Genomic DNA, 111,078 nt, shown 5'->3' on the forward strand with positions numbered 1-111,078 from the left:
AGCCGGCCTTGGCGAGTGCCGCACGCGAAGCCGGGATCGGACCGGTACCCATGATCGAGGGATCGACACCCGACTGCGCCCACGACACGATGCGGGCCAGCGGCTTCACGCCGCGCTTCTTGGCTTCCTCGGCGCTCATCAGCACCACGGCGGCGGCGCCGTCATTGATGCCCGAGGCATTGCCGGCGGTGACCGAACCATCCTTGGCGAAAGCCGGACGCAGGCCCTTCATGGCATCCAGCGTCGCGCCGGCACGGATATATTCGTCCTGGTCGACAATGGTGTCGCCCTTGCGGCCCTTGATGGTGACCGGAACGATCTCGTCCTTGAACTTGCCGGCCTTCTGCGCGGCCTCGGCCTTGTTCTGGCTCTTCACCGCGAATTCATCCTGCTGGTCGCGGGTGATCTGGAACTGCTTGGCCACGTTCTCTGCCGTGTTGCCCATGTGGTAGCCATTGAAGGCATCCCACAGGCCGTCGCGGATCATGGTGTCGATGAAGCCGAGATCGCCCATCTTGTGGCCAGCGCGCAGATAGGCGGCATGCGGCGCCTGACTCATGCTTTCCTGGCCGCCGGCGACCACGATGCTGCTGTCGCCGTTCTTGATCGCCTGGAAACCCAGCGCCACCGCGCGCAGGCCCGAGCCGCATAGCATGTTCACGCCCCAGGCCGGCACTTCCACCGGCAGGCCGGCATTGATCGAAGCCTGGCGCGCCGGGTTCTGGCCCTGCGCCGCCGTCAGGATCTGGCCCATGATCACTTCGCTCACCTCGCCCGGCTGCACGCCCGCGCGCTTGAGCGCGCCATCGATGGCGACCTGGCCGAGATAATGCGCCGGCACCGTGCTGAGCGAACCGTTGAACGAACCGACCGGGGTACGGGCGGCGGCGGCGATGACGATATCGGTCATTTGGTGTTCCTCCACGTCCAGCTAGGGACATCACTGCGGGCGAGACAACGCGGCGATCATTGTAGGGCGCCGCCGCGCGGGATGGGTGACGATAGCGGGCTTTTCGCAGATGCGGCAAGGCCTGCCGCGCTGCAAAACGTGCTTCAGGCCTGCACTTTGGTCGCAGTCCTGGCCGTGCGGCGCCGGCGACGCTGCGGCAGGCCGTTTTGTTCCGTGTCCTGAGCGCGGCGCGCTGTCACGGTCAGCCAGTTGGCCAGCGGCTGCCATAACCCGGTCTCGGCACGCGGCCCCACCACCATGCCGATATGGCCACTGGGGGCGTCGTGGCGGTCGGCCTGCGGCAGTTGCGCCAATAAAACGGCAGCCCCTTCCTTGGGCACCAGCTTGTCGCGTTCCGGCAGCACCACCAGGGCCGGCTTGCGCCAGTCCTGCGGCAGCACGGCCTGGCCGCCGATCTTCCAGGCGCCGCGCGGCGGCGTATTCTCGCCATACCAGCCCAGCAGGCATTCCCGCGCCACCCGCCCAGCCAGCGGCACGCCATCGTTCAGCCAGTCTTCCATGGCGATGAAGCGGCGCTCGTTCTCGCCGCCCTCGGGCATGGCGTTAAACAGGGTGAATTTCTTCAATGCGGTGAGCGGGTCCAGCGCCCAGAAGAAACCCTGCAGCACATCGACATCCAGCATCGGCGGCGATGCGTCCGGATCGGCGGCCGGCGGCGGTACGATGGCCGGCGCCAGCGCCTGCACCAGAGCCGCATGATGGGCGCCGCCGGCATGGAAATCCCACGGTGTCGCCAGCAGGGCCAGAGCCGCCACGTCCTCGGGCGACTGGAGGGCTGCGGCCAGCGCCAGGTTGCCCCCCATGCAATAGCCCAGCAGAAGCGGCGGCCGGCCACAGAGCTGCCGCACATGGCGCAGGGCCCGCACGATGCGCGCGATGTAATCGGCCAGCTCGAAGCGCTGCTCCGTCTCGCCCGGATCGCCCCAGTCGAACAGGAAGGGCCGCAGGCCCTGTTTGGGAAGCCAGCGCGACAGACTCTGCCCCTCGGCCAGGTCCAGCACATAGGCGCGGTTCACCAGCGACGGCACCATGAGAACCGGGATGCCGGCCTCGGCATAGCCCAACAGCCGGCTGCCGCCCTCGCGCCAGACAACCGGCGGATCGGGCAGCTCGCGCCGCCAGGCATGCCGGCGATAGCGCAGCATGGCACCGGTCATGGCGGTGAGCCGCGCGATGCCGGCGCGCATCAGCGCATGGGCGAAATCAGTCGGGTCGACGTTTGCGAGTTCGGGCAGCAGCGCGTCGAGGCGCGGCTGCAGCAGCGGATTCCAGGGCAGCGATGCGTGCCTCGCACTCGGCCAGCCGGCGAGCGAGCTCAGCAGGATCAGGTTGGCGGTCGCCAGATGCAGGGGCAGCGGACGCGGACCCAGACGGTGAAACGGATGCGGCTGATGGTCCGGCATTCGCGCCTCCTTGCCCCGTGCCTGCCTGCTGCGCCGCCTGGCTCGCAGCCTGGGCGCCCTGTTGCCACAGGGTCAGCCAGTTGGCCGACAGCTCCGCCAGTTTCGGATCGGTGGCCAGCAGACCGGCCTGCTCCTGCCACAGGTCGAGAAACTTCTGCGCCAGGATCTGGGCATCGTTCGAACCGGGAGGCGCCTTGGGATCGTCCATGGCCGGAGAGTATACCGAAAGGCCGGATTCCGGCCACCCTTTCGCAGCGCAACAAGAGGCTTGCGCATGCATACAATACCGAGTGAAATGCGCCGCAACAGATGCTAGGGAGCGCGTACCGTGGCCGAAACTGACCAGACGACAGCGGCGCCAGTCGTTAAGATCAAGAAATACGCGAACCGTCGGCTGTACAATACGGCGACATCGTCTTACGTGACCCTGGAAAACCTCTGCCAGATGGTGAAGGACGGTCAGGATTTCGTCGTCGAGGACGCCAAGACCGGCGAGGACATCACCCGCGGGGTGCTCACCCAGATCATTTTCGAGGAGGAATCCAAGGGCGGGCAGCAATTGTTGCCCATCGGCTTCCTCCGTCGGCTGATTTCCTTCTATGGCGACAGCCTGCAGACCCTGGTGCCGAGCTATCTGGAAGTCTCGATGGCCTCCTTCCAGCGCAACCAGGAACAGATGCGCCAGTATATGGCGGAAGCCTTCGGCGAAATGTTCCCGTTCCGCAGCATCGAGGAAATGGGTCGCCAGAACATGGCGATGTTTCAGCGCGCCATGACCATGTTCAATCCATTCGTCGCCGGCATGAACGATGCTGACAAGCCTGCTGGCGGCGACAAGGCGATGCCTGGCGAAAAGCCGGAAGTCGACACGCTGAAGAAGCAGATGGAAGAGCTGCGCAAGCAGGTCGAGGCTCTTGCCCGCAACAAGGGGTGACACGGCTACGGCCGGACTGCCTGTTCCCATGAAGCCCGAAAAACGGCTGCGCCTGCGGCCGTCAATTTCCCTCGTCCTCACGCTCGGCGTCGGGACGCTGATGTTCCTGGCGGCCGCGGCGTTCGGCATCGCCATGCTCAACGGCCGCCTCAACACCGTGGACCTGCTGCGCGAGCGCAACGAGACCATCGTGGCGCGCCTGGTGGAGCGCACCCGCCTGCGGCTCGATCCGGCGCTGGCCCATGTCGATGCCATGGCTCGGCGACTGGAAGAGAAGAAGATCGGCGTCGACGATGTCGATCGCCTGAAGGATTACATGATCGCGGCGCTGGACGGCCTGCCGCAGGTGGATGCCTTCGGCCTGCTGCGCGCTGATATGATGGCCACCCGCGCGGTTCGTCTGCCCGGCGGTACGACGATCACCCACCACAGCGACATCAACGAATACAATGACGCGGCGGCACGCAGCGAGGCCGTGCGGCGGCTGTTCCTGATGGCGCATCAGGCCGACAACCGCGAAGCCCGGTGGGGCGACCTGATCTGGAACCCGGAAATCCACCAGGCCATGATCAATGCCCATGCGCCGGTGAACATCGACGGCAGCTTTGCCGGCGAGGTGCTGGCCGTGCTGTCGCTGGGTTCGCTATCGCGCCTGATCGAAACCGACAGCATCGATGGCGAGGCGGTGAATTTCATCCTCTACGACGATGAGCATGTTCTCGCCCATCCGACCCTGCTCAACCATCAATACACGGTGTCGGCCGACAAGCCCCTGCCGACGCTGAACGACATCCACGATCCTGTGCTGCGCCAGATATGGGACGGCAAGATCGAGCGCCGCCTGGCGAATGCCATGCTGGGCAGCGAAGGCGCGCATATCGTCAGCGCCGAGGGGCGGCAATGGATCTTCGTCTATCGCCGGCTGGAAGATTATGGCGACAAACCCTGGATCGTCGGCCGCTATTTCGCCTTCGACCAGATCGAGACCGAAATCTGGCGCCTGCAGATCGCCGCCGCGGCGGGTGCGCTGAGCCTGGTGCTGTCGCTGCTGGTGGCCTGGCGCATCGCCCACCTGATCCGCCGCCCGCTGCTGGCGATCAGCGATGCCGCCAACCGCCTGCGCAACCTGGATTTCGACGCGCCGCCGCTCGACCGCACGCGCCTGCGCGAACTCGACGATGCCGCCCAAGCGATCAACGCCGCCAATGCCGCCCTGCACTGGTTCGGCAACTACGTGCCGCGCAAGCTGGTCAACCGCCTGGTGCGCGAAGGCGAGGACGCCATCAACATCAGCAAGCAGCGCGAAGTGACCGTGATGTTCACCGATCTGGTCGGCTTCACCGCCATGTCGGAGCGGATGCAGGCCGAGGAAGTCGCCGCCATACTGAACGAGCATTTCGAGCTGGTGACCGCCTGCATCGAGGCCGAGGGCGGCGTGGTCGACAAGTTCATCGGCGATGCGGTGATGGCGCTGTGGGGCGGCATCAAGCGCGACGAGGACCATGCCGTGCGCGCCTGCCGCGCCGCCATGGCGATCTGCCGCGAGATGGCGGCCGACAATGCCCGCCGCCAGATGCTGGGCAAGCCGGTGCTGCGCCTGCGCATCGGCCTGCATTCCGGCCCGGTGGTGATCGGCAATATCGGCGCGCCCGGCCGCATCAACTACACGGTCGTGGGCGATACGGTGAATTCCGCCCAGCGGCTTGAGCAGCTCGGCCACGACCATATGAGCGAGACCGAGCAGTTCATCGCCCTGGCCAGCGCCGAGACCGTGGAATCGGCCCGGCTTGATCCCAAACCGCCGCTGGTCGGCCGCATGACCGTGAAGGGCCGCCAGGCCCCCATTGAGGTCTACCGGCTGGACAAGCCGGCCTGAAGTTAACCCGGCATTTACCGAATCCCTGCTTGAGTCCGCCTCTGCAACACGGGGCAACATGGTTACAAGCATCGGCATCGGCACGGTCCTCCAGCCTTCGGCTGGGGCGGTCGATTCGATGGCCGATTCCGCCCTGCGCCGGCAGCGGAATGCCGGAAATCCGGGCTTCAGCCCCGACGCCCAGAGCGAGACCAGCCCCGCCGCCCTGCAGAAGGCCCGCCAGAGCACCGCCGGGGCGGTGGCCCAGCTGCTGCGGCGCCGCACCGACCGGGGCGAGCCGGCCGACCAGAGCATCGAAATTCCGCCCCATCTGGAACGTCGCCGCGCCTGGCGCGCGGCGTTCGGGCTGAACACCTATCACGCGCAGCAGCTTGGCCAGGCCGGCGAGGAAGCCGGAGCGGCGCGCGAGGCCCATGGCGGCGCGCTGCAGGCCTATCGCGGCCTGGGCCGGCGCGGCCGGCTGGACCTCGACCTTGCGCAGCGGGTGAGCGTGACCGTATAAACGACCCTTCCCCAGTTTCTTCAGCCAAGTTCCCAAGTCGGTCGTTTTCCAATGAAATCTCAACCCGTTGATCTGCTGGTCATCGGCGGCGGCGTGAACGGCACGGGCATCGCCCGCGACGCCGCCGGGCGTGGCCTTTCCCTGCTGCTGGCCGAACGCGGCGACCTTGCCGGCGCCACCTCATCGGCCGCCACCAAGCTGATCCACGGCGGCCTGCGCTATCTGGAGCATTACGAATTCCGACTGGTGCGCGAGGCGCTGGGCGAGCGCGAAGTGCTGATGAAGATGGCGCCGCACATCATCTGGCCGTTGCGCTTCGTGCTGCCGCATCATCCCGGCCTGCGTCCGGCCTGGATGATCCGCATCGGCCTGTTCCTCTACGACCATCTGGCCGGCCGCCAGACCCTGCCCGGCTCGGTAGGCGTGGACTTCACCCAGGGCGATCCGCGCGGCAGGCCGCTGAAGAAAGAGTTCAAACGCGGTTTCGAATATTCCGACTGCTGGGTGGACGATTCCCGTTTCGTGGTGCTGAACGCGATGGATGCCCGCCGCATGGGCAGCCAGATATTCACGCGTACTGCCGTCACCGCCGCCCGCCGCGCAAGCGGCCTGTGGCATGTGACCCTGACCGACCAGGCCAACGGCGCCAGCCGCGAGGTGATTGCGCGTGGCATCGTCAATGCCGGCGGCCCCTGGGTGCGCGAGACGCTGACCGGCGCCTTCAGCCAGACCCCGAAAAACAGCGTGCGCCTGATCAAGGGCAGCCATATCGTCACGAAAAAGCTGTTCGACGGCGATCACTGCTACATCTTCCAGAATGCCGACAACCGCATCATCTTCGCGATCCCCTACGAACGCGACTTCACCCTGATCGGCACCACCGACATCCAGCTCGACAAACTGGACGGCCCGCCGCGCATCAGCGAGGAAGAAACCGTCTACCTGCTGGAAGCCGCCAGCGAATATTTCGCGCAGCCGGTGACGCGCGAGCAGATCGTGTGGAGCTTCGCTGGCGTGCGACCGCTCTATGACGATGGTGACAGCGATCCATCTGCCATCACGCGCGACTATGTGCTGGACCTCGAAGGCAAGACCGGCGACGCGCCGCTGCTCTCGGTCTATGGCGGCAAGCTGACCACCTCGCGCCGTCTGGCCGAGCAGGTTCTTGAAAAACTGGCGCCCTTCTATCCGCAGATGGGCAAACCCTGGTCGGGCAGCAAACCCCTGCCCGGCGGCGATCTGAAAGCGGCCGGTTTCGAGGCCTTCCTGGCCGACCTGAAACACAAATATCCCGGCCTCGATCCGGCCTGGCTGACGCGTCTCGCGCGCCGCCACGGCAGCGCGGCGCACGATATCCTCGGCGATACGCAATGGGCCAGCGACCTGGGTGAAAGCTTCGGCGGCGGGCTCTATGCACGCGAGGTGGAGTACCTGATGCGCCATGAATGGGCGCGCGAGGCCGACGACGTGCTGTGGCGCCGCACCAAATGCGGCCTCTGGGTCACGGCCGCCGAACGCGAGCGGCTGGCCCAGTGGATGGCCCAGCACAAGCCGAACCTGGAGGCGTGATGCGTATCGCGGTCGTCGGCGCCGGTGCCATCGGCGGATATCTGGGCGGCCTGCTGGCACGTGCCGGGCATGACGTGACGCTGATCGCCCGCGGCGCCCATCGCGACGCCATCCGCAGCCACGGCCTGCGTATCGACAGCAAGGGCACCAGCTTCACCGTGCATCCGGCCTGCACCGACGATCCGGCCGAAGCCGGACCGCAGGATTACGTGATCCTCAGCCTGAAGGCGCCGGCCGTGCCGGCCATGGCCGAACGCATGCTGCCGCTGTTCGGCCCCGACACGGCCCTGCTGACGGCGATGAACGGCGTACCCTACTGGTACTTCCACAGGCATGGCGGCCCGCTGGACGGCACGCAGCTCGCCTCGGTCGATCCCGGCGCGAAGCAGTGGAACCTGATCGGGCCGCAGCGCGCCATCGGCAGCGTGGTCTGGCTGGCCGGCGCTGTCGCCGCGCCCGGCGTGATCCATCACAGCAGCGGCAATGGCCTGCCGCTCGGCGAGCCCGATGGCGCCAAATCCGACCGCGTGCAGCGCCTGAGCGAAATCCTCACCGCTGCCGGCGTGGAAGCACCGGTGCATCCCAACATCCGTCAGGAAATCTGGACCAAGCTGTGGGGCAACCTCTCCTACAATCCGGTCAGCGTGCTGACCCATGGCACGCTGGAAGGCCTGTCGCGCGATCCGGATGCGCGCTCGGTGCTGGGTAAAATGATGGAAGAGTCCCGCCAGGTCGGCCAGGCGCTGGGTATCGAGTTTCCGCTCACCATTGAACAGCGCATGGGCGCGGCCGAAAAGGTCGGCCCGCACAAGACTTCGATGCTGCAGGACCTGGAAGCCGGCCGGCCGATGGAAATCGGCGCCCTGATCGGCGTGATCGCCGAGCTGGCGCAGAAGCTGCGCATCGAGACGCCGACCATCGATACGGTTCTGGCCCTGCTGAAAGTGCGTGCCCGCGTGGCCGGCACCTATGGAGAGATGTGATGGGGAGCTTCGACTGGCGCCGCCTGAGCGAAGACGAACTGGAAGCGCAGTATAATCCGCGTCGCTCGGTGCCGGATTTCGAGCAGCATTTCAACGCCTATGTCGAACGCTCGGCCGCGGCGCGCGAGGCGCTGGGCGGTGAGTATGACCTGCGCTATGGCACCGGCCCATTGCAGACCTACGACCTGCATCGCCCCAAGCAACCGACGACCGGCGCGCCGCTGGTGATGCTGATTCATGGCGGTTACTGGCGCGGGCTGGACAAGAACACCATGACCTTCGCCGCTGTGCCCTTCGTCGAGGCCGGCGCGGTGGTGGTGAACCTGAATTACGACCTCTGCCCGAAGGTCACGCTGGATGCCATCGTGCGCCAGATGCAGGAGGCGTTGGTGCATGCGGCGCAGCAGGCCGCCGGCTGGGGTGCCGATACGGCGAAAATCCATGTGATCGGCCATTCCGCCGGCGCGCATCTGGCCGCCATGCTGGCCGCCGCGCCATGGCCGGCCGACCTGCCGCCCAAGCCGGCGATTGCCTCGCTGGGTCTGATCAGCGGCGTGTATGAACTGGAACCCGTGCTGCATGTCAGCGTCAATGCCGAAATCCGGCTGGATGACGCCATGGCTCGGCGCAACAGCGTCACGCGTTTCGTGCCGAAGCTTGCCTTCCCGGTGCTGATCTCGGTCGGCGACGCCGAGCCGCCGGGCTGGCAGGCGCAGAGCGTGGATTTCCACCAGGCCTGCCGCGATGCCGGCACGCCGGCGCATCTGCTGCGCCTGAACGGCGCCAATCACTTCACCATCAAGTTCGCCCAGGCTGATCCCACCGGTCCGCTCGGCATCGCGCTGCTGCGGCAATGCGGCCTGCGCGCGTAGCGCGCGAAGAGTAACCCGGGCGCTTGATCGTCAGCGCGTGAGGCTCTCGTAGACGCTGCGCGCCACCGGCAGCAAAGCCTCGCGACCGGTCTCGCCCGCCAGCGCATAGCCAAAGCCTCCATCGACCCAGTAGAAGGCCGCGGCCGCGCCATCCCCGGAGAAACGGAAGGCGGTGTCATTGCCCGTCTCGCCGGTCCGCACATACAGCGTCAAACGCTGGCCCTGGCGGTTTTCATACATGAACTGCGCCGCGGCATGGTTGCCGCTGGAGGCCGGCAGCAACCGCCCACCCACCAGGGCATAACCCTGCGCGGTCAGCGACGGCACGCGCAGAGCCGTGCCCAGTCGCTTGGACAGCCAGGCCACTAGATGCTGCTCTTCCTTCACGGTCACCTCCACCGGATGCAGCACCTCGCGGCTGTAGACCAGATGCGCACGTGTGGCTTCCTGGGGCAGGGCCGCCACCTGTACAGGCGGCGTCACGTAACCCCGCCCCCACCAGCCGGCCGCCGCACCCAGCAGCGCAATGCACAAGACGGCGGCGATCCGCAGGCCTTGGCGCAGCAGCATCTCGCCGCGTTTCGGCCGCGCGAACAAAGCCGCCATCGCGGCCGGTACGGGCTCGTCGAGCCCCGGTGCGAAATGCTGCCGCAGGGCCTCGGCCTGGTCCTGCCAGGCCGCAACCTTTGCTGCGGCGTCCGGATTTTTCAGCAACCATGCCTCGACGCGCAGGCGGTCGGCCACCGGCAGGCGGTCATCGGCATAGGCCTGCAATTCGGCATCGGTGACAGGCTGATCAACAGCGCCGGTCATTTCACCCTCCTCAGATGCGGCCTTGCATCATCGCCCATATGCGGCGGCTCGCCATCGGTCAGCCGCCGCAATTTCTCGCGCGCCCGCAAAAGCCGCGACATCACGGTGCCCAGCGGCACATCCTGCACGCGGGCGGCCTCTTCGTAACTCAGGCCTTCCACCACCACCAGCAGCAGAAGACTGCGCTGCTCCTCAGGCAGCAGCCCAAGCGCCCTGTCCAGATCGCGCAGTTCCATCCGCTCCCACTGGCCGCCGCTTTGGGTCGGCTCGTCGACACTGTCGTCCAGCGGCCGGCTGTCGGGCCGGCTGCCATCGCGTGTCCGACGGCTGCGCCAGGTGTTATGCAAGATCGTGAACAGCCATGGCCGCAGGCTGGCCTCGTTGCGCCGCGTGGCCCAGGCCGCCAGCGCGCGCTCCAGGCAATCCTGCACGATGTCGTCGGCCAGCACGCCGTCACGCGTCAGCGCCAGCGCAAAACGCCGCAGCCGCGGAATCTCGGCCTCGATGGGATGCGGCTGGCGCGAACGAAACAGCATGGCGAAGGAAACAGCGGGTAAGCCGGGCGGCGTGACGGACGATCGTACCGCCCAGCTTACCCCTCCCCTTACGGCTTGGCGACGTGCCAGGCGCCGTTGAGGAAGCCGTCGCCGGTGGTGTCGCCCGGCTTGGTGTCCTTGACCCAGGCATAAAGCGGCTTGCCCTTGTAGGCCCATTGCTTCGAGCCGTCGTCGCGGGTGATCACGCTCCAGTCGCCGCTGGCCTTGGCATCGCCGGCGGCCATCAGCGGCGGCCAATTCTGGGCGCAGGGGCCGTTGCAGGCGGATTTGCCGGGCGTGGCATCCTTGTCGAAGGTGTAAAGCGTCATGCCCTTGGCATCGACCAGCACGGGGCCGAGCGCGGTATTGCCGGTCTTGGCCGGGGTCATGGCAGCAGTGGCGCAGGCGGCAAGGCCGACCGTGAACAAGCCGGCCAGTATCAGGTTGCGAATGGTCATCGGGCTTCCCCTTTGCAGAAACACAGGACAGCCGCCCTCCGGCCGCCCGGGAGTAAGACCAGCGGCCAGCGGTTTTATTCCCTCGACTGACAAAAAAATTCTGCCCTTGCCCAGCCGGGTGCAGGGACCTACCATTTTACCCATGCGGTTCACGGCATTCCTTGCCCTGCCTCTCCTGCTCGCGCTGCTGGCCCAGCCCGGCCTGGCGCAGGATCAGGCCGCTGCTGCCAAAACGCCGGTCACCCTGGACGAGCTGTTCGAGAAACTGCAGGAAACCCAGAATCCGATCGAGGCCGCGCAACTCGAACGCAAGATCTGGGAGGCCTGGGGCAAATCGGATTCCGACACGCTGGAAGCCCTGATGCAGGGCGGCGTGACGGTGATGGAAAAGGGCGACTACAAGCGCGCCGTCGACATCTTCTCCACCGTGATAGAACTGAAACCCGATTTCGCCGAAGGCTACAACAAGCGCGCCACGGTGCGGTTCCTGGCCGGCGATTATGCCGGCTCGGTGGCCGATATCGAGCGCACCCTGAGACTCGAACCGCGCCATTTCGGCGCATTGTCGGGCCTGGGCACGATCATGGAGCGGCTGGACAACCTGCCCGAGGCCCTGCGCGCCTGGCGCCGCGCGCTGGCGGCCAATCCGCATCTGACCGACGGGCCGGAGAAGCTGAAAGAGCTGCGCCGGCGCATCGACGCCAAGACGCTTTAGCTATTTCTGGAAGATGAAATAGACGGCGCCAACCAGGCAGCCGAAGGCGGCCAGGTAATTCCAGCGCAGGCCTTCGCCTAAGTAGAACACCGCGAACAGCGCAAAGACGCTGAGCGTGATCACTTCCTGCACGATCTTGAGCTGGGCGGCGTTGAAGGTACCGCTGGCATAGCCGATCCGGTTGGCCGGCACCGCCAGGCAGTATTCGAAAAACGCGATGCCCCACGAGATCAGGATCACCTTCCACAGGGCCTGGCCCGGGAATTTCAGGTGCCAGTACCAGGCGAAGGTCATCATCACGTTGGATGCGCAGAGCAGCAGGATCGTCGTCATGGCGCCTCTGGCGGGCTGGGGAAGCGGGATTCCAGCTTTACGGCACGGATTCGACGCGGGCAATGCGCAGCACGTTGGTATTGCCCGGCGTTCCGAACGGAACGCCGGCGGTGACGACCAGCATGTCGCCGGGTTTCGCCAGTTCGGAATTCCGCGCCAGAACCACCGCCTTGGCCACCATGTCGGAGAAATTCACCGCATCCGGCGCCACAACCGGATTGACCCCCCACGCAATACTGAGCCTTCGCGCGGTTTCCACCAACGGGGTGAGGCAGAGGATCGGCGCCCGGGGCCGTTCCCGCGCCGCCCGCAGGGCCGTGGAGCCCGACATGGTGTAGGTGACGATGGCGGCGGCGCGGATGGTTTCGGCCACCTGGCGGGCGGCCGCCGTAATGGCGTCCGACACCGTGCTTTCCGGGCTGTTGTGTTCGGCATCCATGATGCCGCGATAGAGCGGGTCGCGCTCGATCTGCTCGGCGATGGCGTTCATGGTGCGCACGGATTCCACCGGATACTCGCCCGACGCGGTTTCGGCCGACAGCATCACGGCATCGGCGCCGTCATAGACCGCGGTGGCGACATCGGACACCTCAGCCCGCGTCGGCACCGGCGCCTTGACCATGGAATCGAGCATCTGGGTGGCGACCACGACGGGTTTTCCGGCGCGGCGGGCGGCGCGCACGATGCGCTTCTGCACGCCGGGCACCGCCTGCAGCGGCATTTCCACGCCCAGGTCGCCGCGCGCCACCATGATGGCATCCGACAGCGCGACGATCTCGTCCAGTTCGTCCACGGCAGACGGTTTTTCGATCTTGGCCAGCAAAGCCGCGCGGCCCTGGATCAGCCCGCGCGCCTCGCGCAGATCATCCGGCCGCTGCACGAAGCTCAGGCCCACCCAGTCCACGCCATGGGCCAGCGCAAAGGCGAGGTCGCCGCGATCCTTGGGCGTGAGCGCGGAGAGTGGCACGACGGTATCGGGCAGGTTCAGCCCCTTGCGGTCGGACAGCGTGCCGCCGACCATCACCTCGGTCATCGCCCAGCCGGAATGCACCTCGCGCACGCGCAGGCGGATCTTGCCGTCATCCAGCAGAAGGTCGGTATCGGGTTTCAGGCTGGCCAGCACTTCCGGATGCGGCAGCGCCACGCCGGTGACATCGCCCGGCGTGCCCTCGATGTCGAGGCGGAAATTCTGGCCGGGGATCAGATCCACCGCGCCGTCGCGGAACGAACCGATGCGCAGCTTGGGCCCCTGCAGGTCGGCGAGCAGGCCGATGGGCCGGCCCGCCTCGTGCTCCAGGGCGCGCACGATCTGGATGCGGGCCAGGTGGTCGTCGTGGCTGCCATGGCTGAAATTCAGTCGGAAGACGTCGGCGCCGGCCTCGAACAGGGCGCGGATGCGGTCGGCGGAAGCGGTGGCGGGGCCGAGCGTGGCGACGATCTTGACGTTGCGTTCCCGATGCATACTCCCCCCATAGGCTTACGCGCCATCCTAGCCGGGGGAACCGGGCATCTGCGACGAAAATATTAGGGATCAAGCGGTTGCGTTTTCTGCTGCATTTGCGAAAAAGGCGCCCGCCTCCCTACCCCATCGAGTCCAAAGGACCAGACATGGATATCGCCCGCATCGGCGTGGGTAAGAACCCGCCGTACGACATCAACGCCGTGATCGAGATTCCGGCCGGCGGCGTGCCGGTGAAATACGAGCTGGACAAGGATTCCGGCGCGCTGTTCGTCGACCGCTTCCTGCACACCGCCATGTTCTACCCGGCCAATTACGGCTTCATCCCGCATACCCTGGGCGGCGACGGCGACCCCTGCGACATCATGGTGGTGAGCCATGTGCCGGTGGTGGCGGGCGCCGTGATCCGCTCGCGCCCGATCGGCGCGCTGAAGATGGAGGACGAGGCCGGCGGCGACGAGAAGATCATCGCCGTGCCGGTGGACAAGCTGCACCCCTTCTACACCAACGTGCAGACCTATGCCGACCTGCCCGCCAGCCTGATCGAGCAGATCGAGCATTTCTTCGTGCACTACAAGGACCTGGAGAAGGGCAAGTTCGTGAAGTCGGCCGGCTGGGTCGGCCCGGACGAGGCCGCCAAGATGATCACCGACGGCATCGTGCGCGCGGCCGGGATCGGCGTTAAGTAACTTCCCGCGAAAACGGACACGGATCACGCGCCGGCCCGGAGCTGCCCTCCCGGCCGGCGTTTTTTCGTTCGGGGCGTTGACATAGCGCAACGTGCGGTCGGACAGACCGGGCTAGTCTGACACCCGTTGATACTTCCTCCCCTTGCCGTCCGCCGCATCCCCCCTCGCGACGGCCGGCAAATTCGGCGGCGACCATGTTACGGTCGCCGTTTTTTTATACCCCGCCTTTCCGCCCGTCTTTCGCGTCGCGCCGCGACGGTTTTGCGTCGTTTTGCGATGGTTTTGCTATGCTAAACTATTGATTCTCGGTAAAACGATTTTCCATAACGCCTTCGGCCGACAACCAGAACATATATGGAACTCTGGCGCGCTAATTCAAGCCGGTCCATATCACACTAGTATTACATGAAATTAACTTCCCTTATAACGCGGGCGGGATAGATATAGGGCCGTTACCTCCAAGCGACGGACGTGTCATGACCGCCGAACCACCCGCCTTCCTGCCCGGCATCACCGCCGGTGCATCCCCCTCGTCAGTCACTGCGGATGCCGCCGACCTCGGCCACCTGCCGCAGGCCCTGCGCGCCGGGGCCGACATGAGCGGGGTGAACGATCCGCGCCTGCTGCGCGCGCTGGACTGGTGGCGCGGGCTGGCCACCGTCTCGGCCCTGCCCCTGCCCGACCGGGCACAGATCGACCCGGCCGCGATCACCGACCTGCTGCCCTACTGCATCCTGTGGGACGTGCTGCACGGCCCGAACGACACGCGGCTCTATCGCTGCCGCCTGGCCGGCACCATCCTGTGCGAGGTCTATGGTCGCGACGGGCGCGGGCTGATGCTGCACGAGATGTTCGGCGACGACACCGCCCAGATGCAGGCCGGGCTGGACGTGGCGGTGCTGCATGCCCGCCCCTTCCATGCCGAACACCGCATGACCTGGGCGAAGAAGGAATTCTACAAATACCGCCGCGTGCTGCTGCCCTTCACCCACCGCGCCGCCGCTTTGCGCCTGGACGGCCGTCCGGAGGACAACCCGGCCCGCGTCGGCCTGCTGATGAACGTGATCAGCTTCGTGCCGGAGTGAGGCGGCAACAAATTAAAAATGGGATGCCCGCTTTCGCGGGCATGACATTTTTTTACCGTCACCCTCGGGCTTGACCCGAGGGTCCCATTTACCGGTTATCCGCCAGCACCATCTCGGCGCCTTTTTCCGCGATCATCAGCGTGGGCGACGCCGTGTTGCCCGAGGTGATCAGCGGCATCGCCGAGGCGTCGATCACGCGCAAGGCTTCCACGCCGCGCACGCGCAGGCGGCCATCCAGCACCGCCATCGGATCGGAATCGACGCCCATCTTCGCAGTAGAGACCGGATGGAAGATGGTGGCGCCGAGCTGGCCGGCGGCCACGCGCATGTCGTCTTCCGACTGCACTTCCGGCCCGGGCAGGAATTCCTCCGGCGCGTATTTTGCCAAAGCGGGCGCGGATGCCAGTTTGCGCGTGAGTTTCAGGGAATCGATCGCCACGCGGATATCGGCCTCGGTGGAGAGGTAATTCGGCTGGATCGCCGGCGCGGCGAGCGGATCACTCGACCTGATCCGCACATGGCCGCGCGAGGTGGGCCGCAGGTTGCAGATCGAGGCCGTGAAGGCCGGAAACGGATGCAGCGGATCGCCGAACTTGTCGAGCGACAATGGCTGGATATGGAATTCCACGTTGGGCGTGGCGTGTTCGGGCGCGGAGCGCGTGAACATCCCGAAGGTAGACGGCGCCATGGTGAGCGCGCCGCGGCGCAGCAGGGCATATTGCGCGCCCATCATCGCCTTGCCGAACAGGCCGGCATCGTTGATCGTTTTCACGCCGCGCACGCGATAGATCAGGCGGAGCTGCAGGTGATCCTGCAGGTTCTCGCCCACGCCGGGCAGGTGATGCAACACGTCTATCCCGTGTTCCTTCAGGAGGTCGGCCGGGCCGATGCCGCTGAGTTGCAGAAGCTGCGGCGAGTTGATGGCGCCGGCGGCCAGGATCACTTCCGCCTTGGCGCGGGCGAAAAAGCTGTCGCCGCCCTGCCGGTAGACCACGCCCGTGGCGCGCTTGCCTTCGAGCGCCACGTTGCAGACCTGCACCTTCGTGCGCAGCTCCAGGTTCGGGCGCGAGAGGATGGGTTTCAGGAAACCGGTGGCGGCCGACCAGCGTTTGCCGCGCTTCTGGTTCACCTGGAAATAGCCGGAGCCTTCGTTGTTGCCGAGGTTGAAATCATCGACGCGCGGGATGCCGATCTGCGCGCCGGCTTCGGCGATGCTGTCGATCAGGTCCCACCGCACGCGGGCCTTTTCCACGCGCCATTCGCCGCCGGCCCCATGAATCGGAACGCCGTGCAGATCGGATTTGCCGAGCTGATGATCCTCGTGTTTCAGGAAATAGGGCAGCACATCGTCCCACCCCCAGCCGGACAGGCCCATCTGGGCCCAGGTGTCGTAATCCTGCACCTGGCCGCGCATGTAGACCATGGCGTTGATGGCCGTGCAGCCACCGATCACCTTGCCGCGCGCATAGCCGATGGAGCGGTTATTCAGGCCCGGCACCGGCTCGGTCTTGTAGCACCAGTCGGCGCGCGGATTGCCGATGGCGAACAGATAGCCGATGGGGATGTGGAACCAGATCCAGTCATCCGTGCCGCCGGCCTCGAGCACCAGCACGCGGTTGCGTGGATCGGCCGAGAGCCGGTTGGCCAGCAGCGACCCAGCCGTGCCGCCGCCCACGATGATGTAATCGAATTCGCCGCCGGGTTTGTATTCTTGTTGTTGGGCCGACATGGCCGGGCGTTTCCTTCGCTACTTTCGTTATTCATTCTGCTGCAGTATGAAACGGCTCGAACTTGCGATGCAATTAACCCAATCTGATACTTTTTATTTGCATCGATCAACCTTGGGCTGCATATTGAAGTGCTGGGGGAATATTATGAAACTTGAAGCAGACACCTCACTACTCGAGGGGGAAATACTAGTACCTCCATTAAAATGGGCTGGTGGGAAACGTTGGTTTGTAGAAAACCATCGAAAATTATTGCCCGAAAAGTACGAACGATACATTGAGCCTTTTGTTGGCTCTGGCGCTCTATTCTTTTCGCTGAAGCCTAACCAAGCAATTCTATCCGACACCAATAAAGAATTAATCTGTTTTTATGAGCAGCTGCGCGCATCACCAATAGAATTATTCAATAAATTGAAAGCACATCACCGCAAACACAGTAAAGAATATTATTACAAAATTAGGAGTTCAAAGCCAACGAGCGCACTGGGGCAAGCCGCTCGCTTTATCTATTTGAATCGAACCTGCTGGAATGGCCTCTATCGTGTTAATTTGAAAGGCGAGTTCAACGTTCCAATCGGCACAAAAACATCTGCAATTCTAGACACCGATAACTTCACGTTAGCTTCCGAACTATTAAAACGTGCCAAGCTATATACAAGCGACTTTGAGGCCATCATCGACAAAGCGCGCAAAAATGATTTCATTTTTGTTGACCCGCCATACACGGTCAAACACAACAAAAATGGATTTATAAAATACAACCAACACCTCTTTTCTTGGGATGATCAAATCCGTTTATCAAAATCTCTGATTAGAGCTGCAGAAAGAGGCGCAAAAGTTCTGCTCCTAAATGCAAATCATACTTCAGTCCGAAACCTTTACAGCAGCTATGGCCGTAGAGTGACGCTAGAACGATCCAGCGTCCTAGCGGCGAACTCGCAAAGACGCGGCTCAACGGAAGAGCTAGCCGTTCAGATCTGGTGATGCCATGCAAGCTCCAAATCTTTCAAATCTGTTGTCACTTATCCCAAAACCATATGTCGAAGCTGCGAAGCAGTTCGTATTCATTTTGCTGCTAACATTAACCCCAGTGTTTTTTAGTGTTTTGCTTGAGCTGTTAAAAAACACCACATTGCCAAATTCACGCTCTGAGCTCGCAATTATGTTCTTAAAGAACTTCAAAACCGGCGAGATATTTATTTTTACTGTATCGCTTTTAGCCCCTGCTTCTTATGTCGTTTATAAATACAACAGAGAGAGGAGAAAATTTCCAAACCTTCTCAGTTGGCAGTTCTCTTTGTTTTTATTGATAGCAATCAGCGCTTTTATGTTTGGTCTCCAGCGGGCCGAGATCATTCGTAATGATGACCTCTTAAACTGGATGTATCTTGGAGTTTACTTAAGCTCCTTAGCTATTTGGTATCTATCAATCCTACATGACGAGAATTTGGCGTTTGTTGAGCATGATTTACGGCGCGGCGAGAAAAATATGGTGCAAGAGCTTGATGAATTTGCGAAAGGTAAATAGCCATGCGCAAAAAATCGATAACTTTTAAAGCAATCAAAGTGCGCCAACCAATTGGTGAATTCTTTATTGGCGCCCTCAATAGTAAAGACCTTCATGCAATATCGTATGCTGATGTCCGTAGAATTGAAAAAGAGCGTGATGTAGAAAAATATTTAGGAATACAACGACCCCTGAATTTGGCTCGAGTCAAAGAGATTAAGGAATATGTAAAAACCAGCGACGCCACATTTCCAACAGCAATTATTTTGGCTGTTGACGGCTCAGTTGCTACTTGGGATGAACGAAATGGAACTATGACACTGACAGAGTACACAGATGAAAGACGCCCTAGCCGCTCCGTCCCGTTTGAACAGATTGCGAAAATTCTTGACGGTCAACACCGGGTTGAAGGGCTATCAGAATATAAGGGCGATGATTTTGAGCTCAATGTTACTATTTTCATAGACGCCGACATTGCGGAGCAGGCTAATATTTTTGCAACCGTCAATCTTGCCCAAACAAAAGTAAACAAGAGCCTTGTTTACGATCTCTATGATTTGGCAAAGGCTAGAAGCCCTCAAAAATCCTGTCATTTCATTGCTGTTGGCTTAGATCAACAACAAAAAAGCCCATTCTTTGGAAGAATAAAGCGCCTTGGCGTCGCGACTGAGGGTCGCTTCAATGAAACCCTAACACAAGCGACCGTGGTAGAAGCTATTATGCGTTATATAACTCGCAGACCAATGCAGGATCGCGATAAGCTAATGCGCGGAACATCATTGTTGCGCGCGTCTGGAGAGGATGAGGAGAAATTGATCTTCAGAAATTTGTTTATAGATGAGAAAGATTCTGAGATTGCAAAAATTATATGGACATATTTTAGCGCTGTCCGATCACGTTGGCCTACTGCATGGGATAATTTCGAGCGCGGAAATATTCTTGTAAAGACGAACGGTTTTCGTGCTTTTATGCGTTTCCTTCGGCCTGCCTATTTGCATGTCATAGAAAATGCAAAAATAAGCGAAAGTGCGTTTATTGATATTCTTAGTGAAGTCAAATTGAAGGACAGAGACTTTAATACTTTAGAATTCCCGCCCGGCAGTAGTGGAGAGTCTCTCCTTGTTGAGCGCCTCCGGATGGAAACTGGTTTATAGTGCTACTCCACATGCATACCCGCTCGCCCAGGCCCACTGAAAATTGAAGCCGCCGAGATGGCCGGTCACGTCCACGGCCTCGCCGATAAAATAGAGGCCGGGCACAATGCTTGCTTCCATGCTCTGCGAGGAGAGCGCCGCGGTATCCACGCCGCCGAGCGTGACTTCCGCCTTGGCAAAACCTTCGGTGCCGGCGGGGGTGAGTTGCCAGTGTTGCGCCAGCGCCGTCAGCGTTTTGAATTTCGCGTCATTGATATCCGCCAGGCGGCCGTCGAGGCCGGCCAGCTCGCACAGGCGTTTGGCTAATCTGCCCGGCAGGTGCAGCGCGAGCTGCGTGGCGATTTCCTGCTTCGGGTGCTGCGCCCGCGCGGCTTTCAGCAGTGCGAAGAGGTCTGCGCCCGGCAGCAGGTTGATGGTTATCGGCTGCCGGCGTTCAAAAAATTCCCAATAGCTGGAAATCTGCAATACGGAAGGCCCGCTGAGGCCCCGGTGCGTGAACAGCAGGGCCTCGCGGAAGCGGCGTTTGCCGATGCTGGTTTCCGCATCGGGCACGGCCACGCCAGCCAGGCCATCGAAGCGGCGGGCGTCTTCGGCTGAGAAGACCAGCGGCACGAGGGCGGGTTTGGGCGGGATCACGTTCAGCCCGAACTGGCGCGCGATGTCGTAGGCCAGGCCGGTGGCGCCCATCTTCGGAATGGATGCCCCGCCGGTGGCGACCACGAGGGCGGGCGCGTCGAACACATCCGCGCTGGCGCTGAACACGCGGAAGCCTGCGGGCGTTTTTTCCACGCGGGCGATGGGCGTGCTGAGCCGGATGGTCACATCGCCTTTGGCGCATTCGGCCAGCAGCAGGTCGATGATCTGCTGCGCGGAGCCGTCGCAGAATAACTGCCCCAGGGTTTTTTCGTGCCAGGCGATGCCGTGCCTGTTCACCAGCGCGATGAAGTCGTGCTGGGTGAAGCGTTTCAGCGCCGACTTGGCGAAATGCGGATTGCTTGAGAGGAAATCGCCCGGCCCGGCATGGAGATTGGTGAAGTTGCAGCGGCCGCCGCCGGAGATGCGGATTTTCTCGCCGGGCTTGGCGGCGTGGTCGAGCACCAGCACGCGTTTGCCGCGTTGGGCTGCCACGCCGGCGCAGAACAGCCCGGCGCCGCCGGCGCCCAGGATGATCACGTCATAAGCAGGAGGCAGGGAGGCCATGGGGTGGTTGTAAAGACGTGGATGCCCGGCCAACAAGCGCTTCCTGGGCCTGGGCATGACGGTAATAGAGAAACGTCATGCCGGGCTTGACCCGGCATCCCATTTATTGGCCCTCGGCGAAGGAAATGGGACCCCGGCTCAAGGCCGGGGTGACGATCTTTTCTCGGCCCCCGTCGTAGGCCCGGCATGACGGGGTTTCAGTTCCCCGCCCCCTATCCCGCTGTTGCCGCTGCGGCAGGCGGGAAAAATGCTCCGGAACGCAGGCAGGGCGGAAGTTTCGCTAACCAAGATTCAACTGGACATTGGGAACCCGGACTGGTTGTATCGAGCCGTTACCCCTGAGAACCCGCCATTCCCTGCATTCCGGCCTGTCACCCCGTTGGAATGCCTGAGCTGCAGAAAGCCGCATCATGGCCATTTCAGACCGGTATACCCGCCCCCATTCCCAGATGCCTTCCCTGGCCGATTCCATGCCGCGCGCGCCGCTGGGTCCGCTGATGCTGTGGCAATCCGCCGGCATCCTGCTGCTCGCCGCCGCTTTGCTGATCGCCGGCCTGCTGGCCAGTGCGCCGGCAAAAGCCGATTCCCACCTGATGGCCGCCGCCCGCAAGGGTGATGCCGAAGCCGCCGAACATCTGGCGCTGCTGTATGAGACCGGTTCGGGCCTGCGCCGCAACGAGGCCGAGGCCGCCTACTGGTATGGCCGCGCCGCCCAGGCCGGCCGCCGCCAGTCGCAATATGCCTATGCCCAGTTCCTGGAAAACGGTACCGGCATTTCGAAGGACGAGAAGTCCGCCCTGCACTGGTATCTGGCCGCCGCCAGCCAGGGCCATACGGGCGCCGCGGTGAACATCGCCGCCATGCTGGCCACGGGTCGCGGCACGACGGTGGACCGGCTTTCGGGCTATCGCCTGCTGCTCTGGGCCAAGGCGCAGCGCGGCCAGGAATCGCGCCAGCCGCAGGTGGACGCCGCGCTGGAGGCGGTCGGCGCCGGGCTGCGCGCATCCGACCGCAAGGCCGCCACGCCGCTGGAACCGCGCGAACTGCAGGCGCGGCTGGGCACGCCGAAATCGGTGGCCCAGAAGTAACGGGGCTCAGAAATAGCCGTTCAGAATTTGCGCGCCGCCACGATATAGGCGGCAATCGTCGCCTCGCCGAGTGAGCGCATGGCTTCCAGCCGGTGCAGACCGGCCACCAGCACATAGCGTTTCTGCGCCTCGTCGCGCCGCACCTGGATCGGAATCTTCAAGCCCCCGTCGCCGACGATCTCGTCGGCCAGAGCCGCGACTTTCGCTGCATCCAGCGTGCCCTTGAACTTCGTCGGCACGTAGATCTCGGCGATTTTCACCGGCACGGCTTTCATCATTGCGGCGCATCCTCGTATGTGATCTTCAGCACCTCGATGGATTGTTGCCCCTGGGGCGTGCGCAGCTCCACCACGTCGCCGACGCGGGCCTTCATCAGCGCGCGGGCAATCGGCGCGATCCAGCTCACCTCGCCCTGTTCGATGCGCGCCTCGTCGATGCCGAGGATGCGGATTTTGCGCTCGCGGTCGTTGTCGTCCACGTAAGTCACCGTGGCGCCGAAAAAGACCTGGTCGCGGTTTTTCTGCAACGCCGGATCGACCGGCTCGGCGATCTCCAGACGTTTGAGCAGGAAGCGGATGCGGCGGTCGATCTCGCGCAGGCGCTTCTTGCCATAGAGATAGTCGCCGTTCTCCGAGCGGTCGCCATTGCCGGCGGCCCAGGAGACGATCTCGACCACCTTGGGCCGCTCGACGGTTTTGAGCTGCTTCAGCTCGTCGCGCAGGCGCTGGAGTCCCGCCGGCGTGATGTAGTTCTTCGCCCCTTGCGGAATCGGCGGCGCCTCGTCGATCTCGTCGTCGAGATCGGGGGCGTCCTGCTCTTTGGTGAAGGCCTTGCTCATGGATTTACCCTAGCATGCCGTGGCATAAAGCGGCCATGGCCGATGCAATCACGATCTATGTGGATGCCGATGCCTGCCCGGTCAAGGACGAGGTGTTCCGCGTGGCCGAGCGGCACGAGATTGCCGTGCAGGTGGTGGCGAATGCCTGGCTGAACCTGCCGCGGCTGCCGTGGATCACGCTGACCGTGGTGGGCTCGAGGCTGGACGAGGCCGATGACTGGATCGCGGAGCGGGCGGGCAGCGGCGACATCGTGATCACCGCCGATGTGCCGCTGGCGGCACGCTGCGTGAAGGCCGGCGCCACCGTGCTGGCGCCGAATGGCCGCGCCTTCAACGGCAGCATCGGGCTGGATCTGGCGCTGCGCAACCTGATGACCGACCTGCGCGCGGCCAGCCCGACCGAGCGCGTGGGTTCAGGCCCGAAGCCGTTCGGCGCGAAAGACCGCTCGGCGTTCCTGCAGGCCCTGCATGAAGCGGTGGTGAAGCTGAAGCGGGTACAGGACTGAGCTGCCGAAAGCTTCAGCGCTTGCGCGGCCCGGCCTTTCCGGTCAGCGGTTCGATCGGCAGATCGGCAAAGGGGCCGCGATAGGCGTCGCCGTCCGAAGCCGCGTCGCCATGCGAAACGGCGGCGGGCAGACTGTCGGCGCGCACGCGCACGCAATACAGGCCCTGGCCCGGATCGATCGGCAGGATGCCGTATTCCTGGTCGATATCCTCGGCCGCCACATGCAGCGATGCTGCCGCGGTCTCGATATCCGGCGGGCCTTTACGGCTCAGGATAGTCATCAGGGCCATTTTGCGCATGCTGCGTCCTCGTCTCGCCCCCGGCGCAGCCTAGCACGGACCGGCGCCACGACACAGATGGGGCGCTGGCCCCCGGCAGACAAGAGCCGGTACGGCGCCGCTACAGACCCATCATCTGGGCCGTGGCAAGCGGATTGATGATGCCGTGGCCGTAATCCGGGTTCCATGGCGGGCTGCCGGGCCGCTGGTTGGCTGCGGCGCGCAGGCTGGCGAACAGGTTGGCCGGCGGCACGGCGGCGGGTGCGGCCCGGTTACTGCTGCGCAGAGCGGCGACCACGCCGGCGGCAACCGGGCAGGCGGTGGAGGTGCCGCTATCGGGCGTGCCGGCGCCGAATGCCTGCGAGCCGAGGAAATGCGTATAGGCGGTCAGGTCGGGCTTCTCGCGATGCAGGCCGGGAATGCCCGGTCCCTGCGACGAATAGCCGACGCGCTGGCCGGTCCTGTCGCAGCCAGCCACGGTCAGCACGTCGGGCAGCGAGTTGGCCCCCATGATGGTATTGGCCGTGCGGCCCTGGCAGCGCTGATCGGGGCAATCCGCGCCGCAATTGCCGGCCGCGAACAGGATGTCGATGCCGCTGCGGGCCAAAACGCCGGTGATCAGGTTGAAGGGGTGATTCGGATTGTCGGCATAGCGGCCGGGATGGCCGGGCGGAAAATCCCAGGACGGCTGATACATGCCCCAGCTGTTGTTGACGACCAGGGCCTTGTAACCGCCCAGCCCGCCGGGATCGAAGGTCACCGCGCGTTTGCTCAGCAGCCAGGAAAACGCCTGCAGCGCCTCGCCCAACGTTCCCGATATCGCCGCCCCGCCGGGCGACTGGCTGCGCAGCACGGGGATATCGACCAACGTGGCCTGCGGCGCGGCAATCAGGGCGTCGTAAGCGCACATGGTGCCATGCCCGACCGGATATGCGCCCGGATTGTGCGGAACATTGCGCGGCGACCAGCTGTTCTGCGCGTCAAAACGCGGCATGAAGCCGAGCGCGGCCCTCAGGTGCTGCAGGTTGATGCCGGTATCGACGATGGCAATCGCCACGCCATCTCCGGTTAGCTGCTTCTGCCGCAAGGCCGGAACATCGAGCAATCCGGCGATGTGGTTTGTATCGCCGACCGGCGGCGTGTTGCCGCAGGTGATAAACGGTTCGACAACCGGGTCGGCATAGAGCTTTGCACCGTTCACCTGTTCGGGCACCTCGGCGGGATGCGATACCTCGATCTCGCTCTCCACAACGAACAGTTCAGCCTGTTCGGCGCTGCTGAAGCTTGCAGCCTCGGCGATTTGGCCGCTGCCGATCGGAATTGCGGTGAAGACAGGTTCGAACTGCAGAAAATCGGGTGCCCTGAACTGCTCGCGTAGCAGGCTGGCCTCACCGGATTTCTGAAACGTCGCCGCTGCCGCGCGCAAAGGCCCCTGCGCCGGCAGGGCGGCAAGGACTTTCAGCCGCATATCCGCCCCCGATCTGATGACGCAACGGCGCGACTATATCGCCGGCAAACAGACGGCGGCTACAAATTAAAAACACCGTGCAGCGATGAATATATGAGTATTCTCGGCGTTGGCTGCCTAGAGCTGGTTGGCCGAGCGGCTCAGGCTCTTGATCGGACCGCGCGGGCGGCCGGATTTCTCGGCGATGTCGCGGTCCTGCGCCTCGATGAAGGCGCGCGCCACGTCTTCCTCGTCGTCCATGCCGGCGAACTGGTTCATCGGCACGCGACGGTTCGAGGTCTGGCTGCCGTCCTGGTAGATCACGTCGAACAGGATGAAGGCGGCGTTGGGATTGATCTTGGGCTTCTTGGTCTTGTCCTTGGCCATGACACGCTTCCCGGCTTACTCGTCGCTGCCGCCGTCCGCTGCCGGTGCATCGCCCTGCTGCTCGGACTTGCGGCGCTCGGATTCCTCCTGGCGCTTCTGCAGCTTTTCCTGCTTCTTCTGTTCCTTGGCGCGGGTGCGCTCGGCACGCTGCTGGTTGTAATTCGGCTTGAAGGCCATGGCACCCTCCCCGGAAAAATCATGCGCAGCATTCATGCGCGGAAAAACCAAAGGGGGCACCCGTTTCCGGGCACCCCCTCGGTATTAGTCCTGACGGCTAGATCAGGCGGCCTTCAGATTCACGGCCGAGGTCTTGCCGCGCTTCGGATCGCGCTGCTCCTCGAAGGAAACCCGCTGGCCTTCGTTCAGGCCGCTCATGCCGGCGCGCTCAACGGCCGAGATATGAACGAACACGTCCGGCCCGCCGCCTTCCGGCTGGATGAAACCGTAACCCTTGGTGGCGTTGAACCATTTCACAGTACCGACAGCCATAGCTGTATCTCCGTAGTTTTCAGTGTAGCAACGCCGCTCTTAGGCAAACCCTGTGGGCAGAACCCGCGAACGACGCATCAAACTATGTCCAGGCGTGGCAGGGAACTGGACACCCGCGATCTCGCGACCAACGGGCAGAGCAGTCTGGCAGTCCGTAGTAGTATGACGCCTATTAAGATAGGTATTCCCGCAGATTGTGCAAGGGCGCACGGCCAAAGCTTTGACGAGCCTGCATAAATCCGCAGTCATCCCCGCAGGGTGCGCGGAAATCCGGCCAGAATGACGTTGATTCCGCACCATCGCGGCGGTATTGGAACCGCCACGGGACAACCATTCGTACAGCAATGACAGCCGAATCACGTCATCCACGCGCCGATGAAGGCCTGCGGCAGCAGCTGCATGGCATCTTCTACGACCTGTGGCGGTTCGGCAGTCATGCGCTGGTCGGCTGGCGGCCGAGCCGGCTGGGCATCGAGATCATCACCGTGCCGAAGGCGCGGCTGTTCGCCGACCATGGCCGGCATCTGGCCGTGTTCGGCGAAAGCGGCCTGATGGCTGGCGGCGCGCTGGACGAGGCAGCTAGGCTGCTGGAGGCGCAGCCGGTGGAATTGCGGCTGGAACGGCCGATCGGCCCCGGCCCGGGCGAGATCCCCTATGCCCTGGTCGAGCAGGCCTTCCAGCTGTTCACCGTGGCCAAGACGCAACATCGCGCCGTGCTGCTGATGGACATCGTCGGTTTTTCCAAAGCCGCGCCCGAGCAGCAGGCCGCGCAGCTGACCAGCCTGGAATTCTCGCTCAACCTGGCCGAGGAGATGGCGCGCGCCCATGGCCTGGGCGTGAGCTTCCGCCGCACCACCACGGGCGACGGCTTCTATGTGTGGAACGAGCGCTCAGGCCTGCGCGCCGATATCGATTTCTTCTGCGCGGTGGCGATCTTCCAGATCCTGTTCGCGGCCCTGCGCCGCACCGCCACCGATGCCGGCGCCGTGCCGGCCCTGCGGCTGTGCCTGAGCATCGGCAGCCATTTCCTTTATCACCAGCCGCGCAAGGACGGCAGCGATGGCGGCGCCTTCATCGTCGGCGACGTGACCATCCAGGTGGCGCGGCTGATCGGCACGGCCCTGCCGGAGCAGATCCTGGTGGGCGATTTCCGCCGGCCGCTGGGGCTGGGCCATGGGCTGTGCGACAGCGAGACCTTCCTGCGCGCGGTGAGCGAGCGGCTGGCGACCCTGAAGGAGTTGCGCGTGCTGGGCTATCGCATCGACCGCGTCAGCTTCTACCTGACCGGCCCGCGCGAAGCTGACGGGCGCCATGCGCCGGTGCTGATCACCATCACCGACAAGCACGGTTTCGAGCATCGCTGCTATAACGCCAAGCTGAATGCCTTCGCCGAACAGGGCGAGCCGTATTACTGCGGCCTGCAGCATGGCGAACTGGCCAGCCCTGCCCCCGTTTAACGCCGGGTTTCAGCGCAGGCAGGCACCCAGATCGAAATCGGCCAGCCGGGCGGCATCCAGCGCCGCATCGGTGAAATCGGTGGCGGCATGGCGGCCGCTGAACTGTCCGCCGCCGGAATAGATGCGCAGACGGCCGGGCGTGGCGCGGGTGAAATCGGCCCAGCGCAGGCTGGCGCCAATGAACCGGCAGCCGGCGATGCGCGCCTCGTGGAAACTGGCGCCGGCCAGGTTGGCGCGGCTAAAGGTGGCGAGCAGCAGGCTGGCGCGGTCGAAGCGGCAACCGCGCAGGTCGCAGTCGCTGAAATCCGCGCCGTCCAGCTCAAGGCCGGTGAAGTCGTGATAGGGGAAACGCTGGCCGGCGAGATTGAGCTGGCGGCCGGCCGCACCATCGGTCTGGGTCCAGGCGCGATGCGCGGCAACAGCGGCCGCCAGTTCAGGCTCGAAATCGGCCGGCGCGATCAGCCGCGCGCTGGCAACATCGAAACCATCGGTGGCGATGCCGCGCAGGATGGCACCGGTGAAATCCGCGCCTACCGCCGCCGCCTTTTCCACCGTGGCGTTGACGATCTGCGCCTGGCTCAGGTTGGCGCCGACCAGCCGGGTGCCGACCAGCCGCGCGTCACTCAAATTCGCGCCGCTGAGATTGGCATAGGAAAGGTCGGCATCGCGCAGGTTGCTGCCGAAGAAATTCGCGCCGGAGAGATCCGCGCCCACCAGCGAGGCGCCGCTCAGGTCCACGCCGGAGAATTGCGCGCGCGAGGCGGTGGCATAATCCAGCAGGCAGTTGCTGAGGTCGGATACGTCGATGCCGACGCGGGCATCGCTGTGCAGATGGGCATCGGGCCGCATCATCACGCCGCCGCGGAAATCGGCCTCGACCAGGATGGCATTGTTCAGGTTGGCGCCGGCCAGGCTGGTGCCGCGCAGGATGGCGCGGGTCAGGTTGGCATTCTGCAGATCGGCGCGGCCGAGATCGGCGCCAAACAGGTCGGCCTCGGCCAGGTCGGCGCGCGACAGGCGGGCGCGGCGCAGGTTGGTGCCGGCCAGCCGGGCCTTCTGCAGCGAGCGGCCGGCAAAATCGGCATTCTCCAGGTCGCGATACGACAGGTCGACGATCTCGCCGCCGGTATCCCACCAGCGCGGGTCGCGCGCCAGCGGGTCCATGGACTGAAGGTCCATGCTTGAAGGATCCGGCTGGGTGCGGGTATGGGCGGGCGTGGACATGGGAGGGTGGCCAAAAAGCGGGCGCCTGTTTACCACATCCCGTTTGTACGCAAAGTATTATGTTTTATAGCAATTCAAAAGAAAGGCGGCCCGGACTGATCCGCCCGGGCCGCCTGGATTGTCTGAATACAATATCGCCGAGGATCGGCGGGCTTTTAGAGGCCCTTCACGATGTCCTCGACCATCTTCTTGGCGTCGGCCAGTAACATCATCGTGTTGTCCTTGTAGAACAGCTCGTTGTCGATGCCGGCATAACCCGATGCCATCGAGCGTTTCACGAACAACACGGTCTTGGCCTTGTCGACGTCGAGGATCGGCATGCCGAAGATCGGGCTTTTCGGGTCGTCGCGCGCGGCCGGGTTGGTCACGTCGTTTGCACCGATCACGAAGGCGACGTCGGCGGTCTGGAATTCGGAGTTGATCTCCTCCAGCTCGAACACCTCGTCATAGGGCACGTTGGCCTCGGCCAGCAGCACGTTCATGTGCCCCGGCATGCGGCCCGCCACTGGATGGATGGCGTATTTCACTTCCACGCCCTCCTCCTTCAGCTTGTCGCCCATCTCGCGCAGGGCATGTTGGGCCTGGCTGACCGCCATGCCGTAACCCGGCACGATGATCACCTTGCCGGCATTCTTCATGATGAAGGCGGCATCGTCGGCCGAACCCTTCTTGTAGGCGCGGTCGACCTTCTGGCCGCCGGCGGCCGCAGATGTGTCGCCGCCGAAGCCGCCGAGGATCACGTTGAACAGCGAGCGGTTCATGCCCTTGCACATGATGTAGGACAGGATCGCGCCCGAGGAGCCGACCAGCGCGCCGGTGACGATCAGCGCCGGGTTCTGCAGCGTGAAGCCGATGCCGGCCGCCGCCCAGCCCGAATAGCTGTTCAGCATCGAGACGACGACAGGCATGTCGGCGCCGCCGATGGGGATGATGATGGTGAAGCCGACGATCAGCGCCAGCAGCGTGACGGCCCAGAACAGCTCGCGGCTGGGATTCATGCAGAAGGCCACGATCAGGCCCAGGATCACCAGGCCGATCAGGGCGTTCAGCATATGCTGGCCCTTGAAGATCACCGGGCTGCCCGACACCAGGCCCTGCAGCTTGGCGAAGGCCACCAGCGAGCCGGAGAAGGTGATGATGCCGATCACCACGCCGAGCGACATCTCGATGCGCGCGGCGACCGTGATCTGGCCGGCGGCATTGAGGATGCCGTAGGGGGCGGGATTGTAGAAGGCGGCGGCAGCCACCAGCACGGCGGCGAGGCCGACGAGGCTGTGCATGGCGGCGACCAGCTGCGGCATCGCCGTCATCTGGATGCGGCGGGCCAGCACGGTGCCGACGGAACCGCCGATGAGCAGCGCGACCAGCACCCAGACGATGGTGCCGGACAGATCGCCCAGATTGGCAATGGTGGTCAGCACGGCGATGCCCATGCCGGTCATGCCATAGATATTGCCCTTGCGGCTGGTCTCAGGCGACGACAGGCCGCGCAGGGCCAGGATGAACAGGACGGAGCTGACGAGGTAGAGCAGCGCGGTCAGTTGGATCGGCATGGCGCGGCCCCTCTCACTTCTTTTCTTTTTTCTTGTACATCGCCAGCATGCGCTGGGTGACCAGGAAGCCGCCGAAGATGTTGACGGCGGCCAGCGCGATGGCGATCAGGCCGAAGATCTTCGAGGCATCGAAGGTGGCCGAGGCACCGGCGGCGATCAGCGCACCGACGATGATGACCGAGGAAATCGCATTGGTGACGCTCATCAGCGGCGTGTGCAGGGCGGGCGTCACGCTCCAGACCACGTAATAGCCGACGAAGCAGGCCAGCACGAAGATCGAGAGCAGCGAGAAGAAGGAATAGACTTCGGCCATGGCTCAGGCCCCCTCTTTCAGCATGGGATGGATCACGGCGCCGTCGCGCGTCAGGCAGGTGCCAGAAACCGTCTCGTCCTCGGGGTTGAACTTGAAGGTCTTGCCGTCCTTGTCCCAATGCGGGGACAGGAAGTTCCACAGGTTCTTGGCATAAAGGTTGGAGGCATCGACCGGCACGCGGCTGGGATAGTTGGTGTAGCCCACCACCTTCACGCCGTTGACCACCACCACTTCGTCGGGTTTCGACAGCGGGCAGTTGCCGCCGGATTCCACCGCCAGGTCGATGATCACCGAACCGGGCCGCATACTCTTCACCATCTCTTCCGTCACCAGCACCGGCGCGGGACGGCCGGGAATCAGGGCGGTGGTGATGACGATATCCTGCTTCTTCACCGTCTCGGCCACCAGAGCGGCCTGCTTGGCCTTGTACTCGGCCGACATTTCCTTGGCGTAGCCGCCCGCGGTCTGCGAGGCGCGGGCCTCTTCGTCATCGACCCAGACGAACTTGCCGCCGAGGCTTTCCACCTGTTCCTTGGTGGCCGGGCGCACATCGGTGGCCGAGACCACGGCGCCGAGGCGCTTGGCGGTGGCAATCGCCTGCAGGCCGGCAACGCCGACGCCCATCACGAAGACGCGGGCCGGCGCGATGGTGCCGGCCGAGGTCATCATCATCGGGAAGGCGCGCCCGAAATGGCTGGCCGCATCCAGCACCGACTTGTAGCCGGCGAGGTTGGACTGCGAGGAGAGGATGTCCATCGACTGCGCGCGGGTGATACGCGGCATCAGTTCCATGGCAAAGGCATTCACGCCGGCAGCGGCATAGGCCTTCACCTGATCGCGCTGCTGCAACGCCTGAAGCCCGGCGACGAGGATGGCACCTTTTTTCAGCAGGGCCAGTTCGTCATTGCCTTCGGCCGCCGTCATCGGTCGCTGCACCTTCAGCACCATGTCGGCATCGGCCAGCGCGGACTTCGCATCCGGCGCGATCTGCGCGCCCATGGCGGTGTAATGCTCGTCGAGGATATCGGCAGCCAAGCCGGCGCCGGTCTCGATCACGACGCTGCAGCCAAGGCCCACGAATTTCTTCACGGTCTCAGGCGAGGCGGCGACGCGCTTCTCGCCGGGCCGGCGCTCCTTCGGAATGGCAATTTTCATGGCAGAACTCCCCCCTGTACTCGTAAACCGACGGCTTCAATACGAGAGCGGCGCCCGAAGGCGCCGCCGGGCCGGTTCAGACCAGGAAGATCGCCATGAGGATGAGCAGGACCACAATGGCAACCGTGCCCCAGGTCGTCATCTTCATGAAGGCACCCCAGGCCGCCTTGTGCTGGCTGATGTCCATGGTGCCCATCTGATGCTGTTCACTCGCCATGATACCCTCTGCATGGTTTAGGGATTGAATCGACGGGGATATTACGCTGGCCCCAGAAGCCGGCACAACCCTTCACCAGCCTGGCGGGCCGCCTCTCGCGGCGTCAGGCCACCAAGCCGACCAGCCGGCCGATCTCGCGGCTGGCGCGGGCAGCTTCAGCGGCAGGGGCATAAGCCTGTGCCGCCCTTGCGGCAGGGCCGTCGCGGCCGGACTGGCCTGCGTCAGACTGGCCTGCGTCAGACTGGCCTGAACCAGACTGGCCGCCAGACGACTGGCCGAAGGCTGCCGGAGCCGCCCCATCGGCAGCCCCCTCTTCCTGCGCCTGGCCCGGCAGGGCCGGCGCGTTGGCCGCGGCCTCTTCCCGTTCGGCGGCGGCGGCTTCCTGCTCGGCACGCTTTTCCTCGCGAATCTGCGCCAGGGCCTGCAGCCGGAGTTGCTGGGCCGCCGCGGCCACGGCGCGGTCGGCGCCGGATGGATCGGCCGGAGCCAGGGCGGCGGCGGCCACCTGGGCCGCCTTCTGCAGGGTGGCCTCGGGATCGCTTTCCGCGCCGATATCGATGGGAACCTCGCCGGCCACCGCATAAAGCTGGCCGTCGGGCCCGCGGGTGTAACTGTAGGATGGTGCGCCGGCATACTGGCCGCCGACGGCAGCGTGGGCGCGTTCATGGGCGCGCACCTTGGCGTCGATCTGCTTGAGCTTGGCGACCTGCTGCTTTTCCTCCTCGCTCAGCTCGCCCGCCGTTTTGGCGCCGCCGGAGGCCTGGCTGCCGGATGCTTCGCTGCCCTGGATGTCCGCTTCCTGCGCGGTGAGCAGCGTGGCGCCGCTGGCCAGAGCCGAGCCGCCGCCGGGCCGCAGCGTGATGACATTGCTGCTTTCCGCGCCGCCGCTGCCCGGCACCGGACGCGGCGGTTCGCCCTGCCGGCGGTTCTGCGCCTGCTGCGGTTCGCCGCCGCCGAGAATCTTCAGACCGGGGAATTGCGCCTGCATCTGCGCCTTCAGCGCGGCACCATGCACGCTGCATTCCAGCGACTGGCACACAGCGCTGCCGTCGCTGGCCAGGCTTTGCGGCGTGGCCACGCTGAAACTGCCGGCACTCCCGTAACTGGATATCGAGCCCGGCGAAAAGGACGACAAACCGCCGATCATGCGCCCCGACTGCCGTGATGCGGCCCCCATGGGCCACGAAACATTATTTCAGGGGCATTTTCGACCCGAAGCGGCCCGGCCTCAAGCGATTTCTGCCGGCAATCCCGCAATCTTGAGCGCGGCCTTCTGGCGTTTTTCCATGGCCTTCACGTCGAAATCGGCGATCAGGTCGTGGAACAGGCGGTGCCAGTTGATCTCGGCCTTCAGATGCAGGAACACCCCGCCCAGGCCGATGGCGGCACGGTCCATGAAGACGAATTCGCGCGGCGGCGTCACGCCGCCCAGCTCCTTCAGCTTGCGATGCACCTGCTCGGCCACCTCGCGGCCGTAGAGGCCCGACGATTCCATTTCCTGGATGCGGCGCGGGCGGTCTTCCAGCAGCGGCGCGTAGACGAACTCGGCCCAGAGGTTGAGCGTGTCGATCACCTCGTTGGACAGACCGGTGAAACCCCAGGTCTCGTAGGCATGCACGGCGAGGTCGCGGTCGTTGCCCGAGATGGCGCGGTAGAGATCGATCACGCCGCCGACGAAGCGCGAGGGGAAGATGCGCACGCAGCCGAAATCCAGCAGGTTGATGCCGAGATCGTCGCGCACCGTGTAATTGCCCAGATGCGGGTCGCCATGAATCACGCCGCATTGATAAAACGGCACATACCAGGCGCGGAACAGGTTCATCGCAATCGTGTTGCGGGTTTCCTGCGGCGCATCGGCGTAATCGAGCAACCGGCGGCCGTCCAGCCAGGTCATCGAGAGCAGGCGCTTCGTGCTCAGCTCTGGCAGCACCGCGGGTACATGAACATTGGCCTCGCCCTTCAGCATCTCTGCATAGAGCCGCATATGCAGCGCCTCGCGCTCGTAATCCAGTTCCTCGCGCAGGCGGGCGGCGATCTCAGCATGGATATGCGTGGTGTCGATGGCGGCATCCATGCGGCGGTAGATGGCGAAGATCAGCTTGAGCTGCCGCAGGTCGGCCTCCACGGCCGAGGCCATGTCGGGATATTGCAGCTTCACGGCAAGCGCGCGGCCGTCCTTCGATGTCGCGCGATGCACCTGGCCCAGGCTGGCGGCGGCAGCGGCACTGAGCTCGAAGCTGCCGAATTTCGCCTGCCATTGCGGCCCGAGTTCGGCCACCATGCGGCGCTTCACGAAGGCCGGGCCCATGGCCGGCGCGTTGGCCTGCAGCTGGGTCAGTTCCTGCACGTATTCCTTGGGCAGCGCGTCCGGAATGGTGGACATGATCTGCGCCACCTTCATCAGCGGGCCTTTCAGGCCGCCCAGAGCCGCGCGCAGTTCGGCCGCATGTTTGCCGCGGTCGAGCTTCACGCCCAGCATGCGTTCGGCACCCAGCTTTGCCGCCAGGCCGCCGACCGAGGCGCCCACCTTCGCGTAGCGGCGGACGCGGCCGAGCGTGCTGTCTTCCTCGGCCATATGAATCAGTCCAGCTTTTCCAGCTCGTCGATGAAGCCTTCGATCACACCCAGGCCCTTCGACCAGAAGGCCGGATCGGCGGCGTCCAGCCCGAAGGGCGCCAGCAGCTCCTTGTGCCGCAGCGTGCCGCCGGCCTTCAGCATGGCGAAGTATTTCTCCTGGAAGCCCTGCTCCGCATCCTGGTAGCGCGCATAGAGCGCGTTCACCAGGCAGTCGCCGAAGGCATAGGCGTAGACGTAGAAGGGCGAATGGACGAAATGCGGGATGTAGCACCAGAAGCTGCTGTAATCGGCGTCGAATTTCAGCGCCGGACCCAGGCTTTCCTTCTGCACGCCCATCCAGATCTCGCCCAGCCGGTCGGGCGTCAATTCGCCCGCGCGGCGCGCTTCATGCACCTGGCGTTCGAACTTGAAGAAGGCGATCTGGCGCACGACCGTATTCAGCATGTCCTCGACCTTGGAGGCCAGCATGATCTTGCGGCGCTCGGGCCCGGCGGCATCCAGCAGGGCGCGGAAGGTGAGCTGTTCGCCGAACACCGAAGCCGTCTCGGCAAGCGTCAGCGGCGTGTCGGCCATCAGCGGACCCTGCTCGGCGGCCAGCAGCTGATGCACGCCATGGCCCAGTTCATGCGCCAGCGTCATCACGTCGCGCGTGCGGCCCTGGTAGTTCAGCAGCAGATACGGATGCGCGCTCGGCACCGTGGGATGAGCGAAGGCGCCCGAGGCCTTACCCGGCCGCGCCGGTGCATCGATCCAGGCATTGTCGAAGAATTTTTTGCCCAGATCGGCCAACTGCGGCGAGAAGCGGCCATAGGCTTTCAGTACGATGTCGCGCGCCTCGTCCCAGCCGATGGCACGGTCGTGATCCTCGGGCAAAGGCGCGTTGCGATCCCACCAGGGCAGCTTCTTCACGCCCATCCACCGCGCCTTCAGCTTGTAGTAACGGTGCGAGAGTTTCGGATAGGCGGCGGTGACGGCATCGGTCAGCGCGTTCACCACCTCGGGCTCGACGCAATTGGAGAGATGCCGATAGGCCTCCGGCGTCGGATATTTGCGCCAGCGATCCTCGACTTCCTTGTCCTTGGCCAGCGTGTTGGTGATCAGCGCGAACAACCGGATATTCTGTTTGAACACCTTGGCCAGAACCTTGGCCGCCTTCCTGCGCGTGGCGGCATCCTTGTCGGACAGCTTGTGCAGCACCTGCTCGGCGGTGAGCTGGTCCTTGCCCCACGGGAAACGCAGCCCGGCCATGGTTTCGTCGAACAGGCGGTTCCAGGCGGCGCGGCCGGCAACGGCCTTTTCATGCAGCAGGCGCTCCAGTTCGTCGTCGAGCTGGTGATCGCGGAACAGCCGCAGGTCGCGCAGCCACGGCCGGTAATGCGACAGTTTCGCCGACTGGGCATATTTCTGCTCCAGCGCGGCGTCTCCCAGGCGGTTCAGCTCCAGCGTCAGGAAGAGCAGCCTGGTGGTGATGTCGTTCAGCTTCTCCTGCATGTCCTGGTAAAAGCCGGCGATCTTCGCATCGGCCATGTCGCCGGCATAAGCCAGCGAGGCGAAGGAATACATGCGGCCGATCAGGTCCTGCAGGGATTCGTATTCGGCGATCACGGCGGCCAGGTCGTCGCCCGACAGGCCGGCAATCTTTCCCTTGCCCTGCTGTTCCAGCCGAGCCGCGCGCTCGGCCACGGCGGCGAGGTCGCGCTGGAGTTCGGCGGAGTCCAAGCCAGGATACAGGTCGCTCAGGTCCCAGGTCGGCAGATGACCCAGGTCGTTGGCGGCGGATGCGGCGGTGGCAGGGGAAGCCATGCGTGAAATCCTCATTTCTTGTAATCGCTATAATATATGGGAAGCACCGGCTGGTTTGACCAGCCCATGCAAAAACGCGCTTAACCCAGCAGGAAATGGGCGTGGGCAGCAGCCACCGGCTTGGCCGGGTCTTCCTGCCAGGCTTCGGCGCGCACATTGGCGATGCGGCGGCCATGCTTGGTGATCACGGCGCGGGCAAAGGTTTCCACCGGGCGGGCCGACCGCAAATAATCCACCTGCAGGTCGATGATCTTCGGAATCGTGTCGGTCTCGGCCGACCAGATCAGCTGCACGATGGCGGCCGATTCCAGCAGCGCACCGACCACGCCGCCATGCAGAGCCGGCAGGCGCGAATTGCCGATCAGCTTGGGATCGGCCGGCAGCACGCAGAGCGGATTGCCCGCAGCATCCTCGCGCATGGTGAGGCCGAGGAAACGGAAATACGGAATGGCCTGCAGGAAACCGGAAATGTCGCGATGTTCGCGGGCGTTCCGGATCAGAGCTTCGAGATCCATGGTCATGCCACACCACCCGGGATTTTGGTTCCCTTGGGCAACGGCGGCTTGTCGGAAGAACCGATCATGAAGGCGCCCACGCAGTTGGCCACCAGGTCATCGGGTGCTTCCGGGTGATAGGCGCGGGCGCGCACGAAAGCGATCGAACGGGTCAGCTTGTAGCATTCTGCCGTGGCATGAAGTTCCTTCTGCGCCACCGCCGGCTTGAGATAGTCGATACGTAGATCCAGCGTGGCGATGGCCTGCAGCTTGGCCATGGCCGAAAACACCGCCATGCCGCAGACGGTATCGACCAGCGAGGTGACGACGCCGCCATGCAGCACGCCATGCACCGGATCGCCGACCAGATCGGGATTATACGGCAGCGCAAGCGTGACCGCCTTGCGCGAGACGGCGACCACCTTCACCCCCAGGGCCGCGCAATGCGGAATGCCGGCGACGATCATCGCCTCGACAACCTTGGGATCGACGCCTTCCGGATCGATCTGCGGGGCCTGGATGTCTGGCTGCTCGCTCATCGGCGATCCTACCCCACCATGTTGTGATAACGACGATACCAGTCGACGAAGCGCGGGATGCCCACATCGATCGGCGTGCTGGGTTTGAAGCCGGTATCGCGCTGGATGGCCGAGATATCGGCATAGGTGGCCTTCACATCGCCATCCTGCATGGGCAGGAACTGCTTCTCGGCCTTGCGGCCGACCGCCTGTTCGATCAGCTCGATCATGCGCAGCAGCGGTTCCGGCTTGTTGTTACCGATATTGTAGATGCGATAGGGCCGGCCGTGCTCGTTCGGCGGCGCCGGATAATCCAGCGTCTTCACGATGCCATCGACGATGTCGTCGATATAGGTGAAGTCGCGCTGCATGTCGCCGTTGTTGAACACCTGGATCGGCCGACCCTCGAAGATCGCCTTGGTGAAGATGAACATCGCCATGTCGGGCCGACCCCAGGGCCCGTAGACGGTGAAGAAGCGCAGGCCGGTCTGCGGGAAACCGAACAGATGCGCATAGGCGTGGCTGATCAGTTCGTCGGCTTTCTTGGTGGCGGCATACAGCGAGACCGGCGAATCGACCCGGTCCTCGACGGCGAAGGGCAGCTTGGTGTTGCCGCCATAGACCGAGGAGGACGAGGCGTAGACCAGATGCTCGCATTTGGGCAGATGCCGGCAGAGTTCCAGCATCACCGTATGGCCAAGCAGATTGGCGCGAATATAGGCGTAGGGATTCACCAGCGAGTAGCGCACGCCGGCCTGGGCAGCCAGATGGACGACGCGCCGGATATCGGCACCGGCAGTCGCCTGCTGCACCGCATCAACGTCGGCGATGTCGATCTGGAAAAATTTGAACCCTTTCCGGCCCTGCAATTGTTCGAGTCGTGCGCGCTTGAGTGCCGGGTCGTAATAATCGTTCAGATTATCCAGACCAATCACCTCATCGCCGCGCGCCAACAACGCTTGTGCAACATGAAACCCGATGAAGCCGGCGACACCGGTGAGCAGAATGGCCATGACGATCCTGGCACAATGAATGTGGGGTGGATTGACTACCTCGGGGTATCTACCAGAATCACTTGAAAGAGCAACCGGCCCGGCTTTTTCACAGCCGCTTCGGTTTTCTCTCGACCGGGCATGGTGACCGCCCTATAATTAGGTAAGTAATGCTGACCTAATTCGGTTAGCGGGAGGAGAAACCGGATGCTGGCGAATGTCACGCTGGACGACAAATACACGCTGGAACGCGGCCGCGTCTTCCTGACCGGAACGCAGGCGCTGGTTCGCCTGCCGATGCTGCAGCGGAAACGCGATCTGGCGGCCGGCCTGAACACGGCCTGCTTCATCTCCGGCTATCGCGGCTCGCCGCTTGGCCTGTTCGACCAGCAACTCTGGCGCGCCCGCAAATTCCTCAAGGACAATCACATCCAGTTTCAGCCCGGCGTAAACGAGGACCTGGCCGCCACGGCGGTATGGGGCAGCCAGCAGCTCAACCTGTTCCCCAAGGCGAAATACGACGGCGTTTTCGGCATCTGGTACGGCAAGGGCCCCGGCGTCGACCGCTCGATGGACGTGTTCAAGCATGCCAATTCCGCCGGCACGTCGAAGCATGGCGGCGTGCTGGCGCTCTGCGGCGACGACCATGGCGCAGCCTCCTCCACCGTGGCGCATCAGTCCGAACACATGATGATGGCCGCGATGATGCCGATGCTGCATCCGGCCAACGTGCAGGAATTCCTCGATTATGGCCTGCTGGGCTGGGCCATGTCGCGCTATTCGGGCCTGTGGGTCGGCTTCAAATGCCAGACCGAGACGGTGGAAAGCTCGGCCAGCGTTTCCATCGACCCGGAGCGGTTGCAGATCGCCTACCCGACCGATTTCCAGATGCCGCCGGGCGGCCTCAACATCCGCTGGCCCGATGCGATCCTGGAGCAGGAAGACCGGCTGCAGCGCCACAAGGCCTATGCCGCACTGGCATTCGCGCGCGCCAACAAGATCGACCGTGTGGTGATCGACAGCCCACGTCCGCGCCTTGGCATCATCACCACCGGCAAGTCGTATCTGGACGTGCGCCAGGCGATGGACGACCTGGGCATCACGGAAGAGATGGCCGCCGATATGGGCATCCGCCTCTATAAGGTGGGCATGGTCTGGCCGCTGGAGCGCGAAGGTGCGCGGCAGTTCGCCGAGGGTCTGGAGGAAGTGATCGTCGTCGAGGAAAAGCGCGCGGTCATCGAAAACCAGCTGAAGGAACAGCTTTACAACTGGCGCGAGGACGTGCGTCCGCGCGTGGTGGGCAAGTTCGACGCTGAAGGCAACTGGCTGCTGCCTTCGGCCGGTGAGATATCCCCGGCGATTGTCGCCAAGGCGCTGTATACCTGGCTCAAGCGCTACGGCACCAATTCGCGCATCGAGGAACGCATCGCCTTCATCGAGCAGAAGGATAAGGAGCGCGCCGCCAGCAGCATCGGCAAGACTCAGCGCCAGCCCTATTTCTGCTCGGGCTGCCCGCACAACACCTCCACCCGCGTGCCGGAAGGCAGCCGCGCGGTGGCCGGCATCGGCTGCCATTTCATGTCGCTGTGGATGGACCGCTCGACGGCCACCTTCACCCAGATGGGCGGCGAAGGCACGCCCTGGATCGGCCAGGCGCCGTTCAGCGACGACAAGCATATCTTCGCCAACCTGGGCGATGGCACCTACTACCATTCGGGCCTGCTGGCCCTGCGCGCCTCGGTCGCGGCCAAGGTGAACATCACTTACAAGATTCTGTATAACGACGCCGTGGCGATGACCGGCGGCCAGCCGCATGACGGCCCGCTGACCCCGCCGCAGATCAGCATGCAGGTCTACGGCGAGGGCGTGCGCAAGATCGTCGTCGTCACCGACGAGCCGGACAAGTATCCGGTCGGCACCGAATGGGCGCCGGGCGTGACCATCCGCCACCGCGACGAGCTGGATGCCGTGCAGCGCGAGCTGCGCGAGATCGAAGGCTGCACCGTGCTGATCTACGACCAGACCTGTGCCGCCGAGAAGCGCCGCCGCCGCAAGCGCGGCACCTTCCCCGACCCCGACAAGCGCGTATTCATCAACGAAGCGGTCTGCGAGGGTTGCGGCGACTGTTCGGTGAAATCCAACTGCGTCTCGGTTGAGCCGCTGGAAACCGAACTGGGCCGCAAGCGCAAGATCAACCAGTCGTCCTGCAACAAGGATTTCTCCTGCGTGAAGGGCTTCTGCCCCAGCTTCGTCACCGTGCATGGCGGCAAGGTGAAGCGCGCCAAGGTGAAGCTGCAGCAGGGCCCGAGCGACAATGACGTGGACGGCCTGTTCGCCGGCCTGAAGGCGCCGGAAGTCGCGCCGCTGGACCAGCCCTACAACATCCTGATCACCGGCATCGGCGGCACCGGCGTGGTGACCATCGGCCAGATTCTGGGCATGGCTGCACATATCGCAGGCTATGGCACCAGCGTGCTGGATTTCACCGGCCTGGCGCAGAAGAACGGCGCGGTGCTCAGCCACGTCCGCATCGCCAGGAATCCCGACGACATCCATGCCGTGCGCGTGGCGGCCGGCGGCGCCAACCTGGTGCTGGGCTGCGACATGGTGGTGGCCGCGGGAGACGCCGCGCTGGAGAAGATGCAGAAAGGCGCCACCCGCGCGCTGATCAACACGCATCTCACCCCCACCGCCGCCTTCCAGCTCAATCCGAATCTGCAACTGGACGACAACCAGATGGTGCAGGCGATCCGCAATGCGGCCGGCGAGAACCTGTCGGAATTCGTGGAAGCCACCCGCATCGCCACCGTGCTGATGGGCGACGCCATCGCCACCAACATGTTCATGCTCGGCTATGCCGTGCAGCGCGGCCTGATCCCGGTATCGCTGGATGCCCTGCTGAAAGCCATCGAACTGAACGGCACCGCCATCGACGCCAACATCCGCGCGCTGAACTGGGGCCGGCTATATGCCCAGGACCCCAAGGCAGTGGACGACATCGCCCGGCCGACCTTAAGCGCCATCGAGCCGAAGGCGTTCGCGAAAACGGTGGACGAGTTGCTGGCCGACCGCGTGCCGCGGCTGACCGCCTGGCAGAATGCCGCCTATGCCGAACGCTACAAGGCGCTGGTGGACAAGGCCCGTCATGCCGAGGCGAACCGCGCCAAGGGCATGACCGGTTTTGCCGAAGCCGTGGCGCGCTATGCCTACAAGCTGATGGCCTACAAGGACGAATACGAGGTGGCGCGGCTTTATTCCGACGGCGAGTTCCTTAGGAAGCTGAACGCGCAGTTCGACGGCGATTTCCGCCTGAGCTTCCATCTGGCGCCGCCGCTGCTCAATCCGCCCGACCCGGAAACCGGCATCGCGCAGAAGAAGGAATTCGGCCCGTGGATGTTCCGCGCCTTCGGCCTGCTGGCCAAATTCAAGTTCCTGCGCGGCACGGCGTTTGACATCTTCGGCCGCACTGAGGAACGCCGCACCGAGCGCCAGCTGATCGCCGATTACTTCACGCTGATCGAGGAGCTGTGCGACAAGCTCTCGACCGACAATCATGCGCTGGCCGTGCAGCTGGCCAAGATTCCGGAAGAGATTCGCGGCTATGGCCATGTGAAGGTGAAGCATCTGGCGGCGGCGAAGGAGAAGGAAGCCAAACTGCTGGCCACCTTCCGCGCCCCCACCGCGCCGCTGGCCACCGCGGCGGAGTAAAAAACCTCGTCATGGCCGGCCTTGTGCCGGCCATCCACGCCTTAATTCCCTAACGGCATGACGCTGCGTTACGACCAGAAAGGTAATTGCGGAGCGCTGCGCATCGTGGCTTGATCGCGCCATGACTGCCCTTTCCGCCTCGGCCGAAACCATCCGCCTGCAGCGCCATGACGGCACCAGCTTTGCCGTGCATATCCATCCGGCCGCAGATGCGAAGGCGCCGGCCATTCTGATCCAGCCGGCGATGGGCATGCAGATCGGCTATTACGCGCCGCTCCTGCAGGCCCTGCAGCAGGCAGGCTTTAATGCCGCCATTGCCGAGCTGCGCGGCCATGAGGAAAGCGGCGGACGCAAGCCGGGCTGGGGTTACGATTTCGGCTATCATGAACTGCTGACCGAGGACTGGCCGCTGGCGATCAAAACCGTGAAGGCGCGGTTTCCGAACACGCCCTTCTACCTGCTGGGCCACAGCCTGGGCGCGCAGGTCAGCAGTATCTATGCAGCCCACCATCCACAGCAGCTCGATGGCCTGATCCTGATCGCCTGCTCATCCGTGCACTGGAAACTGTGGCCGAAAGCCTTCCTGGCCTACAGCCAGATGGTGCCGCTGGTGGCGCGCGTGGTGGGCCATTTCCCCGGCCACCGCTTCCGCTTCGCCGGGCGCGAGGCACGCACATTGATGGCCGACTGGGCGCGACAGGCGCGCACCGGGCGTTTCATGTTCGGCCGGCCGCGCGTCGACCACGACCGCCATCTGGCGGACTTGGCGCTGCCGGTGCTGGGCATCTCGCTGCATGGCGATTTCTTCGCGCCGAAACACGCGATGGACGGACTCTTAAGCAAATTTCCCAAGGCGCAGCTGACGCGCCATCACCTCGACCCCAAGGCGATGGGCTTCCAGGGCATCGATCATTTCCGCTGGGTGCGCAAGCCCGAGATCGTGATGCCGAAGGTGACGGAGTGGCTGAAGGCGCGGCACGGCTGACGCCGGCCTAGCGCCCCTCGTAGCATTTCACGCGGGTGACTTCGCCGCTGTCGGTCTCGGTGCTTTTTTCGCGGTAGATTTCCATGGTGCCGCGATTCCGCAGCCGGCATTCGCCGATCGGAAACCAGGTGGATTTCACCTGTACGATGATGAATTCGTTCGCCCCCAGGCGATCCGGCGCGCAATAGCGATTCACCTCGCGCGGCTTGGCGATCACGGTGGAATTCACCCGGCCTTCGCGGCGGATGTTGATCGGCCAGTTATACTGCGTGAGGTTGGCGATGCTGACGCAGGCCTGGGCGTCGTCGGTGATCGGCCGCTGCGGCTGGGCGGCAAGGTCGCTACAGAAGAGCAGCGCGGCCAGACCTGCCATGACGCCGGTTTGGCCGCGCATGCGGTTTACTCCGCAGCTTCGGCGTCGGCGCTGCCGTTGATCTGCATGCCAAGCGCGTCCATGTAGATTTCCAGCAGGCTTTCCTGCTCGGCCAGTTCGGCGCGGTCCAGCTTGCGCAGCTTGATCACCTGACGGAGAATCTTGGTGTCGAAGCCATGCGCCTTGGCCTCGGCATAGACCTCGCGGATATCGTCGGCCAGCGCCTTCTTCTCTTCCTCAAGCCGCTCGATACGAGCGACGATCTGGTTGAGCTGGTCGGCCGAGAAGTTGCCGGAAATCAGTTTGGTGGCCATGGGTGACCTCGAATAAAAGCGGTGTTGGGTTGGGCGCGGATTATAGCCGCCAGCATCCTGCCGCCTACCGCCACCCCGAAGTTATCCACAGGAATGCACCATCCGTGGATAACTCGGATTTATCCCTAGTGCTTATGGGCCTTGATCGCCTCGGAAAAAGCCTTCTGCTGGTCGGCCGAGGCTTCCTTCTGGTATTTCGCCTGCCATTCCGGATAGGGCATGCCGTAGACGATCTCGCGGGCCGCCATCTTGTCGATGTCGATTCCCTTGGCCTTGGCGGCGTCCTGGTACCAGTTGCTCAGGCAGTTGCGACAGAAGCCGGCCAGGTTCATCAGGTCGATATTCTGCACATCGGTGCGGCCGCGCAGATGTTCGACCAGGCGGCGGAAGGCGGCAGCTTCCAGTTCGGTCTGCGTCTTGGGATCGATCTTGTCGGTCATATCGGCCTCCTAATCCGGGATGGCAAAATTCACGGTCTCGGCCATCAGCCAGTCCACCACGGCCTTCAGCGCCGCGGGCTTGTCCATGCCAGCATGTAATGCATCGCGGTAGACTTGCAACTGCCGCTGCGCCGAGGTGCCGCGCCTGAGGATGCCGCGCGCCCGCTCCACCTCGGCCAGGCAGCCGAGATGGACCGCCTCTTCCCGCGTCAGTTCGATCAGTTCCTCCAGCAGGGCCGCATAGGGCACCGCCTCGCCCTTGCCGAAATCGACCAGACTGCCGGCGATGCCATAGCGCTGGGCCAGCCAGCGATTCTCGTCGATGAGCGTGTTGGCATAGATGCGCCAGCGCTGGTTCTTCTGTTTCAGCCGCAGCAGCGCGGCGAGCAGGCACAGATACAGCGCCGCCACGCTCAGGCCGTCGTCCAGCCGGGTGCAGACATCGGTGACGCGCAGCTCCAGCGTCGGGTAACGCGCCGAGGGACGGATATCCCACCACAGCTTGCTGGCATCCTCGATCAGGCCGGCCTGCTTCAGGCGGTTCACCAACCGCTGGTATTCGCCCCAGGTTTCCAGGCGTTCGGGCAGGCCGGTGCGCGGCAGGCTGTCGAATACCGAGAGGCGATAGGATTGTAGGCCGCTTTCCTCGCCCTGCCAGAAGGGCGAGGAGGTGGAGAGCGCCAGCAGATGCGGCAGGAAATAGCTGACCTGGTTCATCAGGTCGATGCGCAGGTCCTCGTCGGCGATGCCCACATGCACATGCAGGCCGCAGATGATCAGCCGCCGCGCCACGCCGGCCAGATCTTTCGCCAGCCGGTCGTAGCGCTCCTTGTCGGTGTGGCGCTGGTCGCTCCATTTGGCGAAGGGATGCGTGGAGGCGGCAATCGGCGCCAGCCCGTGGCGCGCGGCCACTTCCGAAATGCCGCCGCGCAGACGCACCAGATCGGCGCGCGCCTCACCCAGGTTGCGGCAGACCTTGGTGGAAATCTCGATCTGGCATTGCAGGAATTCGGGATGCACCTGGCCGCCGGCGATGGCCTCGCATTCGGCCAGCACGGCGGCCGGCGGCTCGACCGCCAATGCACCAGTGGTGCGTTCCACCAGCAGATGCTCTTCCTCGATGCCGATGGTGAAATCGCCGGCGCTGAACATGAAATCCCCCGTTACCCGAAACTCAAGCCGCACTGGTGGCGGCCGCCATCAGTCCCGCATCAACCAGCATGCGACGGAAACAGCGTTCCAGGCGCACCGCCCAAGCCCTGGCTCCCGCCTCGTCGCTCACCAGATCCTGCCGCACCTCGATCATCACGTGGTGCAGGCCGCGATTCTGGCCATGTTCGAAAATCGAATAGCCGGCATGGCGCCGGCCGCTATAGGGCTCGTTGTCGCCCACCACAAGGTCGCCCTCGTCGCGCAGTGCCCGCAGCAAAGGCTGGGCCAGGCGGCCGTCGCGATCCCAGACCACGCCGATATGCCAGGGCCGGTCCTCGCCTTTCACGCGCAGGCGCGGCGTGAAGCTGTGAATCGACAGCAGCGCCGGCACCGGGCCACGTTCGCCGGCCGCCTCGATCTGTTGGGCGATGGCGGCGTGATAGGGCCGGAAATACGCCGCCCGACGGCGCTCGCGTTCCGCCTCGTCCAGATCGCGGTTGCCCGGCACCACGGTGCCGTCGCTCACCTCGCAGATCAGGGTGGGATCGTCGGGCCGTCGGTTGCAGTCGATCACCAGCCGCGACACGCCGGCCAGCACCGCCGGCGCATCCAGGCTCTGTGCCAGGCATTCGGTGATGATCGCCGTGCCGGGATCCCAGCCGATATGACGGACACGCTCATCGTCCGGCAGGCCGAGATTGCCCAGGCCGGGCGGCACGATGCAGCTGGCATGGTCGCAGATCAGCACCAGCGGCGCGCGGCCCTGCGGATTGACGATGCGATGACTCGGAGGTTCGGCGGCTTGTTCGGGATTGGGCATGATGGAGGGTCAGGGGAAGCCGGGGCGGCTGGACCGGGAGTATAGCGGCCGGATTTGCATAAGATGGTCAGGCTGCACTAAGGTTGCGGCGACATTTGGGCAACCATAGCTGAAATAATCCCGTGCTGCATCATATCGCCATCGTCGGCAGCGGTCCGTCCGGCCTGTTCTGCGCCGACGCCCTGCTGCGCCAGAAACCCGAGCTGAAAATCGATGTCTTCGACCGGCTCGCCACCCCCTATGGCCTGGTGCGCTTCGGCGTCGCCCCCGACCACCAGGGCACCAAGGCGGTGACCCGGCAGTTCGACCGGCTGTTCGGCAATCCCAACCTGCGCTTCCTGGGCAATATCGCGGTCGGCCGCGACCTGCCGCTGGCCGAGCTGACCGCCCATTACGATGCCGTGATCCTGGCCCTGGGCGCCCATGCCGACCGGCCGCTGGACATCCCGGGCGAGGACCTGCCGGGCCGTTATGGCTCGATGGCCTTCGTCGGCTGGTATAACGGCCATCCGGACTTCCGCAGCCTCAATCCCCTGCTGGATCGGCCGGGCGCAGCCGTGATCGGCATGGGCAATGTGGCTATCGACATCGTGCGCGTGCTGGGCAAGACCCCGGCCGAGATGGCGAGCAGCGACCTGACCGCCCATGCCGCCGAGGCCATTGCCAGGGCGCCGCTGACCGACCTTTACATCCTGGGCCGCCGCGGCCCGGTGGAAGCCAGCTTCACCAGCGCCGAACTGGCCGAGCTGGGCCGGCTGGAGCGCGTGCGTCCGGTGGTGAACAAGGCAGACCTGCCAGAGGCACTTCCGGCCGACATCGATCCGAACGAGGCGAAGGTGAAGGAAAAGAACCTGAGCCTGCTGCATGAATTCGCCGCCCGCACGGATGACAAGCCGATCAGGCTGCATTTCCTGTTCCATGCCGCGCCCGAGGCTTTGCTGGGCAACGGCCGTGTCGAGCACCTCAAGATCAAGGGCATCGAAAAAGCGCTGGATGTGGGTGCCGCGATCAGCGCCATCGGCTATCGCACCGCCACCGAAGGCGACCTGCCGCAGGCCGATGCGCGCGGCGTGCTGGCCAACGAGTCGGGCCGCATCGCGCCAGGCCTGTATGTGGTGGGTTGGGCCAAGCGCGGCCCGAGCGGCACGATCCCGACCAACCGCGCCGAGGCGAAAGCCGTGGCCGACCTGGTGCTGGCCGATTTCGCGAATGACACCGCGCCGGCCAAACCCGGCAGCCTGGAACTGGACAAGCGCATCGCCGCCCGTGGCGCCGCCGTGATCGACTGGGCAGGTTGGAAGCGCATCGAGGCGGCCGAAACCGCCGGCGCCAGACCCGGCAGCCCGCGCGCCAAGCTGGCCGACTGGGACGACCTGCACCGCACGGCACTGGTGCTGTGATGAAGCTCTACAATATCCCCGCCTCGCCGTTTGCCGCCCGCGTGCGCATCCTGCTGCGCGCCAAGGGACAGGACATGGAGCTGCTGACGCCGCCCGCGCCGGCCGAGTTCCGCCAGATCACGCCGCTGGGCAAGGTGCCGGCCCTGGTGCGCGATGACGGCAGCGTGCTGCCGGAATCGGAAGTGATCTGCCATTACCTGGACGACACCCTGCCCGGCCCGAAACTCTATCCGGTCGACACCGATGCCCGCACGGCCTGCGAACTGATCGTCCGGCTGGCGGATCTGTATTTCGCGGTAGCCTTGAGCGATTTCTTCACCCAGCTGTTCACCGCGCCCGATGACCGCACCGCCATGCAGGCGATCATCCCCGATATCGCACGTGGCCTGAAATACCTGGACCTGTATGTGGGCGGGGACGGTTTCGCCGCCGCCGGACGCTTCACCCATGCCGATTGCGCCCTGCCGCCGATGCTGTTCTATGCCGGCGGCATGCTCTCGGCCGTAGCGGGCGACGACCTGCTGGCCAAACGGCCACGCCTGTCGGCCTACTGGCAGGCGATCCAGCAGCAACCGGTGGTGCTGGCCGTGCTGGAGGAAATGCGGCAGGCGCTGAAGAAATACCAGAGTAAGCTGCAGGCGGCACAGTAATGGCCGAGACCGGCCTGGTTAGTTCTGCACCATTACCGGTCTGGCCGGTGCTGGCCGCCACCACCTCCACCCAGTCCATCACCACGCTCTCCGCCCTTGCACTTTCGGCCGTGGCACCGAAGGCCGCGGCCGACCTCGGTATCGGCCCGGCTCTGGTCGGCTATCAGGTCAGCCTGGTCTATACCGGCGCGGTGGTCACTTCGCTGATCGGCGGCGGCTTCGTGCGCCGGCTGGGCGCCACGCGGGCCAGCCAGATCGCGCTGTGGCTGGCCATGGCCGGCTGCCTGCTGTCGGCATTCGGAACCCTGCCGGCGCTGGCGATTGGTGCGCTGGTGATCGGGCTGGGCTATGGCTGCACCAATCCCGGCGCCTCGCACCTTCTGTCGCGCACGCGCAGCGGCGCGCATATGAACCTGATATTTTCGATCAAACAATGCGGCGTGCCGATCGGCGGCATTCTCGCCGGCCTGCTGATCCCGCCCATCACGCTGCTGCTGCACTGGCAGGCCGGCCTAGCATTCTGTGCTTTGCTGGCGCTTGGTCTGAGCATCGCGCTGCAGAAGGCGCGGATGCATTGGGATGCCGACCGCCAGACGGATGCCGCGCTGTTCGTTTCGCCGCTGGCCGGCCTGTCGCTGATCTGGACGCATCCTATCCTGCGCTGGCTGGCGCTGTGCTCTTTCGCCTATTCCGCCGTGCAGCTGAGCCTGACCGGCCTGCTGGTGACCTACCTGGTCGCGGAAGTCGGCCTCGATCTGGTGCTGGCCGGCAGCCTGATGGCGGTGGCGCAGACCGCGGGTGCCGCCGGCCGCCTGGGCTGGGGCTGGCTGGCCGACCGGCTGAAATCGGGTTCGAAAGTGCTGATTATCAACGGTGCCATCGCCATTATCGCCGCCATCGGCACGGCGCTGATCGACGCGCAATGGCATATCGGGCTGATCGCCGCCGTTGTAGCCGTGTTCGGCTTCTGCGCCATCGGCTGGAACGGCGTGTTCATGGCGGTGATCGCACGCCAAGCGCCGGCCGGCAGCATCGGCCTGGCCACCGGCGCCACGCTCAGCATCACCTTCGCCGGCGTGGTGGTCGGCCCGTCGGCTTTCGCCTGGCTGCACGACCATGCCGGGCTTTCGTATTCCGGCGGCTACCTGCTGATGGCCTTCGTCACCCTGCTGGGTGCCTTGTGCATGGTGATTGCGCGTCGAGGCCTGCGCGCTTAAGCCGGCCCCGACGCACTTTTCAGCTCAGGCTGAAACCATCGTCTTGAACCCGCCATAAGCCATGCGCTTCACGTCGAAGGGCATTTTCTTCGGATCGGGGCACATGGCGTGCGTACGCGGATCCTTCATCACCCTGGCATTCACTTTGTCGCGATGAGCGCGCGACTTGAACACGATGTAGGAAAATACGACGACTTCGCCTTTCTTCAACTTGGCGATTTTGTTGAAGGGCAAACCGAATTTCACGTTCTCGTCGTCGCTGACGCATTCGCGATAGTCCAGCGCGCCGTGTTCGCGCCAGATCTTGCCGGCCTTGGCCGCCATCTTTTTATAAGCTGCCAGGTTCTTCTTCGGCACCGGCAGCAGGAAACCATCCACATAACTCATTCTACGCACTCCTCCTCTGGTCAATCGTGGCAGCAGCTTGCCGCAGCCTGCGGCGCGGCATCGTATCTGTCGTGATGACGCACCCAGAAATCCTGGCTCTGCGGCCAGCCGGCGGGCGAATCCTCCCAGCCCTCCTGACGGCCCAGCGCCGTCATATCGAGCAGGTGATAGGTGTTCAGCAGCATGTCGAGGCCGCGGCCGTAAGTGGAATATGTGTGGTAGACGCGACCATCATCCTGCAGGAAACAGCTCAGACCCGGCATTTCACCGGAGAGGGACAGTTCGCCGTCGGACGAACGCGACACGGGGCGATAATTGTATTCCGGCGCTGCCACGGACGGATCGAGCGTGACGTGAAAATCGGCGTTGAACTCGCTGCCGAAGCTGGATGCCCAGGGCATGGTCCAGCCCATGCGGCGCTTGAACGGCATGATCTTGGACAGCGGCGCGCGCGAAACCATGGTGAAACTGGTGCCGCGCGCATGCAGATGCGACAGGTGCGGCAGGTTGTCGGCCAGGTGCGAGCAGCCGGGGCAGCCTTCCGACCAGGGATGCGTCTGGCCCGGCGGCGGATCGTCGGGGCTAAACATGAAGTGGTAGATCACGAGCTGGCGGCGGCCCTCGAACAGATCGCGCAGGCTGCGGCGGCCCTCTTGCGTCTCGAATTCGTACTCCTTCTCGATCTCCACCATCGGCAGGCGCCGGCGTTCGGCATTCAGGGCGTCGCGCTGGCGGGTGAAGGCCTTTTCCTTTGCCAGCAACGCCTGACGTGCCTTTAGCCACTCGGTGCGCGAAACGACCGGCAGCGTGGCGGCAAGGGTTTCGTCCTGCTTGTGCGGGTTCATCAGATTCATGGCGGTCCTCCTCTGGGCCGGCCGAAACGCCGGCTTGACATATATGTTGATATCAACATAATAGGCAGCGCATGTCAAAGATCGATATCCTGCCTTTCGAAGCCACCATCATGGTGCGCGATACCTGCCTGTGCCTGCATGCGCAGCGCGCCGCCCGCGCTCTGGCGCGGCGGTTCGACGAGGTATTGCGTCCTCTGGGGCTTACCAACGGGCAGTTTTCCCTGCTGATGTCGCTCAACCGGCCGCAGCCGGCCAATATGGGCCAGGTGGCGAGCGTGCTGGCGATGGACCGCACGACGCTGACCGCCTGCCTCAAACCCCTGGAACGCCGGGGACTGGTGAAAGTTTCCGCCGATCCCGACGACAGGCGCACCCGCCGCCTGACGCTGACGCCGGAGGGGCACAAGCTGCTGGTCAAGGCCCTGCCGGTCTGGAAGCGCACCCATGCCGAGCTCGACCGGCTGCTGGACGACCCCGAGCACCTGCGCGCCGGTCTGCGCACCCTGTCCTGATCTTCCATCCTGACTAAAAACGGAGAGTATCGTGAGCTTCAATGCCTATTTGAGTTTCAACGGCAATTGCGCCGAGGCCTTTGCCTTCTATGCCAAGACCCTCAACGGCAAGATCAATGCGATGATGACCCATCGCGAGACCCCGGCTGCCGAACAGACGCCGCCTGAATGGCAGGACAAGATCATCCATGCCTGCATGACGCTGAACGGCACCGACCTGATGGGCGGGGACGTGCCGCCGCAGATGTACCAGCCGATGACCGGCTTCTCGGTGAATATCGTCATGCCGACGGCGGCCGAGGCCGAGCGCGTCTTCGCCGCCCTGAGCCAGGACGGCACCGTGCATATGCCGATGGAAGAAACCTTCTGGGCCGAGCGTTTCGGCATGGCGACCGACCGCTTCGGCGTGCCGTGGATGGTGAACTGCTTCAAAACCGATCCCAGCGCCGGCAACTGCCAGTAACTCTTCAATAATAGGATTTTGCATCATGCTGAAGACCATCGCCCTCGGCGGCGCGGGATTGCTCGCGGTCGCCATCGTCATCGTTCTGGTCATCGCTGCCGCCAAGCCGGATGTTTTCCGCGTGCAGCGTTCGGTCAGCATCAAGGCGGCGCCGGAGAAGATATTTCCGCTGATCGACGACCTGCATGTCAGCATGGCCTGGTCGCCCTATGAGGATAAGGACCCGACGATGAAACGCAGCCATGGCGGCCCGCGCAGCGGCAAGGGCGCGTTCTATGAATGGGACGGCAACAAGGAAGTGGGCAGCGGCCGTCTCACCATCACCGAGTCAACAGCCCCCACCAAGGTGGCCATGGCGCTGGACATGACCCGGCCGTTCGAATGCCACAACATCGTGGAATACACGCTGGCGCCGCAGGGAGACGCCACCGTTGTGACCTGGGCGATGCAGGGACCGGCACCGTTCATCGCCAAGGTGATGCAGGTGTTCTTCGACATGGATAAAATGGTGGGCCGCGATTTCGAGGTCGGCCTGGCCAGCCTGAAGACCATGGCCGAGGGCTGATCGGTTAAAGATCGCCGATCCGGAAATCGAGATAGAGGATTTTCGGATACCCCTGCGCGTTGGGCGGCATGGCGAAAGGCTGGGCCAGCCGCATGGCCCGCAGGAAGGTTTCCATCGCCGTGCGGAAAGCCGCCGCCTCCGGCCCGCGCAGGGCTTCGATCTCGGGCCAGTTGCGCACCATCGCGCGCATGTCCCAGGGATCGTTCTTGCCGAACGGCGGCGCCAGCATGCCGTCGGGCAGCACCAGATAGGGGCCGTCGATGCGGATGTGGGCGAATTGCGGCGCATCGAAATCGATCACCCAGGCCGACACGATCTGGCTGAGGAAGAAGTCGCTTTCCGACTGCGTCATCACCTCGGCCGGCTGACCGGCGGCACGGCCGGACCCGGGCTGGCGATTGCCGGCCTGATTCTGGGCCTGCGGTGGGCGCGGCTGCGGCGCGGTCGCCACGCCAGGGCCGGGACGCTGCACCTGCGGCGGCGCAGGCTTGGGTGCCTCGTTCTGCTGCACACGCTGGCGCGCCCGCTCGCCCGCCGATGGCGGGGCTTTAGATTCCTCGGCCACCGGAGCCTTCTGCAATTGCGGCACGCTGGGTGGTGATACTTCGGGCTGCGGCGCCGGCCTGGGCGCCTCGGCCTGCGGTTGCGGTTTGGGCGGCTCTGGCTTTGGTGGCGGGGGCAGCACGAATTCGGCCAGCACCGGCGGCGGCTCGGGCTGCAGGCGCCAGGTCCAGGGCTCGACCAGCAGCAGGATCACGACCAGTCCATGCAGCAGCAACGACAGCGCCACCGCCAGCCAGAGGCGGCGATTATCCCAATCCTGCGCGCGGTATTCCAAAAACGAGGCCATGACAGACACTTAGCGCTGACGTAGCGGCAGGCCAAGGCTTTTGCCCGGCTTGATCGCCTCGGCTATAACCGATTGTCCGACAATTAAGAAGACACCGGAGAGAAACGTGACCGATCCTGCCGCCTACCCCGTTGCCTATGCCGTCCGCGACGGCGTTGCCGTCCTGACCATCGAAAACCCGCCCGTGAATGCCCTGAGCCAGGGCGTGCGCGCCGGGATCATTGCCGGGCTGGAAAAGGCCGATGCCGATCCCGCCGTGCAGGCAGCCGTGATCATCGGCGGCGGCCGCACCTTCATCGCCGGCGCCGATATCAAGGAATTCGGCAAGCCGCCGCTGCAGCCCTATCTGCCCGATGTGCTCAAGCGCATCGAGGCGATGAGCAAGCCCGTGGTGGCCGCCCTGCATGGCACGGCGCTGGGCGGCGGGTTCGAGGTGGCGCTGGCCTGCCACTGGCGCGTGGCGCTGGACAGCGGCCAGGTCGGCCTGCCGGAAGTGAAGCTGGGCCTGATCCCCGGTTCGGGCGGCACCCAGCGCCTGCCGCGCCTGGTGGGACCGAAGGTGGCGCTGGATGTGATCCTGTCGGGCAACCCGATGCCGGCGAAGAAGGCCGCCGAACTGGGCGCGGTGGACGAGATCGTGACCGGCGACCTGCTGGAGGGCGCACTGGCCTTCGCAAAGAAAGTGGTGGCCGAGAAGCGCCCGCTGCGCCTGGTGCGCGACATGAACGACAAGGTCAGCAACGTCGACGCATCCGTGTTCGAGGAAATCCGCAAGGCCAATGCGCGCAAAGCCAAGGGTTTCCTGGCGCCGTGGCGCTGCATCGACGCGGTGGAAATCGCCACGAAGCTTCCGATCGACGAAGGCCTGCTGAAGGAGCGCAAATACTTCTTCGAATGCATGGGCAGCCCGCAGCGCGCCGCCCAGATCCATGCCTTCTTCGCCGAGCGCGAGGCGGCGAAAATCCCCGGCCTGCCCGAGGATGTAAAGCCGAAACAGATCAAGTCGGCCGTGGTGGTAGGCGCCGGCACGATGGGCGGCGGCATCGCCATGAACTTCGCCAATGCCGGCATCCCGGTGAAGATTCTCGAAGTCTCGCAGGAGGCCTTGGCGCGTGGCCTGGGCGTGATCGAGAAGAACTACGCCACGTCTGTTGCCCGCGGCAGCATGAAGCAGGAAGCCATGGATCGGGCGATGAAGCTGATCTCCGGCACCCAGCGCTATGAGGATATCGGCGACGCCGACATCGTCGTGGAAGCCGTGTTCGAGGAGATGGGCGTCAAGAAAGAGGTCTTCGCCAAGCTCGACAAGGTGATGAAGCCCGGTGCCGTGCTGGCCACCAATACCTCGACGCTGGATATCGACGAGATCGCGGCCAGCACCAGCCGGCCGCAGGACGTGATCGGCACGCATTTCTTCAGCCCGGCGAATGTGATGAAGCTGCTGGAAAACGTGCGCGGCGCGAAGTCGTCGCCCGAGACCATCGCCACGGTGATGGCCCTGGGCAAGACACTTAAAAAAGTGGCGGTGCTGGCCGGCAACTGCGACGGCTTCATCGGCAACCGCATGCTGCATGGCTATCTGCGCGAGGCGAATTTCCTGCTGGAAGAGGGTTGCATGCCCGAGCAGATCGACCGCGCGCTGGAGGAATTCGGCCTCGCCATGGGCCCGTTCCGCATGGGCGACCTCGCCGGCCTGGATGTGGGCTGGCGCATCCGCAAGGGCAAGGCGCATCTGCGCCCGAAGGACGAGCGTTATTCCCCCGTGGCCGACCGGCTGTGCGAGATGGGCCGCTTCGGCCAGAAGACCGGCGCGGGCTTTTACAAATACGAGGGCCGCAACGCCCTGCCCGACCCGGTGGTCGAAGAGGTGATCCTGCAATCTGCCAAGGAGCAAGGCATTGAACGGCGGGCGATTTCCGACGAGGAGATCGTGCAGCGCTGCATGTATCCGCTGGTCAACGAGGGGGCGCGAATCCTGGAGGAAGGCATCGCCATCCGGCCGGGCGATATCGACATCACCTACCTTTTCGGTTATGGCTTCCCCGTCTATCGCGGCGGGCCGATGTTCTGGGCCGAACAGATCGGCCTCGACAAGGTGCTCGCCACGATCCGCGGCTTCCACAAGATCCACGGCAAGTTCTGGGAACCTGCGCCTTTGCTGGTGCAGCGTGCCGAGGCCGGCAAGGGGTGGAACGACCGCTGAGAGGGCCCATATAAGGACAGCCGGGCCAGTATCCAGAGGTAGTTCAAGAACAGTCCGATGTCCGAAGCCGCTCTCGCCATCCCGGGCGCCAACGATCCGATTGGCGCCCGCCGCACCTTTGCCATCATCGCCCATCCCGACGCCGGCAAGACGACGCTGACCGAAAAGCTGCTGCTGTTCGGCGGCGCGATCCATCTGGCCGGCGCGGTGAAGGCGCGTGGCGAGAACCGGCGCGCACGTTCGGACTTCATGAAGATCGAGCAGCAGCGCGGCATCTCGGTCTCCACTTCGGTGATGAATTTCGAATACCGCGGCTGGACCTTCAACCTGCTCGACACGCCGGGCCACGAGGATTTCAGCGAGGATACCTACCGCACGCTGACCGCCGTCGACAGCGCGGTGATGGTGCTGGACGCCGCCAAGGGCATCGAGAGCCAGACCCGCAAGCTGTTCGAGGTCTGCCGCCTGCGTGATGTGCCGATCGCCACCTTCGTCAACAAGATCGACCGCGAAAGCCAGGACCCCTTCGCCCTCCTGGACGAAGTGGCCTCGACGCTGGCGCTGGAATGCGTGCCGGCGAACTGGCCCATCGGCATGGGCTATGACTTCAAGGGTTGTTACGACCTGTTCAATAAGCGGCTGCTGCTGACCGGCAAGGAAAACAAGAATCTGGAGCCGGAGGTGATCATCCTGGAGAAGGGCCTGGACGACCCGCGCGCCGCCGAAATGATCCCGGCAGCGCAACTCGCCAAGCTGCAGGAGGATATCGGCCTGATTGAGGCCGCCTGCCCCACCTTCGACATCGAAGCCTATCGCCAGGGCCACATGACACCGGTGTATTTCGGCTCGGCCCTGAAGAATTTCGGCGTCGACGAACTGCTGAAGGGCCTGGGCGAATTCGCACCGCCGCCGCGCCCGCAGCCATCCAACAAGCGCGTGATCGAGCCGACCGAGAAAGCCGTGACCGGCTTCGTGTTCAAGGTCCAGGCCAACATGGACAAGAACCACCGCGACCGCGTCGCCTTCCTGCGGCTGTGCTCGGGCCATTTCAAGCGCGGCATGAAACTGAAGCAGATCAGTACCGGCAAGCCGATCACGGTCAGCAATCCCACCCTGTTCTTCGCCCAGGACCGTTCGCTGGCCGACGAGGCCTGGCCGGGCGACATCATCGGCATCCCCAATCACGGCGTGCTGCGGGTGGGCGACACGCTGACCGAGGGCGAAGACCTGCGTTTCACCGGTATCCCCAACTTCGCGCCGGAAATTCTGCGTCGCGTTCGGCTGTCCGACCCGATGAAGGCCAAGCACCTGCAGCGTGCGCTGGAGGACCTGGCCGAGGAAGGCGTGACCCAGGTGTTCCGCCCGCGCATCGGCGCCGACTGGATCGTCGGCCTGGTCGGCCCGCTGCAGCTCGATGTGCTGGCTGCCCGCCTGGCCGAGGAATACAGCCTGGAAGTCGGCTTCGAGAATGCGCCCTATGAGACGGCACGCTGGATTTCGGCCGAGAATCCGAAGGACCTGGACGATTTCCTGGAGCAGAATCGCGGCACCATCGCCGACGACCGCGAGGGCACGCCGGTTTTCATGGCCCGCAATGCCTGGGAACTTTCCTATATCGAGAAGAAATGGGATAAAATCCGGTTCCATGCCACGCGGGAACGCCATTAAGCCGCTTGCCGGCGTCTCTCCCTCCCGCCGCGCCCTGCTCGGCGCGCTGGCCGGCCTGTGCCTGATTGCCACGCCGATGGCCCGGGCGCAGGAAAGGGAAAAGAAAAAGAAGTCCGACACGCCGATCGACAAACCGCTGGTGAACACTCCGGTGCTGATGGTGGATGCCGTGACTGCACCTGTGGCCGGCCCGCCCGGATCGCAGGTGATCATGACGCTGAGCATCGATTGCGGCACGGTGGAGAATGCCCGCGCGGTCGATCCGCTGATGCCGCGCGTCTACAATGCCGTGATCATGGAACTGAACCGGGAGCCGCTTGGCAAGGACGGCCGCATACATGACAACGACCTGGAAGGGCTGAAGCGCCGGCTGGTGTTCCAGATCAACCGCGCGCTGCAGGGACCGCAGGTGGTTGGCGTCTATATCCGCTCGCTGCAGGAAGTGCCGCTGCGCAAGCCGCCCAGCCGCTAATCGGCTCGCGCACCTGCCGCCGCATCGCGGGCCGGCAAGGCAACCCGCAACATCCGCCCAGCATAAATCCGCATCAGTGCCTTCACGATGGCGGGGCAGCTGTTCAGCATGGCGTTGAAATGGTTCGCCGTGATGTGTTCGCACACCGTGGCCTCGGATGCGATGGCGCTGGCCCGGCGTGGCTCGCCGGTCAGCAGGGCCAGTTCGCCGAAAACCTCGCCCGGCTCGACGCAGCGCAGGCGCGTCTGGCTGCCATCGGGCATTTCGCGCACCAGTTCGACGCGGCCGCTCTGCACCAGATAGACATTGTAGCCCGGCTGCCCGGCGCGGAAGATCGTTTCGCCGGCAGCATACACCTTGCGATCCAGGATTCGCATGCTCGACTGTTCGGACTGGATGGTGGCCGCCATCATGTCGCCAATGCCGATCCTTACACCCTGCGCCGGTGGCGCGATCCCCTCGGCATGTCGGATGTTGCGGATGAAGGTCTGCAGCAGGTAACGCGCCAGCGGCGGCGCGGCATCCAGCGCGCGATCAAGGGCGGCCGCATTGATACGGCGGCAGACCGTGGGCTCGATGGCCACCACGCTGGCGACGCGCGGCGCCGGATCGATCAGCGCCATCTCGCCCACAACGCCGCCCTCACCCATCTCGGCCAACCGCAGCTTGGCATCGTCTTCCATGCGGAAGACCTCGACGCGGCCAGACAGGATCAGGTAGCAGAAATCGCCATGGGCGCCCTGTTCCATGAGGGTGGCGCCACGGCCGAAGCGGATATCCTGGTCATGAGCCTCACTCATGCCTCAATCCTTGCCCTCGTCATGACTGAACAGGATGGCCTTGGCGCGGATGTCGTCGATGCTGCCCATCAGGTCGTCGATCTTGGCTTCCAGCAGATCGGCGGCCTGGCGGGCGAGGCCGAGTTCTTCCTCGACCGCCTGCAACATCGCCTGCCGCGCCGCGCCGATGATGGCGCCATTGGGCTGGGCCGGGAAGCTGACGCATTTGGCAACGAAGCGCCGCACGGCCGAAGCGCTGGGCAGGCGGCCCAGCACCAGCTTCGCCGGCACGGCCAGCACCAGCCAGGCGCCATCCTCCTGCGGCAGGGCGGCGAAATCGCCTTTGCGGAAACCGGCACACGGCGCGCTGCCCTCTTCCTGCCCGGGCAGATCGAGCATGGCGACCTCCCAGCCGAAAGCGAGGAATTCCTGCTCGCCGGCCGAGGACCGTTCGAGAGCCGTGGCGTCCTGCTGCTCCATTATGCCTCTCCCTCTCTTCCCGCCCGCAATGCCATGGCATTGGCGTGCAGGTTGGCCGGCGACAGGGTGCCGACCACGATAGACGACACGCCGGTAATCGCTGCCGCCATCCGCAGGGCCTGCGCCGGATCGGCGGCATGGCCGCTGGCCAGCGCCTTCTTGATCAGCACACCCTTGCCGGCGGCGGCGGCCTCGGCAATCACCGGCAGGTCGTCAGTATAGCCGGGATTATAGGTCAGCATCATCACATCGACGCAACCCAGCATGCGCCGGCCGCCATCGGGCGTCTTGCCGGAAAAGCCGCTGGCGCGGATCAAGCCGCGCCGCTTCAGCCCGTCCAGCGCCTCGACCGCCGGCAGGAACCGGTCGCCAGCCTCGTCGATGCCATCGGAATGCAGCAGCACGACATCCAGGTAATCCGTGCGCAGACGGCGCAGGCTGGTTTCAACCGAAGCGATTATTGCAGGCGCGGAGAAATCGAAGCGCGACCGGCCATCCTCGAACCATTCGCCGGCCTTGGTGGCGATCACCCAGTCGGCGCGACCGGATCCAACCTCGGGAAGCAATTGCCCCAGCCGCTCCTCGCTGCGGCCATAGGCCGGTGCGGTATCGATCAGCGTGATGCCAAGCTCTTGCGCCTGCTCCAGCAGGGCAATCACGCTGGCGTCATCGGGCAGCTCGAAACCGCGCGGATACTTCACACCTTCGTTACGCCCGATCTTCACCGTGCCCAGCCCGAGCAAGCTGACCATGATGCCGGTCGATCCCAGCGGTCTCATCTCCATGCCGCGACCTCCCAGGGTGCGGGAGCGATATCTGGCGCCGGCCAATGCGAAAGATCGGTTTGCCCACCTGAAGGCAGCGGCAACTCGGCCAGCACCTGGTCGGCCAGTTGCGGCGCCAGCGCCAGCTTGGTCGGCCAAGCCAGCCAGCAATTCGGTGCGACCCGGCGCAGCACGGGGCCATCGGGTTTTGCGCCATCGGCCGTGGCCCCTTCCGCGCGCTCGACATACAGCGTGGCATAACGACAGGCGGAGAAATCCTGCTTGGGCAGCAAAGCAGCGAATTCGGCCTTCGCCGCCGCGATCAGCGCCTCTGGATTTTGCGTCGCGCCGGTCTCGGCCAGTTGCCCACCGACATACCAGACCAGGCTGCCGTCCGGGCGTTTATGCGTGGTGACGGTGACGCGCGGCTTGTCGCTGGCGTCAAAACAATGTGCCCAGAGCGGGCCGGGCGCGTTGTCGATCATCAGCATCCGCAAGGGCCTGCGCTGCGCCGCCGATGCCGGCAGACCGAACTGCGCCAGCAGGCTTTCGTTGCCCGCCCCGGCGGTGGAAACGAATGCACCGGCCCGCAACCGGCGCGGCTGGGCGAAGGCATCGTGGCAGTCGACCAGCACGCCATCCGCATCGGACATCACGCGTACATCGCCGCGAATCCGTTTGATCGATGCCTGCAGCGGCCGCGCCAGCGCCTGCAGCAAAGCCGGCACATCCAGCACGCATTCATCCAGGGCATAGACGGCGGCGACATGCTCGGGGTCGCGCAGCACGGCAGGCCATTGGATGGGCGCCAGCGCATCGACGCGGCCGCGCACCAGCTTGCTGCCGAAGAAGCCGGCGATGCGGCTGGCCAATGTCTTGCGCGCCCAGAACAGGTGCCGCTCGGCGGCCAGCGGCACGCCGCGCAAATCCACCTCGCCCGTGCCGGCCAGGCAGGCGCGCCAGCGCGCGGGCATGTCGGCCAGCGCGTTGCTGGCAGCATTCAGCTTGAGGTCGAGGGCGTATTTCAGGCCGCCGTGGATGATGCCCTGCGAGGCCAGCGTCTGCCCGGCGCCCAGTGCATTATTCTCCAGCAGCAGCGCGCTGTAACCGGCGGCCTGCAGGCGCGCCAGCAGCCAGAGGCCGGCAATGCCGCCGCCGAGGATCGCGACGTCGACATCCCTCATCGCCATGGGCCGGCTCAGGACCGCAGTTTCTGGATGGTGGCCGTGGTGCTGTGGCCGGCAACCAGTCGCGACACGCGCACCTCACCGCCATAGGCCTGCACGATATCGGCACCGACCACCTGGTCGATGCCGTAATCGCCGCCTTTGATCAGCAGGTCGGGTTTGAGCATTTCCAGCAGCGGGATCGGCGTGTCTTCCGGGAACACGATCACCAGATCGACCAGCCCCAGAGCCGCCAGCAGGCGGGCGCGATGCTTTTCATCCTGCACCGGGCGCGTCTCGCCTTTCAGCTTCTTCACGGAAGAATCGGCGTTGATCGCCACGATCAGGCGGTCGCAGCCGGCACGCGCTTCCGACAGCAAGGCCAGATGGCCAGCATGCAGCAGGTCGAAGCAGCCATTGGTAAAGCCGATGCGCTCGCCACGCAGACGCCAGGCATCGACGCGTTCCTTCGCCTGCTGGCGCGACACCACCTTGGCATCGATGCCGTGCGGGTCGGGCATGTGCAGGGCCTGGCGCAGTTCGTCGGGATGCACGACGGCAGTGCCAACCTTGGCAACCACGATGCCGGCCGCGATATTGGCGAGCCGGGCGGCCAGCGGCAGCGGCCGCTTCATCGCCAATGCCGCGGCGATCACCGCCACCACCGTATCCCCGGCGCCCGAGACATCGAATACTTCGCGCGCCTCGGCAGCCAGATGCAGCGGGGCTTCGCCGCCCTGCACCAGCGTCATGCCGGCGGCGCCGCGCGTGACCAGCACATTGGCGATACCGGCGGTTTCCACCAGCTTGCGGCCGGCCTTCACAGCGCTGGCATCGTCGGCGCAGCTTTCGCCGCTGGCCAGCGCGGCCTCGGCACGGTTCGGCGTCACCAGATAGGCGCCGCGATAGCGGGCATAGTCGCTGCCCTTGGGATCGACCAGCACCGGCTTGTTGGCCGACTTGGCGGCGATGATCAGCGCGGTGACGACGCGGTCGGGCAGCGCGCCCTTGGCGTAATCGGAGAGCACTAGCACGGCACAGTCGGCCAGCGCCTCTTTCGCCGCATCGACCAGCGTATCAATGGCGGCCGGCGTGCTGGCGGCGCGGTTCTCGTGGTCGACGCGCAGGAGCTGCTGGCGGCTGCCGATGAAACGGATCTTCTCGATAGTGCGGCGGGCCTCGTCCACCACCAGACGGGCGTCGACGCCGCGCTCCAGCGTCAGCACATCGTTCAGTTCGTCGGCGGCACCGTCATCGCCGACCAGGCCGATCAGCACCACCTCGGCGCCGAGCGCGGCGATGTTGCGGGCCACATTGCCGGCGCCGCCGGGCATGACGATCTCGCGCTCGGCCTGCATCACCGGGATCGGCGCTTCGGGCGAGATGCGCTCGACCCCGCCATAGACGAAGCGGTCGAGCATCACGTCGCCAACGACGAGGACGCGGGCACCGGTGAAATCGGCCGGATCTGCAGGAAAATCGGACATGGCCTTCGATACACCGGCGGCGGGCCGAATTCCAGCCCTCGCCCCGGCTCCGGCCTCTTCCGGGAGGCCGGGAATCAGGTCTGCAGCAGGCGCCGTTCGGCCCCTTCCAGCACCAGGGCGGTCAGCCGGCCGGTAGTATAGGCCCCGGTATCCACCCCGATACGGTTCGGCCGCCATTCCACCTCGTGCACGATGGTATGGCCATGCACCACCACCACGCCGTGATCGGCCTCCGAATCGAGGAAGGCATCCCGGATCCAGATCATCTGCTCGCGGCTCTGGCGGTCGAGCGGCAGGCCCGGCTTGATGCCGGCATGGACGAACAGGTAGTCGCCGAACTGCGCCTGCACGACCAGCTTTTCCATGAAATGCCAGTGATGGCGCGGCAGGGCGCCGCGCAGGCTGCGCTGGGTGAGCAGCAGCTCGTCATAGGCGGCCGGGATGCGCACCTTGTAACTGGCCAGCGTGGCATCGCCGCCATTGGCCAGCCACAGCGAGGCGCCATAGGGCGCATCGAGGAATTCCAGCATCATGGCTTCGTGATTGCCCAGCAGCGTCACCGTCTCGACGCCGGCCAGCTTGTGACGGGCCAACCGCTCGATCACTCCATGGGAATCCGGACCGCGGTCGACATAATCACCAAGATAGACCACCACGCAGCGTTCGGGCGCGGCGGCCTGCAGATCGGCCTGGATCAGTGAGTGCAGTTTATCCAGAAGGTCGGCGCGGCCATGGATGTCGCCGATGGCATAGACGCGGAGTCCCGGCGGCAGCCTGGCCTCCTGCAACAGCATGGCCCTATTGCGGCGAACGCTTGGCGAGGATGCGCTGCAGGGTGCGGCGATGCATCTTCAGCCGGCGCGCCGTCTCCGACACATTGCGGTCGCAAAGCTCGAAGACGCGCTGGATATGTTCCCACCGCACGCGTTCGGCCGACATCGGCTCTTCGGGCGGCGCGGGATGCGCGGCATTGCCGGCACGCAGGGCGCGGTCGACATCGTCGGCATCGGCCGGCTTGGGCAGGTAATCGACGGCGCCGGCCTTTACGGCCGCCACGGCGGTGGCGATGTTGCCATAGCCGGTCAGCATCACCACGCGGGCATCCTGGCGAACGCTGCGGATCGCGCTGACCACATCAAGACCGTTGCCATCGCCCAGCTTGAGGTCGACCACGGCATAGGCCGGCGGCTTGGCACGGGCCAGCTGGATGCCGACGGCGACCGACTCGGCGGTCTGCACCTGATAGCCGCGCTTTTCCATCGCACGGGCCAGCCGCATCCGCAGCGGTTCGTCGTCATCGACGATGAGGAGGGTCATGTCGGTCATTGCGGCCTGAATGTACCCGAGCCCCGGCCGGGTGCAACCCCCGGAGTAGCGCCGGATGCCCGGATGCAGGGCAGCCATGCATGATTGACGAGGCTGGGCGCTGTTTTGCCGCAGGTGTTTTATGCGGGGCGGCGGACCAGAATTTCGCGCGGCCAGATCACCGCCACCTGGGTGCCGCCACCGGGCCGGTTGGCGAAGGTGACCCCTGCCCCGCTGCGGCGCAGCAGGTTCATCGCGATGAACACACCAAGACCCATGCCGCCGCTGTCGGGCCGGCTGGTCACATAAGGCTCGCCCAGAGCCGACAGGATATCCACGTTCAGGCCGGGTCCGTCGTCGAGGATCAGCAGGCGAATCTGTTTATCGTCCCAGCCGACCTCCACCGTCACCCGGGTACGGGCGAATTCCATCGCATTCTGCAAAAGGTTGCTGAGGCCGTGGATGATCTCGGGCCGGCGCGGCAGGTTGGGTGCCGTGCCCGCGCCGTTCAGCGTCACCGCGAATTCGATATTGGCACGACGCCATGGCTGGGCCGCCACCTCGATCAGATTGGCGATGCCCAGGTCGGAGAAGGCTTCGGCATCGGCATTGGCCGAAGGCCGGCGCGACAGCCGCGCCAGAATCTCGCGGCAGCGTTCCACCTGGCTCTGCAGCAACGCCAGGTCTTCGGCGATCGGATTGTCGGCCGGCGTGTCGCGCCCCAGTTCCTTTACCACCACGGCGATGGTGCCGAGCGGTGAGCCCAGTTCATGCGCCGCCGCCGCCGCCAGGCTGCCCAGAGCCGAAACCTGCTGCTCCTGCGCCAGCGCGAGTTGTGTGGCAGCCAGTGCATCCGACATGCGTCGGGCTTCCTCGGCCACCTGCCATGCATAGGCCGCGATGAACAGCGTACCGAGTACCAGCGCCATCAGGTTGCCCCAGCGATAGAGCGGTGGCATGGCCAGCGCCGCCGGATCGCTCCAGGGCAGCGGCAGGTGATAGAGTGTGAGCAGCACCGCCAGCGTGAAGGCCACCAGGCCCAGCAGCACGGTGGAGCGCAGCGTGAGGATGGTGGCCGACACGGTGACCGGCACCAGGATCAGCAGCGCAAAGGGGTTGTCGATGCCGCCGGTCAGGAATAGCAGCAGGCCGAGTTGCAGCAGATCGAAGGCGAGGTATCCGGCGGCGCCTATCTCGCTCAGGCGCTTGGCGGTCGGATAGATCACGAACAGCAGGATGTTGAGCAGCGCAGAGACGCCGACGATCCCCAGGGCCGGCAGCAATGGCAGGCGGAAATTCAGCCCGAAATGCACGAACAGGATCGCCAGCAACTGGCCGACGATGGCGATCCAGCGCAGCAGCACCAGGGTCTGCAAGCGCACGCGGCCGCTCATCTGGTCCATGCCGGCGTCGTCGCCAGCCGGCAGAGCACCGAACCGGGCGCGCAGGGTCTCCAGCAGGGCTGCCCGCATCAGCGCATGTCCTCGTGCCAGGTGCGGCCGTCGCGTTCGATCAGGCCAATGGCGGCTGAAGGCCCCCAACTGCCGGCGGTGTAGGATTTCGGCGCCTCGCTGCCGGCCGACCAGCCGGCCAGGATCGGCTCGATCCAGCGCCAGGCAGCCTCGACCTCGTCGCTGCGCATGAACAGCATCGGATTGCCGCGCACCACGTCCATCAGCAGGCGCTCGTAGGCATCGGGCTGGCGGCCCTGAAAGGTGTCGGCGAAACTCAGGTTCAGCGGCGCCTGACGCAAGCGCATGCCGCCGGGGCCGGGCACCTTGGTCATCATGTGCAGGGCAATGCCCTCGTCGGGCTGCAGGCGGATCACCAGGCGGTTGGCCACCACGTCGCGACTGGCGCCATCGAAGATCAGATGCGGCACCGGGCGAAACTGCACCACGATTTCCGAACGCCGCGCCGGCAGCCGTTTACCGGTGCGCAGATAGAACGGCACGCCGGCCCAGCGCCAGTTATCCACCTCGGCCTTCACCACCACGAAGGTCTCCGTATTGCTGCCGGCATGCTCCACCTCATCCACATAGGCCGGCACGGCCACGCCATCCACGGCGCCCGGACCATATTGGCCGCGCACGGTCTTTTCCATCACCGAGCGTTCGTTGATCGGCCGCAGGGCCTGCAGCACCTTCAGCTTCTCATCGCGCACGGCATCGGCGGCGAAAGCGTTCGGTGGTTCCATCGCCACCAAGCAAAGCAGTTGCAGCAGATGATTCTGCACCATGTCGCGCAGGGCGCCGGCATGATCGTAATAGCCGGCTCGCCCCTCGACGCCGATCTTCTCGGCCACCGTCACCTGCACATGATCGACCACGCCGCGATGCCAGACCGGCTCGAACAGGGCATTGGCGAAGCGCAACGCCATCAGGTTCTGCACCGTCTCCTTGCCCAGGTAGTGATCGATGCGGAAGACGCGTTCTTCCGAAAAGGCAGCGGCGACGGCTTCGTTGATCGCCTGCGCCGAGGCAAGATCATGGCCGATGGGCTTTTCCAACACCACGCGGGCCTGGGGCCGGTTCAGACCGGCCGCCGCCAGATGACCGCAGATGCTGCCGAAGAAACGCGGCGCCATGGCGAGGTAATACACCACCACACGATCCGACGATCCATCGATAACCTTGGCCAGCGCGGCATAATCCTCCGGCGCATCGGCATCGAGGCTTAAGTAACGGAAGCGCGCGACGAAGCGCTCCACCGCCGCATCGTCGTAATCGGCCGAGTCGAGATGCCGGTTCAGCGCGCCGCGTGCCAGGTTGCGGAATTCCCCGTCGCTCATCGCCCCGCGCGCCACCGCGAACAGACGGACATCGGCATTCAGCTGGCCGGCTACATCGCGGTGATACAGCGCCGGCATCAGCTTGCGCAGCGAAAGATCGCCGGTGGCGCCGAAAACGACGAGATCGAAGGAGAAACTGCCGCTTGGATGGGTCATACCGGCAGCCTGACATGATGACGGGGCTGCATCAATCCTCCAGGAAATGCGGTTCGGGTTTCTCGTGCAAAGCCTCGTAATGCACCAGCGACGGGTGCGGCCCCAGCGGCACCGCGCGGCCGGCACGGAAGGCCCATTCGCCGCGGTCGCAATTGCGCGCCGTGACATAGCCATTGATGTAGAGCCGGCGATCCTGCCCCGACACATTCGCGCCCGAGCCGTGCACCAGATAGGGCGACCACAGCGCGACATCGCCGGGTTCGAGCAGCAGGTCGACGACGGTGGCCGGATCGAGGCCCGCGGCATGCAGGGCGTCGTCCTGCATGCTCTGCTGCAGGATGGGCCCGTCGCCGCCCAGGCCGAGGTCGCCATGCATATGGCTGCCGGGGATCACCTTCATCGCGCCGCTGGCCTTGGTGTGCGGGTCGATGGCGATGCCAGTCTGGACATAGGATTGCGCCAGGTCGCGGAAGGCGCTGGCCGGACGGCGGAAGCGGCTGTCCTGGTGATAGGCGAATTCCACTTTGGTGGCGCCCGGCGGCTTCCAGTGCATCTGGTTGATGATCTGCTTCAGGTCTGGGCCGATCAGGGGCGCCAGCAGGGCGGCAAAGCGCGGATCGAGCCGCACGGCATCCAGCAGCGCATCCCGCCAGGACGGCCATTGCACCATGCGCAGGATTTTCCCCAGCAGGGGATCCTGCCCCAGCCGGAACAGCAGGTTGCCATGGCGGAAGCTGCGGCCGAGCCGCAGGCCCTCTTGGTACAGGGCATCGAACCGGTCGGCCATTGCCGCCACTTCCCCCGGCCCGAATAGCCCGCGCACCACGGCATAGCCGTCGCGGGCATAGCTTTCCCGCAGCGCGGGCAGGGCTGGCAGATGGGCCTGCCAGGGATAACTTGGGTCGGGGAAGTCGCTCATCTGGGGATAACTCCGATTCGCCCCCTATTTCAGAAGCGTTATTTTAGCCCAGCCGACCAGATTCTTGTGGATAAGGCCAGAGTCTGATTGACCGGAACCCGGATTCTCGCCTTACTGCATGTAGCGTCTAAGTCCAAGAACGGGGGCTACATATGGTATGGACGGACGAGAAGGTTAAACTTCTGGTTCAATTGTGGGAATCCGGCCAGTCGATCACCCAGATCGGCAAAGCGCTGGGCATGACCCGCAACGCCGTGGTCGGCAAGGCCCACCGCATCGGCCTGGCCAAGCGCGCTTCGCCGATCATGCGGAGCGACAAGCCGGCGCAGCCGCGACCGGCCGCCAGCCATGCCGGCCCACCAGGGGGACATGCCCCCGCGGCACTGCGCGCCCCGGCCCAGCCGAAGGCTGAACGAGCCCCGGCGGCCGAAGGCTCGGACGGCGGCCCGGTGGCCGGCACCGGCTCGGGTTCGGGACAGCAGCTGACGGCTGCGATGCTGGCGGCATTGACGCCCAGCAGCGGCCCGCGCTGCAAATGGCCGATCGGCGATCCCAAAAGCGCCGAGTTCGATTTCTGCAGCCACGTCGCGCTGCCGGGCAAGCCTTACTGCGCCCAGCATTGCGCCATGGCTTATACGAACTGGAATCCGGAGAGCGCCGTCGAGGCCGTGAAGGCGGTCAACGCCGCCTGATACGACCAAGACGTTCCGGATTTCAAAAAGCCCGGCGGATGTCATTCCGCCGGGCTTTTTCTATGTGGCGATCTTTTCCTGCTCCGGTCGCGAACTTTTGCCGACCCTTCTCGCCTGGGCAAGACACAGCGTCGACGCAAAGTGGCGCCACTCCCTTACGACAAAGCGACCCAGTATGATCAGGAACCCGACGGCGACAGTATCGAGCACCACGAAGGGCGGCTCCTGGGCCAACAGCGGGCCATCAGAAACGGCATGTATCAGCACCGAGACGACACCGCCGGCCGCGTAGATCGCCACGCCGACCAGATGCAGGCGGCAGAGGCTGGCGCCCAGGATGCCCAGTCCGACCGCCAATTGCAGGCCAGCTGCCGTCAGACCACGCCCCGGCGGGAGCGCTTCCAAGAAAATTATAACGCATATCCCAAGATACAGCCCGATGGCGAACATGCTGGCACCGTGCCAGAGAAGCGAGAGGCGCCGGCTGAATACCGACGCCGCCACGCCCGCGATCAAGCCGGCCAGCACCAGGCCCCAGTTCGCCGAGTACCATAACTCGGCCAGCATGACGGCCTCAGAACTTGTAACTGAGGAACAGACCGGTCATCAGCTGATCCGGCGAACCGCGATCTTCCACCAGCGGGCTGTCGGCCGCATCGCCCAGCAGGCGCTTGTAGCCCAGCCGCCCGGTCAGCCCCCAATGCTGCGTGAGGCTGTAATCTAGATCGAGCGTCAGGCCGACATCCTTGATCCCGCCTTCGGCCTGAAACCGGCGCATGCCGCTGCGCTGGGATTGCAATGCCGTCACGCCGAAGAAGGTTTCGGTGTAATCGTCACTGGCCCAGGTGGTTGAAAGCTCGGCCCGCGCACGCAGCTTTGGTCCGAAGCTGTGGCGATAGCCGCCGGCAAACTTGGCCGTCAGCCCATCATGGGCACTGCTGACATCCTGGAACACCGTCACACCTGCCGACCATGGCCCGGCGCTGTAATTCAGGAATGCACCAAGCTCGGCCCCGGAATCGATATCGCCCATGCCGCGCAGATCGTCGTTGTCGTCCTCGTCGCGGCCCATCTGGTAGCGCACCAGCGGGCCGAGCTGCAGTTTGTCGGTCGGGCGCGGTCCCTGCCAGGTGAAGGCATTGACGCCCAGGCTGGGTCCACGCAGGAAGACCAGGTCCCTGTAACTGATCGAGATCAAGGGCAAAGGCGCTACTTCATAATCGTCGCTGCCCTCGTAATCCGGCTGATAGAGCGCGCCCGCCCCAAGCCGGATATCCCAATCCTTCTCGCCAACCGCCGAACCCTGCGAAGCGGTCGCGGATTTGCTCACCGGCTGCTGGGCCTGGGCCACGACCGGCGGAACCAGAACAAGGCCTGCCACAATGGCAAAGGGTTGCAAAACACTGAAGGAATAAGACGTTTTCATGATTGGACCACTCATTTTTCATCGAGTCAGGGGAGGAAACGCCGCCACCCTACACGGCTGGCAGGCCCGGTTCGTGTCGTCGTCGTATCGATATATTTCAGTTTGTTGCAAAAATCCGGGTTGGCGCCCGGATTCTATTACTATGGCGCAAACATGACCGGAGACGTGCTTTGACTGCCCCAGCCAACATTCATGTGCTGATCGTGGACGACGACCATCGCATTCGCGCCATGCTGGCGCGCTTCCTGGCCGATCATGGCCTGCGGGTCAGCCAGGCCGGCGATGGCCGGCAAATGTTCGCCATCTGCGAAGACAGCCGGATCGACGTGATCGTGCTCGACATCATGATGCCGGGCGAAGACGGCCTGTCGCTCTGCCGCCGCATGCGCGCACAAAGCGCCGTGCCGATTATCCTCCTGACGGCGATGACGGGCGATACTGATCGCATCATCGGCCTTGAGATCGGCGCGGACGATTATGTGGTCAAACCGTTCAACCCGCGCGAGCTGCTGGCCCGCATCCGCGCCGTCACCCGGCGCCTGGGTGCCAGCAGCATCAACGCCAAACGTGCGGTGGCCTGTTATGAATTCGGCGGATGGCAACTCAATGCCAGCCGACGGACGCTGACCTCACCCGACAAAACCCTGACCGAGCTCACCAGCGGCGAGTTTGATCTGCTGCTGGCCTTCCTGGAACATCCCCAGCGGGTGCTGAGCCGGGACCAGTTGCTCGACCTTGCCCATGGTCGCGCCAACCAGGCCTATGACCGCAGCATCGATGTGCAGATCAGCCGCCTGCGCCGCAAGATCGAGACCGATCCCCAGGACCCGGCCTTCATAAAAACCATCCGCAACGAGGGGTATTTCTTCACGGCGGCGGTAACTCCGGTCGAGGATACCGCGGCATGATCATTCCGTTCTGGTCGCGGCTGCGCCTGGCGCCGCGCATCGTGTTGGTCATCATCGGTGCCCTGCTGGCAATGAAGGCCGTGGACAAGGCCATGCCGCTGGTGATCCGCCCGCCCGAAGCCATGTTCTTCGATCGCGACTGGCTGCTGGCCACCCTGCAGGACATCCGCGACCGCAGCATCACGGCGCCGGCCGCCGAACGGCCGGCGCTGCTGCGGGATCTTCCAGTGCGGCAATGGCTGGATATAACGCTGCTGAGCAGTCCGCCGGATTTCCGTCATTCCGAGCGCGAAGGCGGGTTCACCGACCTCCACCGGCGGATCACCGACCGGCTCGGCCTGACGCCACAGGATGTGCTGCTGAAGGCGGACGAGCCGGACGATCCCGAATATTCCCCGCGCCCGCTGGTCATCATCCTGCCGCCGCTGCCAACGGTTATCATGGATGTCTTCGATGACCGAAGTGCCAACATGCTGAGCAGCGATCTGCGCATCGCCTTCCGCATCGGGCCCCAGGAAGACTGGCTGGTGGTGACACCAAAAAGCGACGGACAGGAGATCGTGCGCATGACCCGCAACGTGGCCCTGCCATTGCTCGCCGTGGTGCTGATCGGCCTGCTGTCGGTCTGGGTGGCGCGCGGCATCGTCAAGCCGCTGGATGACCTGGCGGAAGCCGCCGAGAAGCTGGGTCGCGACCGCGAGCCTCGCCTGGTCGGCAGCTTCAATGCGCCCGAGCTTCAGGCCATCGGCAATTCATTCAATGCCATGCAGCTGCGGCTGAAGCGGTTCGTCGACGACAGGCTGCAGATGATCGCAGCGATCAGCCATGATCTGCGCACGCCACTCACCCGTCTTCGCCTGTTTGCGGAATACCTTCCCGATCCCGACCAGCGCCGGCAGGTGATGTCCGATATCGCCGAGATGGAGGCGATGATGAGCGCGACACTGACTTTCGCCAGTACCCAGCTGAAGGACGAGCCCCGCAGTCCCAGCGATCTGGCCGCCATGCTGATCAGCCTGTGCGATACCGCCGCCGATGCGGGCTGCATGGTCGCCTACGAGGGGCCGGATCACGCCCGGCTGGTCTATCGGCCTGTTGCCATGCGGCGCGCCTTCGCCAACCTGATCGACAATGGCTGCAAATTCGGCAGCCATGTCTGGGTGCGCCTGCGGGAAACCCCGGATGCCTTCGTCATTACGGTCAGCGACGACGGCCCCGGCATTCCGCCGGATCAGTTCGAGAATGCCTTCCGGCCTTTCGTGCGGCTGGAATCGTCACGCAACCGCGATACCGGCGGCACCGGGCTTGGCCTGACCATCGCCCAGGACATCATCCTGACCCATGACGGCGATATCATGCTTTCGGCGGCACCGGATACAAATGGCCTGGTGGTGACTGTGACGCTGCCGCGACAGGGATAGGCCCGCAACTGCCTGCAGCTCAGTCTTCCAGCAGCCGCTTGGGATGCAGGCCGTTCACGAAGCCCATGAAGGGCGGATGGATGCTGTAGCCCAGCATGCGGCGGATATGCTCGCTGCACTGTTTCACCCGCTCGCGCGAGACCGACAGGCTGAAATTCTCCTGTTGCCGGCACCAAGGTGCGCAATACTGCGCGGTGACGCAGAGCCGGCCGGCCGCCGAGCGGTTGGCGCCGCCGCCATGCCATGTCGTGCCGAGGAACAGCAGCACCGAGCCTTTCGGCATCACCGCCGGAATGGCGCTGGCGAGATCGGCTTCAGCCGGCGCGCGGTCGGGCCACAGATGGCTACCCGGCAACACCACCGTGGCGCCGTTCTCGGCCGTGAAATCGTCGATGGCCATGATGGTGGCCGCACCAAGGGCCGGACGCGGGCGCGGCCAGGGATAAAACGCATCGTCGTGATGCAGCGGCTGCGCCGCCTCGCCCGGCAGGATGTTGATCGCCTGCAACTGCGACAGCAGGTAATTCGGCTCCAGCACGCGATCCAGCAGGGCCAGTATGAGCGGGTGCTCGACCAGCGGATTGCAGATGAAGGTCTTCTCGATCACGGCATAAAGCCGCTGGGTACCGAAGCCCTCGAAATTGTTGCGCCCCAGATATTTGCCGAACAGCGGCATCAGCTCGGCGCGGATCGCCTCGACATCATCATCGGAAAACAGCTGCGGCAGGATCACGTAGCCGTCACGCTGCAAAGCGGCAAACAGCGCATCGACCAGCACCTGATCGGCCTGTTCCTGGCTGCCGGCGGTGGATCGGTATTTGCGCGCCAGTTCGGCGCGGAAATACGCCTGCATGTCGTTTACGACGGTTACGGTCTTGGTCATCGCGCTTCCTTTCAGAATGATCACGCTGTCGGGTGCGCATTCGTCGAGCAACCTGCCTATGCAATAGGCGCCGCCACGCCCCAGTGAAGCGTCTCAATTGCCATAGCGCAAGAAACAATTGAACCGAGGCGATGCCTGTCGATACCATACGCGCCATGCTCAGCCCGCTTCACGTGACATTCATCGCCGGAACCTCAGGCCCATGGCGGATCGACCGCATCAATGCAGTGATCGGAGAAAGCCTGGCCGCAGCGGACGCACTGACAGTGATAGAGGGCAACGATCCAGCAGCCGATGCTGGGACAGCATGGATGCTGCGGGGCTTTACCAGCAATACGCGATACACCACGCGCCTGGAAACCGCTTCCCTCACGGCGCGGCAGCAGGGCCTGGGCCGTCCAGCATCGACCCGGGCAGCTCTGATTCCAATACGAAAATCCGAGGCCTGGTGGACTTTGGCGCAAGATGAGCGCCGCGAAATCTTTGAAGCCCAGTCCAAACACATCGAGATCGGACAGGAATACCTGCCCGGTATAGCGCGCCGTCTGCACCATTGCCGCGATCTGGGCGGCGATTTCGATTTCCTGACCTGGTTTGAATTCGCCCCCGGCGACGACAGCGCGTTCGAGATGCTACTCGAGCGTCTGCGGCAAAGCCCGGAATGGAACTATGTCGAGCGAGAGGTCGACATTCGACTCACCCGGGCCTAATCCGACGTAATTCCGTTACTCTCGCAGCCGGCACGTTCAGATTCCAACCCCTGTTTCTGTTCCGTCTTCAATCGCTGAGGGCGGCGAAGCGGCGCTGGTGATGGTCGGCATGGCCGAACAGGGTGTCGATGGTCATCAGCCGCTTCATGTAATGGCCGACATTCAGCTCATCGGTCATGCCCATGCCGCCATGTAGCTGCACGGCCTGCTGGCCCACGAAACGGCCCGAGCGGCCGGTCTGCACCTTGGCGGCAGCGGCGGCCTTGGCGCGCTCCTTCGCCGGCGCATCCATCTTCAGGTTGGCGAGCAGCGAGAGCGAACGGGCGCTTTCCAGCTGCATCATCATGTCGACCAGGCGATGCTGGATCACCTGGAAATCGCCGATCGGCCGGCCGAACTGCTTGCGCGTCTTGGCATAGGCCAGCGTGGTTTCGTGCAGGGCGGCCATGGCGCCGACCGCCTCGGCCGACAGATAGCCAATCGCCTGGTCAACCACCTTCTCCACGGCCGGCAACGCGCCGGCCGGATCGCCCAGCACCGCGACGGCCGGCGCCTTCTCGAAAGCGATGTCGGATGCGCGGCCGTTATCCACGGTGCGGTAATCCTGCCGCGACACGCCGGCGCCATTGGCATCCACCACAAACAGGCCCAGGCCCGTCTCGTCGGCATCATTGCCCGCCGTGCGCGCCAGTACGACCAGCTTGCTGGCGCTGGGGGCATCGCGCACCACGATCTTCTTGCCGCTGATGACCCAGCCGCCGCCGTCCTTCACGGCCTTGGTGCGCACTTCATTCAGCGCGAAACGGCCGCCATGCTCGGCGAAGGCAAAGGCCCATTTCTGTTTGCCCTCGGCGATCTGCGGCAGGTATTCGGCCTGCTGCTTCGCGTCGCCGGCCGCCATGACCAGGCCGGCGCCCAGGATCACGGTGGAGAAATACGGCTCGGCCACCAGATGGCGACCAAAACGTTCGGCCAGCAGCATGGTGTCGACGCTGCCGCCGCCCAGACCGCCATGATCCTCGGGCAGCGGGATGCACAGCCAGCCCAGCTCGGCCATGGTCTGCCAGTTTTCCTCCGCATAGCCCAGATCGGTCTTCACCAGTTTGCGCCAGCGGTCGAAATCGTATTTGTCCTGCAGCCAGCTTTCCACGCTGTCGGCCAGCAGCTTCTGTTCTTCGGACAGATTGAAATCCATTGTCTCGTTCTTCCCTGCTTCAGAATTCCGTTTGCGTTACAAGCCCAGCACCATCTTGGCGATGATGTTGCGCTGAATCTCGTTTGAGCCGCCATAGATCGTGGTGGCGCGGTTATAGAGGAAGGCTTCCATGCGGCCCTGCGCGTAATCGGGGCCGACGGGCGGCTGGTTGGAGCCATCCGGCCGGTGTTCGTAGGGATTGGCGTAGTAACCCAGCGCCTCGCAGGCCAGTTCCGTGATGGTCTGCTGAATCTCCGAACCGCGGATTTTCAGCATGCTGGCTTCCGGCCCCACGCCCTTGCCCGCCGTCTCGGCCGCCAGCACACGCAGGTTGGTGTATTCCAGTGCCATCAGTTCGATCTCGACGGCGGCCACCTTGGCGCGGAAGCTGGCTTCCTCGATCAACGGGGCCCCGAAAGCCTGTTCGGCACGGGCGATTTCCTTAAGGCGGCGCAGGCGCTGCTTGGAGGTCGAGACTTCGGCGATGGTGGTACGCTCGTTACCCAGCAGGAACTTAGCATAGGTCCAGCCCTTGCCTTCCTTGCCGATCAGATTGCTCTTGGGCACACGCACATTGTCGAGGAACACCTCGTTCACACCATGGCCTTCATCGATGGAGATGATCGGCCGCACGGTGATGCCGGGCGTGTTCATGTCGATCAGCAGGAAGGAAATACCCTCCTGCGGCTTGGCGTTCGGATCGGTGCGCACCAAGCAGAACATCATGTTCGCGTAATGCGCCTGGGTGGTCCAGATCTTGTGGCCATTAACCACGTAATGGTCGCCGTCGCTTTCGGCCTTGGTGCGCAGGCTGGCGAGATCGGAACCTGAACCCGGTTCGGAATAGCCCTGGCACCACCAGTCGTCCATATTGAGGATGCGCGGCAGGTAGCGCTTCTTCTGTTCCTCGGTGCCAAAGGTGTAGATCACCGGCCCCACCATGGCGATGCCGAAGGGCAGCAAAGGCGGCGCATCGGCGGCGGCGCATTCCTCGTCGAAGATATAGCGCTGGATCAGCGTCCAGCCCGGACCGCCATATTCCTTGGGCCAGCCTGGCGCGCCCCAGCCGCGCTGGTTGAGTATGCGGTGCCAGGTGACGAAATCCTCGCGGCCCAGATGGGTCATGCGGCGGGTCTTCTCGGCCAGCGCTGGCGGCAGGCTGTCGCGGATGAAGCCGCGCACCTCTTCCCGGAAAGCGCGTTCCTCGGCCGTGAATTCGAGATCCATGGCGTTTCTCTCCCTCAAATCGGGCAAGAGGTTAGGACCGGCATTCGCGCTGCGCAAGCTGTGACGCAGGGTAAACCCCGCAGGAAGGCTTGCATGGACTCGACCTCTCCTGCTCAATCGCAGCGCATGCATACAAAACGGACAGATTCGCGATGACTTTCGATCCCGCCGCCGCCGGCTGGAAACAGCGCCACGGCCAGGGCCCCTTCACCCAGATCGTCGGTCCCGTCTGGGTCCGCCGCGAGGAAGACGGCAGTTCGACCTATGGCCTGCTGGCCGAGGACCGCCACACCAATTCGCGCGGCGTGGTGCATGGCGGCATGCTGATGACATTTGCCGACCATATGCTGGGCTGGCTGGTCTGGGATGCCGTCGAACGGCGGGCCTGCGCCACCATCTCGCTGAACAACCAGTTCATCGGCGCGGTGAAACCCGGCGACTGGATGGAAATGCGCGGCCGCATCGTGCGCCAGACCCGCAGCATCATCTTCGTGCAGGGCGAAGCCAAAGTGGGCGAACGCGTGGTGCTCGCCGCCGAAGGCATCTGGAAGGTGCTGGGCGTCGACTGACTAACGACGCCCGACCCTCAGCGACGGCGGCGCACGATCTTCTTGGCCGGCAGCAGGTCGGCGAATTTCGCCTCGCGCTTCTGCTGGTTGGCCTGCATCTGCTCCATCAGATCGATGCTGAGGAACATGCCGGCCTGCCAGACCTGCATGTAATTGAGCGCATCGGCCGTATCGTGGTCGCGGGTGTAGTTCAGCATCTCCTTGCTGCCATGCACGGCCAGCGGCGATTTCGACGCAATTGTTTTGGCGATCTCCAGCACGGCGGCCAGCATCTCGTCCTGCGTGGCATAGCTGGCATTCACCAGGCCGCAGCGGAACGCCTCGTCGGCGGCCATGCGGCGGCCGGTATAGGCGAGTTCGCGCACCAGCCCCGACGGCATCAGTTGCGGCAGGCGCTGCAAAGTGCCGACATCGGCGGTCATGCCGATGTTGATCTCCTGGATGCAAAACCAGGCATCGTTCGTGCAATAGCGCATGTCGCAGGCCGAGATCAGGTCGACACCGCCGCCGATGCAGCCACCCTGGATCGCCGCCAGCACCGGCACGCGGCAGCGGTCGATCACAGCGAAGGTTTCCTGCATCTCGGCCACGGTGCGGCGCATCTGCTCGCCTACCCGGCCGCGGTCGCCCTGCATCATCTCGCCGGCGATATTGGCGAAGGCAGAAAGATCCAGCCCGCCGGTGAAATGCCTGCCGGTCGACGAAATCACGACGGCGCGGATTTCCGGGCGATCCTCGATCTCGGCGAACACGTCCACCATTTCCTGCCAAAACGGCAGCACCATGGCATTGGCCTTGTCGGGCCGGTTGAAGATGATGCGGGCAATATGGTTTTCGACCGAGAAATCGAAGGTTGCGTAAGCCATTGTTCCTCCCATTCGCCCTGCCGTTACGGCAGGGCTGGTCTGCGTTCCGCGGCGCGGTTACAGTCGGGAAAAGATTTACGGAGGAACCATGCCGATTGTCTATGACGAACTGCTGCGCCTCGACATTCCGGAACGCGAATTCAGCTACAGCGACCGCGACACCATGCTCTACGCGCTCAGCGTCGGCATGGGGCATGATCCCATGGATGCCGACGAACTGCCCTTCGTGTTCGAGAAGGACCTGCGCGCCCTGCCCAGCCTGGCCACCGTGATCGCCTGGGACGATAGCTGGACGCCGAAGACCGGCATCAACTACGTGATGGTGGTGCATGGCGAGCAGCGCGTGACCATCCATAAGCCGCTGCCGCCCAGCGGCCGGATCAAGGCCAAGGTGCGCATCAGGGACGTGTTCGACAAAGGCGCCGGCAAGGGCGCCATCATGCTGACCGAAAACACCCTGAGCGATGCGCAAAGCGGCGAGAAGCTGGTGACCCTGCTGTCCACCGTGTTCGCGCGTGGCGATGGCGGCTTCGGCGGCCCGGCCCGTGCGGCGGGGGACGGCCCGCCGGCACCGCATACGATCCCCGACCGCCAGCCCGATGCCGGCGTGACGGCGAAGACCCAGCCGAACCAGGCGCTGTTCTACCGTCTATGCGGCGACCGCAATCCGTTGCATGCCGATCCGGCCTTTGCCAAGGCGGCTGGTTTTCCGCGTCCGATCCTGCATGGCCTGTGCACCTATGGCCATGCCGTGCGCGCCGTGGTGAAAGCGGTCTGCGACCACGATCCGGCCAGGATCGCGCATATCGAGGCGCGCTTCACCGCGCCGGTTTTCCCAGGCGAGACAATCCACACGGAAATCTGGCGCGACGGCAACATCGTATCGTTCCGCGCCCGCCTGATGGAGCGCGACGTGGTGGTGCTGGATCACGGCAAGGTGGAATTGCGCGGCTAGATCAGCGGCGCTTGAGCCTGACTTCGGCCGGGTTGCGATGCGGGCCCGGATCGTCGTCGAGCCGCAGCGGTTCGAGCCTGGGGTCGGGTTCGGGCCGGCCGAACAGGTAGCCCTGGCCGTAATCGATGCCGAAGTCGAGCAGCAGGCGGGCCTGGTCCTCGGTCTCGACCATTTCGGCCACCGTGCCGATGCCGAGTTCCTTGCACAGCCAGACCATGCCTTTGAGGATGGCGCGGTCGCGGTCCTGTCCCTGGGTCTGCAGCGCCTTCACATAGGCGCCATCGATCTTGACGTAATCGATCTCCAGCGCCTGCAGATAGGGGAACGAGGCGGCGCCGGCACCGAAATCGTCGAGACAGACGAAATGGCCGTCCTCGCGCAGTTGCCGCACCGCATTGGCGGCATGCACCATGTTGGTGATCTGGGTCGATTCCGTGATCTCGAAGATCAGTTGCCGGCGCAGGCTCGGATCCACGGCGAGGATTTCGCGCAGCGCGGCCATGAAGACCGAGCTTTCCAGGCTGCGGCCGGAGAGATTGACCGCCACGTCGATGGTCTCGCCCTGGCGGCGGCGTTCGGCCAGCATGTCGACCACGCGCTGCACCACGGCAAGATCGAATTCGCCGATCATGTGCACGCCTTCGGCCAGGCGGATCGTCTCGAAAGGCGACCCTCCATCCTCGAAGCGCGACAACGCCTCGTAGTGATGCAGGGTGCGGGTATCGAGCCGCACGATGGGCTGGAAAACGAGCTGGAACTGCCGGCTGGACACCGCCGAGCGCAGAGCGCGCACCCGCGACACCGTTTTCTGCAGCAAGGCCTTCAGGCTGTCTTCGGTGGTATGCAGGGTGGCGAAACTGGCGGCGCCTTCATTGGCGAACCGTTCGACGGCAAAGGCCATGGCACTGGCGGCATCCTCATCGCTCATGCCCCGGGCCTGCAGGTCGAGCGTCGCGCTGCGAACCCCCAACGCCTCGGCCGCCTTGGCGGCCTGGGTACTGCTCTGCCTGATCAGGTTGCGCACCTGCTCGGCCACGACATCCTGATCCAGTGGTGCGGCATGCAGGATGCCATATTTCTCCGGGTCGATATGGCCGGCCGTGTCGCCCCCGATGGATTTGGCGCGGATCAGCGCGCCAACATCGCCCATCAGCAACTGGCTGTCTTCCGGCGGCAGGCTTTCGACCAGTTCCTTCAGGCCGACGATTTCGACCAAGGTGAGCTTGACCTCTGACCCCAGGTCGCGGGCCAGTTTCAGGCGGTCGCCGGCGCGGGTCTCGAAATCCTCGGTTGTCAGCAGGCCGGTCTGGTAATCGCGCTTGTTCTGCAGCGCCGCCTCGGCCTGGGGCAACCGGGCATTCGACAGCGTCAGATAATACCGTCCCTCCTGCCGCGGCAGGCAGCAGCCGCCCAGCACGCAGAGCGCACCTGGCTTGCCTTCCAGGTTCAGCAGGCGGATCGTGACCGGCTCGATCCGTGCACCGATGGTCAGCCCGGCCAGCAGGTTGAGCACAAAATGACGGTCGGCTTCCTCGATCAGGGTGGCGAAATTCTGGCCCACCAGGCCGGTACTCTCGCAACCGGCGATCAGCCGCGCCGCACCAGTGGCGAAGATGATCTGGCCGTCGGCGGCCACCTCGAGCATCAGGTCGGCAGCGGAGAAGGCGAAAGCGACAAACCGGTCGCGTTCCGCCCGCATATCCTTGGCGCCGCCCATTCTGGCCTCATCGGGGATTGGAAACTTAGTTATCAAGTGTGCCAGCCGCCGCGCCCGGACGCAACCCGGCGGGTGCCGCCCGCCCCGCCCGGATGAACCCAATTCGCTTGACGCAGCGCCACGTTGCGCCGGAGCCAGCCGGTTCCTAGAATGGGTCCGTCTCCGGCCCGTGATGGCCGGCCCGAAGTCTAGGGGGAGCATAATGAGCGCACCGTTCTGGGAAAAATCCTATCCGGCCGGGGTAACCTGGGCACAGAATTTCCAGGCCAGGCCGATCTGGACCCTGCTGGACGATGCCGTCGCGCGCTTCGCGCCGCGGCCCTGCCTGGATTTCATGGGCAAGGGGTATACCTACGCGGCGGTTTCCGACCTGGTCGACCGCGCTGCCAAAGGCTTCCAGCAGCTCGGCGTCGGCCCGGGCGTGCATGTTGGCCTGTTCCTGCCCAACACGCCGCATTATGTGATCTGCTTCTTCGCCATCCTGAAGGCCGGTGGCCGGGTGGTGAACTACAGCCCGCTCGATGCCGAACGCGAGCTGCGCTACAAGATCGAGGACAGCCAGACCGACATCATCGTGACGCTGGACCTCAAGGCGCTGTACCCCAACATCGCCAAGATGATCGGCACCACGCGGCTGAAGAAGGTGGTGGTCTGCCGCCTGCCCGATGTGCTGCCCTTCCCCAAGAACCTGCTGTTCCCGCTGGCCAAGGGCAAGGAAATCGCCGCCGTTCCGAAGGACGACAAGCATATCCGCTTCGCCGACCTGATCGCCAATGACGGCCGCTATACCCCGCATCCGGTAAAGGATCCCGCCGAGGAAGTGGCGATCCTGCAATATACCGGCGGCACCACCGGCCAACCCAAGGGCGCCATGCTCACCCATGGCAACATCACGGCCACGGTGCATATGTATGCTAGCTGGACCGGCAACCTGAACCTGCTGGATGACGGCAAGGAACGCGTGCTGATGGTCCTGCCGATGTTCCACATCTATGGCCTGAGCGCGGTGCTGCTGCGCATGCTGACCATTGGTGCTGAATTCATCATGCATCCACGCTTCGACCTGAAGGCAGTGATCGAGGACCTGCACAAGAAGAAGATCTCGATCTTCCCTGGCGTGCCGACGATGTATGCCGCCATCGTCAACCTGCCGAACCTGAAGGATTACGACCTTTCGGGGCTGAAATTCTGCGCATCCGGCGGCGCCCCGCTGCCGGTCGAGGTGCAGGACAAGTTCGAGAATGCCACCGGCTGCAAGATGATCGAGGGCTGGGGCATGACCGAAACCTCGCCGGCCGGCACCCAGACGGTGCATGGCGGCGTGCGCAGGCGCGGTTCCTGCGGCCTGCCGCTGCCGGGCGTGACGATCGAGATCGTCGATGTCGACGACCCGCTCAAGGTGCTGGGCGTGAAGGAAACCGGCGAGATCTGCATCACCGGCCCGAACGTGATGAAGGGCTACTGGAACAAGCCCGAGGCGACGGCGGAAGCCTTCGCCGGCGGCCGCTTCCATACCGGCGACGTGGGCTATATCGACGAGGACGGCTATATCTTCATCGTCGACCGCAAGAAGGACATGATCCTCTCGGGCGGTTTCAACGTCTATCCGCGCAACATCGAGGAAGCGATCTACGAGCATCCGTCGGTGGAAGAATGCACCGTGATCGGCATTCCCGACCAGTATCGCGGCCAGTCGGCGAAGGCCTTCATCAAGCTGAAGGCTGGCGCACAGCCCTTCACCTTCGACGAACTGCGCGACTTCCTGAAGGACAAGCTGGGCAAGCACGAGATGCCCGTGGCGATGGATATCCGCGAGGCCCTGCCCAAGACACTGATCGGCAAGCTCTCGAAGAAGGAACTGGTCGAGGAAGAAAAGAAGAAGGCCGGCGGCGGCGAGTAAGCCTAGGCCCGACAACAAAAAAGCCCCGGCTCGCACCGGGGCTTTTTTATTGGCGCCGGCGGTTCCCAGCTATTCGGCCGCCTGGGCCTTGGCCAGGCCGGAATCCCAGTCCTTCAGGGCCTGGGCCACCGGCTTCACCCTGGCACGCTGCTCAGGCCCCAACACGCTCATCAGCGGCAGCATCGGCCCCATATCGGCGATCCCGGCCAGCGTGACCGCGTCGTGCAGGGTGCGGATCGGACTGATACCGTCGCGCAGGTCTTCCAGCGGCAGATAGGCCTCGCGCAACCGCTCGGCTTCGGCCACGTCGCCGCGCTGCAGGGCGGCAAGCATTGCCATCGAGCCGCGCGGTGCCACGCAGACCGAGCCAGAGGTGAAACTGCGCAGGCCGAATTTCTGGAAATGCACGATCGCCGGCCGCTCGCCGATACCGCTGATCACCAGCGCCGGATCGACATGATCGAGGAGGCGTTTCAGATACTCGTCCTGGGCCGGGTCGGCACGCACGGTGCCGTATTTCACCGCGCAAACCAGCCCTTCCCGCATCAGTCGGCCGGCCGCTTCCGGCGCGATGTAGTTCTCGGCTTTGATATACAGGATCACCGGCTTGCCCATGGTGACCGCGGCACGCCGCAAGCCGACTTCCACGCCCTCAGAAGTGGCGGGGAAGGTCTGCGGCAGGGCCATGGCGGCAGGCACCTTGGAGCCGCGCAGAATCTTGGCCTGGTCGATCAGCTTGCCGTAATCGGGACCGAAGGACGGAATCAGCCAGGTGTCGGTCCCGACCGCGTCGATCAGGAAATCCAGAATCTCGGCATATTCGCCAACCGACACGTTGTAGAAGTTGGCATTGCCGCCATACATCAGGCTGCGCACCCCACCGGCCTCGAGATAGGCGATCAGCTGCCGATTCGCCTCCTCGTTCAGGGTCAGGTCCGAGTAACGGGCCAATGGCGGCACCGCCAGAACGGACGCAGACAGGTCGGCGGCAGTGACGGGCGTTGTTTTCATTATGTTTGCTCCAACGGGGCGTTCCTCTTAAGGTGGAAGAGTAATCCGTCATCAGCCCCTGCTGCAAAGCGAAATGTCACTTCCAAACCCCGATGAAATAGCGGCAAAGGCACATCTGCTGCCCATGCTGCGGGCGGCGATCCGCGCAATCGAAACCGAGCGGTTCGACCAGGCTGAGGGCTTTCTGGACAGCATCCTCAAGCAGGAGCCCGACTTCGCCGACGCCCTGCATCTGAAGGGATACATCGCCTTCCAGCGCGGCGCGCTGGACACTGCCCGCCAGTTGGTCGATCAGGCCATCGCGAAGGATTTCCATTTCGAGGATTATCACGTCACCCTGGGGCATATCCTGCTGGCGCTCGGCGATCGCGAAGGCGCCAGGAACAGCTTCGGCGCGGCCATCGCGCTCAATCCGAAATACAATGAGGCCTATATCGGGCTGGCCCATATCTTTCTAGCTGAAGACAGCGTGGATTCCGCGATCGGTGCACTGGCCACCGCCCGAAGTTCCAGTGCCAAGAACCCCGAAACCAACTACATGCTGGGCTATGCCCTGATGATCAAGGGCGACGCCAAGCAGGCCATCCGCTTTTTCGGACTGGCCCACAAGCTGGCGCCAGACATAGTGCGCTACAAGGTCGGCTTAGCGCGTTCGCTGCGCGATGTGCGGCTGAAGCAGCCCAATCCAGAACTGGTGGCCAACGTGCTGCCCCTGCTGGGCGAGCCGGGCATCGAACCGCGCGACCTTGCGCCGCTGATCGAAAGCGCGATCTGCCTGGACCCGGTTTTCGTCGCACTGAACCCGATTGATGCTATGCCGGGACAGGCCGTCGCCGCCGTGCTGAGCCGGCCCTCCTGCCCTGACCTGCTGGGCATCACGGCACTGCCCGCCTGGCTGAAATACGGCCTCGTCAGCCATCCAAAGCTGGAACGGCGGCTCACGGCGTTGCGGCGCGGTCTGCTGGCCATGGCCTTTAACTCCCCCGAGGCATTGTCGCGATACGAATCCCTGCTCTGCCTGATGGCGATCTGCGGCTTCCAGGCGGAATACATCGACTGGGTTTCGCAACACGAAACCATCGCGCTGACTGAACTGGCGGCAAAGCTGGAGACGTATTCGCCTGCCGATAGCCCAGCCCTCTTCGCGGTATATGCCTGCTATCGACCGCTTTACCAGCGCCACGACGTCGAGCGCCTGGCTTCTGCCTCGTGGCCGGATGCCTATGCCGACCTGAAACGCATTCAGATCGACGAGCCGCTGGCAGAACAGCGCATCGCCACGACCATCCCGGCCTTGACCCCCATCGAGGACCAGACCAGCCAGGCCGTGAGGGAGATGTATGAGGAAAGCCCCTTCCCGCGCTGGCATCAGCCGATCCTTGGCACGCCTCAGACAGTGAGCAGTCGGCTACGAACCGCCCTTCCACTGCAGCAAATACCGGCGGAAGAGCGTCTCACGCCCGAGATTCTGGTGGCCGGCTGCGGCACGGGCTTGCATGCCATCCTGGCCGCCACCAGCTATGCCTTCTCGAAGGTCCTGGCGATCGATCTGAGTCGCACAAGCCTGTCCTATGCCATCCGCAAGGCGACCGAGATCGGGATCAGCAACGTGGAATTCGCCCAAGCGGATATCCTGAAGCTCGGCAGCGTCCCACGGCGTTTCGACGTGATCGAGAGTTTCGGCGTGCTGCATCACCTGCGCGACCCAGCCGCCGGGCTGGCGCAACTGGTCGCGCTACTGAAACCGGGCGGCTACATGATGCTGGGCCTCTACAGCGAGGTCGGCCGCCGCGACGTGGTGAAGGCACGCGACCTGATCGCCAGGCTCCGCCTTGGCGACAGCCCGGAAGAGGTGCGGGAATTCCGACGCATCCTGCCCAAGCATGATCCGCAACTGGCCGCGAGACTGAGTGCATCCAGCGCCTATTACGCACTCAGTGACCTGCGCGACTTGGTGTTCCACCGCCAGGAGCATCGCTACACGCCGCAGCAATTGCGCCAGTTCATCAATGGAGCCGGACTGGAATTCCTTGGCTTCGAGTTTTCCTCGCCGAAAGCCCTGTCGGGATATCGCGCGCGATTCCCCGACGACCCCACGGCCACCAATCTCGATCACTGGGCCGAGATAGAACTCGAAAATCCCGACCTGTTCGCCAATTGCTACCGTTTCTGGGTCCGGCGCAAACCGGATTGATCAGACGCGGCCCAGATGGCTGCGGAAACGCCGCGCCAGATCGCGGGTCGCTTTGGCCAGCAGCCCCTGGTCGACGCCGACCGCGACAAATGTGAAGCCGGCATCCAGATAACGCCGCGCATCATCTTCGTTCGGCGCGAGAATGCCGCAGGGCTTGCCGGCCGCCTGGCAGAGCTGCAATCCGCGCATAATCGCGGCCTGCGCATCGGGATGGGCGCTGTTGCCCAGATGCCCCAGATCAGCCGACAGGTCGGCCGGGCCAATGAAGATGCCATCCACGCCATCGACCTTGGCGATCTCAGGGATGCGGTTCAGGGCCGCACCCGTCTCCACCTGCACGATCACGCCGATCTCGCTGTCGGCATGGGCATGATAATCCTGCACCAGGCCATAACGATTGGCGCGCTGCGATCCGGATACGCCACGGATCCCGCGCGGCGGATACCGCGTGGCGGCCACCGCGCGGCGGGTTTCATCAGCATCCTGCACGAAGGGCAGGATCAGATTGGGCGAACCTATATCGAGGAAGCGCTTGATCAGCACCGCATCGTTCCAGGCCGGGCGAACCACGGGGCTGGCGGTGTTGGCATCGATCTGCATGGCCTGCAGCTGCTGCAGGATCATTGGCACTTCATTCGGGGAATGCTCGGTATCCAGAACCACCCAGTCGAAGCCGGCGGTGGCGACGATCTCGGCCACGATGTTGCTGCACAGGGATGCCCACAATCCGATCTGCGGGCGGCCTTCCTTCAATGCATGCTTGAAGGCATTGACGGGCAATTTCATGGCAACGATACCTTTCGGGATGCTGACCGGTGCAGCAGGACCGGCAGCGCGGGATGACAATCCTGTTTTTCGCCAGATTTATGAAACATCATTGAACGGACGGCTATACATCAGCCAATAAATTCTGGCGACGCAAGCAGAATATGTCTGCCTTCCCGGCCTTTGATTTGATAAAAAGGCGCACGGCACCCCACCGGCGGCGCGCTGATCAGAGGAGGCACCATGACCCAGCTCCCTACAGCATCGAGCGATCACGGCAGCGGCAATATCCCGCACAACAGCATTGCGACGACACGCGGACACGCCGCTACACAATCGGGCGATGCCACCGGCAGCAACGAATACCTTACCTTTTCGATCGACAGCCAAGATTACGGCATCGATATCCTGAGCGTGCGGGAAATCCGGGCCTGGACAGAGGTGACGAACCTGCCCAACACGCCGGACTTCGTACGCGGCATCATCAACCTGCGCGGAACCATCGTGCCGATATACGATCTGCGCGTCCGCTTCGGCGGTGGCCGCACCACGCCGACCAGCATGCATGTCGTGATCGTCGTGGTGGCCGCCAACGGCACCTTTGGCCTGCTGGTCGATTCCGTATCCGACATCCTGTCGATCGCTGAACGCGACCTGCAGGGTGTGCCGGAAACCGGGATGGAAGCCGACTACCGCTTCCTCAACGCGATTGTCGCACGCGGCGACCGCATGGTGTCGATCATCGACCTCGACCATCTGGTCAACCAGGACACGGCGGCGCAGATGGAACAGATCGCTGCACAACAAGGGTCTGGCGCCGTCGCCCAAGCGTAATTTTCTCCAATGCCGAACCATGGCCGCTTGCGGCCGCATGGTTGCGACTCGCTGGCATCTGCCGCCGCGACTACGCCTTACGCCGCGTAAGGATTAAATCTTGATAACCTATGCACTTTAACCGGGTGCATTGCACAAAAGTCGGGCTAATTTAACTCCGCTGACAACCCCAACACGGGGACAAAGGGGAAGACCCATGCCGACTTTTTCCATCCGCACCACACTGGGGCTCGTTATCGGCGTCCTGGGCATCATGCTGGTTGCGATCAGCGCGATCTCGCTGAACGAAGCCATCCAGCGCTATAGCGCTGCCCAAAAGGTGGCGACGCTGGCCCCGATCAGTCAGGCCTTCTTCCGCAGTCTGCAGCAGCACCGACTGGAGCGCGGCAACATCATGATCGCGTTCCGCGCCGATGCCCCTGCCAGCAAGGACAGCATCGACAACATCACCACCCAGCGAGACAATACGAAGGACGGCTATAATACCGGCTATGCGCTTCTGTCGGCGCTCCGCGACCTGCCGGGCGCGGCTCCGATCCAGACCAAGCTGAAATCCGCGCATGATGCCGTCGAAACAATGCGCCCCAAGATGATGACGCTGATCGCCCAGCCCAAGGATCAGCGTGACGCGCAGGCCATGCAGGACTGGCCGCGCGTGACTCAGGGTTATCTGAATGCCCTGCAGGAGGCTTCTGATTTCCTGGAAGCCTCACTCCAGCTTGTCGATCCCGTCGTCGACCAGATGCTGACCGTCAAACAGAACGCCTGGACGATCCGCAACTATTCCGGATCCATGGTCCTGCGCATCCTCACCACCATGTCGGCCAACCAGAACTGGGGGATTCCCGAGGTCATGGCCCATGCCGACGATGCCGGCCGCTCGGCTACGGCGTGGGAAATCGTTACCGTCATCGCTGCGCGCGATGATGCGCCCGCTTCCGTGCGAGAGGTCGTTAACAATGCCAAAGCCTTCTTCTCCGGCCCGATCGGCGAGGAGCGTCAGACCATTGTAAAGGCCCTGAGCAGCGGCCAACCCTCGCCGGTACCGATCTCGAAATACCAGCCGGGCGTGGTCGACAGCCTCAATCTTCTGAATGCGATCGCCAATACGGCGTTGGACGAACTGATCAAGCGCGCCGATGCGCAAATGACCCAGACACAGCAAAGCCTGGGCCTGAATGGTGCCCTGCTGGTCGCCGCCATAGCCTTCACCGTCTTCGGTTTCCTGATCGTGCAATGGCGCGTCAGCGGCCCGATCCAGCGGATGACCGGCGCCATGCAGCGTCTGGCCGACCGCGACCTCGCTGTGGAAATCCCCTTCGTTGATCGAGGCGCCGAAATCGGCCAGATGGCCAAGGCCGTGCAGGTGTTCAAGGACAACATGGTTGCCCGCGAGCAGGCCGAAGCTGATATCGCCCGCCAGCGCGAGGAGAGCGAGCAGCGGCGCATCGAACGCGAGGCCCGCGAAAGGGCTGCCGGCGAGGAAATCGCCGGCCTGGTCAACAAGGTGGCGCAAGGCGACCTGTCGGGCCGCATCAACGAAGGCGGCAAGGAAGGCTTCTTCCTCACCACCAGCCAGGAACTGAACCGTCTGGCCGCGACGCTGCAGACCATGGCCGGCGAAATGGCCGACACCATGGGTGCGATGGCCGGCGGCGACCTGACCAAATCGGTGCGCGGCGACTACCGCGGCGTGTTCGGCCAGTTGAAGGATAGCGCCAACAGCATGGCCGATCGCATGCGCGACTTCGCCGGCCGCCTGACCAACACGGCTCAGTCGGTGAAGACCGCGTCGGATGAGATTTCCTCGGGCTCGCAAGACCTTGCGCAGCGCACGGAATCGCAGGCAGCTTCGATCGAGGAAACTGCGGCGTCGATGCACGAGATCACCACGACGGTGAAGCAGAATGCCGACAACGCCCAGGCCGCCAACCAGCTGGCCACGGCGGCCCGCGACACGGCGGAGAAGGGCGGCAGCGTGGTGGGCGATGCCGTCTCGGCGGTGAGCCGGATCGAGGAGAGCGCGCAGAAGATCAGCGACATCGTCGGCCTGATCGACGAGATCGCCTTCCAGACCAATCTGCTGGCCCTGAACGCCAGCGTGGAAGCTGCCCGCGCCGGCGAGGCCGGCAAGGGTTTTGCCGTGGTGGCGCAGGAGGTGCGCGCGCTGGCGCAGCGTTCGGCCAATGCGTCCAAGGACATCAAGGCGCTGATCCAGGAATCGAATACCCAGGTCAAGACCGGGGCCGACCTTGTGGGCCGCACCGGCCAGTCGCTGACCGAGATCGTGGCCTCGATCAAGAAGGTTTCCGACATCGTGGCCGAGATCGCCGCCGCCAGCCGCGAGCAGGCGACCGGCCTGGAGCAGATCAACACCGCCGTCGGCCAGATGGACGAGATGACCCAGCGCAATGCCGCCCTGGTGGAGGAAACCACGGCCGCCGCCCAGAGTCTGGCAGGCCAGGCCAGCGAACTGGCCGATCTGGTCGGGTTCTTCAAGCTGGATGGACGCGCCACGGCTTCTGCGCCGAAACTGGCTGCCGTGACCAGCCCCAGCCCCGTCCCGGCAACAAAGCCGGCTGTGACTGCCAGGCCAACCCCTGCCAAGCCGGTTCATGCGGCGACTCCTGCAAAGGCGGCGAAACCGGCTGCGACCGCGCCCCGGCCAGCCACGCCGGATGAGGACGACTGGCAGGAATTCTGACCGTCTTTCAAAGGGTTTCCCATGCCTTAAGGCATGGGTTGACGGGGGACGCTGGGACCGGCATGGTCCGCCCGCTTTCGACTCCAGAAGCGGGATTCCACCGATATGCTGCAGGCCGCCACAGCCTTCCCCCGTCACGCCGCCCCGGTCAGTCATGCCGACATGGCGAATGCCATCCGGGCGCTCGCCATGGATGCCGTGCAAAAGGCCAATTCGGGCCATCCCGGCATGCCGATGGGCATGGCCGACGTGGCGACGGTGCTGTTCAGCCGCTTCCTGAAATTCGACCCGCAGAATGCGACATGGCCTGACCGTGACCGCTTCGTACTGTCTGCCGGCCACGGGTCGATGCTGCTCTATGCCCTCCTCCACCTGACCGGCTATCCGGACATGACGCTGGAGGAGCTGAAGAACTTTCGCCAGATCGGTTCGCGCACGGCGGGCCACCCCGAATTCGGCCATGCCGGCGGGATCGAAACCACCACCGGCCCCTTGGGCCAGGGCATCGCCACCGCCGTGGGCATGGCGCTGGCCGAGCGCCTGCTGGCCGCCCAGTTCGGCAAGGATGTGGTGGATCACTATACCTATGTGATTGCTGGCGACGGCTGCCTCATGGAAGGCATCAGCCACGAAGCCGCCTCGATGGCCGGCCATATGAAGCTGAACAAGCTGATCGTCCTATGGGACGATAACGAAATTTCCATCGACGGCCCGACCAGCCTGTCGGTTTCTGACGACCAGATCACCCGCTTCCAGGCCAGCGGCTGGGCAACCATCCGCGTCGACGGTCATGATCCGGAAGCCGTGGCTGCCGCCATCGCTGCCGCACAGAAGAGCGACAGACCCAGCCTGATCGCCTGTCGCACCGTGATCGGCTATGGCGCACCGACCAAGGCCGGCACGGCTGCCATTCACGGCTCGCCGCTCGGCCCCGATGAGATCAAGGGTGCGCGCGAGAAGCTGGGCTGGCCGCATGCGGCTTTCGAGATTCCCGACGCCATCCTGAAGGCCTGGCGCACGGTAGGCAGCGCCAATGCCGCGAAGAAGCAGGCCTGGGACAAGGCATTGGCCGCCCTGCCCGCGCCGCAGCGCGCCGAGTGGGACCGCCGCGTCAAGGGCGACCTGCCGGCCGATTTCGCCAAGGTGATCGACGAGTACAAGGCCAAGCTGGCCGCCGACAAGCCGAAATGGGCGACCCGCAAGGCATCTCAGATGGCACTGGAAGTCATCAATCCGGCCGTGCCCGAGACGGTTGGCGGCTCGGCCGACCTGACTGGTTCGAACAACACCAAGACCGCCGGCCTCAATCCGGTCAAGCCCGGCGACTTCAGTGGCCGCTATGTCTATTACGGCGTGCGTGAGCATGGCATGGCGGCGGCGATGAACGGCATCGCCCTACATGGCGGACTGATCCCCTATGGCGGTACCTTCCTGGTCTTCACCGATTACTGCCGCCCCTCGATCCGCCTCTCGGCCCTGATGGAACAGCGTGTCATCTATGTCATGACGCATGACTCCATCGGCCTGGGCGAAGACGGCCCGACCCACCAGCCGGTCGAACACCTGGCCGCCCTGCGCGCCATTCCGAACCTGCTCGTTCTGCGGCCGGCCGACGCGGTGGAAACCGCCGAAGCCTGGCAGGTGGCACTGGAACAGAAACATCGTCCCAGCGTGCTGGCCCTCACCCGCCAGGACCTGCCGGCCGTGCGCACCAGCCACAGTAAGGAAAATCTGGTGGCCAGGGGCGGCTACGAACTGATCGCCGCCGACGGCACGGCAAAGGTGACCCTGCTCGCCACCGGTTCGGAAATCGCCATCGCCATGACCGCCCGCGAGTTGCTGCAGAAGGATGGGATTCCCACCCGCGTTGTCTCGATGCCCAGCTTCGAGTTGTTCGATGCCCAGGATACCGCCTATCAGGAAAAGACGCTCGGCCCGGGTACCGTGCGCGTGGCCATCGAGGCTGGCGTGCGCCAGGGCTGGGACAGGTATCTCGGTATCAAGGGCGGCTTCGTCGGCATGAGCGGCTTCGGCGCCTCGGGCCCCTACGAGCAGTTGTACAAGCATTTTGGCATCACGCCGGAAGCCGTGGCCCAGGCGGCCAAGCAGAGGCTGTAAGGGGCACGGTGGGGTAACTGCCTGCCGCGCAAGCTTTTATTCATGCAACCCTGCCGACTGCGGACCGGGATAGGATTGTCCGGCATGGCGCCGCGCTGGTCCCGACGGACAGCGCATGCTATAGCAGCCGGCATTAACTCTTTGCCGAGATTGACTCTTTCATCGGGACGGATTTCCTGTGACTTCCCCCACGCTCCCCGGCATCCCGGTCAGCAACGCACCGGCCAGCAGCATGGCGCTGATCCGCCGCCTGCTGGCCGAACAGGTTCGCCCCCATATCGGCTCACTGTTCCTGGCTGTGATAAGCATGGGCGTCGTGGCCGCGATGACGGCTGCCACCGCCTGGCTGCTCAAGCCGGCCATCGACCAGGTTTTCACCGAACGTGATCCCTACTGGACCATGATGGTTCCGCTGATGGTGGTCGCCGTCGTGGTGATCAAGGCCATCGCCGCCTATTTCGAAGGCACGCTGATGACCCAGTTCGGCGAACGGATCATCGCCGACACCCAGGTCCGCATGTATGCCCACATGATCCGGGCCGACCTAGCCTGGCTGCACGAGATGCATTCCGGCAAGCTGATCGCCAGCTTCCTGTATGATGCCGGCCTCTTGCGCGAGGCGGTGTCGAAGGCCCTCACCGGCATCGTCAAGGACAGCCTGAGCCTGATTTTCCTCACTGGCGTGATGTTCGCCATGAACTGGCAATTCGCCCTGATCGTCTGCGTGATTTTCCCGCTCGTCGGCCTGACCACCCGGCGACTGGGCAAGAAGGCGCGCAAGGGCTCGGCGCGCTCGCAGCAGGAAACCGGCAAGCTGACCACGATCCTGAGCGAGACCTTCGACGGCGCGCGCATGGTGAAGGCCTACGGCATGGAGCAGCGCGAGATCGACCGCGCGCGCCAGTCGGTGGAAACGCGCCTCGGCCACATCATGAAAGTCGTGCGCGCCCGCGCCGCGGCCAGCCCATCCACCGAAGCCCTGGGCGGCATCGCGGTCGCCGTGATCATCTATATCGGCGGCACCACCGAGACCCTGACCCTCGGCACGCTCACCGCCTTCATCTATGCCGCGCTTTCGGCCTACCAGCCGCTCAAGGCGCTGGCCAACCTGAACACCGCCCTGCAGGAAGGATTGGCCGCCGCCGAACGCATTTTCAGCCTGCTCGACATCAAACCCAAAATCACCGAGGCGGCGGATGCGAAACCGCTGGTCGTCTCGGGCGGCGAAATCCGCCTGGAACAGGTGAGTTTCCGCTATAGCGAAGACAAGACCGCGCTGCAGGGCATTTCCCTTGTGGTGCCGCGCGGGAAAAAAGCTGCACTGGTCGGCGCCTCGGGAGCTGGCAAATCCACCCTGCTTAATCTCGTGCCGCGCTTTTACGATGCCTCGGAAGGCCGCGTGCTGATCGACGGACAGGATGTGCGTGCGGTGACGCTTGGTTCGCTGCGGCGGAGTGTGGCACTGGTGAGCCAGGAACTGACCCTGTTTGACGACACCATCCGCGCCAACATCGCCTATGGTCGGCCGGAGGCCGATCTGGGCGATATCGAGGCCGCCGCCCGCCATGCGGCGGCGCATGATTTCATCATGGCCCTTCCGGAAGGCTACGACACGCTAGTGGGCGAAAATGGCGTGCGGCTTTCCGGTGGCCAGCGCCAGCGCATCGCCATCGCCCGCGCTATGGTGCGCGACGCACCGATCCTGCTGCTGGACGAGGCCACCAGTGCGCTGGATACCGAATCCGAGCGCCTGATCCAGACGGCGCTGGGCGAACTGATGCGCGGGCGTACAACGCTGGTGATTGCCCATCGCCTGTCCACCGTGATCGACGCCGATGTGATTTTCGTGCTGGATCACGGCCGCCTGGTCGAACAGGGCAGCCACGCCGAATTACTGGCACGGAACGGTGCCTATGCGCGGCTGTATGCCACCCAGTTCGCCGCCGAGGCCACGGCTTAAAACATGGCCGGGCTACTCAAGCGTATCCTGCGAAGCGCTCCCGTAGTCCGCTTGGCGGCTGATACCATCGCGCTGTATGTGCGCTTCGTGCGCGCCACTTCACGGTGGGAAACCTTTGGGGCCGAACACCCGCAGTCCTTCTGGCGTGATGGCAAGCCATTCATCACGGCTTTCTGGCACGGCCGCCTGTTGATGATGCCGCCAGCCTGGACCACGACACTTCCCATGCATGTGCTGATCTCGCAACATCGCGACGGGGAATTGATAGCACGCGCCATGGATCCGTTCGGGATCGGCACCGTGCGCGGCTCCACCGCGAAGGGCGGCAAGGCCAAGGGTGGCACTGCTGCCCTGCGCAGCATTCTGCAACTGCTGAAGCAGGGTGAGTATGTCACATTCACGCCGGATGGCCCGCGTGGGCCTCGCATGCGGGCCAGCACCGGCATCGTGGCCGCAGCACGATTGGCCAAGGTGCCGATCCTGCCCTTGACTTATGGTGCAGCCCGTCGCCGGATTGCCGCGTCGTGGGATCGTTTCATCATTCCCTGGCCGTTCAATCGCGGCATTTATATCTGGGGCGAGCCCATCGACGTGCACAGCGATCCGAACGAAAGCCTCGAGCAGGCGGCGTTGCGCGTGGAAACCGCGCTCAACACCCTGTGCGAGGCGGCTGATCGCCATTACAGCCAGCCGCCGGTCGAGCCGGCACCGATAGCCTTGACGCAGGATGACGGCGATGGCTAGCCGCGCGCCGGACTTCTGGCTAGCCGGAACGGCCTCGCCCTGGCCAGCCCTGCTGCAGCCACTGGCGGCCCTTTACGAACTCGGGAACCGCCTGAACCGCAGGATCACGACAGCCCAGGATAGCGGGCGTCCTGTGATCTCGGTCGGCAATCTGGTCGCCGGCGGCGCAGGCAAGACGCCAACCGCCATCGCACTGGCCGAAATCCTGCACCGCCTGGGCCTACATCCGCAGATCGTCAGCCGCGGCTATGGCGGGCGCCTAGCAGGCCCCGTTCGGGTTGATCCGTCGCGCCATACCGCCGCCGATGTGGGTGACGAGGCCCTGCTGCTAAATGCCGCCGCGCCCACCTGGATCGGCCGAGACCGGGCCGCCACCGCCCGGGCCGCCGTCGCGGCCGGTGCCGGCTGCATCATCGCCGATGACGCGCATCAGACATACGCACTGGCCCGCCGGCTCAGCCTGGTCGTGGTGGATGGCGGCTATGGTTTCGGCAATGGCCGGCTGCTGCCCGCCGGCCCCCTGCGCGAGCCCATCGCGGAAGGCCTGGAGCGCTGTGACGCAGTGGTCCTGATCGGCAAACCCGTTGTGCCTCTGCCGTCATTCGGAACACGGCCGGTTTTTCGTGCCGAACTCGAACCCAATGCCGCCGATGTTGTGCGGCTGCGCGGCCGCCGCGCGCTGGCCTTTGCCGGCATCGGCCGGCCGGAAAAATTCTATGCCTCGCTGCGCCAGACCGGCGTAGAGATCGCCGCCACCAAATCCTTTCCCGATCATGCACCCTACAGCGAAGATGCCGTGATGCGTCTGGTGGAACAGGCCCACGCCCTGCATGCCATCCCGGTGACGACCGCGAAGGACCAGACGCGACTACCCAGGGCAGCGCGGTCGATGGTAGATGTGCTGCGCGTCAGCCTGGTTTTCGCCGACCCCACAGCCGTCGAACAGTTCCTGAAAGGTAGGCTCGTTGGTGTTTAAACGCGCCGAGCCACATGAATACATTGCCGCCTGGGGCGCCAGACTCGCGCTTGCCCTGTTCCGTGCCTTGTCGATTGATCGGGCCTCCGCCTTTGGCGGCTGGCTCGGACAGACCCTGGGGCCGCGCCTGCCGGTTCACAGAACTGCTGTTGCCAACCTGCAGCTAGCGCTGCCTGAACTGGCCGAACGGCATGAGGCAATCCTGCGGGGCATGTGGAACAACCTAGGCCGAGTGCTGGCCGAATATGCCCATCTTGGCGATATCCGCATCGGGCCCCGCGAAACCGGCGGACGTATCGAGGTTGTTGGCGCCGAGCATCTTGTGGCGATCCGCGATAGCAAGAAACCCGCAATTTTCTTCTCGGCCCATTTCGGCAACTGGGAAGTAATGAGCATTGTGGGTATGCATTATGGCATTCCCCTGGTGCAGGTTTATCGCGCCGCCAACAATCCGCTGACCGAGGAACTGCTTCAGGAGTTGCGTAAACCGGTCGGCGGCCGCCACGTGCCAAAGGGCATGCAGGCGGCCCGTGAGTTGCTCAAGGCACTAAAACAGAACGAGTGTCTCGCGATAATGGTCGATCAGAAACTGAACACAGGCCTTGCCGTGCCATTCTTTGGCCGCGAGGCGATGACCGCGCCTGCAATAGCCGAACTGGCCCTGCGCGCCGACTGCCCCGTCGTGCCGATCTATGGCGAGCGGATGGATGGCAGCGCCTATTTCCGCGTCACCATCGAAGCGCCGATACAACTCGAAAGCACCGGCAATCGCGAGAGCGATACCTATAATGCCTTGCTACTGATAAACCGGAAAATTGAGGAACGTATCCGCAGGAATCCGGAGCAGTGGTTTTGGGTGCACAAGCGCTGGCCGAAGGACTGATCACTCTTTCGGCAGCAGCCGCTGCGGATCGAGCCGGACGTCGAACCAGTTCACCCGCCAGTCCAGATGCGCGCCGGTCGCCCGTCCGGTGGCGCCGACGGTGCCGATCTTCTCGCCCTGCTTCACGCGCTGCCCCACCTTCACCGTCACACTCTGCAGGTGCGAATAGGCGGCATTGATGCCCATGCCATGGTCGATGATGACCGTGCCGCCGGTATAATAGAAATCCTTCTCTGCCAGCACCACTTCGCCATCCGTACTGGCCAGCACCGGCGTGCCGGTGGGTGCGGCGATATCGATCCCGAAATGCGGCTGGCGCGGCTCGCCGTTCAGGATGCGCTGGCTGCCATAGACGCCGCTGACGATACCTTTCACCGGCCAGATCCAGCCCTGCAGGAAATCCTGCCGCGGCGTGTTGCGCTGGCGCACCTCGGCGATCTTGGCGTTTTCACGCCGGATGCGCTCCAGCACGGCGGGCGGCGGCGTTACCTGGGCAGGCGGCAGGCCGTCGATCCGCTGGATATCATAGGTTCGCGCCGTCACCTGCAAAGCCACCTGCTCGGCCTTGCCGCCACGCGTCACGGTCAAGGGCACCGAGGCCGGTTCGTCTCGGCCGAAGCCGAACACGAAACGCCCGTCGCCGGCCACCGATACCATGCGTTCACCGAGTTTGATCTGCAGACCCGGTTCGGCCCGGCCGATCACCAGTCCACCCTGGCTGAAATCGCCCTGCCAGGTCAGGCCCGGCGGTGGTTCGTTCGCCAGAGCCCTGCCCTGCGCCATGCCGGCAAGCAGCAGCAGGCAGACCACCAGCCAGCGTTTCATCCGCGTCGCACCGGATCGCGCAACAGGCCCTGAAGGGCAACGACCGCGTCGGCATAGGCCTCCTGACGATCTACGCTCCAGTACCGCAAATTGTTCAGTGGAATGCGCGCCTGCGTCACGGCGCAGAGCACGTAGGACCCGGGAAACACGATGTCGAAGGCACCATGCCGGTAATACAGCTTGGCCTCGGTCTCGCGCGGCAACGGCGGCGTCTGCATCAGAACAACTCCTCCTGGCCGGGCGGCTTGGCTGCCGCACCGGCGCCACGACGGGCCGGTGCCGCGCTGCCACCTTCAATGCGGGCCTGACGGCGGCCATCCTGCATCTCGATGGTGACGGCGGCACCAGGTGTCATGCCGGCCGCCGATTTCAGCGCATGGCCATCGGCGCCATAGACCACGGCGAAACCACGCGACAGCACATTCCTGTAGGACAGGCTTTCCAGCAGCTTCGCCGGCTGGGCCAGGCGCTGGGCCGCATCGGCCTGGCGCTGGCGCAGGGCACGCAGCAGCCGCGCATCGGCATCCAGCAGCCGGCGGCGATAATCCGCCACTTCCCGCCGCAACAGAGCAGGCCGCAGTTTCGCGAATTTGGTTTCCATCTGGGCGCGCTGGGCCGCGACGCCGACGCGCAGGGCATGTTTCAGACGGTCGGACAAGTCGTCGAAACGCTGCCGCGCCATTTCCAACTGCTCGCGCGGGCCGCGCAGGCCACGCCCCAGGCCATCCAGATGCTGACGCTTCTCGCGGGCCAGCCGGGTGATGCCACGACGCAGACGTTCATCGAAGCTGGCGACGCTGGCAACCAGTTCCATGCGCACCGGCACCGCCATTTCCGCGGCCGCCGTGGGCGTCGGTGCGCGGCGGTCGGAGGCAAAATCAATCAGCGTGGTGTCGGTTTCATGACCCACGGCCGAGATCAGCGGAATATCGGAACCCGCAGCAGCGCGCACAACGACTTCCTCGTTGAAAGCCATCAGGTCTTCCAGGCTGCCGCCCCCGCGCGCCACGATCAGCAGATCGGGGCGCGGCACCGTCCCATCTGCGGGCAAGGCATTGAAGCCGCGGATCGCCCTGGCCACCTGTTCGGCGGCGCCCTCGCCCTGCACCAGCACCGGCCAGACCAGCACATGGGTCGGGAACCGGTCAGCCAGACGATGCAGGATGTCGCGGATAACGGCGCCCGTGGGCGAGGTCACGACGCCGATCACGCGCGGCAGATAGGGTAGCGGGCGTTTACGTTCGGGCGCGAACAGGCCCTCAGCGGCCAGTTTCTGCTTACGCTGCTCCAGCAGGGCCATCAGGGCGCCCAGGCCGGCCAGTTCCATGCGCTCGACCACCATCTGGTATTTCGAGCGGCCGGGATAGCTGGTCAGCTTGCCCGAGCAGACCACTTCCATGCCGTCTTCCGGCTTCACGCCCAGCCGGGCGGCGCTGCCTTTCCAGCAGACGGCATCCAGCACCGAGTCGGCATCTTTCAGCGAGAAATACAGGTGCCCCGAGGCGGCCCGCTTGAAACCGGAAATCTCGCCCCGCACGCGCACCCAGCCGAAGGTCTCCTCGATGCTGCGCTTCAGGCGCAGCGACAGCTCGGTGACGCTGTATTCCGGCACGTTGCTGGGGGCCGGGCCGGCCGCCGCACCGCCGGCCTGAATCGGGCTCGAATCGCTCATTCCGGGAACCTTGAATCCATGGCCGGCATGATACAAAGATTGCCGCCGCCGCTCCAGCCGCCCCACCGGTAGGTCAGGGGCGCGGAGCGGCCAATTTCCTGTCATTTCCCTGGGTAAGCATATGAACCTTCTCGTTATCGGATCGGGCGGCCGCGAACATGCCCTGTGCTGGGCATTGTCCGCCTCGCCGCTGGTGACCAAGCTGGTCTGCGCCCCGGGCAATCCTGGCATCGGCCAGGTGGCCAGACTGGCCCCGGTCAATCCAACCGATCTGGATGCCGTGCTGCAGCTCTGCCGTGACGAGCATATCGATTTCGTGGTGGTCGGCCCCGAGGCGCCGCTGGTGGCCGGCCTGGTCGACCATCTGGAAGCCGCTGGCTTTGCCTGTTTCGGCCCGACCAAATCCGCCGCCCGGCTGGAAGGTTCGAAGGGTTTCATGAAAGACCTCTGCGCCAAATACGGCATCCCCACCGCCGCCTACGGCCGCTTCCACGATGCCGCCTCGGCGGAAGCCTTCATCCGCAAGCAGGGCGCGCCCATCGTGGTGAAGGCCGATGGCCTGGCCGCCGGCAAGGGCGTGACGGTCGCCATGACGCTGGATGAGGCTCTGGCCGCGAATACGGCACTGTTCACCGAGGCCGGCGCGGAAGTGGTGATCGAGGAATTCCTCGACGGCGAGGAAGTCAGTTTCTTCGCCCTGGTCGATGGCAAGCATGCCCTGGCACTGGCCTCGGCGCAGGACCACAAGCGCGTCGGCGATGGCGATACTGGGCCGAATACGGGCGGCATGGGCGCCTATTCGCCTGCCCCGGCCCTGACCCCGGCCCTGCAGGCCGAGGTGATGGAAAAGATCATCAACCCCACCGTGGCGGCCATGGCGGCCGAAGGGGCGCCGTTCAAGGGCGTGCTGTTTGCCGGCCTGATGCTGACAAAAGACGGCCCCAAGCTGCTGGAATACAATACCCGCTTCGGCGATCCGGAATGCCAGACGCTGATGCTGCGCCTGAAATCCGACCTGCTGCCGGCCCTGATGGCATCGCGCGATGGCGTGCTGAAGGATTTCGACCTGCGTTGGCGCGACGATACCGCCCTCTGCGTCGTGATGGCCGCCGAGGGCTATCCCGGCGAGCCGCGCAAGGGTACCGTGATCGAAGGCCTTGATGCCGCTGCGGCCGAAGCCGATGTCCAGGTCTTCCATGCCGGCACGGCGCAGCGTGCCGATGGCGCCATCGTGGCCAATGGCGGACGCGTCCTGGGCATCTGCGCCTACGGCCCCAGCGTGAAGTCCGCCCAGCAGCGCGCCTATGCCGCTGTGGATAAGATCCGCTGGCCCGAGGGCTTCTGCCGCCGCGACATTGGCTGGCGCGCCGTGGCGCGCGAACAAAAATAACAACCGCACACAGGCAATCTGCGACCCGCCCCGCCTGCCGGGAGCGGTTGCGCCGCCCTGCGTCGCTTGGCTATCGTATCCGGGAGCGCTGTCGTATCCGGCGCTCCAAGACACGGGGAAACGATAGCATGAGTGATCAGGATCGCTTCGCGGGCACCATGCCGGTGCAGGAGCGCCACAAATTCGACGAAGCCGCTCTGGAACGCTGGCTGAAAGAGAACGTGCCCGACTATCGCGGTCCGCTGACCGTGCAGCAGTTCAAGGGCGGGCAGTCGAACCCCACTTTCATGCTGATCACGCCGACGAAGAAATACGTGCTGCGCCGCAAGCCGCCAGGCAAGCTGTTGCCCTCGGCTCATGCCGTCGACCGCGAATACCGCGTCATCACCGCGCTCGGCCAGACCGACGTGCCGGTTGCCCGCACCTATGGCCTGTGCGAGGACGATGGCGTGATCGGCACCGCCTTCTACGTGATGGATTGCGTGGAAGGCCGCATCTTCTGGGACCAGCGCCTGCCTGGTATGAACCGCGACGAGCGGGCCGGCATCTTCGATGCCATGAACCGCACCATCGCAGCGCTGCATCAGGTGGATTATAGCGCCATCGGCCTGGGCGATTACGGCAAGCCGGGCGATTATTTCGCCCGCCAGATCAACCGCTGGAGCAAACAATACAAAGCGTCCGAGACGGAAGAAATTCCGGCCATGGACAAGCTGATCGAGTGGCTGCCGGCCAATATTCCGCCCGGCGACGAGACCAGCATCGTGCATGGCGATTACCGGATGGATAACATGATTTTCCATCCGACCGAGCCGCGCGTGATCGCGGTGCTGGACTGGGAATTGTCCACGCTGGGCCACCCGCTGGGCGATTTCACCTACCACCTGATGTCGTGGCGGCTGGCGCCGGAAACCTTCCGTGGCCTGGCCGGGGTCGATTTTGCCGCCCTCGGCATCCCTAACGAGCAGGACTACATCGCCGCCTATTGCCGGCGCACCGGCCGTGACGGCATTCCCCATCTGGAATTCTACATGGCCTATAACATGTTCCGCATTGCCGGCATCCTGCAGGGCATCATGGGACGGGTGAAGGACGGCACGGCCGCCAGCCAGCATGCGATTGAATCGGGCAAGCGCGCCCGACCGATCGCCGAGCAGGCCTGGGCGGTGGTCGAGAAGATGACGGGGGGCTGAACAGGCATGACGGCCGTCGATCTGACCCCCGTACAACCGCAGCACCGGTTCGACGAGGCCAAGTTGACGGCGTATCTGCAACGCCATCTGCCCGATTTCAAAGCCCCGCTGACCATCCAGCAATTCAAGGGGCCGACCGCCAGCCCCGCCTTCCTGCTGCATATGCCCGGCCGCAACATGGTGCTGCGCAAGCGCAGCCAGCCCAAGAAGGGCTCCACCATGGCGGAATCCATCGAGCGCGATTTCGGCCTGCTGCGCGCCCTGCATGTCGCCGGGCTTCCGGTCGGCGTGCCGCAACTGGCCTGTACCGACGAAACGGTGATCGGCACACCCTTTTACCTGCTCGACTTTGTGCCCGGCCGGCAGTTCCGCGATCCCAACCTGCCGGGCATGGATTCCAAGCAGCGTCAGGCCCATTACGATGCGATGGCCGCCACAATGGCCGGCATCCATGCATTGGCGCCGACGGCCACTGGCCTGCCGATGAATGGTGGCGGATTGGATTACCTGAACCGCCAGATCGCCACGTTGTGCGAGCAGTATCGCGCCAACCGCACCGAAGAGATCGGCGCGATGGAACGCCTGCTCGACTGGTTGCCGGCCTATGTGCCAACCGACGACCTGACCTCACTGATGCATGGCAACCTGCGTCTGGAGAATCTTGTTTTCCACCCCAGCGAGCCGCGCATCGTGGCCATCCTGGACTGGGACCTGGCGCTGATCGGCCATCCGCTTGCCGACCTCGCCATCAACTGCATGCCTTATCGCGTCACCATTCCCGGCATGGGCAGCCTGCAAGGCACGGATTTCATCGAAACCGGCATCCCGGGTGAACCGGACTACATCGCCAGCTATTGCCGCCACAGCTCTTGGCCGGCGATTCGCGACAACGGCATTGCACACTGGAATTTCTATCTTGCTTTCGCGCTGTTCCGGGTCGCCGTGATGGCGCAGGGCATCGTCAAGCGCGGCATGGCCAGCGGCAATGCCTCGGCCACCCTGAAAGCCTACAGCGCGGTGATGCGGTCCGTAGCCAACCAGGCCTGGAATTTGGTGGATGGTGGGGATGACTGAGAAGTGGAGTGTCAGGCCATAAAAAAGGGCGCCACACGGCGCCCTTTTCGTTTATGCATGACCCTCGCCAATGCGGAGATCGTTCAGATCCAGAACGGGGGCACGCCGTAATAGTCGTGCACCTTGCGGCCCCAGACCTCGTCTTCCCAGTTCAGCCGCTCGTCGGCGCCATAGCTTGGCGCCGATTCCAAGGTTTTCTTGTCGAGATTCACGACATAGCCGCCCTGTTTCTCGTCATATTTCAGCATGCCCCAGGGCAACGGGTGATGACGGTCGCCTATGCCAAGAAAGCCGCCGAACGACATATCGGCATAGGCAACCTTGCCGCTGAGCTTGTCGATCATCACATTGTTGATGGACCCCAGTTTATCGCCGGTCGGATTGTAAACGGTGGTCCCCTCCACCTTGTCGGCGGAAATCAGGCGTTCTCTGCTTTGCATTCTGTCCTCCATGATATTTGATATCACGCGCTCTGCGCCGTGGGCCCACCGCCACGCGTCACAGGCGTCGCATGCAAATATCAACGTCATGTCAGACGCTTGGTTCCTGCCCGCAGAAATTCGCCCTTAACGGCAAACTGCGATTTTTGGGATATAGCCTGTGCAACGGCGACGGAACCATTGCCGGCCGCTGCTATTCTTCCAATGGCGTCTGGGAGATTTGATCTGGATCACCCCACAAGGCGCCGGTATTCTGGTACCCAGCCATGGTCGAGTGACATGGCGCCATTGCAAGCGGGCGAAATCGCCAAGTCGGGGTTTCGATGTCGAAAAAACAGCGCAACAAGGACACGCGGCCAGCCGCATCAGCGGTTATTGGTGACGGCGCTATCGATGCCAGCGCATCGGCTGTTCTGCGAAACCCGCCCGTGGACGGAAAACCCGCCGCCAAACCAAAATCTGCCGCGAAACAAAAGTCCGCCAGCAAGCAGAAGCAGGATGCTTTTTCCATCTGGCTCGACCGTGCCCTCCCGCGATTGCAGGATCGGCTGGCCGAGACTGTGAGCATTGATGTCACAGCCGCATCTGACAAATTAAAGATCTGATTTAATTAGGTAATTACTGCTGCTGCGGCGCATTGATGTCGCAGCTTTATCACAGCCTGCCCCGGCTTTGTCGCTGGCCCGTTCGGCCCCCCATGGCCATGCTCGGGACACAGACGACGAGACGTTGCTCCAGAACTTTTTCCCCCATCGATTCCCGTTCCATTAATGAAGAGGACCATCCCCATGACCGATAGCATTCACGGCCTTCTGATGGAGACGCTGCCCTCGCTCAAAGCTTTCTCCGTCATGCTCACCCGCGACCGCCATTGGGCAGAGGATCTGACGCAGGAAACCGTTCTGCGCGTACTGGCCAAGTCAGACCAGTTCCAGCCCGGCACCAATTTCAAGGCATGGGCCTTCACCATCATGCGCAACCAGCATATCGACCAGGCGCGCCGCCGCCGCCGCGAAGCCACGACCTTCGGCGATTCGGAGGCGATCGAGAACCTGATGGCAGTGAAGGCGCCGCAGGAAGACAAGCTGGTGCTGGATGAATTGCTGCAGGCGGTCAACCGCCTGAACCCGGCCCAGCGCGAGGTGCTGGTCTTGGTGGTCGGCAACGGCCTGTCTTATGAGGAAACCGCGAAGATCTGTGGCTGTCCGATCGGGACGATCCGCAGCCGCCTGGCGCGGGCGCGCCAGGAGCTTGAGCGGATGATGCTGGGTGAGGTTGCAACCGACCAGCGTCCGGCCTCGCGGTCCGAACGGCTAGCCGAGTTGCACCACTGATCAATCTGCAAGACCGCGGAAAGCCCGCAGGGCGAAATCCGCCGCCCGGCCATAAACGGCCGCCTTCCAGGCCGGCGTATCGGTATAGAAGGCATCGCGGATTTTCTGCTTGAGCTGCTTGCCCAGGGGCGAATTCACGTCGCCCCTGGCATGCAGCCAATGATCGCCGCGCAGCGCTTCGGTCACCTGTTGCCAAGGCTGGGTCCCGTATTCCAGGGCAATCGCCGTCACCTCGATGGATTTCGGCAGGCCGAGGAAAGCTTCCGGCACGGTGCCGGTGACGCGCGCCGAACTGGAACTGCCGTCATTGGGGTTGGTCACTTCCAGGCCGAAGATTTTCTTCGCCCGGTCATAGAACCCTTTGTCTTCCGGACCGACAAAGATCGGCTCGCCATAGCCCATCGGGCCAAGGCCGGTATGGAAGTCGATGCTGACCAGCCTGCGCGCCGTGGCAGGAACGTGTTCGCGCAGGATGCGGCGGAAGGTATCGTTCGACCAGGTCGGTTTCTGCCCACCGAAGAACAAGCCATCGGGCCGCGAATACTGGCCGCCTGACATCGCCGCCTGGAATGCGAAGACGCCGTACTTCTGCTGGTATTCCAGAATAGCCTGATCAGCCGCCGCCCGGCCCTGACCCTCCCAGTGGCTCGGGATCAGCCAGTCGTGCACTTCCTCATAGGCCTTGTTCTGCGGCAAAGGTCTGGAGAAATCCTGGAAGTTGCGGTTGAGATCGACATTGTCTTCGGTCACACGCCGCAGCCAGGCAAAGCCATAGGGATTGATCGCGTGGATCATGATCGCTTTGGTATTCGCCGGCATCGCATCGAACAGTCGGTCCTTGAAATGTCCGATCTGCGAACCCGAGCCGCAGAAACCTTCTGCGCCATGGGTGCCCGAGATGGTCAGATAGACCCGCTCGGCATCATCGGGGCCGATACAGGCGACGTCGGTGGTCAACACTTCGCCATTCGGGCCCTTGGCATTGGGATTCTCGTAAACGGTGAAGGCGGCTTTCGCCGCCTCCGCCGCCGCCGCGAATTTCTGGCGGGCTTCCGAATAGGTTGTCGAGAAGTAGGATTCAACAGTCATGGGGAGGCTCTACTTTTTTGTGGGTTTTAAACTTTAGTTCCAGCGGCCCAGTTCAAGCCGGCCGATCTGGTTGCGATGCACCTCGTCCGGACCATCGGCGAAGCGCAGCGTCCGCGCCTGGGCATAGGCCGCGGCCAGACCGAAATCCTCGGTCACGCCACCGCCGCCATGCACCTGCATGGCCCAGTCGATCACCTGGCAGGCCATGCTCGGCGCCACCACCTTGATCATGGCGATTTCCTTGCGCGCCGCCTTGTTGCCGACGGTGTCCATCTTCCAGGCCGCATGCAGGGTGAGCAGGCGAGCCTGGTCGATCATGCAGCGCGCCTCGGCGATACGCTCCAGCGTGACGGTCTGCTCGGAAACCGGCTTGCCGAAGGCAACGCGGCTTTTTGCCCGCTTGCACATCTTCTCCAGCGCACGCTCGGCCTGGCCGATCAGCCGCATGCAGTGATGGATGCGGCCCGGGCCGAGACGACCCTGGGCGATCTCAAAACCGCGCCCCTCGCCCAGCAGCATGTTGGATGCCGGTACGCGCACATTCTCGAAGGCCACTTCGCCATGGCCATGCGGCGCATCGTCATAGCCGAAAACCGGCAGCATGCGCAGCACCTTCACGCCGGGAGTGTCGCGCGGCACCAGAATCATCGACTGCTGCTTGTATTTGTCCGGGTTCTTCGGGTCGGTCTTGCCCATGAAGATCATGATCTTGCAGCGCGGATCGCCGATGCCCGACGTCCACCACTTGCGACCGTTGATGACGTAAGAATCGCCATCGCGTTTGATCTCGGCCTCGATGTTGGTGGCGTCCGACGAGGCTACGGCCGGCTCGGTCATGGCGAAGGCTGAACGGATCTTGCCTTCCAGCAATGGCTCCAGCCACTGCTTCTTGTGCTCTTCGGTACCGTAACGCTCCAGCACTTCCATGTTGCCGGTATCGGGTGCCGAGCAGTTGAACACTTCGGGCGCCCACCACACGCGGCCCATGATCTCGCAGAGCGTGGCATATTCGTGGTTCTTGAGGCCGGCGCCGCGATGGCTTTCCGGCAGGAACAGGTTCCACAGGCCCTGCGCCTTGGCTTTCACCTTCAGCTCTTCGATGATCGTGGTGGGCTGCCAGCGGTCGCCGGTTTCCACCTCGTCGTCGAAACGCTGTTCATTCGGATAGACATGCTCGTCCATGAAGCGGCTGAGTTTTTCCTGCAGCTCCTTGACGCGATCCGAGGATTCGAAGTCCATGATTTCCGTCCCTTATTGCAAGTTAACCGATAGCGGTACGGGCAGGAGTTTAGAACTGCCCGCTGCGCCCGGCTAGGGCCGAATACGGATCGATTGGGAATCAGCGTTTCGCGGCGAAGAAATCGCGCAACAGAGCGGCGGCGGCCGTTTCGTGGATGCCACCATAGACCTCGGGCCGGTGATGACAGGTCGGTTGTGCGAAGAACCGCGCGCCGTGAGCCACGCCGCCGCCCTTGGGATCCTCGGCGCCGTAATACAGGCGCCGCAGACGGGCGAAGCTGATCGCTGCGGCGCACATCGTGCAGGGCTCCAGGGTGACGTAGAGGTCGCAGCCGCTTAGCCGCTCCGCCCCCAGTGCCTCGGCGGCCCGGCGGATCGCCAGGATTTCGGCATGGGCGGTCGGATCATTCAGCGCCCGGGTCTCGTTGCCGGCCCGGGCCACCACCGAACCATTGGAACCATCGACGATCACCGCGCCAATGGGCACCTCGCCGCGCGCCTCGGCGGCACGGGCTTCCTCAAGGGCGATATCCATAGGTGATGGCAATCGTGACTTCCTGTCATGACGTCAGAACGGCTCGACCAAGGTCGGCCAGGCCACATTTTGGCCGGCGGCCCGCCAGGCTGCAATGCCGCCACGGTACCAGTGAATGTTTTCGACCCCCAGTTCCTGAAGTCGTAAGATCATGTTGTATGAAATCCAGCAATATGAGCTGGTGCAGAAGACAACCAGAGGGCGGCTGGCATCATTGCCCCGCAATTCTTCCACAGACTGCCGCAGACTGACCTTCTGCTGTTCTGCCAGATCAAGTCCCTCTGTGACGAACAGCCGGTAAGCACCCGGCAAGGACCAATGCGAGCCGCCGGCAGCATCCAGCAGGACCGGCTTTCGATCCGCCTGTATCATCTGCATGAGCTGCTCGGTCGTGACTCGTGGCGCTGTCGCATGCTGACGCGGCGTCGGTGCATGCAGCTTGTCGGCCGGTTGCGGCCGGTCGGTTCCGATCACCCCCCAATCGGCATCTTCGTCGCCATAGGGGCCAACGGTGGAAGGCTTCCATACCACTGAATCGTCGACAGCATATAACATGCACGGCGCCAGATTGTTCTGCTGGCAGGTTGCCAACGCACGTTCGGCGGCATTGCTGCGGCCTGCATACCACCCCCAGGAACCAGACGAGGCAACGGCAAAGGCGCGCGGACGTGTCGTGCGCGACAGGAATGTCTTATAACCCTCATAGACCGACCCGCCGAAAACGAACGGCAATTGCCGCGGATCGTCCAGCGGGATCGCGCCGGCTGACGGCGGCTGCACCGGTTGTGACCACAATGCATGCCAATGTCCGGCCGCTACGTCATCGACCGCAACATGCTGGCCATGACGATAAGCCTCGTCCAACTGGCGCTGCGCCAGACGACTGCCTTGTCCGGCTGCCTTGGTCAGGGCCGCGACAATGCCATCCAGATAAGCCGTCGGCAGTTCCGCGCCGGCTGGCCGAATCTCGGCCAGAATCTGGTGCGCCGCCAGCAGGGCCGGCAAGCGCCCCATGCCGGGTTTCATGCGCGGATCATACAGCAGGCGGATCAGCAGCAGATCCAGTTCGCTGGGTTCGGCCCGGTTGCGCGTCTGGTAATTGAGTACGGAATCGACGCGATCAGGATGGCCAAGCAAGCCAAGCCCATGCACCCCCTCATGATATATGCAGCGACTGATATCGGGATCTGCAGCTAGGTTGATCTCAAGCCGGACATGGGTGATGGCAAAGCCCTGCTGTTCCGGACTGCGCAGATAGGCCACACAACTGGCCTTACCGAAGCCCGGCACGGTGAAATAGGAGACATTGCGGAACATCAGCAGATAATTTTCCGGCTCGCCTTCAGCCGCCGGTGCGACCGGAACACCAGCGAGCTGACCCAGTTTTTCAATCGCAGCAATGGCGGTAGCGATCCTTGCCTTGTCATAGAGCATGCCATCGGTGCGGTAGCGGATCGGCCCGGTCCATTTACGCGTGATGCCGACCTGGCTATTCTGCGCATTCAGCGCCACCGTATCGAAAATCTCGAGAATTCTGGCATGCGGCGGCAACTCCGCCCTGACATCCGCAGCCGACAGCGTCCCACCCAGCACCATTGCGGCGGCGGTGCCGATGAGCCATTTCTGCAATCGGGTCAATTTTGCTATGATCATCGCCTACCCCCTTCCGGAATCCGCGGAAATCCGTGTATTCCAGACTAAGCAAAGCCTGCCCCTCATCTCAACATTAATGTGTGTTTCCCCGCCATGCCGCAACCATTGATAGGAATAACCCTCGATTCGGAAGAACCTGGCGGTTATTCGAAATTCCCCTGGTATGCCCTGCGGCAGAATTACTGCAGCGCGGTAACGGCCAGCGGCGGCGTACCGCTGGTGCTGCCGCACGAGCCCTCGGCTGTGCCGGCCTATCTCGACCTGCTGGATGGCCTGGTGGTGACGGGGGGCAATTTCGACGTCGACCCCGCCCTGTTCGGGGCCAACGAGAAACATGACACCGTGAAGGTGAAGGCGGCGCGCACCGAATTCGAATGGGCGATCACCCGCGGCATGCTGGAACGGAACAAGCCGGTGCTGGGCATCTGCGGCGGGCAGCAACTGCTGAACGTGGTGCTGGGAGGCACGCTGATCCAGCATATCCCCGATGCGGTGCAGGATGCTCTGGCCCATGAGCAGCCCAATCCGCGCAACGAACCCGGTCATCCGGTTCAGATCACGGGCGGCAGCCTGCTGCACAAAATCGTCGGCGCCGCCGAGCTGCCGGTGAATTCAGCGCATCATCAAGCTGTCGAGACAGTGGCCCCGGGCGCGATCTGCGACGCTGTCGCGCCCGACGGCGTGATCGAAGGTATCGAGCATCCGGGCTATCGCTTCTGCATCGGCGTGCAGTGGCATCCCGAATTCTTCATCAGCGACGGCGACCGCAAGCTGTTTTCCGCCTTCATCGCAGCGTGCCGCCCATGAAAAACCAAGCTGGGAGCGAAGCGGAAGAAAAAGGCGAGCGTATTGCCAAGCGGCTGGCGCGGGCCGGCATCTGTTCGCGCCGCGATGCCGAACGCTGGATCGCCGAAGGCCGCGTCGTAGTGAACGGCAAACGGCTCGACACCCCGGCCTTCCTGGTCGGGCCGGACGACCGCATCGTGGTAGACGGCAAGCCGATTGCCGGCCCGGAAAAGACCCGGCTGTGGCTGTATCACAAGCCGCGCGGCGTGATGACCACGCACCGGGACCCGCAGGGCCGCCCTACCGTGTTCGAAAGCCTGCCAAAGGACCTGCCCCGCGTGATCTCGGTCGGCCGGCTGGATTACAATTCCGAGGGCCTGCTGCTGCTGACCAACGATGGCGAACTGGCGCGCAAGCTGGAACTGCCGGCCACCGGCTGGCTCCGGCGCTATCGCGTGCGCGTCAACGGCCTGCCGCACAAGCAGCATCTGGCGGAACTGGAGAAAGGCGTCACCATCGATGACGTGGCCTATGGCCCGATCAGCGCCGGCATCGAGCGCAGCCAGGGCGACAATACCTGGCTGGTGGTCAGCTTGCGCGAGGGCAAGAACCGCGAGGTGCGGCGTGTGATGGAGCATCTGGGCCACCAGGTGAGCCGCCTGATCCGCGTGGCCTATGGCCCCTTCCAGCTCGGCAGCCTGGAACCCGGCAAGGTGAAGGAAGTGCCGGGCAAGGTGCTGGCCGAGCAGTTGGGCGTGAAGACCAAGACGCTCGGTGAGCGCAGCCCGAAGCCTGCGCCGGCCAAGCCCCCGAAAAAGCGGCCGATGCTGCGGCCGAAGACGCCGTAATGCGCATCGTCGGCGGCAGCCATCGCGGCCGGCCGATCATCGCGCCGCCCGACCGCAACACCCGGCCGACCATCGACCGGGTGCGTGAATCCCTGTTCAACATGCTGCTGCATTCGCCCAGCCTGATGACCGACGAGGGCAAGAGCCGGCTGGAAGGCGGCATCGTGCTCGACCCCTTTGCCGGCAGCGGTGCGCTGAGCTTCGAGGCGCTCTCCCGCGGCGCGCATCATGCCTACCTGTTTGAACTCGACCCTGCCGCACGGCGCGTGATCCTGCAGAATGCCCGCGAACTCGACATGGCCGAGCGCATCACCCTGCGCGGCGCCGACTGCACCAAACCGGGCCCGGCACCGGCACCGGCCGACCTGGTGCTGATGGACCCGCCCTACCGCTCCGGCCTGGGCACCCAGGCGCTGGTTGCCCTGGACCGCGAAGGCTGGCTGAAAGCCGACGCCCTGGTGATGGTGGAGACTGACGCGAAAGGCTCCTTTGCCATTCCGTCCGGCTTTATTCTGCTGGAAGAGCGCCAGCAGGGTCCCGCCCGGCTGACCTTCCTGATCCGGCAGCGCTAGCCCTTCATAAGACAGCCCTCGCTTCCTCCCTGAAGCAGTGCCAATCTGTGCCATCGCCGTTGGCCATGGGGGGAATGCATGCGGTGGTATGTTCAAGCCCTGATTCTGGCAATATCCGTTGCCGGCCTGAGTCCGATCGCATCACTGGACGCGCAGGAGCGCGCGGCCCCGCCGGGATCGATACAAGCACACAACAAGATCACGGCTGCACGGCTGCCGATGCTGTTCGAGCCTAATCGCGGCCAGGCCGCCGCGCCGGTGCGGTTCCTGGCCCGCGGCATCGGGCAGTCGATCTTCCTCTCCGATACCGAAGCCGCCTTCGTGCTGGCATTGCCGGCCAGGAATCGTTCCGCGAAAGACGGCGGGGGCATCCCACGCCCTGAACGACGGGATGGCATCGACGCGCTCGTTCTGCGCATGGTGTTCGCCGGCGCGGGCAAGGCCGCCGGCGTCAAGACGCGCCTGAGCGGCGAGCAGCCCCACACGGCCCGCATCAACCACGCGGTCGGCCGCGACCGCGGCAAGTGGCAAACCGGACTGCCCGGCTATGATGCCGTGCTGTATCGCGACCTCTATCCCGGCATCGACCTGCGCATCGGACCGGACCGGGGCGGCTCGCGGCTGGATTTCCTAGTGGCGCCGCAGGCCGATCCGCGCCGCATCCGCCTGCATTTCCCCACCGCCGAGCGGCTGTCGCTGGATGAACGCGGCATACTGCAGATCGAGCTGGGCGGCCAGCGCCTGCGCCTGAGCGCGCCATACCTGTATCA

At 64.2% G+C, this 111,078-nt stretch carries 111 protein-coding genes and 1 pseudogene (2 of these 112 running past the window's edge); 50 read left to right on the forward strand and 62 right to left on the reverse strand.

Features of this window, described 5'->3' with window-relative positions:
- Together ACK4FJ_RS02235 and ACK4FJ_RS02240 are read right to left on the reverse strand one after the other, a co-directional pair.
- On the reverse strand, nt 1–910 hold the 5' portion of the coding sequence (locus tag ACK4FJ_RS02235) for an acetyl-CoA C-acetyltransferase (protein WP_409763366.1). It extends 266 nt beyond the left edge of the window; 910 of the gene's 1,176 nt are visible here — the first part of the coding sequence; its start codon is at nt 908–910; the stop codon falls past the left edge of the window.
- Nucleotides 911–1,053: 143 nt separating this feature from the next.
- The gene (locus ACK4FJ_RS02240; protein ID WP_409763369.1) at nt 1,054–2,373 is read right to left on the reverse strand and encodes an alpha/beta fold hydrolase; all 1,320 of its coding nucleotides are present in this window, start codon (nt 2,371–2,373) and stop codon (nt 1,054–1,056) included.
- A gap of 328 nt (nt 2,374–2,701) precedes the next feature.
- On the opposite strand from ACK4FJ_RS02240, the gene phaR reads away from it, so the two are divergent.
- The 6 genes from phaR to ACK4FJ_RS02270 are packed head-to-tail and all read left to right on the forward strand — an operon-like array spanning nt 2,702 to nt 9,109.
- Nucleotides 2,702–3,307 carry a polyhydroxyalkanoate synthesis repressor PhaR gene (gene phaR / locus ACK4FJ_RS02245; protein ID WP_409763372.1) on the forward strand — a complete coding sequence of 202 codons (606 nt, stop codon included), beginning with the start codon at nt 2,702–2,704 and terminating at the stop codon, nt 3,305–3,307.
- Between the two features lie 28 nt (nt 3,308–3,335).
- Complete coding sequence (locus ACK4FJ_RS02250; RefSeq protein ID WP_409763376.1) at nt 3,336–5,183, forward strand: adenylate/guanylate cyclase domain-containing protein; 1,848 nt, start codon at nt 3,336–3,338, stop codon at nt 5,181–5,183.
- 58 nt (nt 5,184–5,241) lie between these two features.
- Nucleotides 5,242–5,685 (forward strand): hypothetical protein, encoded by a 444-nt coding sequence (locus ACK4FJ_RS02255; protein ID WP_409763379.1) that lies wholly within the window; start codon nt 5,242–5,244, stop codon nt 5,683–5,685.
- A gap of 51 nt (nt 5,686–5,736) precedes the next feature.
- Entirely contained in the window at nt 5,737–7,254 is a 1,518-nt protein-coding gene (gene glpD, locus ACK4FJ_RS02260) for a glycerol-3-phosphate dehydrogenase (protein WP_409763382.1), read from the forward strand.
- Complete coding sequence (locus tag ACK4FJ_RS02265) at nt 7,254–8,237, forward strand: 2-dehydropantoate 2-reductase (protein WP_409763385.1); 984 nt, start codon at nt 7,254–7,256, stop codon at nt 8,235–8,237. Before glpD ends, ACK4FJ_RS02265 begins: the two co-directional genes overlap by 1 nt.
- Nucleotides 8,237–9,109: an alpha/beta hydrolase gene (locus ACK4FJ_RS02270; protein ID WP_409763388.1), complete on the forward strand. Its 873-nt coding sequence runs from the start codon at nt 8,237–8,239 to the stop codon at nt 9,107–9,109. Before ACK4FJ_RS02265 ends, ACK4FJ_RS02270 begins: the two co-directional genes overlap by 1 nt.
- Nucleotides 9,110–9,139: 30 nt before the next feature.
- On the opposite strand, the gene ACK4FJ_RS02275 is transcribed toward ACK4FJ_RS02270, so the two are convergent.
- The 3 genes from ACK4FJ_RS02275 to ACK4FJ_RS02285 all read right to left on the reverse strand — a co-directional run bounded on the left by ACK4FJ_RS02275 (nt 9,140) and on the right by ACK4FJ_RS02285 (nt 10,916).
- A complete protein-coding gene (locus tag ACK4FJ_RS02275) occupies nt 9,140–9,922 on the reverse strand; it encodes an anti-sigma factor family protein (RefSeq protein WP_409763391.1) in 783 nt (260 codons plus the stop codon).
- Nucleotides 9,919–10,458 (reverse strand): sigma-70 family RNA polymerase sigma factor, encoded by a 540-nt coding sequence (locus ACK4FJ_RS02280; RefSeq protein WP_409763394.1) that lies wholly within the window; start codon nt 10,456–10,458, stop codon nt 9,919–9,921. The genes ACK4FJ_RS02275 and ACK4FJ_RS02280 overlap by 4 nt, the downstream gene beginning before the upstream one ends.
- A gap of 68 nt (nt 10,459–10,526) precedes the next feature.
- Nucleotides 10,527–10,916, reverse strand: coding sequence for a hypothetical protein (locus ACK4FJ_RS02285; RefSeq protein WP_409763397.1), 390 nt, complete (start codon nt 10,914–10,916; stop codon nt 10,527–10,529).
- Nucleotides 10,917–11,058: 142 nt separating this feature from the next.
- Here ACK4FJ_RS02285 and ACK4FJ_RS02290 point away from each other — a divergent pair, with 142 nt between their 5' ends.
- On the forward strand, nt 11,059–11,631 hold the full coding sequence (locus tag ACK4FJ_RS02290; RefSeq protein ID WP_409763399.1) for a tetratricopeptide repeat protein: 573 nt from the start codon (nt 11,059–11,061) through the stop codon (nt 11,629–11,631).
- Here ACK4FJ_RS02290 and ACK4FJ_RS02295 read toward each other — a convergent pair whose 3' ends face one another.
- Both ACK4FJ_RS02295 and pyk read right to left on the reverse strand, forming a co-directional pair.
- On the reverse strand, nt 11,632–11,964 hold the full coding sequence (locus ACK4FJ_RS02295) for a DMT family protein (protein WP_409763402.1): 333 nt from the start codon (nt 11,962–11,964) through the stop codon (nt 11,632–11,634).
- Between the two features lie 37 nt (nt 11,965–12,001).
- Nucleotides 12,002–13,426 (reverse strand): pyruvate kinase, encoded by a 1,425-nt coding sequence (gene pyk, locus ACK4FJ_RS02300; RefSeq protein WP_409763405.1) that lies wholly within the window; start codon nt 13,424–13,426, stop codon nt 12,002–12,004.
- 146 nt (nt 13,427–13,572) lie between these two features.
- Between pyk and ppa the strand changes: the two genes are divergently transcribed.
- Both ppa and ACK4FJ_RS02310 read left to right on the forward strand, forming a co-directional pair.
- On the forward strand, nt 13,573–14,112 hold the full coding sequence (gene ppa, locus ACK4FJ_RS02305) for an inorganic diphosphatase (RefSeq protein WP_409763408.1): 540 nt from the start codon (nt 13,573–13,575) through the stop codon (nt 14,110–14,112).
- A 476-nt stretch (nt 14,113–14,588) separates the two neighbouring features.
- Complete coding sequence (locus tag ACK4FJ_RS02310; protein ID WP_409763411.1) at nt 14,589–15,197, forward strand: PAS domain-containing protein; 609 nt, start codon at nt 14,589–14,591, stop codon at nt 15,195–15,197.
- Between the two features lie 88 nt (nt 15,198–15,285).
- Here ACK4FJ_RS02310 and ACK4FJ_RS02315 read toward each other — a convergent pair whose 3' ends face one another.
- On the reverse strand, nt 15,286–16,926 hold the full coding sequence (locus ACK4FJ_RS02315) for a GMC family oxidoreductase (protein WP_409763414.1): 1,641 nt from the start codon (nt 16,924–16,926) through the stop codon (nt 15,286–15,288).
- Nucleotides 16,927–16,972: 46 nt separating this feature from the next.
- Between ACK4FJ_RS02315 and ACK4FJ_RS02320 the strand changes: the two genes are divergently transcribed.
- Genes ACK4FJ_RS02320 through ACK4FJ_RS02330 form a run of 3 tightly spaced genes read left to right on the forward strand, consistent with a single transcriptional unit; the run spans nt 16,973 to nt 19,585 of the window.
- Nucleotides 16,973–17,908 (forward strand): DNA adenine methylase, encoded by a 936-nt coding sequence (locus ACK4FJ_RS02320; RefSeq protein ID WP_409763417.1) that lies wholly within the window; start codon nt 16,973–16,975, stop codon nt 17,906–17,908.
- A 4-nt stretch (nt 17,909–17,912) separates the two neighbouring features.
- Nucleotides 17,913–18,452: a hypothetical protein gene (locus ACK4FJ_RS02325; RefSeq protein ID WP_409763420.1), complete on the forward strand. Its 540-nt coding sequence runs from the start codon at nt 17,913–17,915 to the stop codon at nt 18,450–18,452.
- Between the two features lie 2 nt (nt 18,453–18,454).
- Nucleotides 18,455–19,585, forward strand: a complete 1,131-nt coding sequence (locus tag ACK4FJ_RS02330) for a DGQHR domain-containing protein (protein WP_409763423.1) — start codon at nt 18,455–18,457, stop codon at nt 19,583–19,585.
- Here the strand turns inward: ACK4FJ_RS02330 and ACK4FJ_RS02335 are convergent.
- Complete coding sequence (locus ACK4FJ_RS02335) at nt 19,580–20,785, reverse strand: NAD(P)/FAD-dependent oxidoreductase (protein ID WP_409763426.1); 1,206 nt, start codon at nt 20,783–20,785, stop codon at nt 19,580–19,582. The genes ACK4FJ_RS02330 and ACK4FJ_RS02335 overlap by 6 nt on opposite strands.
- A 410-nt stretch (nt 20,786–21,195) precedes the next feature.
- Between ACK4FJ_RS02335 and ACK4FJ_RS02340 the strand changes: the two genes are divergently transcribed.
- Nucleotides 21,196–21,873 (forward strand): tetratricopeptide repeat protein, encoded by a 678-nt coding sequence (locus ACK4FJ_RS02340; RefSeq protein WP_409763429.1) that lies wholly within the window; start codon nt 21,196–21,198, stop codon nt 21,871–21,873.
- A 20-nt stretch (nt 21,874–21,893) separates the two neighbouring features.
- Here the strand turns inward: ACK4FJ_RS02340 and ACK4FJ_RS02345 are convergent, their stop codons facing one another.
- On the reverse strand, nt 21,894–22,151 hold the full coding sequence (locus tag ACK4FJ_RS02345; RefSeq protein WP_409763432.1) for a ParB N-terminal domain-containing protein: 258 nt from the start codon (nt 22,149–22,151) through the stop codon (nt 21,894–21,896).
- Complete coding sequence (gene greB / locus ACK4FJ_RS02350) at nt 22,148–22,711, reverse strand: transcription elongation factor GreB (RefSeq protein ID WP_409763435.1); 564 nt, start codon at nt 22,709–22,711, stop codon at nt 22,148–22,150. Before greB ends, ACK4FJ_RS02345 begins: the two co-directional genes overlap by 4 nt.
- Nucleotides 22,712–22,746: 35 nt before the next feature.
- Here greB and ACK4FJ_RS02355 point away from each other — a divergent pair, with 35 nt between their 5' ends.
- Nucleotides 22,747–23,217: a YaiI/YqxD family protein gene (locus tag ACK4FJ_RS02355; RefSeq protein ID WP_409763438.1), complete on the forward strand. Its 471-nt coding sequence runs from the start codon at nt 22,747–22,749 to the stop codon at nt 23,215–23,217.
- Nucleotides 23,218–23,230: 13 nt separating this feature from the next.
- On the opposite strand, the gene ACK4FJ_RS02360 is transcribed toward ACK4FJ_RS02355, so the two are convergent.
- The 5 genes from ACK4FJ_RS02360 to ACK4FJ_RS02380 all read right to left on the reverse strand — a co-directional run bounded on the left by ACK4FJ_RS02360 (nt 23,231) and on the right by ACK4FJ_RS02380 (nt 25,817).
- Nucleotides 23,231–23,497: a hypothetical protein gene (locus tag ACK4FJ_RS02360; protein WP_409763441.1), complete on the reverse strand. Its 267-nt coding sequence runs from the start codon at nt 23,495–23,497 to the stop codon at nt 23,231–23,233.
- Nucleotides 23,498–23,615: 118 nt separating this feature from the next.
- Nucleotides 23,616–24,962 carry a S8 family peptidase gene (locus ACK4FJ_RS02365; RefSeq protein WP_409763444.1) on the reverse strand — a complete coding sequence of 449 codons (1,347 nt, stop codon included), beginning with the start codon at nt 24,960–24,962 and terminating at the stop codon, nt 23,616–23,618.
- Nucleotides 24,963–25,079: 117 nt separating this feature from the next.
- Nucleotides 25,080–25,328, reverse strand: coding sequence for a hypothetical protein (locus ACK4FJ_RS02370; RefSeq protein ID WP_409763447.1), 249 nt, complete (start codon nt 25,326–25,328; stop codon nt 25,080–25,082).
- A 15-nt stretch (nt 25,329–25,343) separates the two neighbouring features.
- On the reverse strand, nt 25,344–25,505 hold the full coding sequence (locus ACK4FJ_RS02375) for a hypothetical protein (protein ID WP_409763450.1): 162 nt from the start codon (nt 25,503–25,505) through the stop codon (nt 25,344–25,346).
- 102 nt (nt 25,506–25,607) lie between these two features.
- Nucleotides 25,608–25,817 (reverse strand): cold-shock protein, encoded by a 210-nt coding sequence (locus tag ACK4FJ_RS02380; protein WP_409763453.1) that lies wholly within the window; start codon nt 25,815–25,817, stop codon nt 25,608–25,610.
- Nucleotides 25,818–26,161: 344 nt separating this feature from the next.
- Here ACK4FJ_RS02380 and ACK4FJ_RS02385 point away from each other — a divergent pair, with 344 nt between their 5' ends.
- On the forward strand, nt 26,162–27,274 hold the full coding sequence (locus tag ACK4FJ_RS02385) for a hypothetical protein (RefSeq protein WP_409763456.1): 1,113 nt from the start codon (nt 26,162–26,164) through the stop codon (nt 27,272–27,274).
- A gap of 9 nt (nt 27,275–27,283) precedes the next feature.
- Here ACK4FJ_RS02385 and ACK4FJ_RS02390 read toward each other — a convergent pair whose 3' ends face one another.
- The 11 genes and pseudogenes from ACK4FJ_RS02390 to ACK4FJ_RS02440 form a co-directional block, all read right to left on the reverse strand.
- On the reverse strand, nt 27,284–28,453 hold the full coding sequence (locus ACK4FJ_RS02390; RefSeq protein WP_409763459.1) for a pentapeptide repeat-containing protein: 1,170 nt from the start codon (nt 28,451–28,453) through the stop codon (nt 27,284–27,286).
- A 200-nt stretch (nt 28,454–28,653) separates the two neighbouring features.
- Nucleotides 28,654–30,051, reverse strand: a complete 1,398-nt coding sequence (locus tag ACK4FJ_RS02395) for an NAD(P)(+) transhydrogenase (Re/Si-specific) subunit beta (RefSeq protein WP_409763462.1) — start codon at nt 30,049–30,051, stop codon at nt 28,654–28,656.
- 13 nt (nt 30,052–30,064) lie between these two features.
- Nucleotides 30,065–30,331, reverse strand: a pseudogene (locus ACK4FJ_RS02400) (NAD(P) transhydrogenase subunit alpha); the annotation flags it as partial.
- 36 nt (nt 30,332–30,367) lie between these two features.
- Entirely contained in the window at nt 30,368–31,519 is a 1,152-nt protein-coding gene (locus tag ACK4FJ_RS02405) for a Re/Si-specific NAD(P)(+) transhydrogenase subunit alpha (protein WP_409763465.1), read from the reverse strand.
- A gap of 76 nt (nt 31,520–31,595) precedes the next feature.
- Nucleotides 31,596–31,736: an aa3-type cytochrome c oxidase subunit IV gene (locus ACK4FJ_RS02410; RefSeq protein ID WP_409763468.1), complete on the reverse strand. Its 141-nt coding sequence runs from the start codon at nt 31,734–31,736 to the stop codon at nt 31,596–31,598.
- A 103-nt stretch (nt 31,737–31,839) separates the two neighbouring features.
- Nucleotides 31,840–32,913 carry a putative metalloprotease CJM1_0395 family protein gene (locus tag ACK4FJ_RS02415; RefSeq protein ID WP_409763471.1) on the reverse strand — a complete coding sequence of 358 codons (1,074 nt, stop codon included), beginning with the start codon at nt 32,911–32,913 and terminating at the stop codon, nt 31,840–31,842.
- Between the two features lie 51 nt (nt 32,914–32,964).
- On the reverse strand, nt 32,965–34,311 hold the full coding sequence (locus ACK4FJ_RS02420) for an ABC1 kinase family protein (protein ID WP_409763474.1): 1,347 nt from the start codon (nt 34,309–34,311) through the stop codon (nt 32,965–32,967).
- Between the two features lie 5 nt (nt 34,312–34,316).
- Entirely contained in the window at nt 34,317–36,116 is a 1,800-nt protein-coding gene (locus ACK4FJ_RS02425; RefSeq protein WP_409763477.1) for a M3 family oligoendopeptidase, read from the reverse strand.
- 80 nt (nt 36,117–36,196) lie between these two features.
- On the reverse strand, nt 36,197–36,637 hold the full coding sequence (locus ACK4FJ_RS02430; RefSeq protein ID WP_409763480.1) for a PaaI family thioesterase: 441 nt from the start codon (nt 36,635–36,637) through the stop codon (nt 36,197–36,199).
- On the reverse strand, nt 36,634–37,149 hold the full coding sequence (locus tag ACK4FJ_RS02435) for a PaaI family thioesterase (protein WP_409763483.1): 516 nt from the start codon (nt 37,147–37,149) through the stop codon (nt 36,634–36,636). Before ACK4FJ_RS02435 ends, ACK4FJ_RS02430 begins: the two co-directional genes overlap by 4 nt.
- An 8-nt stretch (nt 37,150–37,157) precedes the next feature.
- Nucleotides 37,158–38,141, reverse strand: a complete 984-nt coding sequence (locus ACK4FJ_RS02440; RefSeq protein WP_409763486.1) for an NAD-dependent epimerase — start codon at nt 38,139–38,141, stop codon at nt 37,158–37,160.
- 186 nt (nt 38,142–38,327) lie between these two features.
- Between ACK4FJ_RS02440 and ACK4FJ_RS02445 the strand changes: the two genes are divergently transcribed.
- Nucleotides 38,328–41,828, forward strand: coding sequence for an indolepyruvate ferredoxin oxidoreductase family protein (locus ACK4FJ_RS02445; protein ID WP_409763489.1), 3,501 nt, complete (start codon nt 38,328–38,330; stop codon nt 41,826–41,828).
- A 121-nt stretch (nt 41,829–41,949) separates the two neighbouring features.
- Nucleotides 41,950–42,813, forward strand: coding sequence for an alpha/beta fold hydrolase (locus ACK4FJ_RS02450; RefSeq protein ID WP_409763492.1), 864 nt, complete (start codon nt 41,950–41,952; stop codon nt 42,811–42,813).
- Nucleotides 42,814–42,820: 7 nt separating this feature from the next.
- On the opposite strand, the gene ACK4FJ_RS02455 is transcribed toward ACK4FJ_RS02450, so the two are convergent.
- The 5 genes from ACK4FJ_RS02455 to ACK4FJ_RS02475 form a co-directional block, all read right to left on the reverse strand.
- Complete coding sequence (locus ACK4FJ_RS02455; RefSeq protein ID WP_409763495.1) at nt 42,821–43,207, reverse strand: hypothetical protein; 387 nt, start codon at nt 43,205–43,207, stop codon at nt 42,821–42,823.
- A 5-nt stretch (nt 43,208–43,212) separates the two neighbouring features.
- Nucleotides 43,213–43,500: a DUF2312 domain-containing protein gene (locus tag ACK4FJ_RS02460; RefSeq protein WP_409763498.1), complete on the reverse strand. Its 288-nt coding sequence runs from the start codon at nt 43,498–43,500 to the stop codon at nt 43,213–43,215.
- 125 nt (nt 43,501–43,625) lie between these two features.
- Nucleotides 43,626–43,940, reverse strand: a complete 315-nt coding sequence (locus ACK4FJ_RS02465) for a DUF1244 domain-containing protein (RefSeq protein WP_409763501.1) — start codon at nt 43,938–43,940, stop codon at nt 43,626–43,628.
- 9 nt (nt 43,941–43,949) lie between these two features.
- On the reverse strand, nt 43,950–45,092 hold the full coding sequence (locus ACK4FJ_RS02470) for a carboxylate-amine ligase (RefSeq protein ID WP_409763504.1): 1,143 nt from the start codon (nt 45,090–45,092) through the stop codon (nt 43,950–43,952).
- A 22-nt stretch (nt 45,093–45,114) separates the two neighbouring features.
- Nucleotides 45,115–45,912 carry an N-formylglutamate amidohydrolase gene (locus ACK4FJ_RS02475; RefSeq protein ID WP_409763507.1) on the reverse strand — a complete coding sequence of 266 codons (798 nt, stop codon included), beginning with the start codon at nt 45,910–45,912 and terminating at the stop codon, nt 45,115–45,117.
- 122 nt (nt 45,913–46,034) lie between these two features.
- Between ACK4FJ_RS02475 and ACK4FJ_RS02480 the strand changes: the two genes are divergently transcribed.
- The 3 genes from ACK4FJ_RS02480 to ACK4FJ_RS02490 are packed head-to-tail and all read left to right on the forward strand — an operon-like array spanning nt 46,035 to nt 49,179.
- Nucleotides 46,035–47,312 (forward strand): ferredoxin-NADP reductase, encoded by a 1,278-nt coding sequence (locus tag ACK4FJ_RS02480; protein ID WP_409763510.1) that lies wholly within the window; start codon nt 46,035–46,037, stop codon nt 47,310–47,312.
- The gene (locus ACK4FJ_RS02485; protein WP_409763513.1) at nt 47,312–47,962 is read left to right on the forward strand and encodes a glutathione S-transferase family protein; all 651 of its coding nucleotides are present in this window, start codon (nt 47,312–47,314) and stop codon (nt 47,960–47,962) included. The genes ACK4FJ_RS02480 and ACK4FJ_RS02485 overlap by 1 nt, the downstream gene beginning before the upstream one ends.
- Nucleotides 47,962–49,179 (forward strand): MFS transporter, encoded by a 1,218-nt coding sequence (locus ACK4FJ_RS02490; RefSeq protein WP_409763516.1) that lies wholly within the window; start codon nt 47,962–47,964, stop codon nt 49,177–49,179. Before ACK4FJ_RS02485 ends, ACK4FJ_RS02490 begins: the two co-directional genes overlap by 1 nt.
- Nucleotides 49,180–49,203: 24 nt before the next feature.
- Here ACK4FJ_RS02490 and ACK4FJ_RS02495 read toward each other — a convergent pair whose 3' ends face one another.
- Both ACK4FJ_RS02495 and ACK4FJ_RS02500 read right to left on the reverse strand, forming a co-directional pair.
- Entirely contained in the window at nt 49,204–49,566 is a 363-nt protein-coding gene (locus ACK4FJ_RS02495; protein ID WP_409763519.1) for a DUF1428 domain-containing protein, read from the reverse strand.
- A 20-nt stretch (nt 49,567–49,586) separates the two neighbouring features.
- On the reverse strand, nt 49,587–50,420 hold the full coding sequence (locus ACK4FJ_RS02500) for a DUF899 domain-containing protein (protein WP_409763522.1): 834 nt from the start codon (nt 50,418–50,420) through the stop codon (nt 49,587–49,589).
- Between the two features lie 71 nt (nt 50,421–50,491).
- Here ACK4FJ_RS02500 and ACK4FJ_RS02505 point away from each other — a divergent pair, with 71 nt between their 5' ends.
- From ACK4FJ_RS02505 to ACK4FJ_RS02515, 3 genes are read left to right on the forward strand one after another with little or no spacing between them, the layout of a single operon-like run.
- Nucleotides 50,492–50,932, forward strand: coding sequence for a MarR family transcriptional regulator (locus ACK4FJ_RS02505; RefSeq protein WP_409763525.1), 441 nt, complete (start codon nt 50,492–50,494; stop codon nt 50,930–50,932).
- Between the two features lie 31 nt (nt 50,933–50,963).
- Nucleotides 50,964–51,395 carry a VOC family protein gene (locus ACK4FJ_RS02510; protein ID WP_409763528.1) on the forward strand — a complete coding sequence of 144 codons (432 nt, stop codon included), beginning with the start codon at nt 50,964–50,966 and terminating at the stop codon, nt 51,393–51,395.
- Between the two features lie 25 nt (nt 51,396–51,420).
- Nucleotides 51,421–51,960, forward strand: coding sequence for an SRPBCC family protein (locus ACK4FJ_RS02515; protein WP_409763531.1), 540 nt, complete (start codon nt 51,421–51,423; stop codon nt 51,958–51,960).
- Between the two features lie 4 nt (nt 51,961–51,964).
- On the opposite strand, the gene ACK4FJ_RS02520 is transcribed toward ACK4FJ_RS02515, so the two are convergent.
- Entirely contained in the window at nt 51,965–52,810 is an 846-nt protein-coding gene (locus ACK4FJ_RS02520) for a hypothetical protein (protein WP_409763534.1), read from the reverse strand.
- Between the two features lie 106 nt (nt 52,811–52,916).
- Here ACK4FJ_RS02520 and ACK4FJ_RS02525 point away from each other — a divergent pair, with 106 nt between their 5' ends.
- From ACK4FJ_RS02525 to ACK4FJ_RS02535, 3 genes are read left to right on the forward strand one after another with little or no spacing between them, the layout of a single operon-like run.
- Complete coding sequence (locus ACK4FJ_RS02525) at nt 52,917–55,013, forward strand: 3-hydroxyacyl-CoA dehydrogenase NAD-binding domain-containing protein (RefSeq protein WP_409763536.1); 2,097 nt, start codon at nt 52,917–52,919, stop codon at nt 55,011–55,013.
- A gap of 57 nt (nt 55,014–55,070) precedes the next feature.
- The gene (locus ACK4FJ_RS02530; protein ID WP_409763539.1) at nt 55,071–56,681 is read left to right on the forward strand and encodes a peptide chain release factor 3; all 1,611 of its coding nucleotides are present in this window, start codon (nt 55,071–55,073) and stop codon (nt 56,679–56,681) included.
- Entirely contained in the window at nt 56,659–57,153 is a 495-nt protein-coding gene (locus tag ACK4FJ_RS02535; RefSeq protein ID WP_409763542.1) for a hypothetical protein, read from the forward strand. The genes ACK4FJ_RS02530 and ACK4FJ_RS02535 overlap by 23 nt, the downstream gene beginning before the upstream one ends.
- On the opposite strand, the gene ACK4FJ_RS02540 is transcribed toward ACK4FJ_RS02535, so the two are convergent.
- The 10 genes from ACK4FJ_RS02540 to ACK4FJ_RS02585 all read right to left on the reverse strand — a co-directional run bounded on the left by ACK4FJ_RS02540 (nt 57,150) and on the right by ACK4FJ_RS02585 (nt 67,000).
- Nucleotides 57,150–57,953, reverse strand: coding sequence for a cyclic nucleotide-binding domain-containing protein (locus ACK4FJ_RS02540; protein ID WP_409763545.1), 804 nt, complete (start codon nt 57,951–57,953; stop codon nt 57,150–57,152). The two genes, ACK4FJ_RS02535 and ACK4FJ_RS02540, sit on opposite strands and share 4 nt — an antisense overlap.
- Before the next feature lie 3 nt (nt 57,954–57,956).
- On the reverse strand, nt 57,957–58,412 hold the full coding sequence (locus ACK4FJ_RS02545) for a hypothetical protein (protein WP_409763548.1): 456 nt from the start codon (nt 58,410–58,412) through the stop codon (nt 57,957–57,959).
- A complete protein-coding gene (locus ACK4FJ_RS02550) occupies nt 58,412–59,197 on the reverse strand; it encodes an aldo/keto reductase (RefSeq protein ID WP_409763551.1) in 786 nt (261 codons plus the stop codon). Before ACK4FJ_RS02550 ends, ACK4FJ_RS02545 begins: the two co-directional genes overlap by 1 nt.
- Nucleotides 59,188–60,366 carry an FAD-dependent oxidoreductase gene (locus tag ACK4FJ_RS02555; RefSeq protein ID WP_409763554.1) on the reverse strand — a complete coding sequence of 393 codons (1,179 nt, stop codon included), beginning with the start codon at nt 60,364–60,366 and terminating at the stop codon, nt 59,188–59,190. The genes ACK4FJ_RS02550 and ACK4FJ_RS02555 overlap by 10 nt, the downstream gene beginning before the upstream one ends.
- 8 nt (nt 60,367–60,374) lie before the next feature.
- Nucleotides 60,375–61,829: a bifunctional D-glycero-beta-D-manno-heptose-7-phosphate kinase/D-glycero-beta-D-manno-heptose 1-phosphate adenylyltransferase HldE gene (hldE, locus tag ACK4FJ_RS02560; RefSeq protein ID WP_409763557.1), complete on the reverse strand. Its 1,455-nt coding sequence runs from the start codon at nt 61,827–61,829 to the stop codon at nt 60,375–60,377.
- 74 nt (nt 61,830–61,903) lie between these two features.
- Nucleotides 61,904–62,623, reverse strand: a complete 720-nt coding sequence (locus ACK4FJ_RS02565; RefSeq protein WP_409763560.1) for a metallophosphoesterase family protein — start codon at nt 62,621–62,623, stop codon at nt 61,904–61,906.
- Nucleotides 62,624–62,627: 4 nt separating this feature from the next.
- Entirely contained in the window at nt 62,628–63,155 is a 528-nt protein-coding gene (locus ACK4FJ_RS02570; RefSeq protein WP_409763563.1) for an ActR/PrrA/RegA family redox response regulator transcription factor, read from the reverse strand.
- A gap of 119 nt (nt 63,156–63,274) precedes the next feature.
- Nucleotides 63,275–64,606 (reverse strand): ActS/PrrB/RegB family redox-sensitive histidine kinase, encoded by a 1,332-nt coding sequence (locus ACK4FJ_RS02575; RefSeq protein ID WP_409763566.1) that lies wholly within the window; start codon nt 64,604–64,606, stop codon nt 63,275–63,277.
- On the reverse strand, nt 64,606–66,081 hold the full coding sequence (gene zwf / locus ACK4FJ_RS02580) for a glucose-6-phosphate dehydrogenase (RefSeq protein WP_409763569.1): 1,476 nt from the start codon (nt 66,079–66,081) through the stop codon (nt 64,606–64,608). The genes ACK4FJ_RS02575 and zwf overlap by 1 nt, the downstream gene beginning before the upstream one ends.
- Nucleotides 66,082–66,112: 31 nt before the next feature.
- Entirely contained in the window at nt 66,113–67,000 is an 888-nt protein-coding gene (locus ACK4FJ_RS02585) for a phytanoyl-CoA dioxygenase family protein (protein WP_409763572.1), read from the reverse strand.
- A 152-nt stretch (nt 67,001–67,152) separates the two neighbouring features.
- On the opposite strand from ACK4FJ_RS02585, the gene ACK4FJ_RS02590 reads away from it, so the two are divergent.
- Nucleotides 67,153–67,692, forward strand: coding sequence for a GcrA family cell cycle regulator (locus ACK4FJ_RS02590; protein ID WP_409763575.1), 540 nt, complete (start codon nt 67,153–67,155; stop codon nt 67,690–67,692).
- A 60-nt stretch (nt 67,693–67,752) separates the two neighbouring features.
- Here the strand turns inward: ACK4FJ_RS02590 and ACK4FJ_RS02595 are convergent, their stop codons facing one another.
- Together ACK4FJ_RS02595 and ACK4FJ_RS02600 are read right to left on the reverse strand one after the other, a co-directional pair.
- Entirely contained in the window at nt 67,753–68,259 is a 507-nt protein-coding gene (locus ACK4FJ_RS02595) for a hypothetical protein (RefSeq protein WP_409763578.1), read from the reverse strand.
- Between the two features lie 7 nt (nt 68,260–68,266).
- Complete coding sequence (locus ACK4FJ_RS02600; RefSeq protein ID WP_409763581.1) at nt 68,267–69,118, reverse strand: MipA/OmpV family protein; 852 nt, start codon at nt 69,116–69,118, stop codon at nt 68,267–68,269.
- A gap of 170 nt (nt 69,119–69,288) precedes the next feature.
- Here ACK4FJ_RS02600 and ACK4FJ_RS02605 point away from each other — a divergent pair, with 170 nt between their 5' ends.
- Nucleotides 69,289–70,026 carry a response regulator gene (locus ACK4FJ_RS02605; RefSeq protein ID WP_409763584.1) on the forward strand — a complete coding sequence of 246 codons (738 nt, stop codon included), beginning with the start codon at nt 69,289–69,291 and terminating at the stop codon, nt 70,024–70,026.
- Nucleotides 70,023–71,447 (forward strand): sensor histidine kinase, encoded by a 1,425-nt coding sequence (locus tag ACK4FJ_RS02610; RefSeq protein ID WP_409763587.1) that lies wholly within the window; start codon nt 70,023–70,025, stop codon nt 71,445–71,447. The genes ACK4FJ_RS02605 and ACK4FJ_RS02610 overlap by 4 nt, the downstream gene beginning before the upstream one ends.
- 19 nt (nt 71,448–71,466) lie before the next feature.
- On the opposite strand, the gene ACK4FJ_RS02615 is transcribed toward ACK4FJ_RS02610, so the two are convergent.
- Complete coding sequence (locus tag ACK4FJ_RS02615) at nt 71,467–72,330, reverse strand: phytanoyl-CoA dioxygenase family protein (RefSeq protein ID WP_409763590.1); 864 nt, start codon at nt 72,328–72,330, stop codon at nt 71,467–71,469.
- Between the two features lie 131 nt (nt 72,331–72,461).
- Here ACK4FJ_RS02615 and ACK4FJ_RS02620 point away from each other — a divergent pair, with 131 nt between their 5' ends.
- A complete protein-coding gene (locus ACK4FJ_RS02620) occupies nt 72,462–73,040 on the forward strand; it encodes a chlorite dismutase family protein (protein ID WP_409763593.1) in 579 nt (192 codons plus the stop codon).
- 67 nt (nt 73,041–73,107) lie between these two features.
- On the opposite strand, the gene ACK4FJ_RS02625 is transcribed toward ACK4FJ_RS02620, so the two are convergent.
- The gene (locus ACK4FJ_RS02625; protein ID WP_409763596.1) at nt 73,108–74,235 is read right to left on the reverse strand and encodes an acyl-CoA dehydrogenase family protein; all 1,128 of its coding nucleotides are present in this window, start codon (nt 74,233–74,235) and stop codon (nt 73,108–73,110) included.
- Between the two features lie 36 nt (nt 74,236–74,271).
- Nucleotides 74,272–75,462 (reverse strand): acyl-CoA dehydrogenase family protein, encoded by a 1,191-nt coding sequence (locus ACK4FJ_RS02630; RefSeq protein ID WP_409763599.1) that lies wholly within the window; start codon nt 75,460–75,462, stop codon nt 74,272–74,274.
- Between the two features lie 152 nt (nt 75,463–75,614).
- On the opposite strand from ACK4FJ_RS02630, the gene ACK4FJ_RS02635 reads away from it, so the two are divergent.
- Nucleotides 75,615–76,031 carry a PaaI family thioesterase gene (locus ACK4FJ_RS02635; RefSeq protein WP_409763602.1) on the forward strand — a complete coding sequence of 139 codons (417 nt, stop codon included), beginning with the start codon at nt 75,615–75,617 and terminating at the stop codon, nt 76,029–76,031.
- A gap of 17 nt (nt 76,032–76,048) precedes the next feature.
- Here ACK4FJ_RS02635 and ACK4FJ_RS02640 read toward each other — a convergent pair whose 3' ends face one another.
- The gene (locus ACK4FJ_RS02640) at nt 76,049–76,897 is read right to left on the reverse strand and encodes a crotonase/enoyl-CoA hydratase family protein (protein WP_409763605.1); all 849 of its coding nucleotides are present in this window, start codon (nt 76,895–76,897) and stop codon (nt 76,049–76,051) included.
- An 88-nt stretch (nt 76,898–76,985) separates the two neighbouring features.
- Between ACK4FJ_RS02640 and ACK4FJ_RS02645 the strand changes: the two genes are divergently transcribed.
- Complete coding sequence (locus ACK4FJ_RS02645) at nt 76,986–77,852, forward strand: MaoC/PaaZ C-terminal domain-containing protein (RefSeq protein WP_409763608.1); 867 nt, start codon at nt 76,986–76,988, stop codon at nt 77,850–77,852.
- 1 nt (nt 77,853) lies between these two features.
- Here the strand turns inward: ACK4FJ_RS02645 and ACK4FJ_RS02650 are convergent, their stop codons facing one another.
- Entirely contained in the window at nt 77,854–79,569 is a 1,716-nt protein-coding gene (locus ACK4FJ_RS02650) for an EAL domain-containing protein (protein ID WP_409763611.1), read from the reverse strand.
- 202 nt (nt 79,570–79,771) lie between these two features.
- On the opposite strand from ACK4FJ_RS02650, the gene ACK4FJ_RS02655 reads away from it, so the two are divergent.
- A complete protein-coding gene (locus tag ACK4FJ_RS02655) occupies nt 79,772–81,469 on the forward strand; it encodes an AMP-binding protein (RefSeq protein ID WP_409763614.1) in 1,698 nt (565 codons plus the stop codon).
- A gap of 69 nt (nt 81,470–81,538) precedes the next feature.
- On the opposite strand, the gene ACK4FJ_RS02660 is transcribed toward ACK4FJ_RS02655, so the two are convergent.
- On the reverse strand, nt 81,539–82,480 hold the full coding sequence (locus ACK4FJ_RS02660) for a dihydrodipicolinate synthase family protein (RefSeq protein ID WP_409763617.1): 942 nt from the start codon (nt 82,478–82,480) through the stop codon (nt 81,539–81,541).
- A gap of 73 nt (nt 82,481–82,553) precedes the next feature.
- Between ACK4FJ_RS02660 and ACK4FJ_RS02665 the strand changes: the two genes are divergently transcribed.
- On the forward strand, nt 82,554–84,674 hold the full coding sequence (locus ACK4FJ_RS02665; protein ID WP_409763620.1) for a methyltransferase domain-containing protein: 2,121 nt from the start codon (nt 82,554–82,556) through the stop codon (nt 84,672–84,674).
- Here ACK4FJ_RS02665 and ACK4FJ_RS02670 read toward each other — a convergent pair whose 3' ends face one another.
- A complete protein-coding gene (locus ACK4FJ_RS02670; RefSeq protein ID WP_409763623.1) occupies nt 84,675–85,460 on the reverse strand; it encodes an HpcH/HpaI aldolase family protein in 786 nt (261 codons plus the stop codon). It lies immediately after the preceding gene.
- Between the two features lie 222 nt (nt 85,461–85,682).
- On the opposite strand from ACK4FJ_RS02670, the gene ACK4FJ_RS02675 reads away from it, so the two are divergent.
- The 7 genes from ACK4FJ_RS02675 (at nt 85,683) to ACK4FJ_RS02705 (ending at nt 95,658) form a co-directional block, all read left to right on the forward strand.
- Nucleotides 85,683–86,273, forward strand: a complete 591-nt coding sequence (locus ACK4FJ_RS02675) for a chemotaxis protein CheW (protein WP_409763626.1) — start codon at nt 85,683–85,685, stop codon at nt 86,271–86,273.
- Between the two features lie 196 nt (nt 86,274–86,469).
- Nucleotides 86,470–88,977, forward strand: coding sequence for a methyl-accepting chemotaxis protein (locus ACK4FJ_RS02680; protein WP_409763629.1), 2,508 nt, complete (start codon nt 86,470–86,472; stop codon nt 88,975–88,977).
- 105 nt (nt 88,978–89,082) lie between these two features.
- Entirely contained in the window at nt 89,083–91,095 is a 2,013-nt protein-coding gene (gene tkt, locus ACK4FJ_RS02685) for a transketolase (protein WP_409763632.1), read from the forward strand.
- Nucleotides 91,096–91,273: 178 nt separating this feature from the next.
- On the forward strand, nt 91,274–93,055 hold the full coding sequence (locus ACK4FJ_RS02690) for an ABC transporter ATP-binding protein (RefSeq protein WP_409763635.1): 1,782 nt from the start codon (nt 91,274–91,276) through the stop codon (nt 93,053–93,055).
- A 51-nt stretch (nt 93,056–93,106) separates the two neighbouring features.
- Entirely contained in the window at nt 93,107–93,799 is a 693-nt protein-coding gene (locus ACK4FJ_RS02695) for a lysophospholipid acyltransferase family protein (RefSeq protein WP_409763638.1), read from the forward strand.
- Nucleotides 93,792–94,775, forward strand: coding sequence for a tetraacyldisaccharide 4'-kinase (lpxK, locus tag ACK4FJ_RS02700; protein ID WP_409763641.1), 984 nt, complete (start codon nt 93,792–93,794; stop codon nt 94,773–94,775). The genes ACK4FJ_RS02695 and lpxK overlap by 8 nt, the downstream gene beginning before the upstream one ends.
- A complete protein-coding gene (locus tag ACK4FJ_RS02705; RefSeq protein ID WP_409764864.1) occupies nt 94,768–95,658 on the forward strand; it encodes a lysophospholipid acyltransferase family protein in 891 nt (296 codons plus the stop codon). Before lpxK ends, ACK4FJ_RS02705 begins: the two co-directional genes overlap by 8 nt.
- On the opposite strand, the gene ACK4FJ_RS02710 is transcribed toward ACK4FJ_RS02705, so the two are convergent.
- The 3 genes from ACK4FJ_RS02710 to xseA are packed head-to-tail and all read right to left on the reverse strand — an operon-like array spanning nt 95,659 to nt 98,155.
- Nucleotides 95,659–96,483, reverse strand: a complete 825-nt coding sequence (locus ACK4FJ_RS02710) for a M23 family metallopeptidase (RefSeq protein ID WP_409763644.1) — start codon at nt 96,481–96,483, stop codon at nt 95,659–95,661.
- On the reverse strand, nt 96,480–96,701 hold the full coding sequence (locus tag ACK4FJ_RS02715; protein WP_409763647.1) for a DUF2093 domain-containing protein: 222 nt from the start codon (nt 96,699–96,701) through the stop codon (nt 96,480–96,482). The genes ACK4FJ_RS02710 and ACK4FJ_RS02715 overlap by 4 nt, the downstream gene beginning before the upstream one ends.
- The gene (xseA, locus tag ACK4FJ_RS02720; RefSeq protein ID WP_409763650.1) at nt 96,701–98,155 is read right to left on the reverse strand and encodes an exodeoxyribonuclease VII large subunit; all 1,455 of its coding nucleotides are present in this window, start codon (nt 98,153–98,155) and stop codon (nt 96,701–96,703) included. The genes ACK4FJ_RS02715 and xseA overlap by 1 nt, the downstream gene beginning before the upstream one ends.
- A 121-nt stretch (nt 98,156–98,276) precedes the next feature.
- On the opposite strand from xseA, the gene purD reads away from it, so the two are divergent.
- From purD to ACK4FJ_RS02735, 3 genes are all read left to right on the forward strand, one after another.
- On the forward strand, nt 98,277–99,545 hold the full coding sequence (gene purD / locus ACK4FJ_RS02725; protein ID WP_409763653.1) for a phosphoribosylamine--glycine ligase: 1,269 nt from the start codon (nt 98,277–98,279) through the stop codon (nt 99,543–99,545).
- Between the two features lie 128 nt (nt 99,546–99,673).
- A complete protein-coding gene (locus ACK4FJ_RS02730) occupies nt 99,674–100,738 on the forward strand; it encodes a phosphotransferase (RefSeq protein WP_409763656.1) in 1,065 nt (354 codons plus the stop codon).
- Nucleotides 100,739–100,744: 6 nt separating this feature from the next.
- Nucleotides 100,745–101,812 carry a phosphotransferase gene (locus ACK4FJ_RS02735; RefSeq protein WP_409763658.1) on the forward strand — a complete coding sequence of 356 codons (1,068 nt, stop codon included), beginning with the start codon at nt 100,745–100,747 and terminating at the stop codon, nt 101,810–101,812.
- Between the two features lie 83 nt (nt 101,813–101,895).
- Here the strand turns inward: ACK4FJ_RS02735 and ACK4FJ_RS02740 are convergent, their stop codons facing one another.
- Complete coding sequence (locus ACK4FJ_RS02740; RefSeq protein ID WP_409763661.1) at nt 101,896–102,252, reverse strand: PRC-barrel domain-containing protein; 357 nt, start codon at nt 102,250–102,252, stop codon at nt 101,896–101,898.
- Nucleotides 102,253–102,575: 323 nt separating this feature from the next.
- Here ACK4FJ_RS02740 and ACK4FJ_RS02745 point away from each other — a divergent pair, with 323 nt between their 5' ends.
- Nucleotides 102,576–102,857 carry a hypothetical protein gene (locus tag ACK4FJ_RS02745; RefSeq protein WP_409763664.1) on the forward strand — a complete coding sequence of 94 codons (282 nt, stop codon included), beginning with the start codon at nt 102,576–102,578 and terminating at the stop codon, nt 102,855–102,857.
- A 183-nt stretch (nt 102,858–103,040) separates the two neighbouring features.
- The gene (locus ACK4FJ_RS02750) at nt 103,041–103,586 is read left to right on the forward strand and encodes a sigma-70 family RNA polymerase sigma factor (protein WP_409763667.1); all 546 of its coding nucleotides are present in this window, start codon (nt 103,041–103,043) and stop codon (nt 103,584–103,586) included.
- Here the strand turns inward: ACK4FJ_RS02750 and ACK4FJ_RS02755 are convergent, their stop codons facing one another.
- The 4 genes from ACK4FJ_RS02755 to ACK4FJ_RS02770 all read right to left on the reverse strand — a co-directional run bounded on the left by ACK4FJ_RS02755 (nt 103,587) and on the right by ACK4FJ_RS02770 (nt 108,102).
- Nucleotides 103,587–104,675 (reverse strand): M14 family metallopeptidase, encoded by a 1,089-nt coding sequence (locus ACK4FJ_RS02755; protein WP_409763670.1) that lies wholly within the window; start codon nt 104,673–104,675, stop codon nt 103,587–103,589.
- Nucleotides 104,676–104,708: 33 nt separating this feature from the next.
- Complete coding sequence (locus ACK4FJ_RS02760; RefSeq protein WP_409763673.1) at nt 104,709–105,914, reverse strand: acyl-CoA dehydrogenase; 1,206 nt, start codon at nt 105,912–105,914, stop codon at nt 104,709–104,711.
- Between the two features lie 100 nt (nt 105,915–106,014).
- On the reverse strand, nt 106,015–106,449 hold the full coding sequence (locus tag ACK4FJ_RS02765; protein WP_409763676.1) for a nucleoside deaminase: 435 nt from the start codon (nt 106,447–106,449) through the stop codon (nt 106,015–106,017).
- Nucleotides 106,450–106,482: 33 nt separating this feature from the next.
- Nucleotides 106,483–108,102: a DUF2927 domain-containing protein gene (locus ACK4FJ_RS02770; protein WP_409763679.1), complete on the reverse strand. Its 1,620-nt coding sequence runs from the start codon at nt 108,100–108,102 to the stop codon at nt 106,483–106,485.
- A 93-nt stretch (nt 108,103–108,195) separates the two neighbouring features.
- Here ACK4FJ_RS02770 and ACK4FJ_RS02775 point away from each other — a divergent pair, with 93 nt between their 5' ends.
- The 4 genes from ACK4FJ_RS02775 to ACK4FJ_RS02790 all read left to right on the forward strand — a co-directional run.
- Nucleotides 108,196–108,909, forward strand: a complete 714-nt coding sequence (locus ACK4FJ_RS02775; protein ID WP_409763682.1) for a gamma-glutamyl-gamma-aminobutyrate hydrolase family protein — start codon at nt 108,196–108,198, stop codon at nt 108,907–108,909.
- On the forward strand, nt 108,906–109,736 hold the full coding sequence (locus ACK4FJ_RS02780) for a pseudouridine synthase (RefSeq protein WP_409763685.1): 831 nt from the start codon (nt 108,906–108,908) through the stop codon (nt 109,734–109,736). The genes ACK4FJ_RS02775 and ACK4FJ_RS02780 overlap by 4 nt, the downstream gene beginning before the upstream one ends.
- On the forward strand, nt 109,736–110,308 hold the full coding sequence (gene rsmD / locus ACK4FJ_RS02785; RefSeq protein WP_409763688.1) for a 16S rRNA (guanine(966)-N(2))-methyltransferase RsmD: 573 nt from the start codon (nt 109,736–109,738) through the stop codon (nt 110,306–110,308). Before ACK4FJ_RS02780 ends, rsmD begins: the two co-directional genes overlap by 1 nt.
- Nucleotides 110,309–110,527: 219 nt before the next feature.
- Nucleotides 110,528–111,078, forward strand: partial view of a hypothetical protein gene (locus ACK4FJ_RS02790; protein WP_409763691.1) — the 5' portion only. The gene runs 2,980 nt beyond the window's last position; only the first 551 of its 3,531 coding nucleotides appear in the window; its start codon is at nt 110,528–110,530; the stop codon falls past the right edge of the window.

The organism is Ferrovibrio sp. (assembly GCF_046297595.1).
In the GTDB taxonomy this organism is placed as follows: Bacteria; Pseudomonadota; Alphaproteobacteria; order Ferrovibrionales; family Ferrovibrionaceae; genus Ferrovibrio.

Coding starts and splice junctions, on each gene's coding strand:
- ACK4FJ_RS02240 (WP_409763369.1), bottom strand. CDS start 2,373: ATGCCGGACCATCAGCCGCATCCGTTTCACCGTCTGGGTCCGCGTCCG.
- ACK4FJ_RS02250 (WP_409763376.1), top strand. CDS start 3,336: ATGAAGCCCGAAAAACGGCTGCGCCTGCGGCCGTCAATTTCCCTCGTC.
- ACK4FJ_RS02255 (WP_409763379.1), top strand. CDS start 5,242: ATGGTTACAAGCATCGGCATCGGCACGGTCCTCCAGCCTTCGGCTGGG.
- glpD (WP_409763382.1), top strand. CDS start 5,737: ATGAAATCTCAACCCGTTGATCTGCTGGTCATCGGCGGCGGCGTGAAC.
- ACK4FJ_RS02265 (WP_409763385.1), top strand. CDS start 7,254: ATGCGTATCGCGGTCGTCGGCGCCGGTGCCATCGGCGGATATCTGGGC.
- ACK4FJ_RS02270 (WP_409763388.1), top strand. CDS start 8,237: ATGGGGAGCTTCGACTGGCGCCGCCTGAGCGAAGACGAACTGGAAGCG.
- ACK4FJ_RS02275 (WP_409763391.1), bottom strand. CDS start 9,922: ATGACCGGCGCTGTTGATCAGCCTGTCACCGATGCCGAATTGCAGGCC.
- ACK4FJ_RS02280 (WP_409763394.1), bottom strand. CDS start 10,458: ATGCTGTTTCGTTCGCGCCAGCCGCATCCCATCGAGGCCGAGATTCCG.
- ACK4FJ_RS02285 (WP_409763397.1), bottom strand. CDS start 10,916: ATGACCATTCGCAACCTGATACTGGCCGGCTTGTTCACGGTCGGCCTT.
- ACK4FJ_RS02290 (WP_409763399.1), top strand. CDS start 11,059: ATGCGGTTCACGGCATTCCTTGCCCTGCCTCTCCTGCTCGCGCTGCTG.
- ACK4FJ_RS02295 (WP_409763402.1), bottom strand. CDS start 11,964: ATGACGACGATCCTGCTGCTCTGCGCATCCAACGTGATGATGACCTTC.
- pyk (WP_409763405.1), bottom strand. CDS start 13,426: ATGCATCGGGAACGCAACGTCAAGATCGTCGCCACGCTCGGCCCCGCC.
- ppa (WP_409763408.1), top strand. CDS start 13,573: ATGGATATCGCCCGCATCGGCGTGGGTAAGAACCCGCCGTACGACATC.
- ACK4FJ_RS02310 (WP_409763411.1), top strand. CDS start 14,589: ATGACCGCCGAACCACCCGCCTTCCTGCCCGGCATCACCGCCGGTGCA.
- ACK4FJ_RS02315 (WP_409763414.1), bottom strand. CDS start 16,926: ATGTCGGCCCAACAACAAGAATACAAACCCGGCGGCGAATTCGATTAC.
- ACK4FJ_RS02320 (WP_409763417.1), top strand. CDS start 16,973: ATGAAACGGCTCGAACTTGCGATGCAATTAACCCAATCTGATACTTTT.
- ACK4FJ_RS02325 (WP_409763420.1), top strand. CDS start 17,913: ATGCAAGCTCCAAATCTTTCAAATCTGTTGTCACTTATCCCAAAACCA.
- ACK4FJ_RS02330 (WP_409763423.1), top strand. CDS start 18,455: ATGCGCAAAAAATCGATAACTTTTAAAGCAATCAAAGTGCGCCAACCA.
- ACK4FJ_RS02335 (WP_409763426.1), bottom strand. CDS start 20,785: ATGGCCTCCCTGCCTCCTGCTTATGACGTGATCATCCTGGGCGCCGGC.
- ACK4FJ_RS02340 (WP_409763429.1), top strand. CDS start 21,196: ATGGCCATTTCAGACCGGTATACCCGCCCCCATTCCCAGATGCCTTCC.
- ACK4FJ_RS02345 (WP_409763432.1), bottom strand. CDS start 22,151: ATGATGAAAGCCGTGCCGGTGAAAATCGCCGAGATCTACGTGCCGACG.
- greB (WP_409763435.1), bottom strand. CDS start 22,711: ATGAGCAAGGCCTTCACCAAAGAGCAGGACGCCCCCGATCTCGACGAC.
- ACK4FJ_RS02355 (WP_409763438.1), top strand. CDS start 22,747: ATGGCCGATGCAATCACGATCTATGTGGATGCCGATGCCTGCCCGGTC.
- ACK4FJ_RS02360 (WP_409763441.1), bottom strand. CDS start 23,497: ATGACTATCCTGAGCCGTAAAGGCCCGCCGGATATCGAGACCGCGGCA.
- ACK4FJ_RS02365 (WP_409763444.1), bottom strand. CDS start 24,962: ATGCGGCTGAAAGTCCTTGCCGCCCTGCCGGCGCAGGGGCCTTTGCGC.
- ACK4FJ_RS02370 (WP_409763447.1), bottom strand. CDS start 25,328: ATGGCCAAGGACAAGACCAAGAAGCCCAAGATCAATCCCAACGCCGCC.
- ACK4FJ_RS02375 (WP_409763450.1), bottom strand. CDS start 25,505: ATGGCCTTCAAGCCGAATTACAACCAGCAGCGTGCCGAGCGCACCCGC.
- ACK4FJ_RS02380 (WP_409763453.1), bottom strand. CDS start 25,817: ATGGCTGTCGGTACTGTGAAATGGTTCAACGCCACCAAGGGTTACGGT.
- ACK4FJ_RS02385 (WP_409763456.1), top strand. CDS start 26,162: ATGACAGCCGAATCACGTCATCCACGCGCCGATGAAGGCCTGCGGCAG.
- ACK4FJ_RS02390 (WP_409763459.1), bottom strand. CDS start 28,453: ATGGACCTTCAGTCCATGGACCCGCTGGCGCGCGACCCGCGCTGGTGG.
- ACK4FJ_RS02395 (WP_409763462.1), bottom strand. CDS start 30,051: ATGCCGATCCAACTGACCGCGCTGCTCTACCTCGTCAGCTCCGTCCTG.
- ACK4FJ_RS02405 (WP_409763465.1), bottom strand. CDS start 31,519: ATGAAAATTGCCATTCCGAAGGAGCGCCGGCCCGGCGAGAAGCGCGTC.
- ACK4FJ_RS02410 (WP_409763468.1), bottom strand. CDS start 31,736: ATGGCGAGTGAACAGCATCAGATGGGCACCATGGACATCAGCCAGCAC.
- ACK4FJ_RS02415 (WP_409763471.1), bottom strand. CDS start 32,913: ATGGGGGCCGCATCACGGCAGTCGGGGCGCATGATCGGCGGTTTGTCG.
- ACK4FJ_RS02420 (WP_409763474.1), bottom strand. CDS start 34,311: ATGGCCGAGGAAGACAGCACGCTCGGCCGCGTCCGCCGCTACGCGAAG.
- ACK4FJ_RS02425 (WP_409763477.1), bottom strand. CDS start 36,116: ATGGCTTCCCCTGCCACCGCCGCATCCGCCGCCAACGACCTGGGTCAT.
- ACK4FJ_RS02430 (WP_409763480.1), bottom strand. CDS start 36,637: ATGACCATGGATCTCGAAGCTCTGATCCGGAACGCCCGCGAACATCGC.
- ACK4FJ_RS02435 (WP_409763483.1), bottom strand. CDS start 37,149: ATGAGCGAGCAGCCAGACATCCAGGCCCCGCAGATCGATCCGGAAGGC.
- ACK4FJ_RS02440 (WP_409763486.1), bottom strand. CDS start 38,141: ATGGCCATTCTGCTCACCGGTGTCGCCGGCTTCATCGGGTTTCATGTT.
- ACK4FJ_RS02445 (WP_409763489.1), top strand. CDS start 38,328: ATGCTGGCGAATGTCACGCTGGACGACAAATACACGCTGGAACGCGGC.
- ACK4FJ_RS02450 (WP_409763492.1), top strand. CDS start 41,950: ATGACTGCCCTTTCCGCCTCGGCCGAAACCATCCGCCTGCAGCGCCAT.
- ACK4FJ_RS02455 (WP_409763495.1), bottom strand. CDS start 43,207: ATGCGCGGCCAAACCGGCGTCATGGCAGGTCTGGCCGCGCTGCTCTTC.
- ACK4FJ_RS02460 (WP_409763498.1), bottom strand. CDS start 43,500: ATGGCCACCAAACTGATTTCCGGCAACTTCTCGGCCGACCAGCTCAAC.
- ACK4FJ_RS02465 (WP_409763501.1), bottom strand. CDS start 43,940: ATGACCGACAAGATCGATCCCAAGACGCAGACCGAACTGGAAGCTGCC.
- ACK4FJ_RS02470 (WP_409763504.1), bottom strand. CDS start 45,092: ATGTTCAGCGCCGGCGATTTCACCATCGGCATCGAGGAAGAGCATCTG.
- ACK4FJ_RS02475 (WP_409763507.1), bottom strand. CDS start 45,912: ATGCCCAATCCCGAACAAGCCGCCGAACCTCCGAGTCATCGCATCGTC.
- ACK4FJ_RS02485 (WP_409763513.1), top strand. CDS start 47,312: ATGAAGCTCTACAATATCCCCGCCTCGCCGTTTGCCGCCCGCGTGCGC.
- ACK4FJ_RS02490 (WP_409763516.1), top strand. CDS start 47,962: ATGGCCGAGACCGGCCTGGTTAGTTCTGCACCATTACCGGTCTGGCCG.
- ACK4FJ_RS02495 (WP_409763519.1), bottom strand. CDS start 49,566: ATGAGTTATGTGGATGGTTTCCTGCTGCCGGTGCCGAAGAAGAACCTG.
- ACK4FJ_RS02500 (WP_409763522.1), bottom strand. CDS start 50,420: ATGAATCTGATGAACCCGCACAAGCAGGACGAAACCCTTGCCGCCACG.
- ACK4FJ_RS02505 (WP_409763525.1), top strand. CDS start 50,492: ATGTCAAAGATCGATATCCTGCCTTTCGAAGCCACCATCATGGTGCGC.
- ACK4FJ_RS02515 (WP_409763531.1), top strand. CDS start 51,421: ATGCTGAAGACCATCGCCCTCGGCGGCGCGGGATTGCTCGCGGTCGCC.
- ACK4FJ_RS02520 (WP_409763534.1), bottom strand. CDS start 52,810: ATGGCCTCGTTTTTGGAATACCGCGCGCAGGATTGGGATAATCGCCGC.
- ACK4FJ_RS02530 (WP_409763539.1), top strand. CDS start 55,071: ATGTCCGAAGCCGCTCTCGCCATCCCGGGCGCCAACGATCCGATTGGC.
- ACK4FJ_RS02535 (WP_409763542.1), top strand. CDS start 56,659: ATGCCACGCGGGAACGCCATTAAGCCGCTTGCCGGCGTCTCTCCCTCC.
- ACK4FJ_RS02540 (WP_409763545.1), bottom strand. CDS start 57,953: ATGAGTGAGGCTCATGACCAGGATATCCGCTTCGGCCGTGGCGCCACC.
- ACK4FJ_RS02545 (WP_409763548.1), bottom strand. CDS start 58,412: ATGGAGCAGCAGGACGCCACGGCTCTCGAACGGTCCTCGGCCGGCGAG.
- ACK4FJ_RS02550 (WP_409763551.1), bottom strand. CDS start 59,197: ATGGAGATGAGACCGCTGGGATCGACCGGCATCATGGTCAGCTTGCTC.
- ACK4FJ_RS02555 (WP_409763554.1), bottom strand. CDS start 60,366: ATGGCGATGAGGGATGTCGACGTCGCGATCCTCGGCGGCGGCATTGCC.
- hldE (WP_409763557.1), bottom strand. CDS start 61,829: ATGTCCGATTTTCCTGCAGATCCGGCCGATTTCACCGGTGCCCGCGTC.
- ACK4FJ_RS02565 (WP_409763560.1), bottom strand. CDS start 62,623: ATGCTGTTGCAGGAGGCCAGGCTGCCGCCGGGACTCCGCGTCTATGCC.
- ACK4FJ_RS02570 (WP_409763563.1), bottom strand. CDS start 63,155: ATGACCGACATGACCCTCCTCATCGTCGATGACGACGAACCGCTGCGG.
- ACK4FJ_RS02575 (WP_409763566.1), bottom strand. CDS start 64,606: ATGCGGGCAGCCCTGCTGGAGACCCTGCGCGCCCGGTTCGGTGCTCTG.
- zwf (WP_409763569.1), bottom strand. CDS start 66,081: ATGACCCATCCAAGCGGCAGTTTCTCCTTCGATCTCGTCGTTTTCGGC.
- ACK4FJ_RS02585 (WP_409763572.1), bottom strand. CDS start 67,000: ATGAGCGACTTCCCCGACCCAAGTTATCCCTGGCAGGCCCATCTGCCA.
- ACK4FJ_RS02590 (WP_409763575.1), top strand. CDS start 67,153: ATGGTATGGACGGACGAGAAGGTTAAACTTCTGGTTCAATTGTGGGAA.
- ACK4FJ_RS02595 (WP_409763578.1), bottom strand. CDS start 68,259: ATGCTGGCCGAGTTATGGTACTCGGCGAACTGGGGCCTGGTGCTGGCC.
- ACK4FJ_RS02600 (WP_409763581.1), bottom strand. CDS start 69,118: ATGAAAACGTCTTATTCCTTCAGTGTTTTGCAACCCTTTGCCATTGTG.
- ACK4FJ_RS02610 (WP_409763587.1), top strand. CDS start 70,023: ATGATCATTCCGTTCTGGTCGCGGCTGCGCCTGGCGCCGCGCATCGTG.
- ACK4FJ_RS02615 (WP_409763590.1), bottom strand. CDS start 72,330: ATGACCAAGACCGTAACCGTCGTAAACGACATGCAGGCGTATTTCCGC.
- ACK4FJ_RS02620 (WP_409763593.1), top strand. CDS start 72,462: ATGCCTGTCGATACCATACGCGCCATGCTCAGCCCGCTTCACGTGACA.
- ACK4FJ_RS02625 (WP_409763596.1), bottom strand. CDS start 74,235: ATGGATTTCAATCTGTCCGAAGAACAGAAGCTGCTGGCCGACAGCGTG.
- ACK4FJ_RS02630 (WP_409763599.1), bottom strand. CDS start 75,462: ATGGATCTCGAATTCACGGCCGAGGAACGCGCTTTCCGGGAAGAGGTG.
- ACK4FJ_RS02635 (WP_409763602.1), top strand. CDS start 75,615: ATGACTTTCGATCCCGCCGCCGCCGGCTGGAAACAGCGCCACGGCCAG.
- ACK4FJ_RS02640 (WP_409763605.1), bottom strand. CDS start 76,897: ATGGCTTACGCAACCTTCGATTTCTCGGTCGAAAACCATATTGCCCGC.
- ACK4FJ_RS02645 (WP_409763608.1), top strand. CDS start 76,986: ATGCCGATTGTCTATGACGAACTGCTGCGCCTCGACATTCCGGAACGC.
- ACK4FJ_RS02650 (WP_409763611.1), bottom strand. CDS start 79,569: ATGGGCGGCGCCAAGGATATGCGGGCGGAACGCGACCGGTTTGTCGCT.
- ACK4FJ_RS02655 (WP_409763614.1), top strand. CDS start 79,772: ATGAGCGCACCGTTCTGGGAAAAATCCTATCCGGCCGGGGTAACCTGG.
- ACK4FJ_RS02660 (WP_409763617.1), bottom strand. CDS start 82,480: ATGAAAACAACGCCCGTCACTGCCGCCGACCTGTCTGCGTCCGTTCTG.
- ACK4FJ_RS02665 (WP_409763620.1), top strand. CDS start 82,554: ATGTCACTTCCAAACCCCGATGAAATAGCGGCAAAGGCACATCTGCTG.
- ACK4FJ_RS02670 (WP_409763623.1), bottom strand. CDS start 85,460: ATGAAATTGCCCGTCAATGCCTTCAAGCATGCATTGAAGGAAGGCCGC.
- ACK4FJ_RS02675 (WP_409763626.1), top strand. CDS start 85,683: ATGACCCAGCTCCCTACAGCATCGAGCGATCACGGCAGCGGCAATATC.
- ACK4FJ_RS02680 (WP_409763629.1), top strand. CDS start 86,470: ATGCCGACTTTTTCCATCCGCACCACACTGGGGCTCGTTATCGGCGTC.
- tkt (WP_409763632.1), top strand. CDS start 89,083: ATGCTGCAGGCCGCCACAGCCTTCCCCCGTCACGCCGCCCCGGTCAGT.
- lpxK (WP_409763641.1), top strand. CDS start 93,792: ATGGCTAGCCGCGCGCCGGACTTCTGGCTAGCCGGAACGGCCTCGCCC.
- ACK4FJ_RS02710 (WP_409763644.1), bottom strand. CDS start 96,483: ATGAAACGCTGGCTGGTGGTCTGCCTGCTGCTGCTTGCCGGCATGGCG.
- ACK4FJ_RS02715 (WP_409763647.1), bottom strand. CDS start 96,701: ATGCAGACGCCGCCGTTGCCGCGCGAGACCGAGGCCAAGCTGTATTAC.
- xseA (WP_409763650.1), bottom strand. CDS start 98,155: ATGAGCGATTCGAGCCCGATTCAGGCCGGCGGTGCGGCGGCCGGCCCG.
- purD (WP_409763653.1), top strand. CDS start 98,277: ATGAACCTTCTCGTTATCGGATCGGGCGGCCGCGAACATGCCCTGTGC.
- ACK4FJ_RS02730 (WP_409763656.1), top strand. CDS start 99,674: ATGAGTGATCAGGATCGCTTCGCGGGCACCATGCCGGTGCAGGAGCGC.
- ACK4FJ_RS02735 (WP_409763658.1), top strand. CDS start 100,745: ATGACGGCCGTCGATCTGACCCCCGTACAACCGCAGCACCGGTTCGAC.
- ACK4FJ_RS02740 (WP_409763661.1), bottom strand. CDS start 102,252: ATGCAAAGCAGAGAACGCCTGATTTCCGCCGACAAGGTGGAGGGGACC.
- ACK4FJ_RS02745 (WP_409763664.1), top strand. CDS start 102,576: ATGTCGAAAAAACAGCGCAACAAGGACACGCGGCCAGCCGCATCAGCG.
- ACK4FJ_RS02750 (WP_409763667.1), top strand. CDS start 103,041: ATGACCGATAGCATTCACGGCCTTCTGATGGAGACGCTGCCCTCGCTC.
- ACK4FJ_RS02755 (WP_409763670.1), bottom strand. CDS start 104,675: ATGACTGTTGAATCCTACTTCTCGACAACCTATTCGGAAGCCCGCCAG.
- ACK4FJ_RS02760 (WP_409763673.1), bottom strand. CDS start 105,914: ATGGACTTCGAATCCTCGGATCGCGTCAAGGAGCTGCAGGAAAAACTC.
- ACK4FJ_RS02765 (WP_409763676.1), bottom strand. CDS start 106,449: ATGGATATCGCCCTTGAGGAAGCCCGTGCCGCCGAGGCGCGCGGCGAG.
- ACK4FJ_RS02770 (WP_409763679.1), bottom strand. CDS start 108,102: ATGATCATAGCAAAATTGACCCGATTGCAGAAATGGCTCATCGGCACC.
- ACK4FJ_RS02775 (WP_409763682.1), top strand. CDS start 108,196: ATGCCGCAACCATTGATAGGAATAACCCTCGATTCGGAAGAACCTGGC.
- ACK4FJ_RS02780 (WP_409763685.1), top strand. CDS start 108,906: ATGAAAAACCAAGCTGGGAGCGAAGCGGAAGAAAAAGGCGAGCGTATT.
- rsmD (WP_409763688.1), top strand. CDS start 109,736: ATGCGCATCGTCGGCGGCAGCCATCGCGGCCGGCCGATCATCGCGCCG.